Source organism: Pseudarthrobacter chlorophenolicus (assembly GCF_000962805.1).
GTDB lineage: Bacteria > Actinomycetota > Actinomycetes > Actinomycetales > Micrococcaceae > Arthrobacter > Arthrobacter chlorophenolicus_A.
In genome coordinates this window covers 1-111,579 of record NZ_JZTW01000011.1, presented here as the reverse complement: position 1 = coordinate 111,579, position 111,579 = coordinate 1, and the positions used below count along the sequence as shown (strand labels likewise).

Annotated in this window: 115 protein-coding genes and 4 pseudogenes (1 of these 119 only partly in view); 54 read left to right on the top strand and 65 right to left on the bottom strand. The window is 66.5% G+C overall.

Annotation, left to right across the window (positions count from 1 at the left end):
• From UC32_RS12600 to UC32_RS12565, 8 genes are all read left to right on the top strand, one after another.
• Positions 1–614 carry the final stretch of an MFS transporter gene (locus tag UC32_RS12600; protein WP_045731551.1) on the top strand. Its footprint begins 736 nt before the window's first position, so the window shows 614 of its 1,350 coding nt (coding positions 737–1,350); its start codon lies off the left edge, out of view; the stop codon is at positions 612–614.
• Positions 615–702: 88 nt separating this feature from the next.
• Positions 703–1,509: a LamB/YcsF family protein gene (locus tag UC32_RS12595; protein WP_045731591.1), complete on the top strand. Its 807-nt coding sequence runs from the start codon at positions 703–705 to the stop codon at positions 1,507–1,509.
• A gap of 49 nt (positions 1,510–1,558) precedes the next feature.
• Positions 1,559–2,338, top strand: coding sequence for a carboxyltransferase domain-containing protein (locus UC32_RS12590; RefSeq protein ID WP_082072104.1), 780 nt, complete (start codon positions 1,559–1,561; stop codon positions 2,336–2,338).
• Positions 2,322–3,359 carry a 5-oxoprolinase subunit C family protein gene (locus tag UC32_RS12585; protein ID WP_045731550.1) on the top strand — a complete coding sequence of 346 codons (1,038 nt, stop codon included), beginning with the start codon at positions 2,322–2,324 and terminating at the stop codon, positions 3,357–3,359. Before UC32_RS12590 ends, UC32_RS12585 begins: the two co-directional genes overlap by 17 nt.
• Before the next feature lie 130 nt (positions 3,360–3,489).
• Positions 3,490–4,293 carry an SDR family oxidoreductase gene (locus UC32_RS12580; RefSeq protein ID WP_045731549.1) on the top strand — a complete coding sequence of 268 codons (804 nt, stop codon included), beginning with the start codon at positions 3,490–3,492 and terminating at the stop codon, positions 4,291–4,293.
• Positions 4,294–4,376: 83 nt separating this feature from the next.
• The gene (locus tag UC32_RS12575; protein ID WP_045731548.1) at positions 4,377–5,552 is read left to right on the top strand and encodes a pyridoxal phosphate-dependent aminotransferase; all 1,176 of its coding nucleotides are present in this window, start codon (positions 4,377–4,379) and stop codon (positions 5,550–5,552) included.
• Entirely contained in the window at positions 5,552–6,166 is a 615-nt protein-coding gene (locus UC32_RS12570; protein ID WP_045731547.1) for a TetR/AcrR family transcriptional regulator, read from the top strand. Before UC32_RS12575 ends, UC32_RS12570 begins: the two co-directional genes overlap by 1 nt.
• Positions 6,167–6,196: 30 nt before the next feature.
• Positions 6,197–6,787 (top strand): TetR/AcrR family transcriptional regulator, encoded by a 591-nt coding sequence (locus tag UC32_RS12565; RefSeq protein WP_045731546.1) that lies wholly within the window; start codon positions 6,197–6,199, stop codon positions 6,785–6,787.
• Here UC32_RS12565 and UC32_RS12560 read toward each other — a convergent pair.
• The 4 genes from UC32_RS12560 to UC32_RS12545 are packed head-to-tail and all read right to left on the bottom strand — an operon-like array spanning position 6,784 to position 9,358.
• Positions 6,784–7,290 (bottom strand): hypothetical protein, encoded by a 507-nt coding sequence (locus UC32_RS12560; protein WP_045731545.1) that lies wholly within the window; start codon positions 7,288–7,290, stop codon positions 6,784–6,786. The genes UC32_RS12565 and UC32_RS12560 overlap by 4 nt on opposite strands.
• A gap of 1 nt (position 7,291) precedes the next feature.
• A complete protein-coding gene (locus UC32_RS20805) occupies positions 7,292–7,501 on the bottom strand; it encodes a hypothetical protein (protein WP_152642614.1) in 210 nt (69 codons plus the stop codon).
• Positions 7,498–8,580 carry an L-idonate 5-dehydrogenase gene (locus tag UC32_RS12550; protein ID WP_045731543.1) on the bottom strand — a complete coding sequence of 361 codons (1,083 nt, stop codon included), beginning with the start codon at positions 8,578–8,580 and terminating at the stop codon, positions 7,498–7,500. The genes UC32_RS20805 and UC32_RS12550 overlap by 4 nt, the downstream gene beginning before the upstream one ends.
• Position 8,581: 1 nt before the next feature.
• Positions 8,582–9,358 (bottom strand): SDR family oxidoreductase, encoded by a 777-nt coding sequence (locus UC32_RS12545; protein WP_045731542.1) that lies wholly within the window; start codon positions 9,356–9,358, stop codon positions 8,582–8,584.
• A 253-nt stretch (positions 9,359–9,611) separates the two neighbouring features.
• Between UC32_RS12545 and ppk2 the strand changes: the two genes are divergently transcribed.
• Positions 9,612–10,544 (top strand): polyphosphate kinase 2, encoded by a 933-nt coding sequence (gene ppk2, locus UC32_RS12540; protein ID WP_045731541.1) that lies wholly within the window; start codon positions 9,612–9,614, stop codon positions 10,542–10,544.
• 153 nt (positions 10,545–10,697) lie between these two features.
• Positions 10,698–11,684, top strand: a complete 987-nt coding sequence (locus UC32_RS12535; protein ID WP_045731540.1) for an aldo/keto reductase — start codon at positions 10,698–10,700, stop codon at positions 11,682–11,684.
• A 23-nt stretch (positions 11,685–11,707) separates the two neighbouring features.
• Here the strand turns inward: UC32_RS12535 and UC32_RS12530 are convergent, their stop codons facing one another.
• The 4 genes from UC32_RS12530 to UC32_RS12515 form a co-directional block, all read right to left on the bottom strand.
• A complete protein-coding gene (locus UC32_RS12530; RefSeq protein WP_045731539.1) occupies positions 11,708–13,483 on the bottom strand; it encodes an acetyl/propionyl/methylcrotonyl-CoA carboxylase subunit alpha in 1,776 nt (591 codons plus the stop codon).
• The gene (locus UC32_RS12525) at positions 13,483–15,168 is read right to left on the bottom strand and encodes a 5-oxoprolinase subunit B/C family protein (protein WP_045731538.1); all 1,686 of its coding nucleotides are present in this window, start codon (positions 15,166–15,168) and stop codon (positions 13,483–13,485) included. Before UC32_RS12525 ends, UC32_RS12530 begins: the two co-directional genes overlap by 1 nt.
• A gap of 19 nt (positions 15,169–15,187) precedes the next feature.
• Positions 15,188–16,537 carry an MFS transporter gene (locus UC32_RS12520; protein WP_045731537.1) on the bottom strand — a complete coding sequence of 450 codons (1,350 nt, stop codon included), beginning with the start codon at positions 16,535–16,537 and terminating at the stop codon, positions 15,188–15,190.
• A gap of 78 nt (positions 16,538–16,615) precedes the next feature.
• Positions 16,616–17,374, bottom strand: a complete 759-nt coding sequence (locus UC32_RS12515) for a LamB/YcsF family protein (protein WP_082072102.1) — start codon at positions 17,372–17,374, stop codon at positions 16,616–16,618.
• A 107-nt stretch (positions 17,375–17,481) separates the two neighbouring features.
• Here UC32_RS12515 and UC32_RS12510 point away from each other — a divergent pair, with 107 nt between their 5' ends.
• Positions 17,482–18,159: a GntR family transcriptional regulator gene (locus UC32_RS12510; RefSeq protein ID WP_045731536.1), complete on the top strand. Its 678-nt coding sequence runs from the start codon at positions 17,482–17,484 to the stop codon at positions 18,157–18,159.
• 24 nt (positions 18,160–18,183) lie between these two features.
• Here UC32_RS12510 and UC32_RS12505 read toward each other — a convergent pair whose 3' ends face one another.
• The 3 genes from UC32_RS12505 to UC32_RS12500 all read right to left on the bottom strand — a co-directional run bounded on the left by UC32_RS12505 (position 18,184) and on the right by UC32_RS12500 (position 20,190).
• Complete coding sequence (locus UC32_RS12505; protein ID WP_045731535.1) at positions 18,184–18,666, bottom strand: nucleoside deaminase; 483 nt, start codon at positions 18,664–18,666, stop codon at positions 18,184–18,186.
• A 97-nt stretch (positions 18,667–18,763) separates the two neighbouring features.
• Positions 18,764–18,910: a lmo0937 family membrane protein gene (locus UC32_RS20590; RefSeq protein WP_012630918.1), complete on the bottom strand. Its 147-nt coding sequence runs from the start codon at positions 18,908–18,910 to the stop codon at positions 18,764–18,766.
• A gap of 173 nt (positions 18,911–19,083) precedes the next feature.
• Complete coding sequence (locus UC32_RS12500; protein ID WP_045731534.1) at positions 19,084–20,190, bottom strand: GTP pyrophosphokinase; 1,107 nt, start codon at positions 20,188–20,190, stop codon at positions 19,084–19,086.
• A 308-nt stretch (positions 20,191–20,498) separates the two neighbouring features.
• Here UC32_RS12500 and UC32_RS12495 point away from each other — a divergent pair.
• Positions 20,499–21,614 (top strand): annotated as a pseudogene (locus UC32_RS12495) (M1 family metallopeptidase); the annotation flags it as partial.
• 11 nt (positions 21,615–21,625) lie between these two features.
• A complete protein-coding gene (locus UC32_RS21070; protein WP_268747954.1) occupies positions 21,626–21,976 on the top strand; it encodes a M1 family aminopeptidase in 351 nt (116 codons plus the stop codon).
• On the opposite strand, the gene UC32_RS12490 is transcribed toward UC32_RS21070, so the two are convergent.
• Both UC32_RS12490 and UC32_RS20800 read right to left on the bottom strand, forming a co-directional pair.
• Complete coding sequence (locus UC32_RS12490) at positions 21,966–23,003, bottom strand: LacI family DNA-binding transcriptional regulator (RefSeq protein ID WP_045731533.1); 1,038 nt, start codon at positions 23,001–23,003, stop codon at positions 21,966–21,968. The two genes, UC32_RS21070 and UC32_RS12490, sit on opposite strands and share 11 nt — an antisense overlap.
• A gap of 36 nt (positions 23,004–23,039) precedes the next feature.
• Complete coding sequence (locus tag UC32_RS20800; RefSeq protein WP_045731532.1) at positions 23,040–23,243, bottom strand: hypothetical protein; 204 nt, start codon at positions 23,241–23,243, stop codon at positions 23,040–23,042.
• Between the two features lie 290 nt (positions 23,244–23,533).
• Here UC32_RS20800 and uriH point away from each other — a divergent pair, with 290 nt between their 5' ends.
• From uriH to UC32_RS12470, 3 genes are read left to right on the top strand one after another with little or no spacing between them, the layout of a single operon-like run.
• Positions 23,534–24,601 (top strand): uridine-preferring nucleoside hydrolase UriH, encoded by a 1,068-nt coding sequence (gene uriH, locus UC32_RS12480; RefSeq protein ID WP_045731531.1) that lies wholly within the window; start codon positions 23,534–23,536, stop codon positions 24,599–24,601.
• Positions 24,602–26,029 (top strand): uridine transporter UriT, encoded by a 1,428-nt coding sequence (uriT, locus tag UC32_RS12475; RefSeq protein ID WP_045731530.1) that lies wholly within the window; start codon positions 24,602–24,604, stop codon positions 26,027–26,029.
• Positions 26,026–27,009 carry a ribokinase gene (locus UC32_RS12470; protein WP_045731529.1) on the top strand — a complete coding sequence of 328 codons (984 nt, stop codon included), beginning with the start codon at positions 26,026–26,028 and terminating at the stop codon, positions 27,007–27,009. Before uriT ends, UC32_RS12470 begins: the two co-directional genes overlap by 4 nt.
• Before the next feature lie 106 nt (positions 27,010–27,115).
• Here the strand turns inward: UC32_RS12470 and UC32_RS12465 are convergent, their stop codons facing one another.
• Together UC32_RS12465 and UC32_RS12460 are read right to left on the bottom strand one after the other, a co-directional pair.
• Positions 27,116–28,039: an AEC family transporter gene (locus tag UC32_RS12465; RefSeq protein WP_045731528.1), complete on the bottom strand. Its 924-nt coding sequence runs from the start codon at positions 28,037–28,039 to the stop codon at positions 27,116–27,118.
• 94 nt (positions 28,040–28,133) lie between these two features.
• Positions 28,134–28,790: a cyclodeaminase/cyclohydrolase family protein gene (locus UC32_RS12460; RefSeq protein ID WP_045731527.1), complete on the bottom strand. Its 657-nt coding sequence runs from the start codon at positions 28,788–28,790 to the stop codon at positions 28,134–28,136.
• A 197-nt stretch (positions 28,791–28,987) separates the two neighbouring features.
• Here UC32_RS12460 and UC32_RS12455 point away from each other — a divergent pair, with 197 nt between their 5' ends.
• From UC32_RS12455 to UC32_RS20075, 4 genes are all read left to right on the top strand, one after another.
• Entirely contained in the window at positions 28,988–29,788 is an 801-nt protein-coding gene (locus tag UC32_RS12455; protein WP_045731526.1) for an alpha/beta hydrolase, read from the top strand.
• Positions 29,789–29,830: 42 nt separating this feature from the next.
• Positions 29,831–30,763: a carbohydrate kinase family protein gene (locus UC32_RS12450; RefSeq protein ID WP_012630936.1), complete on the top strand. Its 933-nt coding sequence runs from the start codon at positions 29,831–29,833 to the stop codon at positions 30,761–30,763.
• Positions 30,764–30,863: 100 nt separating this feature from the next.
• Positions 30,864–31,364, top strand: a complete 501-nt coding sequence (locus UC32_RS12445) for a MarR family winged helix-turn-helix transcriptional regulator (RefSeq protein ID WP_052690576.1) — start codon at positions 30,864–30,866, stop codon at positions 31,362–31,364.
• 83 nt (positions 31,365–31,447) lie between these two features.
• Positions 31,448–31,882 carry a hypothetical protein gene (locus tag UC32_RS20075; protein WP_052690575.1) on the top strand — a complete coding sequence of 145 codons (435 nt, stop codon included), beginning with the start codon at positions 31,448–31,450 and terminating at the stop codon, positions 31,880–31,882.
• Between the two features lie 41 nt (positions 31,883–31,923).
• On the opposite strand, the pseudogene UC32_RS12435 reads toward UC32_RS20075, so the two are convergent.
• Positions 31,924–32,148 (bottom strand): annotated as a pseudogene (locus tag UC32_RS12435) (DUF302 domain-containing protein); the annotation flags it as partial.
• A 10-nt stretch (positions 32,149–32,158) separates the two neighbouring features.
• Positions 32,159–32,416, bottom strand: coding sequence for a metal-sensitive transcriptional regulator (locus UC32_RS12430; protein ID WP_012630939.1), 258 nt, complete (start codon positions 32,414–32,416; stop codon positions 32,159–32,161).
• A 123-nt stretch (positions 32,417–32,539) separates the two neighbouring features.
• Here UC32_RS12430 and UC32_RS12425 point away from each other — a divergent pair, with 123 nt between their 5' ends.
• The 4 genes from UC32_RS12425 (at position 32,540) to UC32_RS12410 (ending at position 35,976) form a co-directional block, all read left to right on the top strand.
• The gene (locus UC32_RS12425) at positions 32,540–33,154 is read left to right on the top strand and encodes a rhodanese-like domain-containing protein (RefSeq protein ID WP_045731525.1); all 615 of its coding nucleotides are present in this window, start codon (positions 32,540–32,542) and stop codon (positions 33,152–33,154) included.
• Positions 33,151–33,909 (top strand): sulfite exporter TauE/SafE family protein, encoded by a 759-nt coding sequence (locus UC32_RS12420; protein ID WP_045731524.1) that lies wholly within the window; start codon positions 33,151–33,153, stop codon positions 33,907–33,909. The genes UC32_RS12425 and UC32_RS12420 overlap by 4 nt, the downstream gene beginning before the upstream one ends.
• 23 nt (positions 33,910–33,932) lie before the next feature.
• Positions 33,933–34,229: a rhodanese-like domain-containing protein gene (locus UC32_RS12415; RefSeq protein WP_045731523.1), complete on the top strand. Its 297-nt coding sequence runs from the start codon at positions 33,933–33,935 to the stop codon at positions 34,227–34,229.
• 1,135 nt (positions 34,230–35,364) lie between these two features.
• Complete coding sequence (locus UC32_RS12410) at positions 35,365–35,976, top strand: beta/gamma crystallin domain-containing protein (RefSeq protein ID WP_045731522.1); 612 nt, start codon at positions 35,365–35,367, stop codon at positions 35,974–35,976.
• 94 nt (positions 35,977–36,070) lie between these two features.
• On the opposite strand, the gene UC32_RS20585 is transcribed toward UC32_RS12410, so the two are convergent.
• The 3 genes and pseudogenes from UC32_RS20585 to UC32_RS12405 all read right to left on the bottom strand — a co-directional run.
• Entirely contained in the window at positions 36,071–36,742 is a 672-nt protein-coding gene (locus UC32_RS20585) for a YncE family protein (protein ID WP_152642613.1), read from the bottom strand.
• Positions 36,739–37,071, bottom strand: coding sequence for a helix-turn-helix transcriptional regulator (locus UC32_RS21110; protein WP_082072101.1), 333 nt, complete (start codon positions 37,069–37,071; stop codon positions 36,739–36,741). Before UC32_RS21110 ends, UC32_RS20585 begins: the two co-directional genes overlap by 4 nt.
• Before the next feature lie 525 nt (positions 37,072–37,596).
• A pseudogene (locus UC32_RS12405) lies at positions 37,597–38,640 on the bottom strand (IS110 family RNA-guided transposase); the annotation flags it as partial.
• Positions 38,641–39,357: 717 nt separating this feature from the next.
• Between UC32_RS12405 and UC32_RS12400 the strand changes: the two are divergent.
• Positions 39,358–40,647 carry an ISL3 family transposase gene (locus UC32_RS12400; RefSeq protein ID WP_045731521.1) on the top strand — a complete coding sequence of 430 codons (1,290 nt, stop codon included), beginning with the start codon at positions 39,358–39,360 and terminating at the stop codon, positions 40,645–40,647.
• 261 nt (positions 40,648–40,908) lie between these two features.
• Here the strand turns inward: UC32_RS12400 and UC32_RS21175 are convergent, their stop codons facing one another.
• Positions 40,909–41,319 (bottom strand): MauE/DoxX family redox-associated membrane protein, encoded by a 411-nt coding sequence (locus UC32_RS21175; RefSeq protein ID WP_045731520.1) that lies wholly within the window; start codon positions 41,317–41,319, stop codon positions 40,909–40,911.
• A 3-nt stretch (positions 41,320–41,322) separates the two neighbouring features.
• A complete protein-coding gene (locus UC32_RS20580; protein WP_152642612.1) occupies positions 41,323–41,613 on the bottom strand; it encodes a hypothetical protein in 291 nt (96 codons plus the stop codon).
• A 316-nt stretch (positions 41,614–41,929) separates the two neighbouring features.
• Here UC32_RS20580 and UC32_RS20575 point away from each other — a divergent pair, with 316 nt between their 5' ends.
• A complete protein-coding gene (locus tag UC32_RS20575) occupies positions 41,930–42,577 on the top strand; it encodes a hypothetical protein (protein ID WP_152642611.1) in 648 nt (215 codons plus the stop codon).
• Positions 42,578–43,055: 478 nt separating this feature from the next.
• Here the strand turns inward: UC32_RS20575 and UC32_RS12380 are convergent.
• A pseudogene (locus tag UC32_RS12380) lies at positions 43,056–44,260 on the bottom strand (IS110 family RNA-guided transposase).
• A gap of 253 nt (positions 44,261–44,513) precedes the next feature.
• Between UC32_RS12380 and UC32_RS12375 the strand changes: the two are divergent.
• Positions 44,514–45,926, top strand: a complete 1,413-nt coding sequence (locus UC32_RS12375; RefSeq protein WP_045731517.1) for an MBL fold metallo-hydrolase — start codon at positions 44,514–44,516, stop codon at positions 45,924–45,926.
• Between the two features lie 175 nt (positions 45,927–46,101).
• Positions 46,102–47,382, top strand: coding sequence for an MFS transporter (locus UC32_RS12370; protein WP_045731516.1), 1,281 nt, complete (start codon positions 46,102–46,104; stop codon positions 47,380–47,382).
• Here the strand turns inward: UC32_RS12370 and UC32_RS12365 are convergent.
• The 13 genes from UC32_RS12365 to UC32_RS12310 all read right to left on the bottom strand — a co-directional run bounded on the left by UC32_RS12365 (position 47,379) and on the right by UC32_RS12310 (position 58,964).
• On the bottom strand, positions 47,379–47,864 hold the full coding sequence (locus UC32_RS12365) for a hypothetical protein (protein WP_045731515.1): 486 nt from the start codon (positions 47,862–47,864) through the stop codon (positions 47,379–47,381). The genes UC32_RS12370 and UC32_RS12365 overlap by 4 nt on opposite strands.
• 51 nt (positions 47,865–47,915) lie before the next feature.
• Positions 47,916–48,638 (bottom strand): VIT1/CCC1 transporter family protein, encoded by a 723-nt coding sequence (locus UC32_RS12360; protein ID WP_045731514.1) that lies wholly within the window; start codon positions 48,636–48,638, stop codon positions 47,916–47,918.
• A gap of 81 nt (positions 48,639–48,719) precedes the next feature.
• Positions 48,720–48,971 carry a matrixin family metalloprotease gene (locus UC32_RS20970; RefSeq protein ID WP_052690574.1) on the bottom strand — a complete coding sequence of 84 codons (252 nt, stop codon included), beginning with the start codon at positions 48,969–48,971 and terminating at the stop codon, positions 48,720–48,722.
• 177 nt (positions 48,972–49,148) lie between these two features.
• Positions 49,149–49,733 (bottom strand): hypothetical protein, encoded by a 585-nt coding sequence (locus tag UC32_RS20965; RefSeq protein ID WP_052690573.1) that lies wholly within the window; start codon positions 49,731–49,733, stop codon positions 49,149–49,151.
• Positions 49,734–49,898: 165 nt separating this feature from the next.
• Positions 49,899–51,080, bottom strand: coding sequence for an ABC transporter substrate-binding protein (locus UC32_RS12350; protein ID WP_045731513.1), 1,182 nt, complete (start codon positions 51,078–51,080; stop codon positions 49,899–49,901).
• Between the two features lie 179 nt (positions 51,081–51,259).
• On the bottom strand, positions 51,260–52,030 hold the full coding sequence (locus tag UC32_RS12345; RefSeq protein ID WP_045731512.1) for an SDR family oxidoreductase: 771 nt from the start codon (positions 52,028–52,030) through the stop codon (positions 51,260–51,262).
• Positions 52,027–52,941 (bottom strand): NAD(P)-dependent oxidoreductase, encoded by a 915-nt coding sequence (locus tag UC32_RS12340; protein WP_045731511.1) that lies wholly within the window; start codon positions 52,939–52,941, stop codon positions 52,027–52,029. Before UC32_RS12340 ends, UC32_RS12345 begins: the two co-directional genes overlap by 4 nt.
• Positions 52,938–54,287, bottom strand: a complete 1,350-nt coding sequence (locus tag UC32_RS12335; RefSeq protein ID WP_045731510.1) for an MFS transporter — start codon at positions 54,285–54,287, stop codon at positions 52,938–52,940. Before UC32_RS12335 ends, UC32_RS12340 begins: the two co-directional genes overlap by 4 nt.
• Before the next feature lie 171 nt (positions 54,288–54,458).
• Positions 54,459–55,256, bottom strand: coding sequence for an IclR family transcriptional regulator (locus tag UC32_RS12330; protein WP_045731509.1), 798 nt, complete (start codon positions 55,254–55,256; stop codon positions 54,459–54,461).
• A 94-nt stretch (positions 55,257–55,350) separates the two neighbouring features.
• Positions 55,351–56,088 carry a fumarylacetoacetate hydrolase family protein gene (locus tag UC32_RS12325; RefSeq protein ID WP_045731508.1) on the bottom strand — a complete coding sequence of 246 codons (738 nt, stop codon included), beginning with the start codon at positions 56,086–56,088 and terminating at the stop codon, positions 55,351–55,353.
• 18 nt (positions 56,089–56,106) lie between these two features.
• Positions 56,107–57,156, bottom strand: coding sequence for a D-2-hydroxyacid dehydrogenase (locus tag UC32_RS12320; RefSeq protein WP_045731507.1), 1,050 nt, complete (start codon positions 57,154–57,156; stop codon positions 56,107–56,109).
• A gap of 69 nt (positions 57,157–57,225) precedes the next feature.
• Complete coding sequence (locus UC32_RS12315; RefSeq protein ID WP_200896381.1) at positions 57,226–58,506, bottom strand: Y-family DNA polymerase; 1,281 nt, start codon at positions 58,504–58,506, stop codon at positions 57,226–57,228.
• A 26-nt stretch (positions 58,507–58,532) separates the two neighbouring features.
• Positions 58,533–58,964 (bottom strand): LexA family protein, encoded by a 432-nt coding sequence (locus UC32_RS12310; protein WP_045731506.1) that lies wholly within the window; start codon positions 58,962–58,964, stop codon positions 58,533–58,535.
• Between the two features lie 130 nt (positions 58,965–59,094).
• Between UC32_RS12310 and UC32_RS12305 the strand changes: the two genes are divergently transcribed.
• From UC32_RS12305 to UC32_RS12290, 4 genes are read left to right on the top strand one after another with little or no spacing between them, the layout of a single operon-like run.
• A complete protein-coding gene (locus UC32_RS12305) occupies positions 59,095–59,445 on the top strand; it encodes an ArsR/SmtB family transcription factor (protein WP_082072098.1) in 351 nt (116 codons plus the stop codon).
• A complete protein-coding gene (locus UC32_RS12300) occupies positions 59,442–60,143 on the top strand; it encodes an aquaporin (protein ID WP_045731505.1) in 702 nt (233 codons plus the stop codon). Before UC32_RS12305 ends, UC32_RS12300 begins: the two co-directional genes overlap by 4 nt.
• Positions 60,140–60,550, top strand: a complete 411-nt coding sequence (locus UC32_RS12295) for an arsenate reductase ArsC (RefSeq protein ID WP_045731504.1) — start codon at positions 60,140–60,142, stop codon at positions 60,548–60,550. The genes UC32_RS12300 and UC32_RS12295 overlap by 4 nt, the downstream gene beginning before the upstream one ends.
• Positions 60,551–60,562: 12 nt before the next feature.
• Positions 60,563–61,957, top strand: coding sequence for an FAD-dependent oxidoreductase (locus tag UC32_RS12290; protein ID WP_045731503.1), 1,395 nt, complete (start codon positions 60,563–60,565; stop codon positions 61,955–61,957).
• Positions 61,958–62,001: 44 nt separating this feature from the next.
• Here the strand turns inward: UC32_RS12290 and UC32_RS12285 are convergent, their stop codons facing one another.
• Complete coding sequence (locus UC32_RS12285) at positions 62,002–62,535, bottom strand: hypothetical protein (protein WP_045731502.1); 534 nt, start codon at positions 62,533–62,535, stop codon at positions 62,002–62,004.
• A 280-nt stretch (positions 62,536–62,815) separates the two neighbouring features.
• On the opposite strand from UC32_RS12285, the gene UC32_RS12280 reads away from it, so the two are divergent.
• From UC32_RS12280 to UC32_RS12270, 3 genes are all read left to right on the top strand, one after another.
• On the top strand, positions 62,816–63,634 hold the full coding sequence (locus UC32_RS12280; RefSeq protein ID WP_045731501.1) for a Cof-type HAD-IIB family hydrolase: 819 nt from the start codon (positions 62,816–62,818) through the stop codon (positions 63,632–63,634).
• 117 nt (positions 63,635–63,751) lie between these two features.
• Complete coding sequence (locus tag UC32_RS12275; RefSeq protein ID WP_045731500.1) at positions 63,752–64,000, top strand: hypothetical protein; 249 nt, start codon at positions 63,752–63,754, stop codon at positions 63,998–64,000.
• 46 nt (positions 64,001–64,046) lie between these two features.
• Positions 64,047–64,877, top strand: a complete 831-nt coding sequence (locus UC32_RS12270; RefSeq protein ID WP_045731499.1) for a glycerophosphodiester phosphodiesterase — start codon at positions 64,047–64,049, stop codon at positions 64,875–64,877.
• Between the two features lie 8 nt (positions 64,878–64,885).
• Here UC32_RS12270 and UC32_RS12265 read toward each other — a convergent pair whose 3' ends face one another.
• Positions 64,886–65,338, bottom strand: coding sequence for a hypothetical protein (locus UC32_RS12265; RefSeq protein ID WP_045731498.1), 453 nt, complete (start codon positions 65,336–65,338; stop codon positions 64,886–64,888).
• Between the two features lie 125 nt (positions 65,339–65,463).
• Here UC32_RS12265 and UC32_RS12260 point away from each other — a divergent pair, with 125 nt between their 5' ends.
• Positions 65,464–65,706, top strand: coding sequence for a DUF6480 family protein (locus UC32_RS12260; protein ID WP_045731497.1), 243 nt, complete (start codon positions 65,464–65,466; stop codon positions 65,704–65,706).
• A gap of 22 nt (positions 65,707–65,728) precedes the next feature.
• Here the strand turns inward: UC32_RS12260 and UC32_RS12255 are convergent, their stop codons facing one another.
• The 3 genes from UC32_RS12255 to UC32_RS12245 all read right to left on the bottom strand — a co-directional run bounded on the left by UC32_RS12255 (position 65,729) and on the right by UC32_RS12245 (position 70,229).
• Entirely contained in the window at positions 65,729–66,787 is a 1,059-nt protein-coding gene (locus tag UC32_RS12255; RefSeq protein ID WP_235423658.1) for an EAL domain-containing protein, read from the bottom strand.
• A 164-nt stretch (positions 66,788–66,951) separates the two neighbouring features.
• The gene (locus tag UC32_RS12250) at positions 66,952–68,493 is read right to left on the bottom strand and encodes a putative bifunctional diguanylate cyclase/phosphodiesterase (RefSeq protein WP_045731496.1); all 1,542 of its coding nucleotides are present in this window, start codon (positions 68,491–68,493) and stop codon (positions 66,952–66,954) included.
• A gap of 20 nt (positions 68,494–68,513) precedes the next feature.
• On the bottom strand, positions 68,514–70,229 hold the full coding sequence (locus tag UC32_RS12245) for a sensor histidine kinase (RefSeq protein WP_045731495.1): 1,716 nt from the start codon (positions 70,227–70,229) through the stop codon (positions 68,514–68,516).
• 52 nt (positions 70,230–70,281) lie between these two features.
• On the opposite strand from UC32_RS12245, the gene UC32_RS12240 reads away from it, so the two are divergent.
• The 5 genes from UC32_RS12240 to UC32_RS12220 all read left to right on the top strand — a co-directional run bounded on the left by UC32_RS12240 (position 70,282) and on the right by UC32_RS12220 (position 74,631).
• Positions 70,282–70,656 carry a SpoIIAA family protein gene (locus tag UC32_RS12240; protein ID WP_045731494.1) on the top strand — a complete coding sequence of 125 codons (375 nt, stop codon included), beginning with the start codon at positions 70,282–70,284 and terminating at the stop codon, positions 70,654–70,656.
• A gap of 147 nt (positions 70,657–70,803) precedes the next feature.
• Positions 70,804–71,619, top strand: a complete 816-nt coding sequence (locus tag UC32_RS12235; RefSeq protein ID WP_045731493.1) for a class I SAM-dependent methyltransferase — start codon at positions 70,804–70,806, stop codon at positions 71,617–71,619.
• 490 nt (positions 71,620–72,109) lie between these two features.
• Entirely contained in the window at positions 72,110–72,562 is a 453-nt protein-coding gene (locus UC32_RS12230) for a hypothetical protein (RefSeq protein WP_045731492.1), read from the top strand.
• 50 nt (positions 72,563–72,612) lie between these two features.
• Positions 72,613–73,422, top strand: coding sequence for an SDR family oxidoreductase (locus UC32_RS12225; protein WP_045731491.1), 810 nt, complete (start codon positions 72,613–72,615; stop codon positions 73,420–73,422).
• Between the two features lie 84 nt (positions 73,423–73,506).
• Positions 73,507–74,631 (top strand): glycerate kinase, encoded by a 1,125-nt coding sequence (locus tag UC32_RS12220; protein WP_045731490.1) that lies wholly within the window; start codon positions 73,507–73,509, stop codon positions 74,629–74,631.
• An 11-nt stretch (positions 74,632–74,642) separates the two neighbouring features.
• On the opposite strand, the gene UC32_RS12215 is transcribed toward UC32_RS12220, so the two are convergent.
• Genes UC32_RS12215 through UC32_RS12200 form a run of 4 tightly spaced genes read right to left on the bottom strand, consistent with a single transcriptional unit; the run spans position 74,643 to position 76,976 of the window.
• Positions 74,643–75,386, bottom strand: a complete 744-nt coding sequence (locus UC32_RS12215) for an MBL fold metallo-hydrolase (RefSeq protein ID WP_045731489.1) — start codon at positions 75,384–75,386, stop codon at positions 74,643–74,645.
• Positions 75,387–75,391: 5 nt separating this feature from the next.
• Positions 75,392–75,724, bottom strand: coding sequence for a hypothetical protein (locus tag UC32_RS12210; protein ID WP_045731488.1), 333 nt, complete (start codon positions 75,722–75,724; stop codon positions 75,392–75,394).
• A gap of 43 nt (positions 75,725–75,767) precedes the next feature.
• Positions 75,768–76,430, bottom strand: a complete 663-nt coding sequence (locus UC32_RS12205; RefSeq protein WP_045731487.1) for a DUF6766 family protein — start codon at positions 76,428–76,430, stop codon at positions 75,768–75,770.
• A 33-nt stretch (positions 76,431–76,463) separates the two neighbouring features.
• The gene (locus UC32_RS12200; protein WP_045731486.1) at positions 76,464–76,976 is read right to left on the bottom strand and encodes a DUF6328 family protein; all 513 of its coding nucleotides are present in this window, start codon (positions 76,974–76,976) and stop codon (positions 76,464–76,466) included.
• 211 nt (positions 76,977–77,187) lie between these two features.
• Here UC32_RS12200 and UC32_RS12195 point away from each other — a divergent pair, with 211 nt between their 5' ends.
• Complete coding sequence (locus UC32_RS12195) at positions 77,188–78,102, top strand: SDR family oxidoreductase (protein ID WP_045731485.1); 915 nt, start codon at positions 77,188–77,190, stop codon at positions 78,100–78,102.
• 43 nt (positions 78,103–78,145) lie between these two features.
• On the top strand, positions 78,146–78,502 hold the full coding sequence (locus tag UC32_RS12190; RefSeq protein WP_045731484.1) for a hypothetical protein: 357 nt from the start codon (positions 78,146–78,148) through the stop codon (positions 78,500–78,502).
• Positions 78,503–78,604: 102 nt separating this feature from the next.
• Here the strand turns inward: UC32_RS12190 and UC32_RS12185 are convergent, their stop codons facing one another.
• From UC32_RS12185 to UC32_RS12125, 13 genes are all read right to left on the bottom strand, one after another.
• Positions 78,605–79,072, bottom strand: coding sequence for a heme-degrading domain-containing protein (locus tag UC32_RS12185; RefSeq protein WP_045731483.1), 468 nt, complete (start codon positions 79,070–79,072; stop codon positions 78,605–78,607).
• Entirely contained in the window at positions 79,069–80,085 is a 1,017-nt protein-coding gene (locus tag UC32_RS12180; protein ID WP_045731482.1) for a Gfo/Idh/MocA family protein, read from the bottom strand. Before UC32_RS12180 ends, UC32_RS12185 begins: the two co-directional genes overlap by 4 nt.
• A gap of 4 nt (positions 80,086–80,089) precedes the next feature.
• Positions 80,090–80,974, bottom strand: coding sequence for a TolB family protein (locus UC32_RS12175; RefSeq protein ID WP_045731481.1), 885 nt, complete (start codon positions 80,972–80,974; stop codon positions 80,090–80,092).
• The gene (locus UC32_RS12170; RefSeq protein ID WP_045731480.1) at positions 80,971–81,843 is read right to left on the bottom strand and encodes a 3-keto-disaccharide hydrolase; all 873 of its coding nucleotides are present in this window, start codon (positions 81,841–81,843) and stop codon (positions 80,971–80,973) included. The genes UC32_RS12175 and UC32_RS12170 overlap by 4 nt, the downstream gene beginning before the upstream one ends.
• Positions 81,844–81,846: 3 nt before the next feature.
• The gene (locus UC32_RS12165; RefSeq protein ID WP_045731479.1) at positions 81,847–82,848 is read right to left on the bottom strand and encodes a sugar phosphate isomerase/epimerase family protein; all 1,002 of its coding nucleotides are present in this window, start codon (positions 82,846–82,848) and stop codon (positions 81,847–81,849) included.
• A 2-nt stretch (positions 82,849–82,850) separates the two neighbouring features.
• Entirely contained in the window at positions 82,851–84,068 is a 1,218-nt protein-coding gene (locus UC32_RS12160) for a Gfo/Idh/MocA family protein (RefSeq protein ID WP_045731478.1), read from the bottom strand.
• Between the two features lie 31 nt (positions 84,069–84,099).
• Positions 84,100–85,221, bottom strand: coding sequence for a Gfo/Idh/MocA family protein (locus UC32_RS12155; RefSeq protein WP_045731477.1), 1,122 nt, complete (start codon positions 85,219–85,221; stop codon positions 84,100–84,102).
• On the bottom strand, positions 85,218–85,964 hold the full coding sequence (locus UC32_RS12150; RefSeq protein WP_045731476.1) for a sugar phosphate isomerase/epimerase family protein: 747 nt from the start codon (positions 85,962–85,964) through the stop codon (positions 85,218–85,220). The genes UC32_RS12155 and UC32_RS12150 overlap by 4 nt, the downstream gene beginning before the upstream one ends.
• 42 nt (positions 85,965–86,006) lie before the next feature.
• Entirely contained in the window at positions 86,007–86,897 is an 891-nt protein-coding gene (locus UC32_RS12145) for a carbohydrate ABC transporter permease (protein WP_045731475.1), read from the bottom strand.
• A complete protein-coding gene (locus tag UC32_RS12140) occupies positions 86,897–87,859 on the bottom strand; it encodes a carbohydrate ABC transporter permease (RefSeq protein ID WP_045731474.1) in 963 nt (320 codons plus the stop codon). The genes UC32_RS12145 and UC32_RS12140 overlap by 1 nt, the downstream gene beginning before the upstream one ends.
• Positions 87,860–87,870: 11 nt before the next feature.
• On the bottom strand, positions 87,871–89,190 hold the full coding sequence (locus tag UC32_RS12135) for an ABC transporter substrate-binding protein (RefSeq protein ID WP_045731473.1): 1,320 nt from the start codon (positions 89,188–89,190) through the stop codon (positions 87,871–87,873).
• A 109-nt stretch (positions 89,191–89,299) separates the two neighbouring features.
• The gene (locus tag UC32_RS12130) at positions 89,300–90,127 is read right to left on the bottom strand and encodes a hypothetical protein (RefSeq protein ID WP_045731472.1); all 828 of its coding nucleotides are present in this window, start codon (positions 90,125–90,127) and stop codon (positions 89,300–89,302) included.
• Entirely contained in the window at positions 90,124–91,227 is a 1,104-nt protein-coding gene (locus UC32_RS12125; protein ID WP_045731471.1) for a Gfo/Idh/MocA family protein, read from the bottom strand. The genes UC32_RS12130 and UC32_RS12125 overlap by 4 nt, the downstream gene beginning before the upstream one ends.
• A gap of 193 nt (positions 91,228–91,420) precedes the next feature.
• Between UC32_RS12125 and UC32_RS12120 the strand changes: the two genes are divergently transcribed.
• Positions 91,421–92,641 (top strand): ROK family transcriptional regulator, encoded by a 1,221-nt coding sequence (locus UC32_RS12120; protein WP_045731470.1) that lies wholly within the window; start codon positions 91,421–91,423, stop codon positions 92,639–92,641.
• Between the two features lie 48 nt (positions 92,642–92,689).
• On the opposite strand, the gene UC32_RS12115 is transcribed toward UC32_RS12120, so the two are convergent.
• The gene (locus UC32_RS12115) at positions 92,690–93,277 is read right to left on the bottom strand and encodes a TetR/AcrR family transcriptional regulator (RefSeq protein WP_045731469.1); all 588 of its coding nucleotides are present in this window, start codon (positions 93,275–93,277) and stop codon (positions 92,690–92,692) included.
• Positions 93,278–93,366: 89 nt separating this feature from the next.
• On the opposite strand from UC32_RS12115, the gene UC32_RS12110 reads away from it, so the two are divergent.
• Positions 93,367–95,865: a beta-glucosidase family protein gene (locus tag UC32_RS12110; protein WP_045731468.1), complete on the top strand. Its 2,499-nt coding sequence runs from the start codon at positions 93,367–93,369 to the stop codon at positions 95,863–95,865.
• Positions 95,866–95,876: 11 nt separating this feature from the next.
• On the opposite strand, the gene UC32_RS12105 is transcribed toward UC32_RS12110, so the two are convergent.
• Positions 95,877–96,581: a LysE family translocator gene (locus UC32_RS12105; RefSeq protein ID WP_045731467.1), complete on the bottom strand. Its 705-nt coding sequence runs from the start codon at positions 96,579–96,581 to the stop codon at positions 95,877–95,879.
• A gap of 131 nt (positions 96,582–96,712) precedes the next feature.
• Between UC32_RS12105 and UC32_RS12100 the strand changes: the two genes are divergently transcribed.
• Together UC32_RS12100 and UC32_RS12095 are read left to right on the top strand one after the other, a co-directional pair.
• Positions 96,713–97,600: a GAF domain-containing protein gene (locus tag UC32_RS12100; protein ID WP_045731466.1), complete on the top strand. Its 888-nt coding sequence runs from the start codon at positions 96,713–96,715 to the stop codon at positions 97,598–97,600.
• Entirely contained in the window at positions 97,597–98,502 is a 906-nt protein-coding gene (locus tag UC32_RS12095; protein ID WP_045731465.1) for an SGNH/GDSL hydrolase family protein, read from the top strand. Before UC32_RS12100 ends, UC32_RS12095 begins: the two co-directional genes overlap by 4 nt.
• Here the strand turns inward: UC32_RS12095 and UC32_RS12090 are convergent.
• Positions 98,499–98,987 carry a hypothetical protein gene (locus tag UC32_RS12090; protein WP_235423657.1) on the bottom strand — a complete coding sequence of 163 codons (489 nt, stop codon included), beginning with the start codon at positions 98,985–98,987 and terminating at the stop codon, positions 98,499–98,501. The two genes, UC32_RS12095 and UC32_RS12090, sit on opposite strands and share 4 nt — an antisense overlap.
• A 74-nt stretch (positions 98,988–99,061) precedes the next feature.
• The gene (locus UC32_RS12085; protein WP_045731464.1) at positions 99,062–100,414 is read right to left on the bottom strand and encodes a uracil-xanthine permease family protein; all 1,353 of its coding nucleotides are present in this window, start codon (positions 100,412–100,414) and stop codon (positions 99,062–99,064) included.
• A 236-nt stretch (positions 100,415–100,650) separates the two neighbouring features.
• Here UC32_RS12085 and UC32_RS12080 point away from each other — a divergent pair, with 236 nt between their 5' ends.
• Positions 100,651–101,256 (top strand): malonic semialdehyde reductase, encoded by a 606-nt coding sequence (locus UC32_RS12080; RefSeq protein ID WP_045731463.1) that lies wholly within the window; start codon positions 100,651–100,653, stop codon positions 101,254–101,256.
• Between the two features lie 84 nt (positions 101,257–101,340).
• Here the strand turns inward: UC32_RS12080 and pgm are convergent, their stop codons facing one another.
• Positions 101,341–103,002, bottom strand: coding sequence for a phosphoglucomutase (alpha-D-glucose-1,6-bisphosphate-dependent) (gene pgm, locus UC32_RS12075; protein WP_200896380.1), 1,662 nt, complete (start codon positions 103,000–103,002; stop codon positions 101,341–101,343).
• 274 nt (positions 103,003–103,276) lie between these two features.
• On the opposite strand from pgm, the gene UC32_RS12070 reads away from it, so the two are divergent.
• Complete coding sequence (locus tag UC32_RS12070; RefSeq protein ID WP_045731461.1) at positions 103,277–104,221, top strand: nuclease-related domain-containing protein; 945 nt, start codon at positions 103,277–103,279, stop codon at positions 104,219–104,221.
• On the opposite strand, the gene UC32_RS12065 is transcribed toward UC32_RS12070, so the two are convergent.
• The gene (locus tag UC32_RS12065) at positions 104,181–105,128 is read right to left on the bottom strand and encodes a LysR family transcriptional regulator ArgP (RefSeq protein ID WP_045731460.1); all 948 of its coding nucleotides are present in this window, start codon (positions 105,126–105,128) and stop codon (positions 104,181–104,183) included. The two genes, UC32_RS12070 and UC32_RS12065, sit on opposite strands and share 41 nt — an antisense overlap.
• Positions 105,129–105,222: 94 nt before the next feature.
• Here UC32_RS12065 and UC32_RS12060 point away from each other — a divergent pair, with 94 nt between their 5' ends.
• Both UC32_RS12060 and UC32_RS12055 read left to right on the top strand, forming a co-directional pair.
• Positions 105,223–105,795: a LysE/ArgO family amino acid transporter gene (locus tag UC32_RS12060; protein WP_045731580.1), complete on the top strand. Its 573-nt coding sequence runs from the start codon at positions 105,223–105,225 to the stop codon at positions 105,793–105,795.
• Between the two features lie 60 nt (positions 105,796–105,855).
• Positions 105,856–106,428: a DUF4190 domain-containing protein gene (locus tag UC32_RS12055; protein ID WP_045731459.1), complete on the top strand. Its 573-nt coding sequence runs from the start codon at positions 105,856–105,858 to the stop codon at positions 106,426–106,428.
• 108 nt (positions 106,429–106,536) lie between these two features.
• On the opposite strand, the gene UC32_RS12050 is transcribed toward UC32_RS12055, so the two are convergent.
• Positions 106,537–107,235: a FadR/GntR family transcriptional regulator gene (locus tag UC32_RS12050; RefSeq protein ID WP_045731458.1), complete on the bottom strand. Its 699-nt coding sequence runs from the start codon at positions 107,233–107,235 to the stop codon at positions 106,537–106,539.
• A gap of 135 nt (positions 107,236–107,370) precedes the next feature.
• On the opposite strand from UC32_RS12050, the gene UC32_RS12045 reads away from it, so the two are divergent.
• The 3 genes from UC32_RS12045 to UC32_RS12035 are packed head-to-tail and all read left to right on the top strand — an operon-like array spanning position 107,371 to position 111,543.
• Entirely contained in the window at positions 107,371–108,738 is a 1,368-nt protein-coding gene (locus UC32_RS12045) for an SLC13 family permease (RefSeq protein ID WP_045731457.1), read from the top strand.
• Positions 108,739–108,797: 59 nt separating this feature from the next.
• Complete coding sequence (locus UC32_RS12040; protein WP_045731456.1) at positions 108,798–110,024, top strand: CaiB/BaiF CoA transferase family protein; 1,227 nt, start codon at positions 108,798–108,800, stop codon at positions 110,022–110,024.
• A 1-nt stretch (position 110,025) separates the two neighbouring features.
• On the top strand, positions 110,026–111,543 hold the full coding sequence (locus UC32_RS12035; protein WP_045731455.1) for a carboxyl transferase domain-containing protein: 1,518 nt from the start codon (positions 110,026–110,028) through the stop codon (positions 111,541–111,543).
• The last annotated feature ends 36 nt before the right edge of the window (positions 111,544–111,579 follow it).

Below are 111,579 nucleotides of genomic sequence, written 5' to 3'. Positions count from 1 at the left end.
TCTTCACGTCCAAGCGCCACCTGAAGGCCATCGCACTGACCATCTTCCTGCCGGCGTTGAACGGCCCCGGCTACTACCTGCTGTTCGCCTACATGCCTACGTACCTGAAGACCCAACTGGGCTCCGGCCACAACTTCAGCATGCTCCAGGCCCTCACCGTCACCGGTTTCAGCCTCGTGGCCATCATCATCTCCATCCCGCTGATGGCGCGGCTCTCGGACCGCATCGGACGCAAGCCTGTGCTGGCACTGTCCGCGGTTCTGATGGCCGCCGTTTCCTACCCCATGTTCGCGATGATCACCACCGGCAACATGCTGATGGCCTGCATCGCCACCGTGGTCATGGCCATCGCCTTCTCCGGCCACGCCGCCGTGGTGCACACCGTCCTGACGGAGATGTTCCCCACCACCGTCCGCTACAGCGCCTACAGCATCGGGTTCAGCCTCAGCACCATCATCTTCGGCGGCAGCGCCCCGCTGGTCATGACGGAAATCATCAAGGCCACGGGCAACAGCATGGTTCCGGCGTACGCCTCCATCGGCACCGCCATCATCACGCTCGTCTCGGTCTACTTCCTCAAGGAGACCAAGGGCCAGCCGCTGGCCACGCACTAAAGAACACGCACGACGGCGGCCTGCCGCCATTGCCGGGAGGCCGCCGTCGTTGGACCATAAGCACCACACCACGAACTCGGGAGTCACCTTGGGCATCAACTCAGTCGCCGTCGTCGCGGACCTCGGCGAGAGCTACGGAAACTACAGCATCGGCGACGACGAGGCCCTGCTGGGCCTCGTCACCGCCTCCAACATCGCCTGCGGCTTCCACGCCGGCGATCCGCGCGTCATGGACGCCACCGTGAAGTCCTGCGTGGAGCGCGGCATCGAGCTCGGCGCCCACCCCGGCTACCCGGACCTGGTGGGCTTTGGCCGCCGCCTGATCGAGGCCAGCGAAGAGGAAATCCGCACGGACGTCCTCTACCAGATCGGTGCCCTGGACGCCTTCGCCCGGATCCACGGCGGCAAGATCAGCCACGTGGCGCCGCACGGCCGGATGGGCAGCATCGCCCAGACCGATGCGAAGCACGCCCGCGCCATCACCGATGCGATCAAGGCCTACGATCCCTCCTACATCGTCATCTGCCAGAACGGCCTGCTCGCCGAGGAATCCCGTAAACGCGGCCTGGAAGTGGGCTACGTCTTCCTGGCCGACCGCGGCTACGGTGAGGACGGCATGCCCGTCTCCCGCAACACCGAGGGCGCCCTGCTGCACGATCCGGAAGAGATCGGCCGCCGGGTTGTCCAGGTGGTCACCGAAGGCACCGTCCGTGCGGTCACCGGCAAGGTGGTCCCGCTGGGCCACGACGCCGACGTGGTCCTCCTGCACGGCGACCACCCCCAGGTCCTGGAGAACGGCACAGCGCTGCGCGCCGCGCTGGACAAGGCAGGCATTGCCGCAACCGGCCTGCAGGACGTCCTGGCCGAAAAAGCCAAGGCAGCAGCCGCGGCCTGACCGCCCCACCGCACCCCTTGACCGCCGCCAGCACCGCCGAGCAGGACTGATGACCACGCCACTACCGCCAGCCGGATCCCTCCGCCGTCCCCCCGGCGTGGAAGCCGAACCCTTCGGGGATTCAGCCCTCATGCTAAGAATTGCCGACGAGGACGCGGAGGCCCGGCGCGCGGGTGCCCGGAGGCTGCGTGACATCCTCCTTGACGTCCGTCCCTACGGAGTCCTGAACCTGGTCTCGGGCGCCGAATCGCTGCTGGTGGAGTTCGACTGCCTTGCGGTCAGCCACGGCCAGCTTGCCCAGACCATCCGGCTGGCTGTTGCAGGCATGGGCCTCCAGGACGCCGGCCCCGTTGCCGGAGCCAAGGACCTGGTGGTTCCCATGGTGGTCAGCGGGGAGTTTTCGCCCGACCTTCCCGGAGTGGCCCAGGAGCTGGGACTGAGCCAGGAGGCCACGCTTTCGGCGCTGACCTCATCCGTGCTGACCATCAACCTCCTGGCGGCCGCCATGGCGCCCATGATGGCCGGCGTGAACTTCCCCGGCCAGGTCAGCCGCTGCGCCGAGCCCAGGACCGATGTTCCGCCCGGATCGGTCATGGTGGCCGGGACCAGTGCCATCATCCAGCCGTTCCCCGGCCCCAGCGGCTGGAAAGTCATCGGCCGCACGCCCCTGACCATCTGCGACATCCACGAGGATCCCGCAACCTCGTACCGCCCGGGGGACCGCGTCAGGTTCGAGATCATCCCGGAAAGCCGCTGGGCTGAACTGGAAGGCCGGTTCCTCCGGCCCGCACACCAGCAGGAAGGCGGCCGGCATGGAACCGACGCATGAGTACCAGGCCGCCATCACCATCCACGAAGCGGGCTGGCTCTCCACCTTCCAGGACCTGGGCCGCGAGGACTCCGAATACCTCGGTGTTCCCTGCGGTGGGGCCGCGGACCAGCTTTCCGCCGCCACCGCCAACATCCTGGTGGGTAACCGACGCACTGATGCGCTGGTGGAGATCATGGGCGGCCGGTTCACCTTCACCGCGTCCCGGGACGTCTTCATCTCCGTCACAGGAACCCCGGCCGATGTTGCCGTCGGGGGAGTGCCCGTGCCCATGTGGCAGCCGGTCTGCGTCCCGGCACAGACCCGGGTGGCCATCTCGAACGCCCGCGACGGCATGCGTAACTACCTCGCCTTCAGCGGCGAACTGGAGACGCCGCGGTTCATGGGCAGCGCAGCGCCGGAGTCCAGGATGGGGTTCCCGCAGCAGCTTGCCGCCGGGCAGAAGGTGGCGCTGGACAGCCGGTACCGCGGCTTCAGCCAGCCTTACCTGGGCCAGCCGCTCTTCCGGCTGCCGGTACCCGTCCCGGACTTCAGCGCCGGCGTATGGACCATTGATGTGGTGGACGGGCCGGAAACGGCGGGAACGCCGGGCATTCGGGAGTTGCTGAGCAGCAGCGTCTATACCGTTGGCGGCAGGTCCAACCATGTGGGGCTCAGGCTGGACGGGCCGGTGATCCATCCGGAGGGTCTCGGCGAGATTGTTTCCCATGGTGTTCCGATCGGCGCGTTCGAGATCCCGCACGGCGACGAACTGATTATCCTGGGCCGCTCCCGGACCCTGACCGCCGGCTATCCGATCGTGGCAGTGGCCGCCAAAGCCTCCCTGCCGCTCCTGGGCCAGGCCAGCCCCGGCCGGAAGATGACCTTCCGCTGGCTCAGCCAGGAGGCCGCCGTCGAACGGTGGCGGGAACAGCAAAGGCTGCTGGCCACCCTGGAGGACCGGGTCCGCGCCCTGTTCACCGCCGTGGGGCTTCCCCTCGCAGCCAGCAACGCTGCGCCCTCCGGCGTCCGCGCCGCATAAAACGCGTTGACTAGCCGAGTATCAAATGAGAAACTATTCTCAAATATAAGTTTGTTCTTGCTTTAGCCGGTTTGCCCGGCACCGCCTGCCGCGCAGCCAACCGCAGCGCGCCGGAAGAAAGAGACACACCATGGAGCTACTGAACGGCAAGGCTGCCATCATCACCGGGGCCGGTACGGGCATGGGCCGTGAAACCGCCAAACTCCTCGCCGCCGAAGGCGCCGCGGTGGTTCTCGTGGGCCGCCGCCGGGACGTCCTGGACGAACTCTCCGCTGAGATCACGGAAGCCGGAGGCACGGCGTACGCACGGACCGCGGACATCGCGAACAAGGACGAGGTGGACGCCCTTGTGGCCTGGACCCGGGACAACGTGGGACCGGTGGACATCCTAATTAACAACGCCGGCAGTGCCAGCAAGATCCTCAACGTGCGGTGGATCGCCGAGGAGGAGTGGAACCAGGTCCTGGACGTCAACCTGAACGCCGTGTTCCTGCTCAGCCAGGCCGTCCTGCCGGACATGCTGGCCCGCAACACCGGTACCATCATCACCGTCTCTTCGCTGGCCGCAGTGACCCCCAATCTCCTGGGTGGCGCAGCGTACGGTGCAGCGAAGGCCGCCGTGCGGAACTTCATGACGTACCTGCATACGACGTTCCGCAACGACGGTCTCCGGGCCGTCACCATCCTGCCGGGCGAGACGGCCACGCCTATCCTGGACAACCGCGCCCGTCCGCCACGCCAGGAGGAGCGGGACGCCATGGTCCAGCCCGAAGACGTGGCCCGTGCCATCCACCTGGTGGCCACCCTCCCGCAGCGCACGGTGGTCCAGGAGCTGGTCATCGCCCCCACCCGGCAGCGCGATACGTCCGGCGACATCGAAATCAGCCGCTGGACCGGCGCGCCCGCAGCAGACCTCCCCGAAACCACCGCGTAGAACCTGCGGCCCACCACCTGATGGTTCCTGCCGCGTAAGACCCCGGCAGGAACCCCGCTCCCTTTTGTCTGGAAGGACACCCCATGACCATCCCTGCAGCCCCCACAGCCCTCAGCTTCCCGCCGTCCGAAGCCGTCCAGCGCGTGCTCCGGACGTCCCTTCGCGTCCAACAGCCCCAGTCCAGCGGCGATCTGGTGTCCCTGGCCATGGGTGAACCTGACTTCGACACCCCGGTGCAGGTCCGCGAAGCAGCGGCCCAGGCCCTAAAGGACGGCCACACCCACTACTCGCCGCTGCTGGGCGAACCCGCGCTTCGGGATGCCCTGGCCGGGCGAATCGGTGCCCTGCGGGGCTCCCCGGTGAGCACCGGCGACATCCTGGTGACCCAGGGCGGTACGGCCGGGCTGGCCGCGGCCATCCTGGGCACGGTCAATCCCGGGGACAAGGTGGTCATTCCGGACCCCACGTACTCGCTGTACGCGGACCTGGTCAGCATGGCCGGCGGAATCATTGTCCCGGTACCGCTGGCGGAGGACCTGCACTGGGACCTCGAGAAGCTGGCCGGAGCCCTGGAGGGAGCGAAGATGTTCGTCTTCTGCAACCCGTCCAACCCCACCGGCATTGTCCACTCCCGGGCAGAACTCGAAGCCCTTGCCGGGTTCGTGGCCGGGACGGACATCCTGGTGCTCTCCGACGAGGCCTACAGCGATCTGGTCTACACCCCTGAACCGTTCACCTCCGCACTTGAAATCGACGGCCTGGCCGGACGCACCATCTACTGCCAGACCTTCTCCAAGAGCTACGCCATGACCGGGTGGCGGGTGGGCTACCTGTGGGGCCCGCCGGACGTCATCGCCTCCGCGGCCCGGGTGCACAACACCTTCAACGGGTCCATGAACACCGCCGTGCAGCTGGCAGCCCTGACCGCACTGGAAACCTGCGGCCCGGACATCGAGCGGATGCACGCCTCCTATGCGGCCCGCCGGGAGCTGATGTACACGGGCCTGAAGGAAATTCCGGGGCTGACGGTCAGCTCACCGGAGGGTGCGTTCTACCTTTTCCCGAAGTACGACGCCGGCCTGCCCGCCGCCGAGATGGTGGCGCACCTTCGCAACCACGGCGTGGCCGTGCGCCCCGGCAGCGAATTCGGCCGCAACGGCGAGTTCCACCTCCGGCTGTCTTACGCCGCCAGCGCGGAGGCCATCGCAGCAGGCGTGGAACGCCTGGGGGCCGGCCTGGCGGCACTGAAGCAGCGGTGATGACCACCGCCGGCGCGGCTCCCGGGTTGCGCAGCGATACGCTGCGCAACCGAAAGCACATCATCCGGTCCGCCGGCCGGCTATTCGCTGAGGGCCGGCAGGCCACCATGGCCGATATTGCCCGGGCTGCTGAAGTTTCCACCGCTACCGCGTACCGTCACTTCGCGTCCGTGGACGAGGTTCTGGCCCGCTTCCGCTTCGACGTGGGCAGCGAATTGCTGGAGTACAGCCGCGGGCAGCAGGCCGCAGGGCTGGAACTGCTGCGGCTGGTCAGCTGCAAGTGGGTGGAGCTCGTGGTGGCCCACGGCAGGGCCATGGTCCATACCAGGTCCGGCGAAGGCTACCTTGCCCGCCTGCGTACCGGTGCCACCCACCTGACTGTCCAGGCGGACGCCCTGAGTCCGGCCCTGCGGGACACTTGCCTGGAACTGGGCGTGGACGATCCCGGGGACGAAGCCATGTTCCTCTGGAACGTCATGTTCGATCCCCGTGAAATCTTTGACCTGATCGAGACCCTGGGCCTGACCCCTGAAGAAACGGCCCGGCGCCTGGTGACCACGCTCGTTGCGGCCCTGAAAGGCTGGTGCGGCCCGGACGCCGGGCGCAGGCCATAAGCTTGGTACGCAACAGAAAGGGGCTGGGGAGTGCGAAGCGACACCCAACGAAACCGCAGGGAACTCGTCAATGCCGCAGGCGCGCTGTTCGCTGCGCGCCGCGGGCCGATCAACATGACGGACATCGCCAAGCACGCCGAGATCTCCACTGCCACCGCATACCGGCACTTCGCCTCCGTCGAGGACGTCCTGGCCGAATACCGCTTCAACGTGGGCCAGAAGCTGCGCGACTACAGCCTGAAGCAGACCACCGGCGGGCTTGAACTGCTCGAGGCCGTCAGCCGCAAATGGGTGGACCTGGTGGTCAAGCACGGCGGGGCGATGCTCTACACCCGTTCCGGCGAGGGATACCTTGCCCGTCTCCGGGGCGGTGCTTTCTACCTCACCGTCCAGGCGGAGGCGTTGCAGCGGCCACTGTCCGAGGCGTGCGAAGAGCTCGGGCTCGCCGCGCTGGGGGATGAGGCACTGTTCCTCTGGAACATCCTGTTCGATCCGCGTGAAATCCTTGACCTCATCAACACCGTGGGACTGACCCGGCAGCAGGCCAGCGGCAGGCTGGTGGCCGCCCTCTGCGGCGCCCTGAAAGGCTGGGACGGGGACAAGTCCGCTCCAGGACGCTAACCCCGCTCGGTCACGCTGACGCTCCGCAGGGTGACGCCGCGCATCTCGCTGCGGATCCTTTCGGCGGGTACGGCAGCCAGGGAAGCCACTTCAAACAGGTCCAGCTGGCTGGTCTTCAACGCCATCACCGACAGTGCGCGGCGCCGGGTTTCGAGGTCCCCTTTGTGCCGGGCCGCCTCGGCCAGGGCCTGTGCCGCGTCGCGGATCGCCCGGAGATGCGCTGCAGCCGGCCACCCCGGCGGCTGAAGGTCCGTGTACGCGGCGCCAAGCCGTCGTCGTACATCAAATTTGTTGACCCCTGCCGCCTCGGCGACGGCGGTAACGGGGATGCGGTCGGCCAACGCCCGGGCCACGCATTCGTTGCGGAGCCTGATGGCCGTGCGGATGCTGCTGTCTGCCTGGGCAATATGCTGCCTGTTCAAGGCCAGCTGGCAGCGCAGGGCATCCTGGTCGAGGGGCTGGAAACGGCGGCGCCGGCCCGGCTGCATGGGCTGGACCGCCACGTCAGTCCACGTCCGCTTCCGGTTCCAGCACCCACACCACGGGTGCGCCGGCAAAGGACGGCATGAGGCTGCCCTCAAAGAACACCTGGCCGTTCTGCGACTCGCCGGCAGGGTTCCAGCGGCCGCTTGCAGGGCAGTGTGTGCCGGTGCCCGCCGTCATGGGGCGGGCGGACCGGCAGCGCTGTTTGGTGGCTTTGAAGGCAGACATCATGGCGTGGCTCCGGGGTTGTCGTCGTTGCGGAAGTTGATCAGCACCTTGCCGGACCGCGTGGGGTCCTTGGCTAGGTGGAAGGCGTCGAGCGCCTGCGTGAAGGGGAATTCGTGGGTCACCACCGGTTCGATGTACAGCGAGCCATCGGCAAGGGCGGCCAGGACGCCGTCGATCTCGTCGTTGAAGCGGAAGGAGCCCAACAGTTCCAGTTCCCGTGTGATGGCAAGCGCGATGGGGACCGGCTGGTCGCCGGTGGGAAGGAGTCCCACCATGACCACGCGCCCACCGCGCATGGCACCGCGCAGCGCCGAGGCGAGGCCGCGGTGGTTGCCGGAGGATTCGAGCACGACGTCGGCCTCCACGGCGGCGATGGCGTCCGCGTCGGTGGCGAGGATGGTGCGCGTGGCGCCCACCGCCGTCGCGATCTCCAAGGGTGCCTCGTGCATGTCCACCGCGATGATTTCGGCTGCACCCGCACGCTTGGCGACCGCAACGATCAGGCTGCCGATGGGTCCGCTGCCGATCACCAGGACCCGTTTGCCCGCCAGGTTGCCCGCCTGTGCCACCGCGTGCCAGGCAACGCTCGCAGGTTCGGCGAGGGCGGCTGCGCGCAGGTCCAGGCCGTGGGGCAATGCACGGAGCATCCTGGCGGGCAGTACCGAGTAGCGGCTGAAGGCTCCCTGGGTGTGGGGGAAGCGGGCAGCGCTGCCCAGGTAGGTGCATCCGGGTGAGAGGTTGGGCCGGTCTTCCAGGTACCGTGATTCCCCGGCGCCGGGGGTGGCGGGGTGGACTGCCACGTTGGTGCCGGCGGCGGGTCCGGAGCCATCGGCGGCCGCCTGCACCACCGTGCCCACTACCTCGTGGCCAAGGACCAGCGGCGCGCGTAGAACGGATTCGCCTGCGGCGCCGTGGAGCCAGTAGTGCAGGTCCGAGCCGCAAATACCGCCGTATGCGATGTCCACCACCGCTTCGTCCGGGCGGGGCCCTGCGTGTTCGATGGCTTCAATCCGGAGGTCCCCGACGCCGTGTACCACCACTGCCGGACCGGTCACTGCCTGTGTTGCTGCTGCTGTTGCCATGTCAGACCACCGTTGTCATTCCGCCGTCGATGAAGATTGTTTGCCCGTTGACGTAGTTCGAGGCCTCCGAGGCGAGCCAGGTCACCGGGCCGGAGAGATCGTCCACGGTTCCCCAGCGGCCGGCCGGGGTCCTGCCGAGGATCCAGGCGTTGAAGGCTTCGTCGTCCACCAGGACCTGGGTCATTTCGGTGTGGATGTACCCGGGGGCGATGCCGTTGACCTGCAGCCCGTGGGCGGCCCATTCGGCGGTCATGGCGCGGGTGAGGTTCCGCAGCCCGCCCTTCGCGGCTGTGTAGGCGCCGATGGTGGGACGGGCGAGGTCTGACTGGACGGAGCCGATGTTGATGATCTTGCCGCGCTTGCGCTCCAGCATGCGGCGGGCGGCTTCGCGGCCCACCAGGAAGGCGCTGGTGAGGTCGGTGGCCAGGACGCGGTTCCAGTCATCGATGTCTAGGTCCAGCAGCGGGACGCGGTGCTGGATGCCGGCATTGTTGACCAGGATGTCCAGCGGCCCGAAAGACTCTTCTGCCTGGGCGATCCCCGCGGACACCGCGGGCTCAGAGGTGATGTCGAAGGAGACCGAACCCACCTTGCCATCACCGAACTCCGTGGCCAGTTCCCGGCGGGTGGCTTCCAGCCGCTGCGGATCCAGGCCGTGAAGCAGGACGGCGGCCCCGGCCTTGGCAAGGCCCGTCGCCAGGGCTTTCCCGATACCCCTGCTGGATCCCGTCACCAGGGCTGTCCGCCCCGTCAGGTCAAAGGGTGATGGGTGATCCATGGAGCTGCCTCTTCTCGGTGTGCATGCGGGGACTCGTGGTGCTGTGGGCCACATATCGAGCCTAGGTCCGGCCGGCTGCCGAGTCAAGAATAAATTCTCATTTGCGATTCAATTATTGTTTTGTGGCAGTGCATGTGCGCACTCTTCGATGACGGGGGAATCCCGGAAGGTCGGCGGGCAGCAGCCGGGTCACCTTCCGTTCATGTGGGGCTGTTAGATTCCGGCGGTGCCGAAGGGGCGAGAGGAGACTGTGGTGGATGTTGGCGGGGAGTTGACGCCCTGGGGCCAGGGGTGGGTCAGGGAGAACCTGCGTGAGGCCATCGACCGCCTGGTGGATCTGGGTTACACGGTGACGGGCGGCCAGGGCGATGACCCGGAGCTGATTGATCCCGGCGGATCGGCAGTGGAGACCTGGCGCGAGGACTATCCCTATGGGGAGCGGCTGACCCGGGAAGAGTATGACCTGGAGAAGTACCGGCTGCAGATCGAGCTGCTCAAGTTCCAGTACTGGGGCCAGGACCAGGGCCTGAAAACGGTCATCGTCTTCGAAGGCAGGGACGCCGCCGGCAAGGGCGGGTCCATCAAGCGTTTCACCGAACACCTGGACCCGCGCTCCGCCAGGACGGTTGCCTTGGCCAAACCCTCGGACCGGGAACAGGGGCAGTGGTATTTCCAGCGCTACATCCAGCACCTGCCCACCGCCGGGGAGATCGTCATGTTCGACCGCTCCTGGTACAACCGCGCAAACGTGGAGCGGGTCATGGGATTCTGCAGCGACGCCGAGTACGAGACCTTTATGGCACAGGCGCCCCTGTTCGAACAGATGCTGGTGGACTCCGGGATCCACCTGACCAAGTTCTGGTTCTCCGTCACCCGCCTCGAGCAGCGCACCCGGTTCGCGATCCGGCAGATCGACCCCGTCCGGCGCTGGAAGCTCTCTCCGATGGACCTGGCATCACTGGACCGCTGGCAGGATTATACGGAGTCGAAGGAACAAACCTTCCTGCGGACCGATACGGACCACGCGCCGTGGATCACCATCAAGTCCAACGACAAGAAACGCGCAAGGCTCAACGCCATGCGCTATTTCCTTAACCAGTTTGAGTACGACGGCAAAGACCCCTCCATCGTCTTCGGACCCGATCCCCTGATCGTCCGGCGCGGCCGGGACGCTGTGGGCGACTGACCGCGGCGGGCCCCAGGGAGGCACTGGCGTTACCCTGAACGGCAGTCACTCCCGGAGATCACCCGGAGCGGGAAGACTGGTACCTGGCCCACCACAGCCTGCAACAGCCAGATTCCCGCCAAGGCCCCGCGGCCGGCATCGAAAGGAACCACCATGCACACCAGGACACTTGGGCAGGGCTTCGAGGTCTCCGCCATCGGCTTCGGCGCGATGGGGATGTCCATGAGCTACGGCCCCAATCCGGGGGACCGCGCCGACATGGTGGATGTGATTCGGTACGCCGTGGACCAGGGCGTCACCTTCATCGACACCGCCGAGGTCTACGGCCCCTACGTCAACGAGGAACTCGTGGGCGAGGCGATCGCACCAATCCGCCACCCGGTGCAGGTGGCCACCAAGTTCGGCTGGAACATCGTGGACGGCCGGATGCAGGGCACGGACTCCCGGCCCGAGCAGATCCGGCGCGTCGCCGAAGGATCGCTGCGCCGCCTGGGCGTCGACTCCATCGACCTGTTCTACCAGCACCGGGTGGACCCAGCGGTGCCCATCGAGGAGGTTGCCGGCACCGTGGGTGAACTGGTGGCCGAGGGGAAGGTCAAGCACTTCGGGCTCTCCGAAGCAGGAGCCGGAACCATCCGCCGCGCGCACGCCGAGTTCCCCGTAACGGCTGTCCAGTCCGAGTACTCGCTGTGGACCCGTGACCCCGAGGCTGAGGTCCTCCCCACGCTGGCCGAGCTGGGCATCGGATTCGTGCCGTTCAGCCCGCTGGGCAAGGGCTTCCTCACCGGCACCGTTCCGGCCGGCAGCACCTTCGCCCCGGACGAAATCCGCTCCCGCATCCCGCGGTTCCAGGGCGAAAACCTCGCCGCGAACCAGGCACTCGTGGACCACGTCCGCGCGCTCGCCGGTGCGCGTGGCGCCACCGCCGGCCAGGTGGCCCTGGCGTGGCTGCTGGCGCAGCACCCCTTCATCGCCCCCATCCCGGGCACCCGCCGCCGCGAACGGATCGACGAAAACGCGGCCGCCACCACCGTGGCGCTCTCCGCCGACGACGTCGCGGACCTGAACGGCCTGGCCAGCAGGCTCGGCGTTGCCGGGGACCGCTACGACGAGAACGGCATGAAGATGGTCAACCTCTGACCCCGCCGGCCGCCCGCACGAAATTAGGCAATCAGTGCCAGCACGCCGCCCGCGGCGACCACGCCTCCTGCATCCACCTGCACATCGGCGAGGGTGCCGGCGCGGTGGGCGGCTACCTGGGTCTCCATCTTCATCGCTTCCAGGACGACGACGGGATCCCCGGCCGCCACCTCGGCGCCCGGTCCGACCAGCCACTTCACCACGGTCCCCGCCATGTCCGCCCGCAACTCACCGGGGGCCGCGGCACCTGAGGCACTGCCGCCGTCGTTCTCAGCACCGAAGGGGCCGTCCGCCGGGCTGACGCCCGCGGGAACCGGGCCGCCGGAACGCGCCCACCCGTCCAGCAGCGCTGCGGGCAGCCCGACGGCAAGGCGCCGGCCGTCCACGTCAACGGTGATGGTGCGCCGCTCACCGTCCGGGACGGACGTGCCGAACTCCGGGTCCGCGCCGATGGTCTCGGCGAAGTCCGTTTCTATCCAGCGGGTGTGGATTCGCAGCTCAGTTTCGGACGTGAAATCGGATGCCTCCACCACGGCGCGGTGGAACGGCAGGACGGTGGCCACGCCGCCGATCTGCATCTCGGCCAGGGCCCGGCGTGCCCGCCGCAACGCCTGCTGCCGGTCCGCGCCGGTGACGATCAGCTTGGCCAGCAGCGAATCGAACTGCGGCGCCACAACCGACCCTGCCCGGACGCCGGAATCGAGGCGGATTCCGGGGCCGGTGGGGCCGCTGAAAGAGGTAACGGTCCCGGGTGAGGGCAGGAAGCCGCGGCCCACGTCCTCGGCGTTCAGCCTGAACTCGAAAGCATGCCCCCGCGGCTGGGGATCGGAGGCAAACCGGAGCCGTTCGCCCGCAGCAATCCGGAACTGCTCCTGGACCAGGTCGATGCCGGTGGTTTCCTCGGTGATGGGGTGTTCCACCTGCAGGCGGGTGTTCACCTCGAGGAAGGCGACGGTGCCGTCGGCGGCCACCAGGAATTCGACGGTCCCGGCCCCCGCATAGGAGGCCTCGCGGCAGACTGCCTTGGCGGCGTCGTAAATCTGGCGGGTCTGGCCGTCGGTGAGGAACGGGGCGGGGGCTTCCTCCACGAGTTTCTGGTGCCGGCGCTGCAGCGAGCAGTCCCGGGTTCCCACCACCACCACGTTGCCGTGCTGGTCCGCCAGGACCTGGGCCTCCACGTGCCGGGGCCGGTCCAGGTAGCGTTCCACGAAGCATTCGCCACGGCCGAAGGCCACCACGGCCTCGCGGACGGCGGAATCGAACGCCTCCTCCACCTGGCCCATGTCCCGGACCACTTTCAGCCCGCGCCCGCCGCCACCGAAGGCAGCCTTGATGGCGATGGGGAGGCCGTGTTCCTCGGCGAAGGCGCGCGCCTCAGCGGCGGAGTCCACCGGACCGTCGCTTCCGGCCACCAAAGGCGCCCCGGCGCGCACGGCGATTTCCCGCGCCGTGATCTTGTTGCCCAGCTGCCGGATGGCCTCCGGGCTGGGTCCGATCCACGTCAGCCCGGCGCCGATGACCGCTTCCGCGAAACCGGCATTCTCGGACAGGAAACCGTAGCCGGGGTGCACGGCGTCCGCTCCGGACTCCGCGGCGACGCCCAGCAGCTTGGCGATGTCCAGGTAGGTTTCCGACGGCGCGTTGCCGCCCAGGCTGTAGGCCTCGGTGGCGGCACCCACGTGCATGGCATCGGCGTCCACGTCCGCGTAGACCGCCACGGATTCGAGCCCGGCGTCCTCGCAGGCCCGGGCGACGCGGACAGCGATTTCTCCTCGGTTGGCGATGAGGACCTTGCGCATCAGTTGCTCACTTCGTTTAGGGAATCGTGTGGATGGTCGTGGGAGGTATCCGCGGGGACAGGCGGCCCGGGCGTCCAGCGGAACCGGATGGAGCCGCCCACCGGAACCTGCGCGGCGAGATCCAGGTGGTAGTCCGCCACCACGCCGATCACCGGGTAGCCGCCCGTGATGGGATGGTCCGCCAAGAACAGTACGGGCTGGCCTTCCGGCGGGATCTGCAGGGCGCCGGCCATGGTCCCTTCACTGGGCAGCTCACCGTCCCGGCTGCGGCGGAGCGGTTCACCGGCCAGGCGCATGCCCACCCGGTTGGAACGCGGAGTCACGGCCCAATCCTGGCTGCACAACAATTCCAGCGCCGCCGCATCAAACCAGTCGTCGCGGGGACCGGGCACGATGTCCAGCACCGTGACCCCGGCATCCGGGTAGTCGGGCTGCAGCTCGGGGTTGCCCACCACGTTGGAGTTCGTGGCAGCCCCGGCGCCGAGCAGTTGTCCGGCGGCCAAGGGTGCCGGCCCGATACCGGACATGGTGTCCGTGGACCGGCTGCCCAGCACGGATTCCGCTTCCACGCCGCCGCGGATGGCCAGATAGGTGCGGAAGCCCCTTTCCGGGGCGCCCACGGTCAGGGTTTCGCCGTCCAGCAGGGCGAAGGCGGTGGCCATGGGCACGGTACGCACCTCTTCCTGCTGGGCACCGTCTTCGTCGTTATGGGTTCCGGCAGCGGACGACGGCGTCACTACAGTCAGTGCCGACGGCGCACCGGTGACGGCCAGCACCTGGTCGCCCATGGCCTGGACGCGCAGGCCGCCGGCCACGCTTTCGATCACGGCGGCGGAGGGGCCGTTGCCCAGCACCCGGTTGGCGCGCCGCACCGAGGCACGGTCCAGCGCGCCGGCTGAGGATACCCCGAGACCCGCATGCCCGGGCCGGCCCAGGTCCTGGATCAGGCTCTGGAGCCCGGGGGAGAGGATGCGGAGGCCGGACTTCACGGCGGAATGCCCGGAGGTTTCGGCCGGTGCGGCCGGAATTTCCACGAGTTCCCGGACCGCGCGGAACTGGACCCGGTCTCCCGGAGCGGCCAGTGCCGGCTGCTCCCGGCTTAGGTCCCACATGGGTGCCGCGGTGCGTCCGATCAGTTGCCAGCCACCCGGCGACTGCCTGGGGTAGACGGCAGAATAGTTGCCGGCCAGCGCCACGGATCCAGCAGGGACAGCGGTGCGGGGTGAACTCCGGCGCGGGACTTCCAGGGCCTGGTTTTCCCCCACCATGTAGCCGAAGCCGGGGGCGAAGCCACCGAAGGCCACCGTCCAGACCTGCCCTGTATGGGCGGCCACCACTCCGTCAGCCCCCAGGCCGGTGAGCCGGCCCACCTCGGCGAGGTCCTCGCCGTCGTACACGGTGTCGATGGTGACCAGCGCGCCCTCGGTGTGGGACTGGACCGTCAGGTCCATCGCCAGCAGACGTGCAGCCATCCTTCGCGCCGCCGCGGGCGAGTCCGCCTTGACCATCACGGTTTCGGCAGCGGCCAGGACGTCCACCTGGCCGGGCAGCGGCGATTCGAGCAGGAGGGTCTGCAGGGCCAGGACGTCGTGGAGGCCGGAGAGCTCGGCGAGTACCGCCGTGGTGCCTACGGGCCGTACGGCCAAGACGCGGGCGGCTGTGGCGGGGCTGCTGACTGTTTCCATGGGGACCGGGCCGCGCCGCTCAGGCGTGGCTCTCCTTTGTGCTGTTGTGGAGCAGGCGGACATCTTCTTCAGGCTGCGGATCGCGGCCCAGGCGCATGCCCACGATGGTGATGACCGCGGTCAGGGCGAGGTAACCGGCAATCAGGTGCCAGCCGCCGGAGGCCGCGCCGTAGAGGGCGGTGAAGATCAGCGGGGCCACGGCGCCGCCGATCACGCCGGCCAGGGTGTACGCGAGTGAGCTGCCGGCGTAGCGGAGCCGGGCCGGGAACTGTTCGGTGATGAACGCGGCCTGCGGGCCGTACATGAAGGCGTGCAGGGCCAGGCCGATCACCACGCCGATGGTGAGCATCAGCACGGACTTGCCCTGGATCATCAGGAAGAACAACGGAATGTAGACGGCGGTTGCTGCGGCGGCGATCCCGTAGACCCAGCGGCGGTTGAAGCGGTCCGTGAGGGCGCCGGCGGCCGGGATGAGGAAGAGCTGGAATGCGGAACCGATCAGGATGGCAGCCAGAACGTTCCCGGTGGTCATGCCGAGTTCCTTGGTGGCGTAAACGGCCACGAACACGGTGAAGAGGGCGTACAGGACGTCAGGGCAGAGGCGAGACAGGGCTGCCGAAACAAGGGCCTTGGGCTCCTTGGTGAAGACCTCCTTGATGGGGGCCTTGGGGCGGTCACCCTGGGCCTGGATGGCTTTGAAGACCGGGGTTTCCTCAAGCTTGAGGCGGATCAGCAGGCCGAACGCCACCAGGAGCGCGGAAGCCAGGAAGGCGACGCGCCAGCCCCAGGACAGGAACGCTTCGTTGCTGAGCGAGGCTGCCAGGACGGCCAGGACACCGTTGGCCATGAGGTTGCCGGCGGGCGGGCCGATCTGTGCGGCGGAGGACCAGAAGCCGCGCTTGTTGGGATCGCCGAATTCGCTGGAGAGGAGCACTGCGCCGCCCCATTCGCCGCCGACGCCGATCCCCTGGGCCAGGCGCAGCAGCACCAGGATGATGGGGGCGGCGACGCCGATGGCTGAGTAGTCTGGCAGGGCGCCGATAAGGACGGTGGCTGCGCCGATCAGCACAAGGGTGAAAACGAGGACGTACTTGCGGCCTACCTTGTCGCCGAGGCGGCCGAACACCACGCCGCCGATGGGGCGGGCCAGGTAGCCGACGGCGAAGGCCGAGAAGGAGAGCAGCAGGCCCACGAATTCGTCATCCGAGGGGAAGAAGATCTTGGGGAAGACGAGGGCCGAGGCCACCGAGTAGATGGCGAAGTCGTAGTACTCGAGCGAGGTGCCGGTGAGGCTGGCGACATAGGCCTTGAGTGCGCCGGCCGGCGGCTTCCTTGCCGCCGTCTTTGCTGCCTTGTTGGTGCTGGTCATGGTGTTTCTCCGAAGGATGTGGGTGTTGCGCGGGGCCTGTTGGCCATGGATGCGGGTGGCGGTAGCCGGGCGGACTGGCTAGGCGAACGCGCCGATGCTGATGCCGGCGTCGGCGAGGGCGGACTTCACAGCGGTAGCCATTGCCACCGCGCCTGGGGAGTCACCATGCACGCAGATGCTTTCTGCGCGGATCTTCAGGATGGACCCGTCGATGGTCCTGACGGACTGTTCGGTGGCCATCCTTAATACATGCTCCGCCACTTCGGCGGGATCGTGAAGGACTGCGCCCGGCTGGGTACGGGACACGAGGGTTCCGTCCGGGTTGTAGGCGCGGTCGGCGAAGGCTTCGGTCACTGCCCTCAGGCCTGCTTCCTCTGCCAGCCGCAGGACTTCCGAGCCCGGCAACCCCATGATGGGCAGGCCCGGGTCCACAGACTTCACGGCGTCGACGACGGCGCGCGCCTGGGCGGTGTGCGACACAATCGCGTTGTACAGGCCGCCGTGCGGCTTCACGTACTGGACCTTCGTTCCTTCGACCGCAGCCAACGCCTGCAGCGCACCGATTTGGTACACCACGTCGTCGGCCAGTTCGCCGGGGCTGATGTCCAGGAAGCGGCGTCCGAAGCCGGCGAGGTCCCGGTAGCCAACGTGCGCGCCGATGACCACGCCGGCCTCCGCCGCGTTCCGGCAGGTCCGGCGGATCACGGTGGGGTCGCCGGCATGGAATCCGCAGGCCACGTTGGCGCTGGACACTGAGCTGAACATGGCGGCGTCGTCGCCGAGGGTCCAGCGGCCGAAGGACTCGCCGACGTCGCTGTTGAGGTCGATGGAAGTCATTTGTGATCCCCGTCTCATTGGTTGGTCATATCTAGGATGCACCAAATCTACGGATTGTTCAACAATCCTTCGATTCAACGATGTGACGATCGTGTAAATTCTCGGGTATGGCCACCATCGATTCCGTCCCCGCTTCCGCAGGCCGCCTCCGGGTAGCCGTGCCGTCCGTGGCCGAACGGGTGGCCCGGGAACTCCGCCGCCAGCTGGCCGAAGGCACGCTGATCCCCGGGGCCAGGCTTACCGAATCCACCATCGCCGAGGACCTGGGTGTCTCACGGAACACGGTGCGGGAGGCTTTTGCGGAACTTGCCAGTGAGCGGCTGGTGGTCCGGCATCCCAACCGCGGCGTTTTCGTGGCGAGCCTGGGGGCTGAGGACATCCACGATGTCTACACGGTCCGGCGGTTTATCGAGGTCAGCGCGATGCGCGGCGGGGGCAGCCCCGAGGATGTGGCCGCTGTCCGGGCTGCGGTGGAGGAAGGCAAACGCGCTGCGGCGGCCGGTGACGATGAAGCCGGGGGAACCGCCAACCAGCACTTCCACGGTGCCATTGTGGCGATGGCACGGAGCCCGCGGCTGAACACGATCATGGCCCAGGTGCTGGCGGAGATGCGCCTGTTTTTCCACAAGGCCACCGCCGACGCACTGTTCTACCAGCGCTACCTGCCGGACAACGAAGCAATCTGTGAGGCACTGGAAGCCGGCGAGCCGGACCGGGCTGCGGATCTCCTGCTGGCCTACCTGGACCGCTCCGAGGACAACCTCGCCGCAGTGCACGGAGAGTAACAGGGGCAGGGTGGCGCCGGGGGCCTACTCGGCGATGTCCTCTGCCCAGAGTTCCGGGCTGGCGTCCTGGAAATCGCGCATCATGTCCACGCAGCGCTGGTCATCGAGGACTATCACTTCGACGCCGCGGGAGCGCAGAAGATCAAACTCGCCGGGGAAGGTGCGCGCTTCGCCCACCACAACCCGCGGGATCTTGAACTGGATGATGGTCCCCGTGCACATGGCACACGGGGCAAGGGTGGTGTACAGCGTGGTGTCCCGGTAGCTTCGCTGCCGCCCGGCCGCCCGGAGCGCTGACATTTCCCCGTGCGCTATCGGATCGCCGTTCTGGACCCGCTCGTTGTGCCCGCTGGCAATGACCACGCCGTTGCGGGCAAGTGCCGCGCCGATGGGGATGCCGCCTTCGCTGGAACTTTTCCGGGCCGCCGCGTAGGCGGCTTCGAAGGCGCTCTCGGAAGTGGCCTGCGGGGGCGCCGTGGCGTCCGGCAGCCGGGTTTCGGAAGTCATCCGGTCATTCTCGCATGCGGCATTTTTCCGGCGTGCCCGGAGGAGGCCCCGGGCGGCCGGGACCTCCTGGCTGTGATGCCGGACTTGGGGGTTTTCGTCAGGCGCGGGTCCGGCCTTGGACGAAGTGGAAAATCAGGACAACAACGGCGACAACCAGCAGGATGTGGATCAGGCCGCCGCCAATATTGGCGAGCAGTCCGAGCAGCCACAGAACGGCGATGATGATGGCAATCCAAAGCAACATGGAATTCTCCTTGTGGGTAAATTTCGGATGGAATTGTGCTTTAGCCCGCGGATTTTCACATCCTACGCCCGGCGCAATCCACGGACGCCAAACACCGCGCTGTTAATTTGCCCAACCCCGCCGCGGACCGGTCCGCGGCCACCACCAGGGGAACGTTCCCCAACCGCCGGGACCTACTTCTTAGTGACCCGGTACCGTTCGATCTGCCGGAGACGCCGCAGGAGGCTGTCGCGCCGGGGGTGCGGAACGGCGTCGGCCGCTTCTGCCGTGAGGTCAATGTGCCTGGTGCCGAATTGCCACAGCAGGAGGTCATCCAGCAGCCGGTCCGGCCCGGGGGAGTAGCGGTGGTCCAAGGCCTTGCGGACCTCGGTGATCTGCTCTGCGCGGAGCAACCCGGCCAGTTCCATGGTCTGGGTGAGCCCGTGTGCCGCGAGCAGTTCCGAGGCCCAGCCCCAGTCGTCATCCACCTTGCGGTCCACGTGCGGCAGCAGTGTGCGCCACACGTCCCGGATCCGGTTGGGTGTCAGCGGCGCGGCGCCCTCCCCGTCCATGTCCCAGAAGCTGCGCACTTCCTCGTAGCGTTCGTGGAGGTCCGCGAACGCCGTCTCCACCGTTTCCAGCATGGCTGCTGTGGCAGTGAACTGCCGGTCGAAGTGCGGGGTCCAGGCCCGGGGATCCTCGGCCTTGAAGCGGATATCGTGCTCGATCTCGCTCCACGCGTGCGCAAAGATGGTGCGGATCTGGCACTCGAAGAAATAGCTGCCGTTGGGCGTGATCTCCGGGTTGAAGACCTGCTGGTACTCCTTGACGGCCTCGTTCTGGATGGTCCGCAGGATCAGGTGCCGGCTGGAATACCCATAGGTGCCGGACTCGATGGAGCCGATGTCCTTTTCCCGGTCCCCGCGGCAGTCGAACAGCTGGCGCTGCCGCTTGATGATGTTGGCCACCGCTGCATTCTCAGCGGGAAGCTTGGTGATGACGCGGATCCCCACCATGTCATTGAGGGTCCGGAACGGGTCCGGGAATTTCAGCAGCCGCCGACCGCCAGGCTCCAGCGGCTCCTCAGTGCGGGAGATCTTCTCCTTGAACGACTCCACCGTTTTGGTGCGGCCGGTGACGAACAGCGGGGTGACCTCGCTGTCCTTGAGCATGTCCCGCAGAACCAGCAGTACGTCGCGGGTAACCAGCTTCAGGGCAGGGCGGACGCGCTCGTACAGCTCCACATTGTGCTGCACGGATTCGCGCAGCGGCTCGTCCAGACTCTCCCAGTTACTCGGCATGATCCCAGCTTACGGCCGGGGTCTGACAGAACGGCGGCGGCCAATCCTTGCGCGTCACAGGACGCCACCGAATATCCGCCCGTCCCGGTTTTGGGAGGGAGAGCGGAATGAAGGGGGCACGGAAGTGTTGACACGTCCAGCGGGCTGGCCTAATTTTCATTCCATCTGGTGGGGTAAGAGCGGCCCCGGAGCCGCCGGTACCGGTCTCGTCGCCGCGAAGGCACACAACCTGTTTCCTCCGGCGGGCGTGGGCGGAACTGTCACGGCCGGAACCGCCCGGCGCCCGGCACCATTCCAGGACTGCAACCATGACCCACCTGACGAAGGCCCGCCGCATCGCCGCGGCCGCAGTAGCACTCCTAACGGCCGCCGCCGCAGGGATCACCCCGGCGCAGGCCGTACCCCAAAGCGGCCCACGCTACAGTCCAGGTGCGGCGGGAAGTGGTGATCCCTACTTCCCGTACGCGGGCAACGGCGGGTACGACGTCCTGAACTACGGCCTCGACCTCCGCTACACGCCGCCGTCGGACCCGGGCGCAGCGGGAAACCTGACCGCGGAGGCCACCATCACCCTGCGCGCCACCCAGGACCTGGACGCCCTCAACTTCGACCTGCGCGGACTCGCCGTCACAACCGTGGACGTGGACGGCAAGGACGTCAACCGCGGCGCTGGCCCCTCGGAATGGGCCCAGGTGCAGGACGATGTGAACCGCCGGTGGGAACTCAACGTCGGACTGCGGCCAAAAGTGAAGGAAGGCCAGACAAAAACCATCACCATCAGCTACGGCGGTGCCACCGGCCGGCCCCAGGACACCACGGGGGCGCTGTGCGGGTGGGTGACCACCGCTGACGGAGCCATCGTGGTCAACGAACCCGATGGCGCGCCCACCTGGTTTCCAGTGAACGACGACCCCGAGGACAAAGCCACGTACTCCTTCCGCATCACCGTCCCGGAAGGAAAAACCGCGGTGGCGAATGGGCTGCCCGGCGGCGACCCGGAAACACAGGCCGGTTGGACAACCTGGACCTGGGAGGCTGCGGACCCGATGGCCAGCTACCTTGCCACGGCAAGCGTGGGAGACGTCACGCTGTCGTACGGAGAAGGCACCCGCGGCCTGCCGATTATCAATGCGGTGGACAACGGTGTGACCGGCCCCGCGCTGGTGAAAACCAATGAGGCCCTTGCGCTGCAGCCGCAGATGATCAGGTACCTGTCGCACGTGTTCGGACCGTACCCGTTCGAGGCCTTCGGCGCGACCGTGGACGATGACTCGGTGGACTACGCCCTGGAGACGCAAACCCGGCCGGTCTATTCAGAGTTTGCCGACGAGGACACCGTTGTCCACGAACTGGGCCACCAATGGTTCGGTAACAGCGTCAGCCCGGCGGACTGGAAGGACATCTGGCTCAACGAGGGCTGGGCAACCTATATCGAATGGCTGTGGGCCGAACACCAGGGCAAGGCGACGCTGGCAAAGCAGTTCACGGACGCCGTGGCCGAACTGGACAGCAAGAACCTCTGGGCACTGGACATTTCCAATCCGGGCGGGACAACCTGTTCGCCGAGCCGGTATACCGCCGGGGAGCCGCCGCGCTCCATGCACTGCGGGTCAGGATCGGGGATGCGGCCTTCTTTGCCGGGGCCAATGAGTGGCTGGACCGCTACCGCAATTCCTCGGCAACAACCGGGGATTTTGAAGCAGTGATGGAAGAAGCCTCCGGCCAGCAGCTTGACGCGTTCTTCAATGATTGGCTGCGGGAGGGGGACCGCCCGGCTATGCCGTAGTGGAGCCGCGCACCACCAGCGATGTTTCCAGCGTGACGCCGCCCGGCTTCAGGAACTTGCCCTCCATCAGCCTGCGCAGCTGCTCGCCCGCTTTCTGGCCCAGTGACGTGGCGGGCAGGTGGACGCTGGTCAGACCGGGATTGCTGGTGGCCGAGTAGGGGAGGTCGTCGAAGCCGGCCACCGCGAGTTCTTCCGGGATCCGCACCCCGGCCACCCGGGCCTCCTGCAGCACGCCGTAACCGTGCGTATCGGTTCCGCAAACCACGGCGGTCACCCCCGCACGCTGCCACTCCGGCCAGGCGGCGGCGAACGCGGCGGCCGCTGTTCCCACGTCGATGGTGGTGCTGATGATCCTGTTCGGGCTCACGGAGATGCCACGTGCCGCGGCCTCTTCCAGAAACGCCGCACGGCGCACGGCAAACGTGTCGGTGCCGGTCACGCTGTCCACATAGGCCGCTTCCGTGTGCCCGGCGGCGGCCAAGTGTGCTGCCAGCTGCCGTGCCCCGCTGGCCACATCGAGGTTGACAGAGGGTGCGTAGGATTCCAGCCCGGGCGCGTCCAGCAGGACAAGGGGCGACGGCGAAGCGAGGTCCTCGAGGAAGTCCGCGTTGGGTGCGTCCACCAGCAGCCCGGCCGGGCGCAGCGACATGAGCCGCCGGACGTCGGCGGCCTGCGGAAACTCGCCCGCTTCGGTGACGGACAGGAGCAGCTGGTACTGCGGGCCGAGTGATTCCCGTACCCCGTCGATGACCTTGGCGAAGAAGGGGTTGGAGATATCAGGCGCCACCAGGATGACGATGGAGCTTACGCCCTTGGCCAGCGAGCTGCCGATCCCGTCCACAACATAGCCGAGCTCCGCAATGGCGTCACGAACCCGTGCAACGTTGTCCTCGGAGACGCGGCCCGCCGTCTTGCCGTTGGCCACGAGGGATACTGTCGCCGTCGAAACGCCTGCCCGGGCTGCGACCATGGCCGCAGTGATCCGCCGTGGGCGCGTGTGCTGCAGCCTCTGTTCCGCGGATTCCATATGTTGATCGTAGTGGGCGGAGGGAGTGCTTGGGTCCTAGCTGTGGCGGCCGCTCTGGGCCTGCCCGCGCGAAGTGAGTATGGCCCGGGCCGCGGACGCGCAGCCGGCGAGCAGCAGAATTACTGCCGACACGATGGAGTACCAGACTCCATTGGCGGTAAGTGCGATGTAGACGCCGATGAGAGAGAAGACAACTGCCCCCAGCGACCAAATGAGCGTTGCCCTCTTGGTGTTATCCATTGGTTCAGCCTAGGCGACATTTGCCCTGCTCACCGCCACGAAGGCGGGCCTACGTCCTCCGTTGCAGCGCCAGCATTTCCAGCGCGAACGGCAGCACCGTCAGCGGGACGTAATTAGCACGCATGTGCTGCAAAAGCAGTAGCCCGACACCGCAAGACATCAAGCGCTTGACCTGCATCAACGTTAAGCGTTTGACGTACGCCACAACCTGCTGCCATGATCACTCCTGAACGCTACAACTCCCCGGACGCCAGGCAGCTGGCACGGGCCCCAATGACGTGGAGAACACCATGGAACCCACCTTCCAGAACCCTGAGCCGGTCCAGGACATCGAGCCCAGGAAGATCATCCTGGACTGCGACCCCGGGCATGACGACGCGGTGGCGCTGCTGCTCGCACACGGAAACCCGAACATCGACCTGCTGGCCGTCACCACGGTGGTGGGAAACCAGACCCTCGAAAAAGTCACCCGCAATGCGCTCGCCGTGGGCACCATCGCCGGCATCACCGGCGTCCCGTTCGCTGCCGGCTGTGACCGCCCACTGGTCCGCAGCATCGAAACTGCACCGGACATCCACGGCGAGTCCGGCATGGACGGCCCCGCCCTGCCCGAGTCCACCATCGAGCTGGACCCGCGCCACGCCGTCGACCTCATCATCGAGACCGTCATGGCGCATGAGCCGGGCACCGTCACCCTGGTCCCCACCGCCGGCCTGACCAACATCGCCCTGGCCGCCCGCAAGGAACCGCGCATCGTGGAACGCGTCAAGGAAGTTGTCCTCATGGGCGGCGGCTACCACGTGGGCAACTGGAGCGCTGTGGCCGAGTTCAACATCATCATCGACCCCGAAGCCGCCCACATCGTCTTCAACGAGAAGTGGCCCGTTGTGATGGTGGGCCTGGACCTCACGCACCAGGCGCTGGCCACCCCGGACGTGGTGGAGAAGATCGCCGCCATCGGCACCGGCCCGGCCAGGTTCGTCACCGAGCTGATGGACTTCTTCGCCCACACCTACAAGGACGCCCAGGGCTTCGACTACCCGCCGGTCCACGATCCCTGCGCCGTCGCGTACGTGATCGACCCCAGCATCGTCAGCACCCGCAAGGTCCCCGTGAACATCGAACTCCAGGGCACCCTCACCCTGGGCATGACAGTGGCGGACTTCCGCGCCCCTGCCCCGGCCGACTGCCACACCAGCGTGGCGGTGGACCTGGATCACGCCCGGTTCTGGGACCTGGTCACCGATGCCCTGGTGCGCATCGGCGAGCCGGGTACCGGCGACATGGACACGAAAGCCAGCGCGGCCGACGTCGTCCGTTCCGAAAGTGCCCAGCTCACCGCCGGAGGGGTTAAGTAAATGACCGCCACCCTTACCGAAACCAAGACCGGCCGCGGCAACACCGCCGCCCTTATGACCGCGCTGCTGGCGGCCTGTGTGGCCTTCCAGCTCAACGCGTCCATGCTCAGCCCCGCCCTGGTGACCATGGGCGAGGAACTCAAGGCTGACCAGGCCGTCATCGGGCTTTCGCAGACCTGGTTCTTCACCGCCGCCGCCCTGTTCTCCCTGTTCCTGCCCCGGCTGAGCGACATCGTGGGCCGCAAGAAGGTCCTCGTCGGAATGATGGTGCTGATGGCCGTGGGCTCGGTCATCGCCGCACTGGCTCCGGACATCACCTGGCTCTTTGTGGGCCGCATCATACAGGGCGTCAGCGGACCCACCGTCCCGCTGTGCCTGATCATGCTCCGCTCCGCCGTCAGCAACCCCCGCAAGTACGGCACCCTCATGGGCCTGATCACCGCGGTCAACGGCGGCGTGGCCGGCGTTGACTCCTTCGTGGGCGGCTACTTCGCCGAGCACTTCGGCTTCCGCAGCATCTTCTGGCTGATGGTGGTCCTGGCTGTCGCTGCCACCGCCCTCATCATGTTCCTGGCCGCCGAAAGCAGGCCTGCCGCCGGTACCCGGATGGACTGGCTGGGCGTGTTCTTCATTGTGGTAGCCGTCGGCGCCCTGCTCACCGCCCTGAATGAAGGCTCCAAGCTGGTGGGCGGCTTCAGCTCCGGCACGCTCATCCTGAGCCTGGCGCTGGTGGGCGTGTCCGCCGTCGCGTTCTTCGCTTTCTGGCGCACCGAACAGCGCGCCGCCCAGCCCATGGTGGAAACGGTTCACCTGCGCCAGCGCGCCACGTGGGCCCCGCTGCTCACCACCACCCTGACCATGACCGGCATCTTTGCCGTCATCAACGGCATTGTTCCCGCCTACGTCCAGGCCGCGGAACCCGGCTTCGGGGTGGGCCCCACCGAGATGTCACTGATCATCCTCACCCCGTACGCCCTGCTCGGCTGGGTGGTGGGCCCGCTCAGCGGCAAGCTGGCGCCGGTCCTCGGCTATACCAAGGTGCTGCGCATCGGCCTGCTGGGCAGCATCGCAGCCCTGGCCATCATCGCGTTCCTGGGCCTGCACAGCCTGCCCATGATGATTGCCGGCACGGTCTTGCTGGGCATCATGTACGCCGGTACGGTCAACATCATGCTCAACGGACTTGGCGTTGTCCTCTCGCCCGCCGGGAACCCTGGCTTCCTGCCCGGCATGAACGCCGGCGCCTTCAACCTGGGTGCGGGCCTGAGCTTCCTCATCCTGCCCGCCGTGCTGGTGGCTACCGCCGCCCTTGGCGATGCCACCGCCTCCTACCTCACCGTCGTGATGGTGGGCCTGGCGCTGACAGTGGCCGCCTTTGCGGCTTCGCTGCTGATCCCCAAGCCGGTTGAGGCCGAGGTGGCCGAATGAGCCCCGCAGACGGGTCCACAGGTTCAGTGGGCACCGGCCGGATCGTCGTCGTCGGTTCCCTCAATGCCGATCTCACCATCTACTGCGAACGGCTTCCCCAGCCCGGCGAGACGGTCCACGGCAATGGCTTCGCCGTGAACCCGGGCGGCAAGAGCGCCAACCAGGCAGTCGCTGCCGGCCGGTTGGGCGGACGCGTGAGCCTGGTGGGTGCCGTGGGGGATGACCCCAACGGGCACATGCTGCTGGCATCAGTGGCCGGTGCCGGCGTGGACGTGGGGCTGGTGCGCAGCTCCGGCGAGCCCACCGGCGTGGCCGTCATCTCCGTAGACGCGGCCGGCGAAAACAGCATCATCATCTCTGCAGGTGCCAACGGCACGCTGTCCCCGGCGGACGTGGCCGAGGCCGCGGACGTGCTGGACGGCGCCGCCGTCGTCAGCCTCTGCCTGGAAGTTGCCATGCCCACGGTCCTGGCCGCAGCGCAGGCAGGGCACGACGCCGGCGCGAAAGTTTTGCTGAACCTCTCGCCGTATGCGCACATTCCGTCAGAGCTGGCCGGGTTGGTGGACGTCCTGCTGGTCAACGCCCACGAAGCCGCACTGTTCCTGGGTCCGGGGGCATCCGTCCCGGGTGCCGACGCCCACGCCGCGCAATGGGATGCCGTCCGCGAACGCTTCGCTGAACGGGGGATCCGGCAGGTCCTTGTAACCCTCGGGGCCCATGGTTCCGTGGTGCTCGATTCCGACGCTCCCGCCGGCCGCGCCGTGGTGTTCGTAGCACCCACCAAAGTGGACGCCGTGGACACCACCGGTGCCGGCGACGCCTTCACCGGTGCCGTGGCCGTACGCCTCGCGGCCGGCGACGCGCTCACCGACGCCGCAGCGTTCGCCTCCGTGGCCGCGGCCCTGGCCACCACCCGCAAGGGCACCCAAGCGGCGTACCCGGAGACGGCCGACGTCGAACGGCGCCTGCGCAAGTCCTGACAGCCAGGCGCCCGATCCTAAGCTTGTTCGCCGGTCCTGACCTTCACGGCAAGGACCGGCGAACAAGGCCAGGACTCAGCGGCTGTGGTCCGCCCCCGCCGGAAGCTCAGTTCAGCAGCCAGGCGGCCCCCAGCAGCAGCGGAACGGCCAGCGCCGAGGTGATGACCGCCGTCGTCTGTGCAAGGCTCTGGCCTACCCGATAGCGGACGGCGTAGAGGACCACGTTCTGGCCGGTGGGCAGGATGGCGCAGGCGGTCACCACGAAGGTGTTGAAGTCGTCCAGGTGGAAGACGTACCTGGCCAGGATCCATGCCAGGGCTGGCTGGATGGCTGATTTCAGGACGACGGCCAGGAACGTGGGGGCGCTGTCGCTGCTGCTGGCCCGCGGTGAAAGGCCATGGAGGGACATGCCGAAAATGATCAGCATCAGCGGAACCGTCACCTGCGCGATGAGCTTAAGCGGGTCCAGGACCAGTTCCGGGATCTCAATGCCCGCGGCGCTGACGATGATGCCCAAAATGGCCGCCACGGTCACGGGGTTGCGGAACGGGGTGGCAAGGATGCGCCGCAGGGACGGTTTGGTCCCGTCCGGATTGGTCAGGTCCAGGATGGTCAGGGCGATCGGGGTGATGACGGCGAGCTGGAACAGCATGATCGGCGTGACGTAGGTGGCACTTCCCATGACATATTGCGACAGCGGAACGCCCAGGTTGGTGGAGTTCACGATGCCCGTGGCCAGGGCGCCAATGGTGGTGCGGCGGACTCCCCAGCGGGCGATCACGCCCACCAGGGCGAACACCGCCATCATGGCCACGGCGGTGACCACGGAGATCAGGCCCGTCTCGCTCAGGACCTCCGAGATGTGCCGGGTGGCGATCATCGAGAACATCAGGCTGGGCAGTCCCACCAGGAACGTCAGGCTGGAAAGCACCTTGGTACCCTGCGGGCCCAGCGAATTCGTCTTGCCCAGCACGTAGCCCACGAACATGACCACGCCCACCACAAAAAATCCCTTTAAGACGCCGTCCACACCGCTGTCCTCAATCTCAACGCCCCGGGGGCGGCAGTACCTGGCGGAGCCTTTGGCCGCTTGTGCTGGCCGCTGCCCCTGGCAGCGGGCCCTGTCAGATGCTATCGGTAGGGGCGGCGCGGGAATCAATTTCCTCCATGAGTGCGTCGATCCGCTCCAGCGCGCCGCTGAGGCGCTCCACGGAGGCCCACAGTTCCGGATGCTGTTCGCGGATCTGGTCAAGGGAAGCGCCGGTTGAGCGCAGGGAGCCCAGATCGAAGCTGACGTTGGTCCGCGCCCCCGCCACGGCCGCGCGGAGGGCTCCGAACGCGACGACGACATCGGCTACCAGCGCCTTGTTGCCCCCGTGCGCCAGCCAGGCGAGGTCCTCGATAGCGTCGATGGCCCGGGCGCCGAGGACCGCGGAGGCTTTGGCGGCATCGACGGAGGCGTGACGGATTGCCTCGTCGCGTTCCGTACCCTTCTCGAGCCGGAACGCCGCACCGAAGGCTTGGGACGCCGTCGCGTCTTCATCCGCGAGCTGCAGCGCGCGTCCCCGGAGGTCCCGGGCCCGGTCCCTGATGCCGTCAACGGCCTGCTGCTGATCCGCGGCGGGTTCGGTGTAACCGGCCACCATCGAGGTCAGCGAGGCTGCGACGGCCAGCATCACGCCCGTCCCGGCGCCGCCGCCGGGTGAACCGGTCGACTCGGCAAGGGCTCTGGTCCAGTCCTCCACAGTGGAATGTTGGGTAGTTACTTCGGGCTCTTCCATGCAGGGAGCGTGCCCATAATCCGCCCCGCCTAAACGGAACGGCGTCACGCGGAGCACGCTCTTGCCGAATGTCCGACGGCGAGTCCCCGTGTTTTCGGGGTCCGCGCCGGTTGGGTGGGCCAAATGCATGCCTGGCGTGACGCCGAACCGCTCCTGGCCGTGCTAAAAACAGGAAACACGCAATAAGGGAGGCCGTCATCACTGGTGTTCAGTGCCACCGCTACCAGTACGGGGAAGATCCCAGCCAATGGGGCGAACTATTCCTCCCCGACCTTCCCGCGGGAACCCGGCACCAGGGCGTGGTGGTGGTGATCCACGGCGGCTACTGGCGCTCGAAGTATGGCGCTGAGCTGGGTGAACCCCTGGCCCGGGACCTTGCGGAGCACGGCATCGCCGCGTGGAACCTGGAGTACCGGCGCGCCGGCAACGGCGGCGGATGGCCCGGCACGTTTGACGACATTTTGGCGGGCATCGACAGGCTGGCCGCGCTCGCGGAACCGCACGCCCTGGACCTGCGGAGGGTGGTGGCCCTGGGCCATTCCGCCGGAGGACACCTGGCCGTCTGGGCCGCCGGCCGGGAGAAAGTGGCGGAGGCCGGCACGGGGGACAGGGACAGCCTGCGTGGCGGAGGCGGAGTCCGGCTCACCGGCGTGGTCAGCCAGTCCGGTGTCCTGGACCTCGCCGGCGCCGAGCGGCTCAACCTCAGCAACGGTGCGGTGGCCAACCTCCTGGGCGGGCCGTCGTCGGAATTCCCCGTCCGGCACCGCACGGCCAGCCCCATGGCCGCGCTGCCGCTGGATGTTCCCGTGTATGCCGTCCATGCCGAGGCCGACCAGGACGTGCCGCCGGAAATGTCCATGGCCTACGTTGACGCCACCCGCGGATCGGCGGTGCCCGCACACTTCGTCAGCGTCCCCGGGGACCACTTTGCGCTGATCGACATCTCGTCTCCGGCGTACCTGTCGTGCCGGGACCTGGTGTGTGAACTGCTGCGCTGACACGGAGTTCGGCGCCGCCCGCTTCTCTGGCAGAGTATGACCATGCTCACAGTGATCGGCGAAGGCCTTGTTGACGTTGTCCAGCGCGCCTCGGGAATTGAGGCCCATGTGGGCGGCAGCCCGCTTAACGTTGCGGTGGGCCTGGCCCGCCTGGACCACCCGGTGCAGTTCATTGGCCGCTACGGGCGCGACGCCTACGGGGACTCCGTGGCCGCGCACCTCCGCGCCAGTTCCGTGATGCTCCCGCTGGGTCCGGATGAGTTGCCCACCAGCGTTGCCACTGCCCTGATTGACGACGACGGCGCCGCCACCTACACGTTCGACCTCACCTGGGAGCTCCCCGGCATCGCGGACCGGCTCGGCTTCATGCTCCAGGGCACCACGCTGCTGCACACCGGATCGATTGCCGCCATGCTGGCGCCCGGTGCCACCGAGGTGCTGGCCGCCGTCGAATACGCCCACCCGCATGCCACCATCAGCTACGACCCCAACTGCCGGCCGAGCATCATCGCCGACGTGGATTATGCGCGCCGCCATGCGGAGAAGTTTGTGTCCCTCGCCGACGTTGTGAAGGCTTCGGATGAGGACCTCGCCTGGCTGTATCCGGGGCAGGATGTCCTGGAATCCGCGCGGCGGTGGCTGGCACTGGGCGGTTCCGAGGGGCCCGCGATGGTAGTGGTGACCCGGGGCGGCGAGGGCCCGTGGGGCATCACGGCCGCCGGCGAGGCCGCAGTCGCGGCGCCGCGTGTTGAGGTGGCGGACACCGTAGGCGCAGGCGACTCCTTCATGGCTGCGCTGCTCTCGGGATTGGTGGACCGCGGCCTGGACGGCGCACAAAACCGAAAGGACCTGCGTGAACTGCCCGCGGAGGCCCTGGCGGAACTCTTGGCCCACGCTGCCCGCGCAGCAGCCGTCACCGTTTCCCGGCCCGGCGCCAATCCGCCTACGCGGGCGGAGATGAACGCCCTGCCGTAGGGCCGCACCCCCGGAGTTGGCTCCTACATCGACACTTCCGGCCTGATGCTTTAGTATTTTTAGCTTGACAGGCGTGTTACTAGGCGATCGAGGAAGGGCCATGGCTCCTTTAGGCGGATCCGGGAGCGTCGATACCCGTGTGGCGGCTGCCAGCCCCGCAGAAACAGCCGTACTCGACGCGCTGAGTGAGTTCCGCGCAGCGGAAGCTGCGATGCTTCGGCGGACCAGGCCCATCATGGACCGCGGCGCCAATGACGTCCTCGCCCTGCGGTATATCCGGGAGTCAACCCTCCGCGGAGGCAGTGGAATGCGCCCCACCGAATTGACGGCGTTGCTCGGGCTGAGTTCGGCGTCGGTGACCGCGCTCGTGGACCGGCTCGTAGCGGGAGGAGCGGTTGCGCGGGAGCCGCATCCGTCAGACCGCCGGGCTTCTATTCTTCGCAGTACCGAGCAGGGCGAATCGGAGGAGGACAGGGCGCTCGATAATGCCCGGCGGCCCATTGCCGACTTCATCTCTTCCCTGGATGATCAAGAACTCGGGACAGTCCTGGCATTCCTTGCCCGCATGCGCCAGGCCATGGACGAGGTGGCGCGGGACTGATTCGCCGATTGGCTGGACAATTTCCTAGAGGTACTAAATACTAGGCGGACTAGCAATTTGGTAAACGAGCGATCGAGGCGGGTATGACAGCGGTAGCAGAACCACAGAGCCGGAACCGGGACCACCTGGCCGATGTCGTCGCCCTGCCGCTGCCTGACGGCTATGGTTTCAACGCCGATCCCGCCGAAGCGACCGAAGCGTCCACGGAATCCGGCGGCTGGATGAAGGCCGTCGCCCTGGCGTCCGCCAAGCTGGAGCAACTCCAGTGGGAGCTGGATGCTGCCGAAGAGGACCTGTGCGCGGCCCTCCGCGGCGCCTCGGCCTCCAGTGTCAGCGCGGCGGCCCTGGCCAGGGCGGCCAGCCTCAGCCCCGAGGAGCTCGACGAGTACCTGCGGCGTCCCGCACTGACGGACGCGCCTGCATTGCCGGATGGGCTGGGGCTTCCCGCTACTGCCGCCATGGCACCGTTGGCCGGTCCCGCCCACCTGCCCTCCCTGGGCCTGCAGGCAGAGGCCTAATTTCCGAAGGGGCTACAGGCCCTGTTCTGTGCAGCCGGTGATCAGCCTGCTGCCAAGGCTCTGAGCGCTTCCCGCAGGCGCGTGCCGGCGTCGTCTGCCACGTCCCTCACGGCGGGGGTGCTGCTGAGCTGCACCATGGTCTGCGGATCGATGGCCTCCACCGTGGTGTAATCCGCTGAACTTTTACGGCGAACTACAACGTTGCAGGGCAGCAGGGCGCCCATTTTCGGCTCCGCGGCCAGCGCGCGACTGGCCAGTGCCGGGTTGCTGTTCCGTCTAGGCGAGGGAAAGGAAGAGCTTCTCAAGCTCTTTCCGGTCCATGGTTTCGTCCTTCTGGACAATGCACTGCTCCAATCCGGTGGCAATGATCGCAAAGCCGGCGCGGTCCAGCGCCTTTGACACCGCCGCCAGCTGGGTGACGACGTCTTTGCAGTCCCGGCCTTCTTCGAGCATCCGGGTTACGGCTGCGAGCTGGCCCTGGGCGCGCTTGAGGCGGTTGATTACGGGCGTCAGTTCGGTGGGGTTCAGTTCCAAGGTGGTCCTCCAAGCGTGGGCGGGTCGTGGAAACAGTATACCCCCTAGGGTGTTTTGACTACCCCGGGGGGTATCTGTAATACTCTGGGGGGTATCCAACCGACACCTCCCGAGAGGCTCTTCATGACTTCCCCTTCCGCCGCAGCCGTGACCGCACTCGCCCCCGAGACCCTGCGGTCCTGGATCACGGAACACCAGGACCTCGTGGTCATCGACGTCCGCTCCGCCACCGAATTCGAGTCCATGCACATCCGCGGCTCGTACAACGTGCCGCTGCCCCTCCTGGCCGAGCACACTGATGAGCTAGCTGCCCGCCTGGGGTCCCGCGTGGTCCTGGTCTGCCAGTCCGGCATCCGCGCAGAACAGGCCCGCCAGCGCCTGGCCAAAGCCGGCATCGAGACCGCCTACGTCCTGACCGGCGGAGCGCCCGGGTACGCCGGTGCCGGCGGTGACGTGGTCAAGGGCAAGGACCGCTGGGACCTCGAACGCCAGGTGCGCCTGGTGGCCGGTTCCCTGGTGGTGCTGGGCCTGGCCGGCGGCAAGTTTGTCTCCCCGAAGATCCGGACGCTCGCCGGTGTTATCGGCACCGGCCTGACCTTCTCCGCGGCCACCAACACCTGCGCCATGGGGAAGGCCATCTCGGCGATGCCGTGGAACAAGGCGGCCAAGGAGCCCACCCGCGAAAGCGCCATCCTGCAGCTCCCCGTGCAGTCGGCTAAAGAGGGCGCGGCAGCATGATCCCGGCCCTGGGCCTGGGGCTCGTCGTCGGCGTCGTACTGGGCGTAGTAGGCGGCGGTGGGTCCATCATTGCCGTTCCGGCCCTGGTGTACGGCGTGGGCATGAGCCCGGCCCAGGCCATTCCCACCTCCCTGCTGGTGGTGGGAGTCTCCTCGCTGGCAGCCCTGCTTCCCAGGTTGCGGGAAGGCTTGAACTGGCCCGTGATCGCCTTGGTGGGGGGTGCCGGAATCCCGGCGGCCTGGGGAGGCGCAGCCTTGGGAAAGATGCTGGACCCGAACATCCTGATGCTGGCCTTCGCCGTGATCATGGTGGGCGCGGGCATCCGGATGCTCAGCAAGCCCCGCGAAAGCGAAGGGTCCTGCAGCACCGGGCCGAACCGGGCCTTCCGGTCCTGCGCGCCGAAAGCCGTGGGAGTGGGCCTTCTGGTCGGGTTTCTGACCGGACTGCTGGGCGTGGGTGGCGGCTTTCTCATCACCCCCGCACTGACCATCTTCCTGGGCCTGCGCATGAAGCAGGCCGTAGGGACATCCCTGGCCATCATCGTGGTCAACTCGGCTGCCGGATTCAGCGCCCACGCAGCCGGCTACACCATCGACTGGGCCACCACCTTGGCGTTCGCCATTCCGGCGATCGCGGGATCGGTGGTTGCCGCCCGGTTTTCAAGGCGCCTGCACGACAAGCACATCCGCATCTCTTTCGCGGTACTCATCTTCGCCGTCGCGGCGTGGGTCACCGCCGGCACGGTCACCGCCTGACCCATCCACAGAGGAGAAACCCCATGGCTGAAATCACCATCACCGAGACGGACCAGCGCCGTGCCACCGACAACGTCCTCGACGTCCGCGAGGATTTCGAAGTGGCTGAAGGCATGATCCCCGGCGCCCTGCACATCCCCATGGGCCAGCTGCAGGCCCGCCTGGGCGAGCTCAACCCCGCGGTCCCCGTGATCGCCGTCTGCCGCAGCGGAAACCGCAGCGCCGCCGTCGCGGACGCGCTCAACGGCGCCGGCTACAAGGCCGACACCATGGCCGGCGGCATGACCGCCTGGGCCCGCGCCGGACTCCCCACCACCTAAAACCTGCCCCGTAGCGGCTCCGGCACCACCAAGCAGCGACCGCGCAGCATCGGGCCCCTGCACCTGTTGCCAAGGCTCTTTGCAGGAAAAACCCAGGCCGTGACCCAGTTGCAGCATACCCCCTGGGGTATCTATACTGGATGCAAACCCCCACCCCCTTTCCAACCGAAGGAATCTCAATGATGTTGTCAACGCGATTCCAGCGGATCGGTCAGCGGCGGTCCCCTCCCACTCGGGAAGCTGAGGTATGGGTCGGGCGACGTCCTTAGGCTCATGGTTGTGTTCCTTTCGGTGGGTGGGACGGCTCGTGGTGACCGGCCAGCTCCCCTTCTCCCCCGACGCTTCTATGTCTGTCAAGCGGGTGAAAAAGGGTGCGGACGCGGTTCGTGGTGACCGGCCAGCTTCCCCTCTCCCCCTTGTTGTTTTGGCTGCTGGCGAAGCTTGCGGAGCTGTGGCCGACGGAGGCCTGTCTACCCTTGGGCAAGGTGCGGAAATCTTCGTAAGGAAATCAGCGACGGAGGAGCGCCGTCGAAGAATTCCTCACCGCAGGCCCCGACGAAGGAGGGGCTAGACGGGCCGGAGCGGACACGTACAATCCGTCAGGACAGCAGCCAAAACGTCATAGACAAGACAGGGCCAGGGGCCCGGAGCTCTGCGACGGCGCACCCTGGACCCAACAGCCGGCCACGGAGCGAAGCGGAGAGGACGCCCAACACCTGGTCGGAGTGCAGCGCAGACCAGGACTGCCGCCCAGGGCGCCAAAGGGAGCTACCCTGGGGCGTTGGTTGAACCGGTGTGTGCGCCTGCGTTGCATTGCGCATCCATTTCTCGGTCATCGACGTTGCTCCGACACCGCGGTTGGACGCCGAGGGGAAGGCCATTCGCCTGATTCGCATTAGTTCAAAAAACTATGTTACTTTCATTTCAGAACTGTGCAGGTTCGACTTTGGGGGATTACAAAGACAAACTCATGCTGCGTTTGACGGATACTTATATGGCTTCCGCAAACTCGGTGATTTTGCTCTGCCATTTCCCCTGAGGGTAATGAGACGCCGATAGGCACCCGATCACGACATTTGGACATATGCAAACAGCCGTGGCGGGGTAACTTACTTAATTTAAAATTGGGGGAACTATGCGCATGATGCGAAAATCTGCGTTTTTGTCAATTGCCATTTTCACAGCTCTGATGGGCGCTGGCATGAGCTCGGCAAGTGCTTCTGACGCTTCCGATCCGGCCGGCAGTATCACCTACGTAGGTGAGGGGACCGCCCAAGAGGCTGTGAATGGCGGCAACGACATAACACCGGAAAACAGCCACAAGCTCTCTGACGACGAAGTGCGTGACGCATTCAGCGTGAAAGATTTTGCGCTCCGGGATGCAACTCTGGAAGAGATCAACAAGTACTATCCTGAGGCAACCGCAGAAGAAGTGGAAGCTTTTCGTAATGACGAGGCGGATCAGCCTGTACGCAGAATCACAAATCCCATCTGCAACAACGTCGATTTCTACAGCATCGTTCGCGCTGGCGACAACAGGGAATACTGCTTCGCCAACGCAGGCTCAATGAGTTTTTACATGCCAGGGATCTACAAGGTTTGCCCTGGGAACAACAATGGGCACGTTCTCTATCGAACGGCAAATCTGGAGTACTACAACAGCCCCGATCGTGGTCCGGTTTATCCCCGTACCACCTGCTTTCACTTCTCGGTCGCCGTTGACGTTATGGCAGTCACCATTAACTAGTTATTAAAACTGCATTGAATGAATGCCGACAGCGCAAGCCCCATCTCGGGGCTTGCGCTGTCGGCATTTCAGCAAACCAACTGCCATTATCCGGTTAGGGGGTATTGAGTCGCTTTCCGTCCTTGTCGAGGATTATCGGCGATCCATTACCATCGACGGGGAAAATTTCGATAACATTCCCGGAAGAGGTATCAATAATCACAACAGAGTTACTGGGCCAAGCTGGATCTGAAACAACGTCGAAACGCACACTAGAAGCAGATGTTGTCAACCCAGCTGCGTTATCCGCTCGGTTGAAAACATCAACGATTTTTCCGCTGGAAGTGTTCACCGCGATGGTTTCTTCCGGCAGACCAGAAGTGTCACCCGACAATGGCGTGGACGTCCACCAGCCTTCATATCCGCCCAAGGGGCGGCCTTCCATGGGCGCCTTGACAGCGGTACTATCCGTTCCGCTTGCTCCGCTTCCTTGAGTCCCAGCAACGGCAATACCTGCTAGTACCGCTGCTGTTCCCAGTGCGACCGCTAATGTTTTCAATTTTTCCCCCTTAGTGAGCTGCGACAGCATACTGCTGCCGCGGTATAACAAATCTCGGCCCCTCAACGTAAGTGAGGTTCGAGCCACGGCCGTCAGCAGTGCTGATCTGGAGATTCCTAAGTCAGGACCGTCCAACAGATCGGCCTGCCACTGCTCTTCTCGCATCGAGCGAGCACCTTTAGGCGTGAGTCTTACGCAAGTAGCAAGAACCAGCCGGTCGAGCGTCATGCCGGCAACCATCTTGCCTCCGCCGTCACCGGTGATGGCCGGGTGATCGGTGTGAGTTTTTCCCGTTGAGCCTTAACGTACTTTTGTGCGAGTGGACGCGCCTCGGCGAGAAGCCGGTAGTAGCGCCTGCGGGGCCCTCGACGAGCTTGGGTCATGTCCCATTCGCTGACGACCCAGCCTGCGTTCTCAAGTCGATCCAGGATGGGGTAGATGGTTCCCGGTTTCTTACCGCTGGACCTGATGATGTGGAGACCCCAAACGCTATCTGCTGACAGCAGTGCTTCAAGTACCAGCGCAGTGGCGGGAGTTAGACGTCCAAGATTCTCCATATGGCAACACTATCTATATAGATTTGTAAGTCAAACCCATTTCTTTTCCTTCCGTGACCCCGCAGTTCCGGGCTCGGTGGATGTCGTCGCTGACTATGCGGCCGCTCCTACCTGGGCGTTTCCCTCTTGGCGTACGTTAGCGACGGCGCCTTCAGGAGTCCCGTAGCTCTCGTGCTTTGGTTCCTGCCCTTGTAGTGACCGTTGCGGCAATTGCGGTTCGTCGCCGAACTAGGACGCAGCCCAGGCACAGGTCCGGCTCTGCGCATGCTCGGTGATGCCGCCCACTTGGCCCACGGCGCAGCGGCATTCGGTCCGCCGCGCCTCAAATCTCTAGGGAATGAGACAGTTACAGCCGGGGACCGGGTTTGCGGCTGATTCCGGACTAGCGCCCCAAGCAAGTTCAGGGACTCAGGCGACCACTGGCAACCAAGATTGTTGGTCCCGCAGAGCTGACGATGTGGGCCAGTTCTTTGGAGGTTTCTCGCTTACGGCGTGAGATGGCGTCGGTCCGGCGGTGGCGTAAAGCGTGTTCAGTTGGCGGTAGAGGGTTCGGGCTAGGTATCGCTTGAGGGATCTGCGGATTTCGCGGTAGCTCCGGCCCTCCTGAGTGCGCTTGGCGACGTAGTCGCGTGTGCCGGGATCGTGGATCATCCGGGTCATGGTGATGGTGTGCAAGGCACGGTTAAGGCGCCTGTCACCGCCTCTGTTGAGTCTGTGCCGGACAATGTTGCCGCTTGAGGCTGGCAAGGGACTCACCCCTGCCAGTGAGGCGAAAGCAGCTTCGTTGCGAACCCTGCCTGGATGCGACCAGGCCGTCAGGACAGCTGATACTGTGACGGCCCCGGCGCCCACCATGTCCAGTAGCGGCGCAGCAGGGCTCTGCTGAATCAGTTCTGTCATCCGCTTCTGGTTCGCCGTGAGCTGCGCGGTTACTTCCAAGACGCGGCGTGATAAACGGATTGCTTCCTCGCGCGCGATTGATAGCTCTAACTGCTCCTGTCGTTCCCGCCACCTGGTGATAATGGCGATCTGCGCCGGCACCAAAGGTTTACGGGCGTCGATTCCCAGATCATGAGCCCTTAGAAGGGCGATGAGTGCGTTGACGTTCACTGTTCGTTCCCGTGTCAGCTGATCACGGGCTGCACTTAGAATCCTGAGTCCGGCACGGGTTCCTTCATCCTTTCGCGGAGTCCGGAGGTGGGACTCCTGCAAGCCCAGCACAGCGATTCCGATGGCTGCAGCATCCAATGGGTCGGATTTGCCCAGCCCTCGACGGCCTCGGGGATTCATTCGTGGTGCTTCGGCGACGTCGTAACCGGCGTCCGTTACTGCCCTAGCTAAACGTGCCCCATATGAGCCGATACCCTCCACAGCCCATAAACAGCCCATATCGCCGTCTGTCCTTCGGGCTACCCAAGCAAGTGCGCGTGAGATCCCCGCCGAGGTGGTCGGAAACTGCTCGCACGCGACCTGCTGCTTGTTGTTGGCTTCGATGATGGCGTACGTGTGGGTGCGGGCGTGGCAGTCCACGCCGATTATGAACGGGCGGGTCTGCGCAACGAGGGTCAACGCGGCCACCCTCCTTTCATTTCGAACTGACAGGACAGGTCGCAGCACGACCGGCGCCGGATCTGGGAAGGGTCACTCCGCGGCAAAACTGTGATGAGCCACAACCTCACAGGTTGGGCAAGCTTCTAATCAAGCCAACGACGTGGGACAGATCAGCGCCGGTTGCTCCACCCGGCGTGGACAAATCGGGGGAAACGCACCCTCCAGGGGCAATTGTTTTTTCGAGTCACGCGCCAAGCAGAACGACCGGCACTAACACTGCCAGCTAGTCCCAGACCAGCCACGTCAAGACTCACAGTTGTTGTTTTGGCTGCTGGCGAAGCTTGCGGAGCTGTGGCCGACGGAGGCCTGTCTACCCGTAAGGGCAAGGGGCGGAAATCTTCGTAAGGAAATCAGCGACGGAGGAGCGCCGTCGAAGAATTCCTCACCGCAGGCCCCGACGAAGGAGGGGCTAGACGGGCCGGAGCGGACACGTACAATCCGTCAGGACAGCAGCCAAAACGTCGTAGACAGAACAGGGCCAGGGGGTCCGGAGCTCTGCGACGGCACGCCCTGGACCCAACAGCCGGCCGCGCCAGCGGACGCCCTTTTCAGCGGTTAAAGGGCTCTCCGTGGTTCGTGGTGAAGCGGATTCCGTGTCTTGAAAGCTGAAGGGCTCGTAGCCCTGCTGTGATGGATGTTCTCTACGCATTCATCAAGAGTCAGGAGCTACGAGCCTTGATCGAGCCTACTTCCCCGCGCCCCGATGCTGCCACCGCCATTTTCAACCTGCCCGACTACCGCGTCACCGGCACCGAGGTCCTCGCCTTCGGGCAGCGGCGCGTCCGCGTCGAAGCCACTGCCGAGGCCGGCTGCCCGTCCTGTGGTGTGATCAGCACGCGGGTGCATTCACGCCGGCCACAACGACTGCGCGACATCCCCGTCGCCGGTCCGGTCGAAGTGATCTGGTCCAAGCGGAGATTCTTCTGCGATGAGTACCTTTGCCCGCGGCGGACATTCGCCGAGGAGACCGCCCAGGTCCCACGCCGCGCTCGGTCCACCCGCCGGCTCCGCGACGCCCTCGTGGGGGCTGTCATCGGTTCCGGAAGGGCCGCCGCCGAGACGGCTTCCTCTTTCGATATCTCCTGGTGGCTGGTCCAGCGGGCCCTGGACTCAGCGGCGCTGACCCTGCCTGACGTTGATGCCCTGGCACCCCGGATGCTCGGCATCGATGAACACCGCTACCGTTCCGTGCGGTTCTTCCGCGACCCTGCCACCAAGGCCTGGAAACGCTACGAACCCTGGATGACCACCATCGTCGATCTGGACACCGGACAAGTTCTCGGGATCGTCGACGGCCGCGACAGCGAAGGCGTCGGAGACTGGCTGTTCGCCCGGCCTCTTCAGTGGCGCCTGGGCGTGCAGGTCGTCGCAATCGATCCGTCAGCTGCGTTCCGCAAGGCGTTGCGGATGTGGCTTCCGCGCACCGCCGTCTCGGTCGACGCGTTTCACCTCGTCAAGCTGGGCAACGACATGGTTACCGAGGTCCGCCAACGGCTCACCCAGCAGGTCCACGGCCGGCGGGGACGCTCCATTGATCCCGTCTGGGCCAACCGAAGGCTGCTACTGCGGGCCGGTGACACACTCTCGGACCGGGCACGAAACAGGCTCAGCACCGTGTTCGCCATCGACGACGCCACCGGGAAGCTGCAGGCCGCCTGGCTGGTCAAGGAGCAGCTGCGGACCCTGCTCGCCACCGGATCCCTCGCCGACGCGGCCGCTGCGAAAGACCGACTGCAGGCTCTCGTAGAACGTGCTGCGCAGCCGGAAACGAACCGGTTTTGGCGCACCATCTGCCGCTGGTGGAAAGAGATTGAGGTCCTCATTGTCACCGGCGCGACAACGGCGAAAGTGGAAGCTAACAACACCGCGATCAAGCACATAAAAAGGACAGGCCGGGGATTCACCAACGCCCGTAACTATAAAACGCGTATCCTGTTGCGCAGTGCCGCCAAAACAGCGGCATGAATGTCCATCACGGCAGAACATTCACCACGAACCGTGAAGAGCCGGTTAAAGGGCTGAGGCCGGCCCGTTGGGGCCGGCCTCAATTTTTCCCTCAAAAGGACTACTCAGCGCTGCAGCGTCATCGCTGCCTTCAACTTTGGGGGTGAGCCACTCATTTGGCCGCTCATCGACGGTCTCCGAAGAAGGGACGATCCGATGCGCTGGGCCCTCCCAGTCAGTGCTTCACTAAGAACACAGCCGGCTCAATCCTCTTCGGAACCTCTACGCCAGAATCATCCACGCCCCTGCAGTGGCCACCAAGATCACAGTGCCCACCAAAGCGCCAAGACTTTCCGGTGCGGAGATGGCCGCCGTGGATCCGTCGCACCCGCACGATGCGCGGCCTCTAGATCTGGAAAGAATGAGGATACGGAAGCCGAGAAACGCTAAAAGCAAACTAAGCGTAATAGTTCCCGTAATAACAGGAATGATTCGGAATAGAATACCGAATGCGAGAATACTTTCGGCAATGCATGTAACGGATAGTGCAAGCCGTACGACCTTTACATCTACCTCGAGTAACTCAGAATAGTAGGCTACGAGGATCGGACGCCTCTTGATTTTTGTTACTGCGGGAAAGAAGAGAGTTATAAACAGGAAGAGACTGAGTGCTGTAAGCAGCACTGTATCCATAAGCTATTTCTTCCCGTGACGCGCCTGGGCTCGGGCGTCAAACTCCGCCGATTCCTTTTCATTTTCAGGTCGCGATTCAACTTCCACTCGAAGGAAGGTGGTCCGTGGGTCCCTTCCCATAAATTGCCTGACAGACACTGGCACCTTTGTGCCATCGCTCAACTCAAGGTTGAACTCATAACCACCGAAGGAAGAGACAAGCTGTTCCAACGAGATGTAGGGAGGGCGGTCCTGAGGACCGATTTCATCACGTTCATTTTTATGTACTTCGCGTACCTTTACTTTGTGCTGCATGGTGCTTCCCTGCCGTTCTTAGGTCTATGAAATGCAGTATTTGCCAGTGATTACTGTGATGGTGAAGCACGTACTACCGCAACCAGTGCAACTATGTCGCCAGTCCTCTAGCCAGGTGTTGCAGTTGCATCGCAACCAGACTAACTTCTTGGTTGTGTACTCGCAGTGAACATGCGGATCTGCATGAGCAGGCGAGGTGCTGGGTAGACCGGCAGCAGCAACAAATCCGATCCCAAGAGTCCTGAGGACGCCTCGGAAGAAGGCACGCCGCTTAGGCAGCTTCGGTTCTGGTAATCCGGGCACGCTGGTACTCATAGTGAATCCCCCAATTGATGGCCAGCAAATCTATAGTGGGGAAGCTACACCGTCGTCTTCACGAGGTCAATGGGAACGAATAATATCGGCTATTGCCAAGGACATGCTTGAGGTTCTACCCTCGTTTTATCGCTATCTTGGGGGAGATGACATGCAAAAGCGCCTAAAGTTTTTCCTTGGTGGAGCAATCCTTCTCGGCACCGCGGCAGGGATCGTGGCAGTTACAGCTCCGCCGGCGGATAGATCACGAGATGCATCTCGAATAGTCCATTCCCTGGCCCTTCCTCAAACAGCAAAAGACAAGCTGCCTTTACGGGTGAGTGAGCGCCTTCCGATTAAAATTGATTCCGCTTTAACGAGGCTTGTGGGCGAGGGTTCACACTTGAAATATTATGTCGTCCCAGCAGACAACAAAATGTGCATGATCCCAGTACGTGGCGATGGCGGTGGTGAATTTGTCGGCTGCACCACACTGGAAGGATTCGAGTCCTACGGGCTCCGAATTGAAAATGAAGAGCGCACTGAGCAGGCATGGTTGGTGATCCCTTCCGCCGCTGACGACACCCTTGAATCAGTGAAGAACGACGACGGATGGACCAAGCAGGCACCAAACCTGCTTCTCCGCCAAAATTCATCCGACAAGCGTTAGGGGAACGTTGTGAGAACCCTCAGAATGGCAGCCATGACCGTGATAGCTGCCTCCTGTCTGTCCATAGTTTCGGCAGCCCCGGGATCGGCCTACAGTTCGGGGACGTGGAAAATACAGCCCTACGGCTGCAACGAGGGCTACTATTCCGGATCCAGTGCATGGAACAGCTACGGCCGAGCGGAAGCAAACACCAACGAATACGGTAACTTTTGCTGGTTTGGCAACGCACAAGTATCTGTAGCCGTCTACGACCAGTACCACCAGGTCAGGGGCGGCTGGGTATACGGAGCTAATAACGTCTGGTCCTACTACAGCACCCCCTTGATTTACGGGTGGGGAGGGAATCACTCTTGGGGTAGCGGTCATTCAGGGGCTGCCAAGACCTGAGCTGAAGCAGTATGGCGGGAAGAACGCCATAAGTGATCTCACAGCGATTATCGTTGACTCGGCTGCCGACCCGAAACAATAGTCGTTTACGTCAGGCAGCCAAACGTGGTGCTTGGGAGCAAGCCGGCTCATAGTTTGTGCCGTCGCGCAGCATGGCCCAGAGGACGTTGAGTCGGCGGCGGGCAAGAGACAGCATCGCCTGGATGTGGGTTTTTCCCTCGGAGCGTTTTCGGTCGTAGTAGGTCCGCGAAGCCGGACACGATTTCAGCGCCGACAGGCCGGAGAGGTAGAAGACCCGCAGGAGCCGGCGATCATAACGGCGGGGGCGATGATGGTTTCCGCTAATCCTTCCGGAGTCACGGGGGCCGGAGCCAGCCCAACTACGCCAGCGAACCGGTCCGCAGTCTGAAAGACCGTGAGATCCCCACCTGTAGCACCGAGGAACTCGGCTGCAAGAACCGGGCCGAAGCCGGGCATGCTCAACAGCACCATCGCGTGCCGGTGTTCGGTGACTTTTTTGCTGATGAGAGCATCGAGTTCGACCAGCTCCTCGTTCAGGGTGAGGATTACCTTGGCGAGTGCGGCAACAATCTCCTTTCCCATACCCTGTGCGGGAACCGTCGTGTGCTGGGATTTCGCGGCCTCTACTGCTGATGCGGCGACTGCGGCCGAGGACCGCGCCCCTTGCTTCTTCAGCCAGGCGTGAATCCTTGCCTCACCGGCACGACGGATCCCGTCTGGAGTCCGGTATTTTGTTAGCAGCGTCAGCGCGGCCTTGGAGCGGCTGTAGTCGAAGGCCCGTTCCAGCGCAGGGAAGTATTCGAGCAGCTGGGCCTGCAATCGGTTGATGGCCCGGACCCGGTCAGCGGACTTGTCCGCCCGCCTCGCGGTGAGGATCCGCAGGCTCGTGCTGATGTCATCCCCCGCACGCAGCGGTTGGAGGTCAGTTCGCATTCGGGCCTGGTCCGCGATGACTGCGGCATCTTTGGCGTCTGTCTTGCCTTCACCCCGGTAAATCTTAGAGGCATGGTGAACGGCACGGCCAGGAATGTAGAGGATGTCCTGGCCGTGGCCGATGAGCAAGGCGATCAGCAGCGCCGCTCCGCCACGATTCAGGTCGGTCGCCCAGACCACCGAATCCCCCGCAGCCAGCTCCAGCACGTTAGCTAAGAGCTGAAGCAGTGCTGGTTCATCGTTGGGAACCCGTTGGGACAGCAGGCGGTTTCCGTCGCCGTCGATCACAAAGCAGTGGTGATGGGCTTTGCCGGCGTCAATGCCGGCCCATAATTGCACCAAGAACAGCCTCCAGTCTGTGGGATTGGGTAGAGCCCAGCAGATAACCGCGCCGTCGTGTCCTTATCCGGCGATCATGTCGCGTCTCTCAATCAGCGGTCGGGTCATCGCGGAGAGTGCGGGCGGCCAATCCTTCGAAGCCGTAACGACGTGAATCGTCCAGCCACAGCAACAAAGCCATACCTGCCTCCCCTGGGTAGCCACGACCCTACAACAGCCGCGGAACCACCCGACAACAACATAAGGAGAGCACCTCATGCTTATCGAGCGCATTTACGATGAAGACCTCGCCCAGGCCAGCTACCTGATCGGCTGCCAGGCCAAGGGTGAAGCCATTGTGGTTGACGGACGCCGCGACATCGCCGTTTACCAGGACCTCGCAGCGAAGAACGGCATGAAAATCGTGGCCGTCACCGAAACCCACATCCACGCCGACTACCTCTCCGGCACCCGCGAACTGGCAGCCGCGACCGGTGCCAAGGTGTACGTTTCCGGCGAAGGCGGCCCGGACTGGCAGTACGAATTCGACGGCGAACGGCTGTACGACGGCGACGCCATCAGGCTGGGCAACATCACCATCAAGGCCCTCCACACTCCCGGCCACACGCCCGAGCACCTGTCCTTCCTGGTCACGGACGGCGCCTTCAGTGACCAGCCGGGCTACCTGCTGTCCGGTGACTTCGTCTTCTCCGGCGACCTGGGCCGGCCGGATCTCCTGGACGAGGCCGCCGGCGGCATCGATACCCGCTTCGAGGGTGCCAGGCAGCTGTTCGCCAGCCTGCGGGACAAATTCCTCACCCTGCCGGATTACGTCCAGGTCCACCCGGCCCACGGCGCGGGCAGCGCCTGCGGCAAGGCGCTGGGTGCCATCCCGTCCTCCACGGTGGGCTACGAACGGCTCTACGCCTGGTGGGGGCCGTACCTGGCCGCCAACGATGAGCAGGGCTTCATCGATGAACTCCTCGACGGGCAGCCGGACGCGCACGCCTACTTCGGCCGCATGAAGCGTGAAAACCGGGTAGGCCCGGCCGTCATGGGTGAACGCACCCCGCTGCCGGAGCTTTCCGCCGGCATAGTGGCCGCCGGCCTCGACGAAGACACCCTGACCTTCATTGACACCCGGTCCAACAGCGAGGTCCATGAAGGCACCGTGGTCCGGTCACTGAACGTTCCGGCCGGCAAATCAGTGGCCAGCTACGGCGCCTGGGTGGTGAATCCGGAAACGGACAAGAACCCGCTGGTGCTGCTGGCCAGCGGCCAGGACCAGGCCATGGACATGTGGGACCACCTGGTACGCGTGGGCATCGACAACGCGGCCGGCTACGTCACCGGCATCGAGGAACTGCCCACCTTCACCCCAAAGCTCATCCAGCCCGAAGAACTGGACGGCTACGACGCCGCCATGGTCCTGGACGTCCGCAACAAGACCGAGCACACGGCCGGCCACATTCCGGGCTCGTACCAGCTCAGCGGTGGTCGTGTGATGTGGCACCTGGACGAGCTTCCCGCCAACGGCTCAATCGTCACCTACTGCCAGTCCGGCGTCCGGAACTCCGTAGCAGCCAGCGCCCTGCGCCGTGCAGGGTATGACGTCGTCGAACTTGACGGCAGCTACGCGGCCTGGAGCATGTGGCGGCAGTCCCGGCCCAACGCCGTGGCCGCCCACTAACCGGACAGACCGCCCGGGCAGGACCCCCCTCCCGCCCGGGCTCCGCCCGCGCACGTTTCCCCGAACGGCGCGGGCACGCCCTGAGCGTTACCCCCAACGCTCGGGGCAACCCGCCCGGGTGCGCTTCCCCCAAGCGCGCCCGGGCACCTTCATGCCCACCGAACGGAGTCCCCGTATGCCCGGCAGCACACGTCCCGAGAACCCCGCAGCGACGCGACGCCCGGTGCTGGGACTGCGGCAGAACCTGGCCCAGTTCCTGCTGCTCGTTGCCGTCAACGCGCTGGTGGGCGGCACGCTGGGGCAGGAACGCACCGTACTGCCCCTCCCGGCCACGGAGGCTTTCCACCTGGACCTCTACACCGGGGCGCTGACGTACATCCTCGCGTTCGGGCTGTCCAAGGCCGCAATGAACTATTTTGCGGGGACGCTCTCCGACAAATACGGCCGCAAGCCCGTCCTCGTCGCCGGCTGGCTGGCAGCACTCCCGGTCCCCGACATGCTGATCCTCGCCCCCTCCTGGGACTGGATTGTGGCGGCCAACGTCCTGCTGGGCATCAGCCAGGGCCTGACCTGGTCCACGGCCGTGATCATGAAAATGGACCTGGTTGGCCCGGGCCAGCGGGGCCTGGCCATGGGCTTCAACGAAGCGGCCGGCTACCTTGGCGTGGCTGCCACGGCACTGGCTACCGGCTACCTCGCCACCACTTACGGGCTCCGGCCGGCACCGTTCCTCCTCGGAGCGGCCTACATCGCCCTGGGGCTGGGCCTGACAGTCCTGGCCGTCCGCGAAACCCACCACCATGCCACGGCCGAGGCGTCCGGAACACCCGGTGCTGCCGGAGCCGGCCTCAGCACGGGCCAGGTGTTCACACTGACCAGCTTCAGGGACCACTCCCTCTCGGCGGCCAGCCAGGCCGGCCTGGTCAACAACCTCAACGACGGGCTCGCCTGGGGTCTCTTCCCCGTCCTGTTTGCCGGCGCCGGCCTGGGCGTGGGCCAGATCGGCATCATTGCCGCCGCCTACCCAGCCGTTTGGGGAGCCGCGCAGCTGGTGACCGGTGCCGCCTCGGACCGCTGGGGCCGCAAATGGTTCATAGCCGCAGGCATGCTGGTACAGGCCGCAGCCCTGGCAATGGTCGCGGTAGGCAGCACCTTCGAGGCATGGCTCGGGGCCGCCGTCGTCCTCGGCGTCGGCACCGCCATGGTGTATCCCACCCTGCTGGCCAGCATCGGAGACGTCGCGCACCCTGCGTGGCGGGCACGCGCCGTCGGGATTTACCGGCTATGGCGCGACGCCGGGTTTGCCGCAGGTGCGCTGCTCGCCGGGCTCATCGCGGACCTGTACGGAATTCCGGTGGCTGTCGCCGCCGTCGCCGGACTCACCGCGGTGTCCGGGATTGTCGTGGCGGTGCGGATGCGCGGCGGCGACCACCGCCCCGCTGCGGCGTTGCGCTAGACGCCGCTCCAGACCGACGCCGACCCGGAATGGCCCGTCACCACGGCTTCGTAAACCAGGAACAGCCCCGCAACTACTCCGAGGACGGACGTGGCGGGAACAAGCCAGCGGGCAGCGAGCAGGCGCCCGGCCCCGCGGAGTGCCTGCCATCGGCTCACGGCGGAGGGGAACGCGGCCAGAATCTGCGCAGCCGCCACCAGCAGGAAAACCACCGTCACGTACCGGAAGAAACTGCCCTGCTCGGCGTGCTCCCTGACCAGGTCTGATGCGGGTTTCGCCTTTTCCAGCTGCTCACCGGCTTCCGCGGTGAGTACGGACAGCGGCACCAGCACAACGGCGAGGACGCCCAATGGCCAGGCCAGATAGGACCTGCTGCGGCGCCAGAGCGCGAAGACCACTGCCATCAGGCCGGCCAGCGGGGCAAGGACAACCACTCCGTGGACCAGGAGGATGTGGGCCGGAAGGCCGCCGATTTCCATCATGCAATGTTTCCCTTTGGACGGGGCGGTCACGCCGGATCAGGCGTGCTGGAGTCAGGCTATCCCCGTGGTCCCCAGCAGCAGGCCAACGCCATAGGTGAACGCCATGGCAAGGGCACCGCCGATGACCAGGCGCAGGGTGGCTTTCCGTTTCGAACTGCCGCCGATCCTGGCACTGACCGTACCGGTGATGGCCAGGGCCACGACGACTGCCACGAAGGTGAGCGGAACCCGGATCTCGGCCGGAGGCAGCAGGATCGCCAGCAGCGGGAGTACCGCACCGATGGTGAAGGCGATGGCTGAGGCGAACGCAGCGTGCCAGGCGCTGGCGACGCTGGCCTCATCAATCTTCAGTTCGGCTTCCAGGTGCGCGCCCAGCGCATCGTGCTCGGTGAGCTCGGCGGCCACCCTGCGCGCGGTGGCTTCGGTGAGTCCCTTCGCCTGGTAGATGGCGGCAAGCTCCTCCAGTTCGCCGTCGGGATCGTCGTGGAGCTCCTGGCGTTCCTTCTCGATCAGCGCCCGCTGGCTGTCGCTTTGGCTGCTGACGGACACATACTCGCCCAGCGCCATGGACACGGCACCGCCCACCACGGCGGCTGCCCCGGCTATCAGGATGGGCGTGACATCGTTGGTCACGCCGGCAACACCCACCACCGTCGCAGCAACTGACACGATGCCGTCATTGGCTCCAAGGACACCCGCGCGCAGCCAGTTCAGGCGCGCAGCAATGCTGTCGTCGTGCGGTTCATTGGGGTGCTGCTTCAGCAACTCAGTCATAGGGGACAGTAAAACATCGGCGGCAGCTCCCGGCTACGCAGGTTTGCATACCCTACCCGCGGCCCGGGACGGACCGGGCGGTCATAGCTGGGGAACACACGGCCCGCTGCCCAGGAGTGCAAGCCCGGCGCGGTCCCCGGCCGCGAAATCCACCACGCCCACGTTGTCCGCGTGCATCAGCTGGGCCGGATCGCTGACGTGGTCCAGGCCCACAACGTGGCCCAGTTCGTGCATGATGATGGCCCGCACCTGTTCCGTTCCGTCCGGGCGGCTGGCCAGGATGCCTGCGAGGTCGGGTGCGTCCAGCCGGATCTGGCCGGCGGCGAGGACCATCGGCTGGCCGGGTGCCTGGATGAAGGTGCTGCCGCCGTCGCCCGCGATGTCGCCCGCGAGACCTGGGGATTCCTGCGGCGTGGACCAGGTGATCAGTATTGGCGCCCAGCGCTTGCCGTAGCGGTCCGGCTGGAAGGCCTCCCGTTCATCCGCCGGCGCTTCGGTGGACGTGCCGTTCTAGACGAACTGTAAGCCCGTGGCCGCCGAGGTCGCTGCAACGGCGTCCCGGATCAGGGCGTCGCCACCCGGCACGGCGAAGTCCGGACGCACCACGTAGTGGACGGGGCGGCACGGATCGTAGGCGGCGAACCGCTGGCCGGGATCGGGCGACTCCTGCAGGACGAAAACCGTGGAGCCGGTGCTGGCCGGGGGAGTCCCCAGCGGCGAGGACACGGCCTCGTACCCGGGCGGCGGGACCGTTGCCCCCGGCAGGTAGGGTGCCGCGAAGGGAAGGACAACGCGGCTAAGGAACGACGGCGTGAAGTACAGGCAGATGACCAGCGCCACGCCCAGCGCGGGCAGCAGCCGCCGCTTCCGCTTCCGGGGCCGGTACGGCCGGGGCGCACGGCCGAACGCCGGGCGTCCGGCGTTGTGGGGTGCCGGTTCCGGTGCACGCCAGGGAGCCTGCTGTGCCTGCCGGCCGAACGCCTCGTCGATGGCCCACTGCGGGATCCGCCCGCTCGGTGACCGGCGCACCTGTGGCAGCGGGCCGCCGTCGGGCGCTCCCTGCCATGTACCGCCGTCCCTGCCTGAACCGCCCACCCGCCATCCCCCGTGCCGCCTGCCGATGAATCCTCTTCAGCTTAGGGGCGGCCAGGCTCCCGGTTCCAGCGGGTAAGCGCAGGATTTCCACAAGTTAAAAGCGCCCGCCCGGCCGGAGGCATGATGCCGTGCGGCCGGGCGGGCGGGTGCGGAAATGAGTGGCGGCTATTCCTTGCCGAGGTTGGCGGCGGAGGTCTTCTCGCCGGTGACCTCGTTGAGGGCCCGCAGGTCGAAGATGCCGTTGATGTCGGCCTGCTTGGTGGTTCCGGCGGTGACGCCGTCGGCCAGCAGCTTCTGGTATGTGCCGGCCAGCGGGTCCACCGTGAACACGATGTTCTTGAGCGACCGGTCGATGACATCGGCCTTCAGCTCGGCGCCGGCCGCTTCCTTGAGTGCTGCGTTGATGACGGTGGCCTTCTCACCTGCGGCGGCGCCGTTCAGCCATTCAACGGATTTGGCATGGCCCTTCAGGAGCGCCTTCACGGTGTCCGGGTGGTCTGCCGCGAACTTCTGGTTGACGATCAGGATGGTGGTGGGGAATTCGCCGGGCTTGCCGGACAGCGAACCGTCCCACAGGTCCTTCTCGTCCACCAGCACCTTGGCGCCGGCGGTCAGCACCAGGCGGGAGGCCCAGGGCTCGGGCAGCCACGCGCCGTCGAGCTTGCCGTCCTGGAACAGCTTCAGGGTCTGGGCGTTCTCGGTGGGGTTGATGGCCACGTCGCCGCTGCCGTCAACGTTGGTCTTGTACCCCTGGGCGGTCAGCCAGGCGCGGAGGGCCACGTCCTGGGTGCCGCCGAGCTGCGGGGAGGCGAGGGTCTTGCCTTTGAGGTCAGCGGCGGAGTTGATTTCCGGCTTCACCACCAGCTGCGCGCCACCCGCGGCGGCGCCGGCAATGATGTTGATGGACTCGCCCTGGCTCTTCACGAACGAGTTGATGGCCGGGTTGGGGCCGATGTAGGTGGCGTCGATGGCTCCGGCGTTGAGTGCCTCGATGGCGGCAGGACCGGCGTTGAAGACCTGGGTACTGAGCTTGGTGTCGCCGAGCTCGTCCTTGATGAAGCCCTTGCTGACGCCCACCAGTGCAGGGGCATGGGTGACGTTGCCGAAGTAGCCGAGCTTCAGTTCCGCAGCCGGGTTGCCTGCCGGGGCGGCTTCCGCAGCGGGTGCGGTGGAGGCGTTGTTCGCGTTGACGGCGGAGGCGACGGCGGCGCCGCCTCCCACGAGGGCGAGGATGGCGGCGGCGATGCCGATTTTCAGGCCCAGGGGGCGTTTGGGTGCGGCCTGGCCGGCGACGATGCGGGTGGAGTTTCCGGGGTTCTGCGGACTCTTGTCCTGGGGCTCTGCCATGGGGATTCCTTTGCTGGGGCGGGTGCTGAGACGAGATTACGGAGCGCCCAGCAGGGCCACAATGATCCGTGTAGCAGGCGTTCACGGGACGACGCGAAGCCGCAATGCAGCGTCGCGGAGCGTCACGGAAGGTCGCGCAGCGTCTTGTTGGCACCCGGAAATCCGGGTGCCAACTCCCGCTAAACCACCACTGTCATGCCGCCGTCGATGAAGATGGTTTGGCCGTTGACGAACCCCGAACCGTCCGAGGCAAGCCACACCACCGGGCCTGCGAGGTCCTGCGGGGTACCCCAGCGCCGGGCCGGCGTCCTGCCCAGGATCCAGGAGTTGAACTGCTCGTCGTCCACCAGGTTCTGCGTCATCTCCGTATGGATGTAGCCGGGTGCGATGGCGTTGATCTGCAGCCCTGACGACGCCCACTCCGCCGTCATGGCGCGGGTCAGGTTCCGCAGCCCGCCCTTCGCGGCGACATACGGGGCTATGGTGGGCCGGGCCAGGTCCGCCTGCACCGAACAGATGTTGATGATCTTGCCGCGGCCCCGGGGGACCATCACGCGGGCTGCCGCGCGGCCCACCAGGAAGGCGCTGGTGAGGTCGGTGCTGATGACCCGTTCCCAGTCCCTGACAGCGAGGTCCAGCATGGGGACGCGGTGCTGGATTCCGGCGTTATTGACGAGGATCTCCAGGGGTCCGACGTTCTCCTCCACCCAGGCAACGCCCCGTTCGGCGTCGCTGTCCCGGGTGACGTCGAACGCGCAGCGGCGGATCCGTCCCGGGGCGAAGTCCGCTGCCATTGCCGCCTCGGCGGCTTCGAGCCGCTCCGCGTTGACCCCGTTCAGGACCACCGTGGCGCCGGCCTCCGCCAGTGCCCGGGCGAGGGCGTTGCCGATGCCTCGGCTGGAACCGGTGACCAGGGCGGTGCGTCCGGCAAGGTCAAACAGTTGGCTCACCGCGGTGCCTTCCCGGCGCCGGCGGCGCTGAGGTTGGCGACGGCCTGCCGCACCACGGCAAGGTCCTGGTCTCCCAGCCCCTGTGCCACCAGCTCGGTGTACAGCTCGAATCCGGCGGACGCCATGGGTGTTGCCGTACCTGCGCTGCGTGCACTGTCCAGCACGAAGGACAGGTCCTTGCGCATGAATTTGGCCGGCCCTGTGGGTGTGTAATCCTTTGCTGCCAGCCGGGGTCCCACCTGGTCCAGCACACGGCTGCCCGCCAAGCCGCCGGACAGCACTTCGAAGAGGGCGTGAATATCCAGGCCTGAGCGTTCGGCCAGCTCCGCGGCTTCGGCGAGTGCCGCCGTCGTAGTTCCCACCACCAGCTGGTTGCATGCCTTGGCCAGGGAGCCTGCACCCAGGCCGCCCAGCCGCCGGACCGCCGCGCCCATGGTTTCCAGGACCGGCAGCGCACGTGCGAAGTCCGCCTCCGAGCCGCCTGCCATGATGGCCAGGGTTCCCTGGCGCGCGCCGTCCGTGCCGCCACTGACCGGCGCATCGAGCACCGAGGCGTTCCCGGCGCTCGCCTCGGCCACCGCGAGGCCAAACGCCTGCACCCCCACCGGCGACACGCTGCTCATGACCACCACGAGCGTCCCTGGCGCGGGCGGCGCCGTCCGCCACGCGGCCAGGAGGCCGGCCGCGGACTCTTCAATGAAGGGAAGGTCGGGGAGCATAAAGATGATGACAGGCTCGCCGCGCAGGTCCGCGACGTGTTCGACGCCGGTGCCGCCCAGGAGTTCGAGGTCCCGGACGGCTGCGGGGGAGCGGTTCCAGCCCTTCACCTGCCACCCTGCCTTGGCCAGGTTGGCGGCCATCGGCGCCCCCATGAGGCCCAGGCCCACGAAGCCGACGGGCCCGCGCGTCATTTGGCGTCCTCCACGACCACCAGATCGCGGCCGTTCGTTTCGGGGGTGAAGAACGTGGTGGCGAAGGAGATCCCGGCCAGAACCAGTGAGTAGATGGCGGGAACCAGCCAGGAATGGTTGGTCGCCGCGAGCAGTGCCACACCGATCATCGGTGCAAAGCCGCCTGCCAGTACAGCGGAGAGTTCCCTGCTGAGGGCCACCCCGGTGAAGCGGTGCTGCGAGCCGAAGAGTTCCGGCAGCAGGGCGCACTGGGGGCCCAGCATGGACTGCACGCCGATGGCGATGCCCACCACCATGACCACCCACACCAGGGTGACGTTGCCCAGCGTGACCAGGTAGAAGGCCGGGAGGGCGATGACGGCCTGGAACAGGGCGCCGTAGCGGTAGACGGGAACCCGGCCGAACCGGTCGGACAGCGCGCCGAAGGTGACTACGAGGACCGCAGCGAATCCGGCGGCGATCAGCAGGCCGGTGGGGCCGATGAACTTGTCGCCGGCGAACACGCCGGCCGGCATGCTGATGAAGGACACCAGCAGCGCCGAGTAGATGGACGAGTTTCCGTTTTCGCCCATCCGCAGGCCGATGCCCACCAGTACGTTCTTTTTGGAGTGCTTCCAGATCTGGCCCACCGGGTTCTTAACCACGGCCTTGTGCTTTTCCAGCTCCTGGAAGACCGGGGTCTCCTTGAGCTTGAGCCGGATGAACACGGCGATGACAATCAGGATGACGCTGGCCAGGAACGGCACGCGCCAGAGCCAGCCCTGCAGGACTTCCTTGTCCGCCAGGGCCATCAGGGCGAAGGTGCCGGCACCCAGGAGCGTGCCCAGCTGGATGCCCACGAACGGCAGTGACGCGAAGAATCCACGACGGCGGCGCGGGGCCACCTCGGAGATCAGCGTTGTGGCGCCTGCCTGCTCGGCTCCGGCACCCAGGCCCTGGAGGATGCGAAGTGTCACCAGCAACACCGCCCCCAGCATCCCCGCCTGCTCAAAGGTGGGGAGGAGTCCGATGGCGAAGCTGGCCATGCCCATCAGGCCGATGGTCAGGATCAGCACCATCTTGCGGCCAAAACGGTCCCCGATGTACCCGAAGACCACACCGCCGAACGGCCGGGCCGCGAAGCCGACGCCGTAGGTTGCGAAGGAGGCGATGACGGCTCCGCTGTCGCCCAGCGGGGCGAAGAACAGCGGGCCGAAGATCAGGGCCGAGGCCAGGCCGTAGATGTAGAAGTCGTAGTACTCCAGGGCCGAACCCACGGAGCTGGCAAGGGTTGCCCTTCGCAGCTGCTCCGGATCGACGACGGCGCCGTCCGCATCGGTCTGCGGTGATTTAGTACGAGTTGTCACGAGAACTCCCTCTAACGCACTCCAGGCCCCCGTTGGCCTGGCGGGATAGCGGCAACACCTGTTGTGTCGATCACTATGCTGAACACAATACAGCAAGCTGAACAACTGGCAACAGTTTTTTGTTTTGTTGAGAGGCGGAGTTCCCCTGTGGCTCAGAGTCCGGTGGTGCGGCTAGCCCATGGGGTTACCCAGGGAGTGGGCCAGCTCCTTGAGCTCCTTGACCATCTGCGAGCCCTGCTCCGGGGTGTAGGTGGCCTTCAGTGCCGTCACCGACAACCCCAGGCTGGGCCCATGGGCGCCCCGCGTGGGGACGGAGACGGCCAGGCACACCACGCCCGTGGTGCTTTCCTCATCCTCGAAGGCATAGCCCTGCTCGCGTATTTGGCGCAGCTGCGCCTTCAGTGCTGCCCCCGTGCGCAGCGACTTGGGTGTGAGGACCGGCAGTTCGGCGTCGTCGGGGAACATCTCCTCAATGTCGTGAACGTTCAGGCGGGCAATCAGCGCCTTGCCCACGGCGCAAAGGGAGACGGGCATCTTGTCGCCGATGTTGGAGGTGAGGCGGACTGCCGGGTGGCCTTCGTAGCGGGCAAGGTAGATGACGTTGGTTCCATCCAGCATGGCGATCCGGACCGTTTCTCCCGAGAGCACGGATGCCTGTTCGCAGTAGCGGTAGAACTCCTGGACCTCGTCCATCCGGCCCAGGTAGGCGGCTCCGAGCTCCACCAGCTTGCGGCCCAGGGTGAATTCCGCCCCTTGCCGGGTGATCAGCCGGGCTTCCTCGAGTGCAAGCAGAAGGTTGGAGGTGGAGGACTTGGGAATGCCCACCTCCCGCGAGAGGTCGCTGAGGGTCAGCCGGCCCGTTGCAGAAGCAGCCAGCGCATCCAGGACGGCGGCCGCGCGCGTGACTGCCGGTGCCGGCGAGGCGGCTCCCGACTTATCCGGTGATGCGGGGGTGCGGGAATCGGCCATGATTCTCCTTCGGTTGCCGGGGCTGACTGCAGTGTCCGTTCAGTCAACTGAACGCTATCCATCATAAGGGCCCCGGCGGCCGGGCACTCGCGTGCTAGCAGACGGTGCTGGTCAGCGTTCCGATGCCCTCCACCGCAATGTCCACGCGGTCGCCCGGCTCCACGGGCACCGCCGTGCCCGGCGCGCCGGTCATGACCACATCCCCAGCCTCAAGCGTCAGCCAGGACGTGACGTAGACAAGGCAGTCCACCACCGTCGAGGGCAGATTGAACGTGCCGGAGTTGGCTTTGGGTACTCCGTTGACGCGGACGTCAATGCCGGCGCGTTCGGGATCCGGGAGGGCGGTCTCTATCCACGGTCCAAGGGGCGTGTAATTGACGCCGGCCTTGCCTTGGAAGTTTCGCTCGTCCACCGCGTTCTGGTCCACGTTGGTGACGTCGTTGACGCAGGTGTAGCCCAGGACGTGGTCCAGGGCGTTCTCTGCGGTCAGGCCGGCCGCGCTCTTGCCGATCACCACGGCGAGTTCACCTTCGACGTGCACCGCGCCGCGGCCGCGTGCGGCGACGATTTGGTCCCCGGGTCCGGCCACTGTGTGGACGGACTTATGCCAGGCCTGGATGGGCAGCGGGTGGTCGTTGAGGGTCAGGTTGTGGCCGATGCCTACGACTACCGCCGGGGCAATTGGCGCGAGGAATTTCGCCTCACCCGCGGGGGTGCTGCCGCCGGTGTAGTAAAGGGGTTCCTCGAACGGGCTGCGGATGTGTTCCCATTGCCCGGCCCGTTCCACGGCGTGCCGGGCACCTTCGGCGGTGCTGATTCTGGCGATGCGCATTTGGTTCTCCCCGCCGGTCTAGTAGAAGTGGACCGTGTCCACGAGGTGCGGGAGGTCCCCGCCGTCGAGGAAGGTGCGGAGGTTGCTGCAGAAGCGCTCGGTGATCAGGCGGTTTTCGGCGGCGCTGAGGGCGGAAGTGTGAGGGGAAACCATGACGTTGGGGTGCTTCCATAGGGGGCTGTCCTGAGGCAGCGGCTCGACCGCGAAGACGTCCAGGCAGGCGTAGCCCACCTGGCCGTTGTCCAGTGCCTCCAGCAGGGCTTCTTCGTCCACCACGGTTCCCCGGCCCACGTTGACGAAGGTGGTTCCGGGCTTCATGGCGGCAAACAGTTCGCGGTTGAACAGCTTTTCTGTGTAGGCGGTTCCGGGCAGCGTATTGACCACGGCGTCTGCCGTGGCGAGGAGGGCGGGCAGGCCTGCGTTGTCCACCACCTGGTCAATACCTTCGATCGGTTCGACGGTGCGCTTGCTGCCGCTCACCTTCATGCCCAGCGCCCGGGCGATCCGGGCCGTTTCCAGTCCGATTTCACCCAGGCCGCTGACCACCAGGGTGGAGCCGTTCACCAGGCGGGTGGGGACCCGCAGGTCGGGCCAGATCTTCGCGGCCTGGTCCTGGGCCAGTTCGGCGCTGCGCTTGAAGCCGTTCAGGATCCCCAGTGCCGCGAATTCCGCCAGCGGAAGGGCGTGGACTCCGGCGGAGGTGGTGATTCGAAACTTCTGCAGGGCATCGGAGCTGAGGCCGGAGGCCTTGACCGCCCCGCCTGCCCCTGCGGCCATGGCGTGGACCCATTCGAGGCCCGGATTGTCACGGGCGATCCGGGAAAGGCCCGCCGGGCTTTCGTTGGGAAGCCCGTACAGCACCTGGGCTCTGCTGAGCATGGCCCAGTACCGTTCTTCCTGCTCCTCAGTACGTTGGAAAGCGGGATCACCGGCGTGGTCCGCCGGGAAGCGTTCCGGTGGCAGGAGGTCCGGCTCGTAGAGAACGGTGACGGATGGGTCGACGGCACGGATCTGGTCCACGAGCTCTGCCTCGAGCGGGACGGCGATGGCCACAGTCTTGGAAGTCATGCGTTCACTATACTGTCTGTTGGCTAATATGCTGAACGAATCACGCCGTATTTCGGGCGAGAGCGCCGTTCACGCGGCCCTGACCACGGGGAGTTCGTCCCAGTGGGTGGTGTACCGTGGCGAGCGCATGTCCCGCTTCATGGTCCAGTCCAGTCCTGTCTTGATTCCGGCGTGGCCCAGTCCGATGGATCCCCGCCCAAAGCGTTTGCTGACGTCCTCCAGCAGCGGGCCGATGCCGCGTTCCTCATGCGGGTTTTCGAACGGCTCCAGCGGCGGCTGGTTCCCGCTGGGCCGCAGGTCGGTGAGCATGATTCCCGCCTTCGCGTACTTGAGCCCGTCCCGGATCTGGGGCAAAAGCGCATGTGCCGCCCTGGCCAGCAGGAGCGGGTCCGCCGTCGGCGTTGGCAGCGAAACGCAGACGGACGGGTAGGCCTGTTCCTGCTGCCGGAAGGGTGACGTGGCGGCGAAGGCCGTCAGGACCTTAGCCTGCAGCCCGTGTTTGGACAGCCTGGCGCTCGCCTGCTGTCCATAGATACCCAGGACCTGCCGCAGCCCTTCGGCAGTGGTGACGGGGGTGGCGAAGGAGCGGGAGAAGATCAGCTGGTCCCGGCCGATGCGCTCCTCTTCCATGGGAATGCAGGGGGTGCCCCGCAATTCGAGCACCGTCCGCATCAGCACTACCGAAAACTTGTCCCGGATCATCACCGGGTCCGCCCGGACCAGGTCCCGGACGGTGAAGATTCCCAGGACGTTGAGCCGCCTGGTCAGCCTTCCGGCGATGCCCCAGATCTCATCCACCGGCAGCCGGGCCAGCAGGTTGTCCTGGACATCGTGGGGGACCGCCTCCCATAAACAGACCCCGCCAAAGGCCGGGTTGTTCTTGGCCCACTTGTTGCAGAGCTTGGCGAGGGTCTTGGTGGGTGCGATGCCCACGCACACGGGGACGCCCACGTGCCGGCGGACGGCGTCCCTGATGGTCCGTCCGAGGGGGAGGAGCTGGTCCGGTTCCCCTTTGACCCCCAGGAAGGCTTCGTCGATGCTGTACACCTCAAGCCATGCCGAATAGCGCCCCAGAAGTTCCATGACCCGGGCGCTGATGTCGCCGTAAAGCTCGTAGTTGCTGGATTTCGCCACCAGCCCCCACTCCTTGGCCCGCGGCGCGAGCTTGAACCAGGGCTCGCCGGTGGCGATGCCCAGTGCCTTGGCCTCGGGGGAGCGGGTGACGGCGCAGCCGTCGTTGTTGGACAGGATCACCAGCGGGCGGCCCTCCAGTGAGGGGTCGAAAGCCCGCTCGGCGGAAGCGTAGAAGCAGTTGACGTCCACGTGGGCGATCTGCGGCATGCTGCGCATCAGTGCAGGCTTAGCCACGGCGGGGCTCACACATGGTGCAGGCACCTGGTGGCGACGCCCCAGATGGTCAGGTCCGAAAGTGCCGGCACCTTAATGTCCGGGTAGCGGGGATTTTCCGCCTGCAGGACGACTCCGCGGGCCGTGATGCGGAGGCGCTTTACGGTGAGTTCGCCGTCAAGTACGGCAATCACCACGGAGCCGTCCTTGGGTTCCAGTGCGCGGTTGACGATCAGCTCGTCGCCGTCGCTGATACCGGCGCCTTCCATGGAGTTGCCGGTGACCCGAACAACAAAAGTGCTGGTGATGTCCTTGATCAGATGCGCGTTCAGGTCTATCCGCCCGTCGAAGTAGTCCTGTGCCGGCGAGGGAAAGCCGGCCGCGACTGCAACGGGGGAGATCAACACCGAGAACAGCGACGCGCCTGCATCTATCACGCGAGGCCCGACAATAACGCCCACAACACACCCTTATTCGAAAATATGTTCGATAAGTTCAGTGTAGCGCCGAATACCGACAATGCGCCCCCGGCGGCTGCGACCGGGCACTCTTGCGCAAGACATAGACACATGTAAATATTTACATGTGTCTATGTCTCTGGAGCTGACCCCGGTCGAAGCCGCCGCCTGCTGTTCGCCGTTGGCCCGGCAGCCATTATCCGAGTCAGAAGCCGAGGGAATTGCGCCGCTGTTGAAGGCGCTCGCGGATCCCGTCCGGCTGCGCCTCATGTCCATCGTGGCCTCGCATGAGGGCGGGGAAGCCTGCGTCTGCGACTTGAACGATGCTTTCGAGCTATCCCAGCCCACTATCAGCCACCACCTGAAAATCCTCCATGAGGCCGGCCTGCTGGACCGGGAAAAGCGCGGCGTCTGGGTCTACTACCGCGCCCGCGCCGAGGCCCTGCAGAACCTGGCCGCGCTGATCGGAGGACAGGCGCAGTGAGCGTCCTTCCCCGGCGGGCCCTGGCCGAGTTCGTGGGCACCGCCTTCCTGCTGATGGCCGTCGTTGGCTCCGGCGTCATGGCTTCCAGGCTGTCCCCGGACGACGCCGGCCTGCAGCTTCTGCAGAACAGCCTCGCCACGGGTGCCGCGCTGGTGGCGCTGATCGTGGCACTGCAGCCGGTGTCGGCGTCGTTCAATCCCGTGGTCACCCTGGTGGAGCGGGCGCTGGGCATGATCGATACCCGCACGGCGGCAGGCCTGGCCGGGGCCCAGGTCCTGGGCGGGCTGACCGGCACTGTGGCGGCGAACCTGATGTTCGGGCTGGACGCGGTGACAGTTTCATCGCACGTCCGCACCGGTCCCGCGCTCTGGCTGGGCGAGGTGATCGCCACGGTTGGGCTGCTGGTGGTCATCTTCGGCAGCGTCCGCTCCGGCCGGGCGGACCGGGTGGCGTTCGCCGTCGGCGGGTACATCACTGCCGCGTACTGGTTCACCAGCTCCACCAGCTTCGCCAACCCGGCCGTGACCATCGCCCGGACCGTCACGGACACCTTCGCCGGCATCGCGCCGCCGTCGGCCCCCGCCTTCATCCTCGCCCAGCTGCTGGGCGGCGCCGCCGGGTACGTCCTGGTCCGGTTCCTTTACCCACCCACTGCAACTCCCGCCGTCGTTCCGGCTGACCGAAAGGTGCACTCATGAGCCAGAAGCCCTCCGTCCTGTTTGTCTGCGTGCACAATGCGGGCCGCTCCCAGATGGCCGCCGCGTTCCTCACCAGCCTCTCCCGGGGCGCCGTCGAGGTCCGCTCCGCCGGGTCGCAGCCTGCGGAGAAGGTGAACCCGGCCGCCGTGGAGGCCATGTCCGAGGTGGGCATCGACATGTCCGCGGAGATCCCCAAGGTCCTCACCACCGAGGCGGTCAAGGACTCCGACGTCGTCATCACCATGGGCTGCGGCGACGAGTGCCCCTACTTCCCGGGCAAGCGCTACGAGGACTGGGTCCTGGAGGATCCCGCCGGCAAGGGTGTGGACTCAGTCCGGCCCATCCGCGACGAGATCAAGGGCCGCGTCGAAGCCCTGATCGCCTCCCTTATCCCTGCGCAGAGCTGAAAGGTGCACACCATGACATCACCGGAATCCCTGCCGGTAGCCGTGATCGGCGCCGGACCCGTGGGCCTGGCCGCGGCCGCGCACCTGCTGGAACGCGGCCTGGAACCGCTGGTCTTCGAGGCCGGCTCCACCGTGGGCGCCGCCATCCGGCAATGGGGGCACGTCCGGGTCTTCTCCACTTGGAAGTACAACCTCGACGCCGCCTCGGTGCGGCTGCTCGAGCGCAACGGCTGGGAAGCGCCGCGGCCCACCGCGCTGCCGTACGGCTCCCAGATCGTGTCCGAGTATTTGGAGCCGCTGGCCGCCACACCGGAACTGAAGGACCGGATCCGGACCGGCTCCCGGGTTGTCGCCGTCACCCGGCAGGGCATGGACAAGGGCAGCAGCCAGGGCCGGGACAGTGCCCCGTTCCTCCTGCGCATAGAGCACGACGGCGGCCAGGTCACCGAGGTGCCGGCCCGCGCCGTGATCGATACGTCCGGTACCTGGAGCAGCCCGGCGCCGCTGGGATCCTCCGGGCTGGCCGTGCCGGGTGAGGCCGAGGCGCGTGCCGCCGGGCTGGTCACCGGTCCGCTGCCGGACGTTGCCGCCGGTGGCTTCGCCGGACGCCGCACCTTGGTGGTCGGTTCGGGCCATTCGGCCGCCAACATGGTGCTGGACCTGGCGCGCGTGTCCCGGGCCAACCCCGGCACCGAGGTCCTGTGGGCCATCCGCGCCGCCACCCCGGCCCGGGCCTACGGCGGCGGCGACGCCGACCAATTGCCCGCCCGCGGCCAGCTCGGGGCCAGGCTCCGCACCGCCGTTGAGAGCGGAGCCGTGCAGCTGCTGACGGGCTTCCACACCGTGTCCCTCGACGTGCAGGGTGGTGCCGTGACTGTGCACGCCGCCGACGGCCGCAGTGTGGAGGTGGACCGGGTCATTCCGGCCACCGGGTTCAGGCCGGACCTGTCCATCCTGTCCGAGCTCCGCCTGGACCTCGACCCGGCCGTGGAAGCGCCGAAGGCCCTCGGCCCGCTGATCGATCCGGACTTCCACAGCTGCGGAACCGTGCCCGCCCACGGTGCCAAAGTCCTCGCCCAGCCGGAAAAGGACTTTTACCTTGCCGGGATGAAGTCCTACGGCCGGGCACCCACCTTCCTGATGGCCACCGGGTACGAACAGGTCCGCTCCATCGCTGCCGCCCTGGCCGGAGACGCCGAAGCTGCGGACGCCGTCGAACTCAAACTGCCCGAAACCGGCGTCTGCTCCACCAGCATCCCGGACGACGGCGCAGTAATCGCGGAATCCTGCTGCGGAACCCCGGAGCCCGCCCCGGTGACGATCGGCTTCGCAACAGGCCTGCAGCACGGCCGCTCCGGCGAAACTGCCCCTGTGTCGATTGGACTTGGAGGGCGCCCGCGGCACTGACCAGTCCGCGGGCGCCCAGGTCCAGCAGGCGTTGCGTCAGCTGGCTACTTCGGGCAGCTCAGGTCCGGGTTGAACGCCGCGAACATGCCGTCCGGGTTGTCCCGCCATACCCAGGCGTGGAGTGCGAAGGAACCGGGGAACGGCCCGTCTTCGAACTTCAGCCCGGCAATCGAGGGCCGATTTTTCGCGGTTGAAATAAACTCGGCGGCCACCAGCCGGTACCGCCCGTTCCGGTCCGGCATGTAGACGAGGACTTCGGGCTTGCGGGCCTGGGTCTTGTCATCGATCAGCTCCTGCTTGGCGTAGTGGAATCCCATCGCCCCCACGCCTGGCATGTCGATGCACTCGGTGATCTTCTTGTAGCCGTCCGCCTCGGCGTTCTCCAGCCAGCGGTAATCGTCCGTGACGTGGCGCAGTACCCTGACCAGCCGGCGCTGGTCGTCGTTATTCCGCCAGTCATCACCCTTGTCTGACCCTCCGTGCCCGGATCCGCCGTGTGCCACGGCAGTCCCCGGGGCGAGCCCCAGCGCAAGCAGTGCTGCGGCGGTGGAAAGTACCCCATTTTTGGTGCGGTTCATCGTTGATCTTCTGCCCCTCTGAGACCTTTTGTTTCCTCAAGGGATGCGCAGCGCGGGAACACGGGTCCCACCTTCGCCGGATGCCGGCCGGGCTCCCGGGTCCGCCGGTGACTGGGCCGCACACGGCAAAGGGTGCGTCGTTCACCGTAGGCGGCGCTTCCAGTATGCCCCCAGCCGAAAACGCGCCGCTACGCTACGGGCCGGTAGTAGGGGAACCATCGGACCTTCCCGGCGGAGCCCCCGCGCAGGCGCCTCCCGGCAACCCACGTAGACTTGCAGGATGCGGTTGGTGGCAAGCGATATAGACGGAACGATCCTCGGGCACGACGGGAAAATCAGCCCCCGCACCATCCGGGCCTTCCACGCCTGCCGTGATGCCGGCGTCGAGCTCGTCTTCGTCACCGGCCGGCCGCCGCGCTGGCTCCACCCGCTTGAGGAACAGCTGGGCCACACGGGCCGCGTGATCTGCTCCAACGGCGCCGTGGTCTGGGACCTGGAAGCCGGCCGCCTGGTGTCCGCCCGCACCCTGGCCATCGATGCCGTCCTGGAAATCCGCCGCATCATCAAGGACCTTCGCCCCGCCGCGCTGTTCGCCGCCGAAACCCTCACCGGTTTCCATCTTGAGCCTGGCTTCATCGAGAACGAATCCAGCGAACTGCTGGCCCAGTTCACCCCGGCGCCGCTGCGCGAAACGCTCACGGCGGACGACGCCGTCGTGAAGTTCCTCGCCATCGTCCGCGACGGCACCCCCGATGACTTCCTCGCTGAGGTGGCGCCCGCCGTCGGACACCTTGCCTCCGCAACGCACTCTTCGCCCGGCGTCGCCATGCTCGAACTGTCCCTGCCCGGCGTCAACAAGGCCGTCACCCTCGCTGAGTACGCCGCCGCGCTGGGAATCGGCGCCGCGGACGTGGTGGCGTTCGGCGACATGCCCAACGACATCGAGATGCTCCGCTGGGCGGGCCACGGGTACGCCATGGCCAGCGGCCACCCCGAGGCCATCCGCGCGGCAGGGCAGCAGGCGCCGTATTTTGACGACGACGGCGTGGCCCAGGTCCTTGAGGAACGCCTCGCTTCCCTGGGGGTACCGCACTCCTGACGCCGGTAGTCCCGGCTGGCGCCGTATTCACAGGTTGCGCTCACTTGCCGTTCACCTTCAGTCCGTAGCGTGAAAGCCGGAGAGCAGGCACCTCTCCCGCCGGCTAAGGGGACGAACATGGCACGAAGCGCAAAGCACCAGACCGCTGACATACCGCTGCGCAGGGCAACGCCAGCGCCGCACTGGAAGAAGCTCCGGCAGGGGGACCGCGTCCGCGTCCAGCTCTCGCCGGGATTTGACGCGGCAGGCGTGGTGGACGCCATCACCGCCGACCACTCGGCTGTGTGGGTGCACCTCGACGGCGGCCGCGGCCGGACACTGCTTCACTGCGGCGACGGCGTGGAAATCTTCCCTTACGGGGACTGACCCCACCCGCCCCTGACGGGCGCGCCGGCTCCGGTACGCTCACACTGTGAGCCTGCCGTTCTTCCACCACCCCGGGGCCGATGGCGCCCCGCTTCCCATCGCCATGGCGCACCGCGGGTTTTCCGTGGACGGCCTGGAGAACTCGATGGCAGCGTTCCGCGCAGCTGCCGAGCTGGGCTGCCGCTACCTCGAAACCGACGTCCACACCACGTCCGACGGCGTGCTCCTCCTTTTCCACGACGGCACCCTGGACCGCGTGACGGACGGCAGCGGCCGCGTTGCCGAGCTGCCCGCGCGGGATGTTGCCGGTGCCCGGATCGGCCGACGTGAGCCGATTCCGACTTTCGAAGAACTCGTCACCGCCCTGCCGAACGCCCGTCTGAACCTGGACGTCAAGGACTGGGGCTCGGTCCGCAGCACCGTCGAAGCCATCGAACGCCACGGCGTCCACGACCGCGTACTCATCGCCAGCTTCTCGGACCGGCGGCGGCGGGCCGTGCTGAAGCAGCTCACCCGGCCGGTTGCCGCGTCAGCGGGCGTCGTATCCAACGCCCTGTTCACGCTGCTCGGACCGGTGGTGCCCGGCCCGGCGTTCCGCTGGCTGATGCGCTGGGTCCTGCGGGACGTGCACGCGCTGCAGGTGCCCGTGCGCTACGGCGCGGTGCCGGTGGTGACGTCCGGTTTCCTGCGGCGCGCAGAGTCCCTGGTGCTGGTGGTCCACGTCTGGACCATCAACGACCCCGCCGAGATGCGCCGGCTCCTGGACCTCGGCGTGGCAGGCATCGTGACCGACCGTGCAGACTTGCTGCGCCAGGTGCTCGAGGAACGTGGCGAGTGGCCGGGCCCGGCCGGTGCTGCCGAAAACCCGAACATCTAGGTGTACCGCTAACTCCGGCCAGTTGTCGTGGACGGATCCTGGCTTCCCTCAGAGGGATCGGCCCGCAGTTCGTCGGGGTCGCCCTCCGGAAGCCCGCCCGGACCCGCAACCTTGCCGCCCGCGGCGCCAGCCGCTCCCGATGGTGCCGTGGCGTCACCGGCCCGCCCGTCGTCGTCGCTCGCGGTACCCGGCCCGGACTGCTCGCTGTCCGTTCCCCCGGCGTCCCCGCCCAGTGGGCTGTTCGACACGGGAGCCGGCGCCGCGCCGGTCTTGAGCCCGGGTGCCTTTTGCTTTTCCGCTTCCATGGCGTTGGAACCTTCGCTCAGGGAGGAGTGGACCTCCACATCATCGTTGGGGTCCGCAGGGTCAGGAACATCCATCTTTTCCGTGGGGTCCGATGTTCCGGCCAGATCCTCCATCGCGTTCTCTGCTGCCTTGCCAATGCTGTCGCCGATGCCCATGATGACTCCTCGTGTCTTCGCGTGCCGGACGCCCGACCGGCCCTACCTCCAGAATTATCAGCATGCTTACAATTAGTCCAGAGCTGGGGAATCGGACCGCAGCCCGAACGGAAGGACGAAGGACCGTGAGCACCTACCATCCGGAGAATGACCCTGCCAACCCGGACAAACCAGGCAAAGGCACTGATGATGTCGGCGCTGCCCAGGACGACCTGGCGAAGCAGCGCAGCAGGGAAGCCGGGGACTCACCCAATCCCGATCCGACCGACGGGAACATCACCGGGCTCGAGCCCGGCGGCGGAGTGCCGCCCGGGGAAACGCCGCCGGCTGAAGGCCAGATGAGCAGGGACCAGGGCCACTCCGAATAAGTAGTGCCCTGGCGTGCACGGTCTAGGCGGGCTCATTCTCCTGCGGACTGCGCCCGGCGGGCTCGGGCAGGTGGCGGTTGAGGCCGTCAGCGTCCTGGCGGGTGTTCCAGGACGCCCAGTCCTGCGGGCGGACGGAGGGCCTGCCCAGCAAGTATCCCTGCCCGGCGTCGATGCCCAGTTCCGTCAGGACCTTCAACTCGCCTACGGTTTCGATGCCCTCCGCCACCAGGGTGGTGCCGATCTGGTCCGTGAAGTCCACCAGGCAGGTGGTCAGTGCCCGCTGGAGGCCGTCATTGTCCACGTTGCCGAAGACGTCCCGGCCAACTTTGAGGAAGTCCGGCCGCAGGTGCACCATGCGGCTCAGCGCCCCGGCGCCGGAGTGCGTGTCGTCGATGGCGATCCGCAGGCCCTTGTCCCGGAGCGGGTTGATGGCGGCGATGAACTGCGCATACTCCTCGTCCGGGATGGTTTCGGTCAGTTCAAGGACCACCCGGTCGATGGGGAGGTCGATGTGCGCGAACAGCTCCGGCAGCCGCGGGTCCAGGCAGGACGTGGGCGAGATGTTGAGCGAGACGTACAGGTCCGTTGGCAGGTCCCTGGCCGCGGCGGCAGCCGAACCCAGCGCCGAGAACTCAAGGTTTGCGCCGAGACCTACAGCCGCTGCCTCTGCGAACCAGAGTTCGGCGGCGGCGCCGTCATCGCTGACGAACCGTGAGAGCGCCTCCACTCCCACCACGCTCTTGTCCGCCAGTCCGTAGATGGGCTGGAACGCCGTCATCAGCATCTGGTTCTCCAGGAGCGCGCTGATGCGGGACACGCTGCGGATGGCGTCCAGCTGCTCCGCGAACTTCGGTGGCATGGAGTTCGGAGCGATGCGCATCTGCCGCGCGCTCTCGAGTGTCTCTTCGGTGTTGGCGTCGCTGCGCCGGGTCTCGAGCAGGTACTCCAGCAGCGCCCGCTCGGGCACTCCCGGATTCTCGTCGAGGCTGTTGCTGAGGCGCTGGCGGACGGCGGCTCCCGACGGATCGGTGTCCGCCAGGACCGCGGCGATGATTCCCCATGCCTGTACACGAACCGACATTAGCTACGCCCCCAGTTGACGAAGTAATGACCCATTGGCCCATTAATGTTCAATTTCCAGAACGCCTTTAACGTTTAGTGCTGACAACGGCGGTTTCCGCGGTGCCGGAAAACCGTCCCCCGCACGATGATCGTATATCGGGCGGGGTAAAAAAGGCAGTCCTTTCACGGCTGGCGGTGAGCGCTTTCCTGCTGGTCAGCGAGCAATGCGGGGATGTCGTCCGGTGGAACGGGCCTGCTGAAGTAATAGCCCTGTGCGCTCAGGCAGCCAAGTTCGCGCAGAATTTCAGCCTGCTCCGCCGTTTCAACGCCCTCCCACACGGCTTCCAGGCCGCAGGCGCGGACCAGCTGGAGGACGGCGGCCACCAGTGCAGGCTGGCTGGGATCAGTCCCCAGACCCGAGATCAGCGACCGGTCCACCTTCACCCGGTCCACAGGCAGGCGCCTGAGGTAGCTGATGGAGGAGTAGCCGGTGCCGAAATCGTCAATCTCGATGCCCACCCCAAGCCCGCGGAGGCCGGCCAGGGAGTAACGGTCCAGTTCGTTGCCCTTGACGATGGCCACTTCCGTCAGCTCTAGGACCACCTGTTCAGGCTTGACGCCAGTGTCCCGCAGGACGTTCCGGACGTCCTCGATGAACTGCAGGCTTTGCAGGTCCGTGGCGGAAATATTGATCCGGACCGAGAAGCCGCCGTCCACCAGTGAATCGTCGATCCAGGCGCGCAGCTGCTGCACGGCGGTGCGGAGGACCCAGTTGCCCAGCTCCGAAATCAGGCCGGCTTCTTCGGCCAGCGGAATGAACTCGTCCGGCATGATGAACCCCCGGGTGGGGTGGTTCCAGCGGACCAGGGCTTCCACGCCCTCCAACCGGCGGGACACCAGGTCCACCACCGGCTGGTAGTACAGCATCAGGCCATCGTTCCTGATGGCAGCCCGCAGGTCCTCCACCAGCTGGCTCCGCAGCCGGCGGACCAGCAGCAGCCCGGGTTCGAACCGGTGCAGACGGTTCTGCCCTTCGGCCTTCGATGCGTACATGGCCACGTCGGCTTCCATCAGCATCTCTTCCGGGGTCTGGCCCGGCGAGCCGACGCTCAATCCGATGCTGGCCCCGCAGCGCACGCTCTTGCCCGGCAGCTCGATGGGTTCACTGAGCGCCGCCAGGATGCGGTGCCCCACAATGGCCGCCTGGTCCGGTGCTACGGCGGGCATGACGATGGCGAACTCATCCCCGCCCAGCCGGGCCACCACGTCCGTGGCCCGCACGGCGTTCCGTACCCGCTGGCCCACGGTAATGAGGACCTGGTCCCCGGCGGTGTGCCCCATGGAGTCGTTGATGGACTTGAAGGCATCAAGGTCCATCAGGAGGATCACCGGCCCTTCCCCCGATGCCGTGTCAGCATCCAGGGCGGCCCGGAGGGCATCGATCAGCGCGGACCGGTTGGCAAGCCCGGTCAGCGGATCCTGCATGGCCATCTTCTGCATCTTGAGGTGTGCCTCGTGCAGCATCTGGGTGCGGACCTGCACGCGCTGTTCCAGTTCCTCATAAATGATCTGGAGGTCTTCGGCCAGAAGGTTGGTGCCCATGATGATCGCATCGAGCTCATCGCGGGCAGGGGAGACCTCAACCCGTGAGCCCAGGTCACCCGATGCGATCCGGACTATGTGGTCCAGGAGCAGGGTGAGCCGGGGATCGTTATCCGCGAACATCGGATTCTTCCTTCCCCCGCTCAGTTGGACTGGGTGCTGTCTGCATCGAGGGGAAGGCTGACGGTGACAGTGGTCCCCGCACCCAGCGTGGAGGCCACATCGATCGTTCCACCGTGGCGGGCCACGATGTCCTTGGTGATGGCCAGGCCCAGTCCCGTCCCCGGGATGGCGCCGGACATGGCATTGGACGCCCGGTAGAACCGGGTAAAAACATGGTCGATCTCGTCGCTGGAAATGCCGATGCCGTTATCGGCGACCCGGACGGTGGCCCAGCGGCTGCCGTCCGCTGCTGCGTGGGATTCACTGCCCACCTCGATACGTCCGCCGCTGGGGGTGAACTTGATGGCGTTGGAGACCAGGTTGGTGAACACCTGCTGCAGCTGGATTTCGTCGGCCAGGATCTCCGGGTCCTCCGGTACCGGTTCCAACGCGATGGTCACGTTCTGCAGTTTGGCCAGCGGCCGCAGTGCGGAGGCCACCAGGTCCAGGGTCTGGCCCAGGCGGACCGGGGTTAGGTGCATCAGGGTGTCGTCTAGGCCGTTTCGGGAGACGCTCAGCATGTCCTCGATGAGGGTGCGCAGCCGCTCGGTGTTGCGGACCACGATGTCCAGCATTTGGTGGATCTCCGCGGAACCGGGCTGTTCGGTGCTCTCCTGGATCATGTCCAGGTAGGCCATGATGGACGTCAGCGGCGTCCGGAGCTCATGGTTCACCGTGGCCAGGAAGTCTGTCTTCGCCTTGTCCAGCTGTTGCAGCTGCTTCACTACCTGCTGCTGGCTGCTGATCAGGTGGCTCTGGATCAGGCCGTGGGCCGCGTTACCCGCCACGTGCTGGATCAGCCCAAGTTCCGTACGCGACCATTTCCGCGGTTTGTCCAGGGACGCAATCCAGATGATGCCCAATGAGGAGCTTCCCTCGCCCATGGGTACCGCCAGCGTTGATGCCGCGTTGGAGATGCCCGACGCCGGGGCCTCACCGTCCGCCGCCTGCCCGCCGTCGGTGCGGGTCCGGGCGGGCTCGGCGTCGTCCGCATCCGCGGCATCCGTGGACAGCGTCTCCGCCCCGGCCCACAGCAGGTCCGCGGTCCGCCGCGCGGAATCCTCGTCCGGCAGGTCGTCGTCGTCCAAGGGCGCCAACCCGTCGCTGTCCCACGCTGCGGTGATGCGCGGTACGCGGTTGTCCTCGAAGGTTTCCAGCAGGACGTGGTCAGCCTTGAAGGTCCGGCCGAACCCTTCAACCACGCAGCGCGCAATCTCCTGGGGATCGTTGGTGGCGCGCACGGCCGCCGAAACCAGGCGGAGCTGCTCGCGGAGGGCCTCGGCGTCCTGCCGCGATGCCCGGCGGTGTGCCACCTGGTCGATCAGGGCCGTAGTGCGGTGCACAAGCTCGCGCTGCGAGGCTGGCTTGGTGATGCAGTCGTGGATGCCCGGCGGGCGGATGGATGTTTGCCGGGGATCGTCCAGATCGACCATGACCAGCAAGGGTGCCTCGGTCTCCAGGCCTGGCAGCAGCGTGGCGTCCGCGATGATGGCTGCCGGCTCGCCTTCCGCCAGCAGCCCGGCCAGGCTTGCGGCATCGCCCGCTGCGTGCGCCACGTAGCCGGCGCCGCGGAGGGCCGAAGTATTCTGAGCCAGCCTCCCGGCGTCGGGATCCGCGACGACGACGGTGCGGGGCGCGCTCGAAACTTCGGGCGTGTCAGACGCCACAGCCACCCCTTCCCTCCCAGTTGAGTACATTGTAGGGGGACGAGGGGCCCGGGGGCTCCAGAAAGATCGCGGGGAGGACAAAGTGACGCACCAGCCGGCCGACCATGTCAAAGGGGACCTCAGCCTCGATGAGGGCGGAATCCTGCAGCTCCGATGGCCGCGCGGGGCATCGATCAGCGAGGCCGATGCCCAGAGCGCCATGGATCGGGTCAACGAGATGTGCGGGTCCGCCCGGCGTCCGATGCTGGTGGATATGGCCACTACCGAGAAGGTCAGCCGCGGCGCCCGCGCCGTGTTCGGCCGGCCGTGCCAGGCGTCCCGGATTGCCCTCCTGGGCTCATCGCCGGTGGACAAGGTTATGGCCAACTTCGCCCTAGGGGTCAGCAGGCTGCCGTGCCCCACGCGGTTCTTCACGTCCCGGACCGAAGCGATGGCCTGGCTGGCGCGCGACGCCTGACCCATGCACCGGGCCCAGGCTGCGTCCGGCCCGGTGCGTGGCCGCGCCGACACTGCACATCCCGGCGGTTGTAGTTGCTTGAGGACATATATTTGGGGCGTGCCTAACCCCGCAAAACCCGCGAAGACCGGCTGGCGGAAGTACCTGATGCTTCCCCGGCTCATCCGGCTGTCCCGTTCCGCGCCCAAGGACCGGCCGCTCGCCTGGGACCGCTACTGGGCGGGAATTACGGCTACCGGGCCGGGTGGCGAGGTGCTCTGGGACGCCGGAAGCGACCATGAATTCCTTGGCTACCGGGACCTCATCCTCCGTCACCTTGACCCCGCCTTGCCGGTTGTTGACGTGGGTTGCGGCCACGGCAGCTTCACCCGGGCCCTCGCTGCGCATTTTCCCCGGGCCATCGGCGTGGACATCTCGGCGCACGCCGCCGCCCGCGCCGCAGCGGAGCCCGGCAACCCCGGCCACGTCAGCTTTGAGGTCCGCGACATGACGGCGCCCGGGGCAGGTGCCGGACTGGTGGCCGGCCCGGCCAACGTCTTTGTCCGCGGGGTGCTGCACGTGCTGTCTCCGGCAGACCAGGCAGCCCTCGCCGAAAACCTCCGGGTCCTGGCCGGTGGCCGGGGAACGGTGTTCCTGGCGGAAACCAATTTCCAGGGCAACCCCGTGGAGTACGTCACCCACCTGGGTGCCACGCAGCGCAGCATCCCCGCTCCGCTGGAGCGAGCCATCCGCGGCCTGCCGATGCCGGGCCATTTCGGCCCGAAGGAGCGCTCGCGGGCGCTGCCGCCTGCATCCTGGGAGCTGCTGGAGGAAGGGTCCGCCGCCATCGAAACCAACCCGGTCACCGGCGTCGAGGGCCAAAGCCGGGTGCCTGGCTACGTGGCGGCGCTTCGCCCGAGGCGTCCATCCGGGGAGGCCCCGGAGCGTGCCGGGGAAAACACGCCGCTGACAGGCAGCCCCTGAAAGGTCCCGGCGCGGGCGTGCCATCGCTCCGCGGGCAGCTGGCCGTTGTGGATTCCCGCTGAAACCGCGCCGTCCCCTTGACAGCGGGGCTCTGCCGGAGGCTTGATGGTAAGCAGACTTATCACTCAGCTGGGGCTGTTGAGGCCCATGGAAAGGGCGGCCAACGTATGGCAGGGGGAACGCGATGGGCAACAGGTGTCGGAGATGCCGGACAGTACGTTCCTGCGACTGCCGGAAGCACTCTCCACTAGATCCAGCGGCGGTATCACAAGGTTCCGCCCTCCCCGCCTGAAGGGGATTCCCAGTCCCCCGTTATGGCGGGCCATCCTTCATCAACCATGAACCGCGCAGCGCAAGGCAACCACGCCACGGCTGGAAATCCCGGCCCGGGAGGTGCCCCAGCCGCACCCGCATCCCTGCACAGGCGGCACCGGAATACCATTCCGGGCCGGTCCGGCGGCAGTGGATGCAAGACCCACAGGAAAAAACCATGCGAGAACTAATTCCTTCCGGCACCCTTCGCGGGATGCTCCTTCCGCCCACGTACGGCCGGCACATCACCGACGCCACGGCGTTCACCGTCCTGTCCGTCGAGATCTGGGACACCGGCCTGGTGGTCACCATCCAGATGGCTGCCGACGGCGGCCCGCAGCCCCGCATCATCCTCCAGGACCACTTCGGAACCGAGTACACGCTGCAGGACTCCGCCGCCCTGGGGTCCAGGAACCTCCAGGTGTTCACCCCCTCCGTGCCGCCCGGCACCAGGAGCCTGACCATCCGCTCCGCTGACGACGCCGCAGCCCGGCCGGTGGTCACCTTCGCCGTCCCGCTGAGGGCCGTTCCGGACACCCGGGACCAGGCCGGCACTGCGGACGTCTCCGACGCTCCGGGCGGCAGCCACGATGAAGGGTACACGCCGCAGGAACTGCGCAGGCCTGCCTGACAGCATGCCCGCCAGGTGGGACCGCAAACCCCTTACGGAAAGGCCGCCGAATGCAGGACACCAGCCCGTTCAGACCCGCCACCGCCATCGTCACCGGATCAGATTCCGGAATCGGCAAGGCCACTGCGGTGGCCCTGGCCCAGGCAGGGCTGGACATCGGCGTCACTTGGCACTCGGACAAAGCCGGCGCCGAGGGCACGGCCGACGAGGTCCGGGCCCTGGGCCGAAAGGCAGTGGTCCGGCAGCTCGACACTACGGACTTCCAGGGTGCCGCGGCGACCGTCAATGAACTGGCTGACGAACTTGGTGGCGTGGATGTCTTCGTGAACAACGCTGGCGCCGGTGACGGCACCAGGTTCCTTGACCTGGACGTTGACACCTGGATGCGGACGCTGGACGCCAACCTTAACGGCGCGTTTGTGTGCCTGCAGGCGGCCGCCCGGCGCATGGTCAGTGCCAACAGGGGTGGCCGCCTTATCGCCGTCACCAGCGTGCACGAATTCCAGCCGCGCGTCGGCGCCGCCGCCTACGACGCCTCGAAGCACGGGCTGGGCGGCCTGATGAAGACACTGGCCTTGGAGCTCGCCGAGCACGGCATCACCGCCAATTCCGTGGCGCCCGGGGAGATTGCCACCCCCATGACAGGCCAGGATAACGAGGATCCGGCGTCGAAGGACCGGCCCGGGATTCCGCTGGGCCGGCCCGGAGATGCCCGCGAGGTTGCCGCGGTCATCGCCTTCCTTGCCTCGCCTGCTGCCAGTTATGTCAATGCCGCTTCCTGGGCGGTGGATGGCGGCATGCTGCAGATGGGGCCGCAGGCTGGTTCCCATCTGATCGGCCACGAGTGGCGGAAGGGCTGAGCTTACCCACGTGAACGGTGCAGTTATTGTCCGTATGACGGAGCGGGCAAGCGCTTTCCTGAAGGTTGCTGGCATGATGGGCGCATGCGTATTCTGATCGCTCCGGACAAGTTCAAGGGTTCACTCACCGCGGCTGAGGCGGCCGCGGCCATCGCCGAGGGCGCCCTCCGCGTTTACCCGGACGCCGTGGCCACCCAGTTCCCCATTGCCGATGGTGGCGAGGGGACCCTGGAGGCGGCCGTCGCGGCAGGCTATGAGGAGCGGCTCAACGCCGTGGTGGGTCCCATCCTCGCTCCGCTGGGGGCCGCGTGGGCCATCCGCAAGGACGACGCCGGCAAGGTCACCGCAGTGATCGAGACGGCACAGGCCTCCGGCCTGGCAGAGATGGAACCGACGCCGGAAAATGCGCTCCGTGCCCACAGCTACGGCTGCGGCCAGCTCATCGCGGCGGCGCTCGAGGCGGGTGCCACCGAGATCGTGCTCGGCCTGGGAGGTTCGGCCATGAGCGACGGCGGCAGCGGCGCCCTGCGTGCGCTGGGCCTCAAGCCTCTCGACTCAGCCGGCAACGTGGTGCCGCTCGGCGGCGGCTCGCTGGCCGACGTCGTCTCACTCGATGCCACCGGCCTTGATCCCCGGCTGTCCGCCACAACCTTCCGGGTCGCCGTGGATGTCCGCAACCCGCTGTACGGGCCCACCGGCGCCGCACACGTGTTCTCACCCCAAAAAGGTGCGGACGAGGATGCCGTTGAACTGCTCGACGCCGGCCTCCGCAATTGGGCGTCCGTCCTGCGGGAGGCGACAGGCCGGGATGTGAACGTCCCCGGCGCGGGCGCCGCCGGCGGCTTCCCGGCGTCGTTCCTTGCCTTCACCGACGCCACGCTGGAAGGCGGCTTCGCGCTGGTAGCCGGCCTGACCGGCCTGGCAGGCGAACTGGCCGGCGCCGACCTGGTGATTACGGGCGAAGGGTCCATGGATTCCCAGTCGCTGACCGGCAAGGCGCCCATCGCGCTCGCCGATGCTGCCCGCGAACGCGGCATCCCCGTCATTGTGGTGGCCGGGCGGATCCTGGTGAGCCTCGAGGACCTCACCGGGCATGGCGTGGTTGCCGCGGCCCAGCTGCTGGATGTTGCCTCAAGCCCGGAAGACGCCGTCGCGAACGCCGGCAAGTACCTCACCTGGGCAACCAGCCAGGTCCTCGAAGGGGCTTAGTCCGTACGTTTTCAGTGGGCACCCACCTGTAGCGCATGCCTCACAGCGGCTTGTGCCCCATGCGTCCACGGTTCACCATGCCCGGTCAGGACCGTCGTTGCGCCCGTGTCGGCGAGCGCTTCCAGTGACGCCAAGGCCTGGGCCGTGTCCTTGGTGGCGGCGGAAGCCACGATTTGTGGGCCGCTCTTGCCGGTGTATGGATCGAGCGTGACTAAGGCGTCTCCGGCAATGACGGCATCGCGGTCCCCGAAATGCAGGATGCAATGACCGTCAGTGTGGCCAGGTGTGTGGATAGGTGTGGGCCGGCCCGGGACTTGCAGCGGCGCGCCGGTATCCAGCGGGCTGGTGTCCGGAACGCCTTTCACGTTCAGCGCCCCCGCGGCCGCCATCCGTCCCAGCAGCGGCACGGACCGCGGGTGGCCCAGCGGATATAGGAAACGGTTGCGCTGGGGCTTGTACCGGTAGGGGTGCGCGGCGAGGCGGGCGTCCCTACCGTGAACCAGAACCGGCACGTGCCAATCCCGGTGTGCACGCAGGGCGAAACCCACATGGTCGAAGTGGCCGTGGGTCAGCACCAGTGCCCGGACCTGGTCGGGGCTGTGGCCGCACGCGTCGAGGAGTTCCTGCAGCATGGGCCACATGCTCGGAAGTCCAGCGTCCACGAGGGTTACTCCGTCCTCGTCTTCCACCATGTAGCAGTTCACATTGGCATGACTGATCAGGTGGATGCCATCGGCGACGTCACGGGTAATCATCCGAATCAGCCGACGAAGGGCTTGTTGCGGCGCCGGCTCCAGATCAGTACTGCGATCAGTACCACCACCACGATGCCGCCGATGACCCAAGGCGCATAGTTCACGCGGGTGGATTCGCTCTGCGTTGATTCGCCGGTTCCCGGGTTGGCCGGGCCGGTGGATGACGTGTCACCGGGAGAAGGGGTGGGCGTGGTTCCCGCCGGCACGGCGGCTGCGGCGTCCGTTCCGGCCACCGTGGCGGCGGCCGGTGCCGGTGCGGCCGAGGCGGCGCTGGCCGAGAACGCCGGGGCGGCCAACAGCAGCAGGGCCAGCAGGACTGATTTCAGTGCGGTTCTCATATGTTCCTCTCGTAGTGGACAAGCTCAGGACGCGGCGGGAGATTCAGGCGCCGGTTTCGTAGTGCGGTTCGGCGACGGGCTTGGACTCCGGGGAGCCCTTCTCCCGCAGGTAGACGGAGGCGCCCACCAGGACGGCGACGGCCAGGAACTCGCTTTGCCAGTTCTGGAATGACTCGAACCAGAAGCGGCTGGTGCCCAGGTACTGCAGGAAGGTTACTGCAGGCTGGCCATGGCTTTGCTGATCCTCGCTGTACGCTTCCGCGCCGCCCACGCCGTGCATGGTGAACGACGCCAGGAACAGCACGAACAGCAGGATGGACAGCGAATGCTTATAGAACCCGAGTGCTATCCCGCCGCGTTTCACCGGCCAGGGCGTTGCCTTCCTGATGGCGGCGTAGCGTGGGTCCTCGTCCTGCGGCGCCTTCTTGTCCAGGGGTTTCGACTCTGAGGAACCCTTCTGGAAAAGGAAAATGGTCAGGACCACGTACATGGCCATCTGCAGGAACTCTGACTCCCAGTTTTCGAAGGTGGCTTCCACGAATTCCCCGCTGCCCAGGAACTGGAGCACGGTGACGGCCGGTTCCCCATGGGCCTGCTGGTCTTCGCTGTAGGAGGCAGCCCCCGAAAGGATCATGCCTCCGAAGAACGCCAGGAAGAGGGCCAAATTTGCGAGGAGCAGCCCGTGCTCCTTAGCCCATCTGCGCATTTCCTACTCCGTTCCCTAAAACCATTCGGCTGCTTACAGCTTTCGGTCGAGTTTGCCCGCGTCGGCCTTCCGGTTGAGGTGGATGGGGACAAAGACGAGCAGAACCACCATCACCGCCATCAGGGCTCCTCCTGCCGTCAGGCCGGCCTGCCGCCCCGCGGTGACGTCGAAGACCAGCGCGGCGGTCCCGGCGCTGAGGAGGGCGATCCCGCCCAGCGCGATCTTAGTAATGGAGTCCGCGCTGGCGACGAGCGTTTCCTTCAGCCGTTTGCGGAACAGCCGGCGGTGGACGCTGACGGGGAGGAGGATGAAGGCGGTGGTCAGGGCAGCGACAACAACGTTGGCCAGGTAGAGCGTCACCTGGAACCTGTCCAGATCCTCGAACCGCGACTGGAAGGGGAGCGTCAGCAGGAAGCCGGCAAGGATCTGCACCCCGGTCTGCAGTACCCGCAGCTCCTGCAGCAGCTCGGCCCAGTTGCGGTCCATCTGTTCCTCACGGGTTTCGTTCCGCCCGGTCCTGCCGGTGTAATCCTCCACCCCTGACATTGCTGCGTCCTCCAATCCCGGCCAGCCCCCTTGTTCCCTTCCTACTCTTTACCTACCCAGAAACAAGGCAACGTTGCGCCAACCCCAGTATTTGATAAGTTTACTGATTATTGGTTCTGAGCGGTGGACTTGGTTCCTTCGTGGGGGATAGCTTCGAAGAGCCGGTATACCGGCAAAGCTCTTCGGAAACCGACAACTGAGTAGGCGGACTATGAGCGGCACTGACAAGCAGGAAACAGGCAAGCAGACAGACCAGCCCAAGGATCCGCGGGGCGGCTACCATTCGGGGCCGTTCCCTGAACAGGAACAGAAGCAGCCCGGCCTGACCGCGCCCATGGATCCGAAACCGGACCATGGCGAAGCGTCCTATGAGGGCAACGGAAAGCTTGAAGGCAAGGCAGCCCTGATCACCGGCGGCGACTCCGGAATCGGCAAAGCCGCGGCCATCGCCTTCGCCCGCGAGGGGGCCGACGTCGCCATCTCCTACCTTCCGGAAGAGGAAGACGACGCCCAGGACACCGCGGAATGGATCCGCAAGGCGGGGCGCCGCGCCCTGCTGTTCCCCGGCGACGGACGGGAGGAGGAGTTCAGCACGCGGATCGCGGACGAGGCCGCCAGCGAATTTGGCCGCCTGGACGTGGTGGTGCTGAACGCGGCCTACCAAAAGAACCGGGACAGCCTTGAGTCCCTGCCCACCGAAGAGTTCGACAGGGTTTTCAAGACCAACCTGTACTCACTGCTCTGGACGGCGCGGGCGGCCGTTCCACACCTGAAGGCGGGCGCCTCCATCATCACCACGGCCTCGATCCAGGCGTTCAACCCGTCGCCGGGCCTGATCGACTACGCCATGACCAAGGCCGCCCAGGTGGCCTTCACCAAGGCGCTGGCGCAGGAGCTGGGGCCCAAGGGAATCCGGGTCAACGCCGTTGCGCCCGGCCCCATCTGGACGCCGCTGATCCCGGCCACCGAATGGCCGGACAAGCTTCCTTCCTTCGGGCAGGACACGCCCCTGGAGCGCGCCGGGCAACCGGCCGAACTGGCAGCGGCCTACGTGCTGCTCGCTTCCGAAGACGGCTCCTACATTTCCGGGGCTGTGCTTCCGGTGACCGGGGGCAAGGGCCTCTAGCCCGCTTCATACCGAATCAACCGCAACGCAATCAGGAGGAACCATGACGCAGGACAACCAGCACGCTGCACCCGAGACCGACCCGGGCGGCTACGGCACTCCAACCGCTGAGCAGGAAATGGGCGGGCAGGACCAGCAGGCCACCCAGGGTTCGCAGGGCGGCCAGGGCGCTGACACCAACGAACCGCAGTCCGACGGCGGGGAGCAGGTGGCGCGCGACGTCGACCTCCCCTCCAGCGCCGCCGAAATCGACGAGAACAACGACGACTCCAAGGGGTCCGCACCCACCTCCTCTGAGCCGGGCCAGGAAGCCGCGGGCGTCCCGGACGGCAGCGGCAACGACCTTCCGCAGGAAAAGTCGCCGAAGGATGACGGCGGCGAAGAGTTCAACGCCGGCTAACAGCACCGCTTCAGTACAAGGGCCCCGCGGCCGCACCGTCCCGGTGCAGCCGCGGGGCCCTTTACCTGCCCGGCTTGTTGGCGCCGTTCAGCAATCGCCGTTCTACGCCAACGTTTGAAGGTAGTTCCTGATCCCGTCTGCTACCAGTTGGTGGTCTTCGTCGGAAGTGAGGCCGGAGGCGGTGATGGCGCCGATGACTCCGGCGCCCTGGACGCGGATGGGGAAGGAGCCGCCGGCCAGCGTGTAGTCCTCGGGAGCGAGCCAGCCGCCCTGGGTGGGGTCGTAATCGCTGAATTGTTCGGTGAGGTAGGCGGTGCTGTGTTCGAAGCGCAGCACTGAGTTGGATTTCCGCCGGATCCATTCCTGCTGGTCGGACGTGACGCCCGGGAGGACGCAGCGGAACAGCACGATGTTGTGCCGGCGGATATCGATGGCCACGCCGTGGTTTTCGGCGATGGCGTGGTTGGCGATGAGGGAGCCCAGGCGCCAGGCGTCGTGCTGGCTGAAGCTGGGGAAGACCAGTTCTTCCTCTTGCCGGCGCAGTTCGAGCAGGCGGGCTGATTCGCTCATGCGCTTTCCCTGTCGGCCTCGTAGCTCAGGCCGATGTGCTTCCGAATCTGGTCCATCGCGGCCATGACGGCCACGGTCTCGCCGGGCGGGAGGACGGTCCCTGCGGTGGCGCCCTCGCGGACCAGGCGTTCGAGTTCGGCTGCCTGGTACTGCATTCCGCGGCTGGTTACGGACTGCTCGTACCGCTCAACAACACTGCCATCGACGGCGTGGACCGTGAACGGCACAGGGTTGTACCAGGTGTGCTCGATGTCGATCCAGCCCTTGGTGCCGAGCACCATGGCCCGGTTGGCGCTGGCCGCGTCGAGTTCGCAGTCCACCAAAGCCTGCGCACCGCCGTCGTATTCGAAGATCGCCGCGGTCTGGCGGTCCACGCCCGTGGCCGTCATTGAGGCGCTGGCCGTGATGCGGGCCGGGGTGCCCAGGATGTCGAACGCGAAGGAGACCGGGTAGATCCCCAGGTCCAGGAGGGCGCCGCCGCCCAGGGCGGGGTCGTTCAGACGGTGCGCAGGGTCCTGCGGCAGGCTCTGGTTGTGGCTGGCCACCACCTTGCGGACCTCTCCGATGGCCCCGTCGGCGATGAGCTCCCGGATCCGGATCATGTGCGGCAGGAACCTGGTCCACATGGCCTCCAGGGCCACCAGCCCCTTGGATTCGGCCAGGTCCACAATGTCCTGCGCTTCCCGGGCGTTCATGGTGAACGACTTCTCAACCAGCACGTGCTTGCCGGCATTCAAGGCCAGCAGGGCGTTGGCGTGGTGCATGGGGTGCGGCGTAGCAATGTAGACCACGTCCACCAGCGGGTCTGCCACCAGATCCTCGTAGCTGCTGTGGGCAGTAGCTATGCCGTGCTGTTCGGCGAAGGCCTTGCTCGAGTCCACGGAGCGTGAGCCGACGGCCTGCACGGTAAAGCCGTTGTCGTTCAGGTCCTGCGTCTGCAGCCCGGCGATAAAGCCGGTGCCAAGGATTCCCCAACGGATTGTTCCGTCCGAGGTGCCATTGCTGAGGGTCACGTAGTTAGTCCTTTGTTGAGTCAGGAAGCGGGTAGGCCACGAACGCGATATGCCCAGAGTCCGGGGACCAGCTGTTGACGTTGAGGGTACCTTGGCCGCCGAACAGCGGCCACGTTTGCAGCGGAGTGGTCCAGTCCGCGGTCGAAACGAGGACGACGGCGACCGGCAAGTCAGCGGGATGGCCCTGGGTTCCGCGGGGGAAACGGATGTACGACGCCAGGCGGCCGTCGGGGGAGAGATGGGGGAACCAGTCGACCGAATCGGAGGCCAGAAGCTGCTCGAAACCGGTCCCATCGCTCCGGATCCGCGCCAGTTGGGCATGCCCGGGCGCTGTGCTGAACGATTCCGTGTTCAGGTACAGCCACTTCCCGTCGGGTGAATATTCCGGGCCGTCGCAGTGCCCGGGACCGACGTCAACGCTGGCGGCAGCACCGCCGTCGGACGCTATGGTCATCAGGCGGCCGGGCCGGGTAAAGTCCCCAGCCTCGATGCTGACATAGGCCAGTTCCCGGCCGTCCGGGCTGACGCCGTGGAGGAAGTGGAAAGCGCCATCCTCCCCGGTGATGCGCGTGGCTGCTCCGCCGGCCAGGGATGCCCGGTAGATGTGGCCGTCATTGGCCGAGAGGAAGATGCCGGTGCCGTCGGGAGCCAGCACATGGTCGTTGTTCAGGTCCGGGACCCCGGTGAGCGGAACTTCCACGGGATGGCCGCCGGCCACGTTCAGCGTCCACAGCTTTCCGTCGCCGTTGAGGACAAGCGCTGCACCGTCCAGGGTCCAGTTCGGAGCCTCAAACAAGACGTCGTCACTGCTGTAGAGCAGCTCGGCTTCCCCGGTCACGGACGCGATCCATACTTCGCTGCGCTGGCCGGGTTGCAGGGTTCTGTTCACAACTGCCCCCGGTCGAGTTCTTTGATGCGGATGTTCCGCCAGCGGCACTGCGCGCCCTTGCCCCAGCGCGCTTCGCCGAACATGGAGTCGTTGTCGTGCACTTCAAGGGCGATGTGGCCGCGGGGGCCAAGGACCTCCAGCACATCCGAAGGGTTGTAGTTGGGTGAGTCGAGGGTGGCGGTGTCCAGCTCGGCGATCTTGACGCCGTTGATCCACGTGGTGATCACCGGCAGCGCGCCCAAACAGCGGACGCGCAGTTCGTTCCAGCCGTCCCAGTGCCACGCCTTGAGGAAATCCCCGACGTCGGCGGCGTGAGTGAGGCGGGCACGCTTCTCCTCTGTGACGGGTTCCACCGAGGTGGCGGGGTCATCGGCAACCAGCCCGGCCGGGCGGCCATCGGCGTCAACGGCAACGTCCACGGCGAACGGAACGGCCGAGAAACTCGCCAGCCCGTTGCCGAAGAAACCGCCGATCCCGCCGGACGGCCGGTGGTCTACCAGCACCTGGAAGCCCTCCCAGCTGTCCGGACGCCGGCGAAGCATCACTCCCGTGTCGGCCGGCCAGTCCGGGCGCATCTCCAGCACCAGCTCAAAATCCCCGTACGCCTGCTCGGTCACCAGGTAGCCGCCGTAGCCACTGCCGGGCGTATCTTGCTCACCGACCAGGACACCGTCCTCGGCGAACCAGCGGGCAGGGTGCTTTTCTGGATCGACCGGCGGGGTCAGGCCCAGGGCTTCGAAACGTTCCAGGAGCGGCGGGCCGCCCGGATACTCAGTGCCGTACACGCGCGGGACTGAGTACCAACCGGCCAGGGTCGACCCGTCGAACAGCGGGACGAAACCGTCGTGCTTCGGTTCTGACTCTGCCACGCGTCAGTCCTTGCTGCTGAAGGCGGCGTCGAAGCTGGTTTGGGAGGCGGGGAAGTCGAACTTTTTGAGGGCTGCGAGGGCTTCGGGGGCGCCGTGGAGGCGGTCCATGCCGGCGTCTTCCCATTCGACGCTGATGGGTCCGTTGTAGCCGATGGCTGCCAGCGCCCGGAAGGACGCTTCCCAGGGCACGTCGCCGCGGCCGGCGGAGACGAAGTCCCAGCCACGGCGCGGGTCGCCCCAGGCCAGGTGGGAGCCCAGGACGGTGTTCCGGCCGGTCTGGCGGACCTTGGTGTCTTTGCAGTCCACGTGGTAGATGCGGTCCTTGAAGTCCCAGATGAAGGAGACCGGATCCATGCCCTGCCACATCATGTGCGAGGGGTCCCAGTTCAGGCCGAACGCTTCGCGGTGTCCGATCGCTTCGAGGGTGCGCTGGGTGGTCCAGTAGTCGTAGGCGATCTCACTGGGGTGGACTTCGTGGGCGAAGCGGACGCCGTTCTCGTCGAAGACGTCCAGGATGGGGTTCCAGCGGTCGGCGAAGTCCTGGTAGCCGGCGTCGATGACCTTTTCGGGGACGGGCGGGAACATGGCGACGTACTGCCAGATGGAGGAGCCGGTGAACCCGACGACGGTGTCCACGCCCAGTGCGCGGGCGAGCCGGGCGGTGTGCTTGAGTTCCTCGGCGGCACGTTGGCGGACGCCTTCGGGCTCCCCGTCGCCCCAGACTCTGGAGCCGACGATCGCTTCGTGGCGGAAGTCGATGGGGTCATCGCACACGGCCTGGCCCTTGAGGTGGTTGGAAATGGCCCAGACCTTGAGGTTGTACTTGTCCAGGAGTTCGAGCTTGGATTCGACGTAGCCCGGTTCGTCCACGCGCCAGGCGTCCAGGTGGTCTCCGGAGACGGCGATTTCCAGGCCGTCGTAGCCCCAGCCGGAGGCAAGCTTGGCGACTTCCTCGAGGGGAAGGTCGGCCCATTGGCCGGTGAACAGGGTAAACGGGCGGGGCATGGTCAGGCTCCTTCGGTGGCGGCGGGGCTGGTTGCCGGGGCGGCGCCCGACAGTTGGATCAGGGCGCTCTTCGCGGCGGCGGATTCCTCCACGGCATTGAGGATGTACTGCACGTTCAGGCCTTCCTCGAACGACGGCGAGGGCGGGGTTTGGTCCCGGACGGCAAGCAGGAAGTCCCGCACCTGGTGGGTGAAGGTATGTTCCCAGCCGATGATGTGGCCTTGGGGCCACCACGCTTCCAGGTAGGGGTGGTCCGGTTCGTTGACGAGGATCCGGCGGAATCCCTGCTCCCGGACCGGGGCGGTGGCGTCAAGGAAGCCGAGCTCGTTGAGGTTTTCGAGGTCGAACAGGATGGTGCCCCGGTCGCCGTAGATCTCGAGCTTGAGGCTGTTTTTCTGGCCCGTCGCCACCCTGGAGACCTCCACCGAGGCGATGGCCCCGGAGGCGAGGGACAGCGTGGCCCAGGCGGCGTCGTCGACCGTGACGTCTTCCAGCCCGACTCCGCCGGACTTGCTGCCGGGGCGCTGCGGAACGAACGTGTGGAGCCTGCCGGTGACCTCGGTGACCTGGTCGCCCAGGAGGTAGAGGACCTGATCGATGGCGTGGGAGGCGATGTCGCCCAGGGCGCCGGACCCGGCGGTTTCCTTCCGGAGCCGCCAGGTCATGGGGGACTGGCTGTCGGCGAGCCAGTCCTGGAGGTAGGCGGCGCGGACGTGCCGGACGGTGCCGAGCCGGCCTTCGGCGATGAGTTCTTTGGCCAGTGCCAGGGCCGGGACGCGGCGGTAGTTGAAGCCGATCATGGACTGCACACCCCTGGCACGTGCCTTGGCGGCGGCGGCGGTCATGAGTTCGGCTTCCGCGAGGGTGTTGGCGAGGGGCTTTTCGACCAGTACGTGCTTGCCCGCTTCGAGCGCTGCGACGGCGATCTCGGCGTGCATCCAGCCGGGGGCGCAGATGTCGATGATGTGGATGTCGTCCCGGTTGATGACTTCACGCCAGTCAGTGGCGAACTCGGCCCAGCCGTACTTGGTGGCGGCCTCGGCCACGGCGGTTGCGTCCCGGCCCACGAGCACTTTCTGCTCGAAGGCCGGGACGTCGAAGAAACTGGCCACGTTCCGCCACGCATTCGAGTGGGCCTTCCCCATGAAGGCGTAACCGATGGCGGCCACCCCCAGGGACGGGGGAGACGGGGTTGCGGTTGGGTGTGCGGGAGTGGTCATGGCGTGTTCCTGCTGCTTCCTGGTGGCTGAGCTAGAGAGTTGCGGTTTCCGGGGCCCAGTCCTCGGGGAGGGCTGTGGAAACCGGAGCTGAGCTTTCGACGTTCACGAAGGTTCCGGAGTCGATGGATTCGGAGATTGAGACCATGCTGTCCAGCACGTGGTACGCGAGGTCGCCGGTGGCGCGGTGGGGCGCGCCGGCGCGGATGGCGCGGGCCATGTCCAGGGCGCCCATACCGCGGCCGTTGGCAGGGCCGGTGGCCGGGATGGTGGTCCAGTCCTCGTCGCCGGCGCGCCAGAGCTTGATGTCGCCGGTGAAGTAGTTGGGGTCCGGCAGGGAGATGGTGGCTTCCGTGCCAGTGATCTCCACGAAACCCATCCGGGCGCGGGGGGATTCGAAGGAAAAGACGCTGTGTGAAGAGGCGCCGGATTCGAACTGCGCCATCGCTGAGACGTGGGTGGGAACCTCAACGGTGAATTCCTCGCCGGCCTTGGGTCCGGAGCCGATGACGCGGACCTCTTTGGCTTTGGATCCGACGGCGGCCACCTTGCGGATGGAGCCGAAGGCCTGGACCAGGGTGGTGAGGTAGTACGGGCCCATGTCGAACAAGGGGCCGGCACCGTGCTGGAAGAGGAAAGCGGGGTTGGGGTGCCAGGATTCCGGGCCGGGGGTCTGGAAGGTAGTCATGGCGGTCAGCGGGGTGCCGATGTCGCCGCGCTGGATGAGCCGAAGCGCGGTTTGGATCCCGGCGCCCAGGAACGTGTCCGGGGCGGTTCCGAGGCGGATACCTGCGGCGTCGGCGGCCTTGAGCAGGCCAAGCCCTGATTCGCGGTCCAGGCTGAACGGCTTTTCGGTCCAGACGTGCTTGCCGGCGTTCACCGCCGCGGTGGCCACCTCCACGTGGGCGGCGGGGATGGTGAGGTTGACGATGATTTCGACGTCGGGGTGGTTCAGTGCTTTGTCCGGGCCGCCCCATTCGGGGATGCCGTATTCCTTGGCGCGGGCTTCGGCCGCATCTTCGAAGAGGTCGGCGATGACGAGGACTTTCAGGTCGGGGAAGACCGTCAGGTTGTCCAGGTACTGCTTGGAGATGTTGCCCGCGCCGATGACTGCAACGCCGACCGGCCCCTTGTGGGTGGATGGTGCGAAACTCATGCTTTGGCTCCTTCTGCTGCGGCGTTCAGGTACGCGAGGCTTTGGCTGATGCCGTCGAAGATGTCCCCTGAGTAGTCGTCGAATTCCACCACACCAACTTCGAGGGACTTTGCCGCGGCGATCACGTCCAGGACGGGGACCTTGCCTTGCCCGGCGGGCTGCTGGGCTTTGGTGTCCGTGGTCAGGTTGCCGTCCTTGATGTGGATGAACTTCACCCGGTCACCGAGTTTGGTGAGGATGTCCACGGGGTCCTGGCCGCCCACGGCCACCCAGTAGGTGTCCACTTCAAGGACCAGTTCCGGATCCAGCAGGGACTCGAAGTACTCCAGCGCGGTGCGTCCCTCGATGCTGGACTGCAGTTCCCAGGCGTGGTTGTGGTACCCGACGGTGATGCCGTATTCGGCGCCTTTCTTCGCTGCGGCGTTGAGTTTGGCGGCGGTGGCCTGGATGGTTTCGGCGTCCTGCCAGTGCTCCGCCGGGAGGTAAGGATCGATCACCGTGGAGATGCCCAGTTCCTTGGCCGCGGCGAAGATCTCATCCTGGTCCTGGGACAGCAGCGGCGCATGGCCGGAGGGTGCGGTGAGCCCGTTCTCCTTCAGGGCCGCGCCGAGCTCCTCTGCCGTGGCCACGAAGTTGTACGGCTCAACCTGCGTGAAGCCGATCTCCGCGACCTTCCTGATGGTGCCGGGCAGGTCCTCAGCGATGGCGTTGCGCAGGGTGTAGAGCTGGAGCGAATAAGACATGGGTTTCCTATCAGGTGTCGTGTGGCTAGGTTATGGGGCAGGCTAGCGGCCGGCGAGGGATCCGCCGATGCCGCCCACGCTGAAGTACTTGTTCAGGGTGGCGAAGACGATGATGGGCGGGAGCATCATGATCACGGCGAGGGCCATGACTCCGGACCAGTCGGTGTTGTTCTGTTGGAAGAAGGACTGCACGCCCATGGGGAGGGTGAAGATTTCGTTGGAGCGCAGGAACACGATGGCTACCAGGTAGTCGTTCCAGGCCAGGAGGAAGGCAAAGATTGCGGTGGACAGGATTCCCGGGAGGGAGTTGCGGAGCACCACTTTGGTGAAGGAGCCGAAGACTGAGCAGCCGTCGATCCAGGACGCTTCCTCGAGGCTGATGGGGATGGAGTCGAAGTAGGCGGCCATCATCCAGGTGGCCACGGTCATGGTTGACCCAACGTAAATGATCGTCAGGCCCATGAGGTTATCCACCAGGCCCATGGCGGCGAACAGGATGAACAGCGGAACCACGGAAGTGATGATGGGCAGGGACTGCATGACGAACAGAAGCAGGGAGTAGCCGGAGACTGCCCTGGAACGGCCCCGGGACAGGACGTACCCGGCGGGGGCAGCCACAGCGACGGACACGAACACCGTGGCGAGCGTGGTGATCAGGCTGTTCTGCAGCCAGGTGCCGGCGAGGGTCTTGGAGAAGATGCCGGTGATGTTCTCCAGGGTAAGGCCGGTGGCAGTGCTGTTCGGGGCCGGCGTGAGCGCCAGGACCACCGTGACCATGATCGGAACCAGCACAATGGCGGTGATGACCAGGATCAGGACGAAACGCCACCAGCGTCCGCGCATGCCTGCTTCGGAGAGAACCTTGCGTGGTTTGCCCTCGTCGACTCCAAGTACGGGGCCGGATTCTGGGTGGGCGTGGAGTACTGCGCTCATTATTCTACGCTCGACTTTCGGATCTGGCGGTACAGGATGACCGAGACGACCACCAACGTGATGGTCATGAGGAAGGCGATGGCGACGCCGGGGCCGGTGGCGAAGTCCTGGAAGACGGTGCGGTACGCCAGGACCACCAAGGATGTGGTGGCGTCAACGGGTCCGCCGCCGGTGAGCAGGTAGATGGTGGGGAAGTCGTTGACACAGAAGATGGTCATCAGGATCCAGCTGATGTACGTGGAACGGGCGATCAGCGGCAGGGTGATCTGGGTGAACTGCTGGAACCGGGATGCTCCGTCCATGCTCGCTGCTTCGTAGACAGTGCTGTCCACGGAGGCCAGGGCTGCGGAGATCATCATCATCATGAAAGGAAAGGAAACCCAGACCTTAAAGATCATGACCGTGACGGCAGCGAGCGTGGGGTCGGCCAGGAACAGCGGCGTGCCCAGGCCGAGGTTTCGGAATATGGAGGGAATGAGGCTGTCCGGGGTGGCCACCAGCCAGTTCCAGGCGGTCGAGGAGACCACGATCGGCACCACCCAGGGCAGGAGCAGGAGGACCTTGAATGTCCCGCCGGCGGGGATCTTGGTCCGCAGCAGGAGAGCCAGCCCCAGTCCGACGGCCCAGGATCCGAAGACGCCCACAATGGTGAACCAAAGGGTGAACTGGGCGGCTTTCCAGAACGCCGGCGAGGAGAGGACCTGCTGGAAGTTTTCGATGCCTACGAAGTTTCCGGTGGCGATCAGGTTGCCGTCGTGGGTGGCCTGGATCCCGGCCTGAAAGAGCGGGTACCCGTGGATCAGGACCAGCAGGATCACGGACGGGAGCAGGAGCCAGAAGAAAGTCCTGGAGGTCTGCGCCGAAAGCTTGCTCTTCCGGTTCAGTGACCCGCCCCCGGCCCCGCCGGGAGCAAGTCCCTTGCGGGCCCGGGCCAGGCCGGACTGCGCTGTAGTGGAGGACATGGTGCCGGCGCCTACTTCTTGAGGACGGACTTGAGCCCGGTGTCGAAGGCCGTCAATGCAGACTTTGCATCGGTCTTGCCGGTGAGTACGGTCTGGGTGAACTGGTTCAGGGCCTGGCCGCCGTCGAGGGCTGCGAGGTTGGCGCTGAGGGCTGTGCCCTGGGAGGCGAAGGTCTTGGCGATCGGCACGTATTCGTTGACGATCTTCACGTTGTTGGGATCGGCCGTGAACTCGGGCATTTCGGTAATCGACTTGAAGACCGGGAGCGCGTTCATGAGCTTCTGCTGCCACAGTTCCTTGAGCTTGCCCAGGTAGTACACCACGAACTCTTCCGAGGCTTCCTGCGACGGGGTGTTGGTGTACATCATGATGTTGTTCGGGAAGATCAGGGCCGCCTTGTCACCGTGCGGACCGGCGATGGGGCTTGCCACTACGATGTCTCCGGAGGTGTCACCCACGCGCTCGGGAACGCCCAGGGTCAGCATGCCGTAAGCGGCCTTGCCGTCCTTCCACTGCGCATTGAGGTTATCGGTGGTGTAGCTGACTGCCGCGGGATCGATGACGCCGTTGGAGACCAGTTCCAGCAGGAATTCGACGGCTTCGACGTTGCGGTCGTTGAGGACATCGAGTTCACCGTCCTTGGTGAACACACCGCCGCCGTTGTTGAGCATCATCATGATCATCAGGTGGTTGCCGATGTTGTTGCCCGCACCGGAACCTGTGGCGAAGCCGACGGCGCCGATGCCCTTGAGCTTCTTGCCCGCCTCGAGCAGGGATGCCCAGTCGGTGGGAACTCCCACGCCGGCTTTCTCGAACAGGGACTTGCGGTACCAGAGCGGGCGGATGTCCAGCTGCCACGGAACGGCGACGTAGCCCTTGGATGTCTTGAACGGCTCAACCACTCCGGGAAGGAAGTCATCGAACTGGCCGTTGGACTTCAACTTCTCGATGACCTTGTCCGCGTAGGCAATCTGGCCCTGCTCCTCGAACTGGAAGGCCTGGAAGCCGCCGCCGGTGGACACTGCCGGGCCGGTCTTCGAGGCGATGGCCGAGGAGAACGTCTGGTAGAAGTTGTTCCACTGGATGATCTGGTACGTCGCCTTGCTGTTCGCCCCCGAGAAGCCTTCAGCGATCTTCTTGGCAGCGTCGTTATAGGCCGGGGCGGCCCACGGCATGTCCCAGAACTTGATGGCGCCGCCGGCGCCGCCTCCTCCCTGGCTTGCCGATCCTCCGCCGCAGGCCGCCAGGAGGGGCACGGATGCAGCTGCTGCTGTCAGGCCCAGGAAGCCCCTGCGGGAGAAGGAACGGCTCTGGTGGGTGTTTGCGTTCATGGTGTGTCCTTTCGGGACCGCCGCGCGCTGCGTTGTGGTGCGGTCCTGCTCATCGTTGAGAGTGGAGGTGGGACTTGACTGCTGGTTGGTTGCGTATCGGAAGGGCGGGTTACGTGTCAGCGAAAGTTGCGTAAAGGTCGGTCAGCCGGGCGAACCGGGCGAGGTCGTCCGGCCGGGTGCCGGCTGTGAGGTGCTCCTTGAGGCGGCGCCAGGCCGTCCGGTGGGCTGATTCGTACAGGGTGGGCAGCAAAAGTCCGCCGTGCGGCCCGGTGACCCGGACTTCGGCGGGCCAGGCGGCGGCCGGCTCGGGCAGCCGGACACTGACGCCGCCGTCGGCCGTGTACAACCGGATATCGACGCCGGCGGGACGGGCCGCGGTCAGCACGCCGTGGGCGGACATCGGGGCGCCGTTGGCGAGCCTCCCGCTGAACGTGTAGCCGCTGGTCCCGCTCTGCAGCAGGGACACGGCCTCGAGCGTTCCTGTCACTTCCAGCAGCGCGGAGAGGTGCTCGCCGAGGAGCCGCTGCGGGTCCGTGCCGGGGGCCGCCGTCGCGACGCTGTCCAGCATGGCTGCCGTGCCCAGCGCACTCCGGAATGCTTCCCGGGCGTCCGGGCCGCCGTCCTGGGAGACCAGCGCCGGGTTGGAGGCCCAGCGCAGGTCCAGGACGACGGCGGTGCCCGCGGCTTCGGCGGCAGCGGACAGCCGCGCGGTGTCCTCGGGGACGGGGTTGACCACCAGGACGCCGCGGCTGCCGGATTCGATGGCGTCCAGGACCTCGGCGGTCCAGCCGGGTCCGCCGGCGATGGCGGCGACGTCCGGGGTGGCGGCGCCGTCCGCTGCCGGGCCGAAAGTTGCCGGCAGCGACGCTACGGCCAGGGCGACTGCGCCCGCCTCCTCAGCGCCGGGGGTCGCTGTGACGGAGTACGTGGCGCTCATGCTGACGCTCCCGCGGTTGCGGCAATCGCGCCGGGCCGGCGGTGGTGGTCTGCGGCGACACTGTCCACTGTGGCGTCAGCGATGGCCAAGGCGAAGGTGAGGTCATCGATCAGGGTCTGTGCGGACGGCGGCTGTTTGGATCCGCGCGCCAGTTCTGCCAGTTCGCGCCACTCGCCCTCGTAGCCGTTGTGGCTGTAGGGGCCGAGAGTGGTGGTTTCGGTGCCCCGGCTGAAGGTGGCAGTGGCGGAACCTGCCTGGACGTAGGAGGGAGTGAAATCGATCCGCAGCGCACTGTGGTCGGCAATGGCTTCGAAGCTCCACTCCGGCTGCCAGGTGTTGTTCATGGCGGCCCGCAGTTCGATGGTGCGCGTGGGGGTGCGCAGTGAGATGGCGTAGCCGAAGGGCTGGACGTGCCGGGCCTGCAGCACCTGGATGTCCTTGAAGTCCGGGGTGAAACGGCGGACCAAGGGAAGGTCATGGATGGCGAGCCCCATGATCCCGCCCTGCATCATGGCTTTGATGACGTCGATGTCCGCGTAGTCCGGCGTGCCCATGGCGGGGCGCGTCACGATTTCCGTGGCGAAGTCTTCGAACCTGGCGTTGGGCGGAAGCACGATGGAGGAGCGGATGGTGTGGGCCGTCGCCGGCAGGTCTTCCCAGTGCCCTTCTGCTGCGAGCCAGCCCGGATCGAAGGTGTGCATGGCACCCACCACGATGGGAACGCCTGTTTCTGCGCTGACCTCGGAGATGCGCGCCGCCTCGTCTGCATTCATGGCGAACGGCTTCTCACACAGGACGGCCTTCTTGCCGGCCCGGCAGGCGGCGATGACCTGTTCGGCGTGGAACTGGTGCGGGCTGCAGATGGCGACGATGTCCACGGTGTCGTCGCCGAGCAGCGCGTCCATGCTGCTGCTGGAGGTGGCGCCAACGCGGGCGGCGACTGAGGCGGCCACGGACTCATCCACATCCATGATGTGGCGTACTTCGAGGATGTCGCGGAGCCGGGCGAGGGCGGGAAGGTGGATGGCCTGGGTGACAGGTCCGGCGCCCAGGATGCCTACCCCGAGGGGAGTTCCGGCGGGCTGTGTCTGGCTTGGCAAGTCAGTTACCTCTTTGTAGGCGGACTCGGATGCGAAAGGTGATCGATGCCGTGAATCTGCTGCATCGGCAAGAGCGATGTGCTTCCCGTCACAACCTAGGACTACTTTTGACGAGAGTCAAGCAAAAGTCGTTTGCTTCAAATCAGTCTTCTGTATTCGTGACAGCGTCAAGTCTGCGTGTTATGACTTGTACATGACTCCAGCCACAGGAAAATTGCCTGCAAGGGAAGCCGATGCCGGCAACCTTTCGCGCGCTGGTGACCTGTTCCAGCTCCTTCGCGATGGCCAGGCCCGGACCCGTGCCGAATTGGCCCTTACCACTGGGCTTGCGAGGTCAACCGTGGCGTCCCGCATCGACGCGCTCATCGGCTCCGGCCTCGTGGGCCCGGCCGGCGAGGCGAATTCGAGCGGCGGCAGGCCGCCGTCGCGCTTTGCCTTCAAGCCTGAGGCCCGCGTGGTGCTGGCCGTCGACGTCGGCGCCACCCACGTGATTGTTGCCGTGACCGACCTGGGCGGCAGCATCCTCGGCGAACGACGGTTTGCGCAGGAAGTGGCGGACGGCCCGGCCGTTGTCCTGGGCCGCGTCATCGCCGCCGGCAAGGAACTCCTGGCCGAAGCAGGACGCGAGCTGGGCGACCTCGCCGGCGTCGGCATCGGCCTTCCGGGCCCCGTTGAGCATGACACCGGACGCCCGGTTAAGCCGCCCATCATGCCTGGCTGGGACGGGTTCGACGTCGTCCCCTACGTCCAGCGGCAGCTGCCGGTTCCCGTGCTGGTGGACAACGACGTGAACATCATGGCGCTCGGCGAACGCACGGCGCACTGGCCTGAGCACCAGAACTTCCTCTTCATCAAGGTGGCCACGGGAATCGGTGCCGGCATCATCAGCAGCGGCGAGCTGCAGCGCGGCGCCAACGGCACCGCCGGCGACCTTGGCCACGTCCGCGTCCCCCGCGGCGACGACGTCCTGTGCCGTTGCGGCAACTACGGGTGCCTGGAAGCGCTCGCGTCAGGTCCCGCCGTCGCGCGCCAGCTCCAGGCCCATGGGCTGGAAGCAAAGACGGGCGGCGACGTCCTGCGGCTCGTGGCCGAAGGTAACCTGCAGGCCATCCAGGCGCTGCGCCAGGCGGGCCGGGACGTTGGGGACGTGCTGGCCACCGTGGTCAACCTGCTGAATCCGTCCATGATCGTTATTGGCGGGAGCGTGGGGGAGGCCGGCGAGCACCTGGTGGCCGGCATCCGTGAAGTGGTCTACCGGCGGTCGCTGCCGCTGGCCACCACGCACCTGCGTATCGGCATTTCCATGGCCGGCGGCCAGGCGGCCATCCTGGGGGCCAGCCAGATGGTCACCCAGCACGTGCTTTCGCCGGCAGTCATTGAAGCCACCCTCGCCGGCAACGCCATCGCCGGCTAGGCCGCAGGCTGGACCGAGCGGCCTGGCTCGCCAGCTGGCACTTAGGGCTCAGGCGGGCGGCTTGAGCAGGACGTCGATGAAGGTGGTGAGCCCGGCCGCCATGTCCACGTCCTTGTCATAGAGCCACTGCAGCTGCAGCCCGTCAGACACTGCCACCACCAGCCTGGCCAGGTCGGTGGGCGAAATATCGGACCTGACCCCGCCTGCCGCCTGCCGTTCCCGGATGTCCTCCTCCAGGGCGCGGACCACGGAGGCGAACCGCTCCTGGAAGTAGCCGTGCGAATCATGCCCCGGGTTGCTGGCCGTGGCGGAGGCTACCGCGTAGAGCGTGGTGAGCCCCGGCTGGGTCCGGTTCCTGGCAGCTATCGGCGCCATCAGCGCCAGCCCGGCCTCCCTTGCCGGCGTGTCCGCAAGCCCACGCCTGTCCCGCTCGGCCAGGACCGCGGTCAGCAGTTCCTGCTTGCCGCTGAAGTAGTGGAACAGGGTGGCCTCCCTGACGCCCACCAGCTCAGCCACCCGTTTGAGGGCGGTGCCCTCAAAGCCATCGGTGGCGAACACATCGGTTGCGGTCTGGATGATCTGTTCGCGGCGTTCCGCTCCCTTGGCGTACTGTCCGCGCGGCTTGTTCGGGGTCACGGAAGCCAGTGTATTTCACGGAGCGCGGCGAAAGCCTAGTCATACTCGGTTTTAGCGGCTACGATTTTTCCACTACGTCAAGGAGCCCCATGAACCCCACCCTGCCCGCCGCCGCCACCGTCCCAGCCGTCGGCTCCCCGGACGCCGAAGCCCGGATCAGGGACCTCGCGCAAAGCCTCACCCTGGAGCAGCAGGTCCAGTTGCTGACCGGCGCGGACGTCTGGTCCACGCACGCCGTTCCAGCCATCGGGCTGTCCCGCGTGGTGATGTCGGACGGCCCTGCCGGCGTCCGCGGGGAGGACTTTGATGAGCGGCACGACTCGGTCTCGCTGCCGTCGTCGTCTGCCCTGTCCGCAACGTGGAGCGTCGATCTTGCCCGCCGCTACGGCCAGGTGCTGGGCCAGGAAGCCCGGCGCAAAGGCGTCCACGCGGTGCTGGGCCCCACCATCAACCTGCACCGTTCCCCGCTGGGCGGCAGGCACTTTGAGTGCATGAGCGAGGACCCAAGGCTGACCGCCACCATCGCCGCCGGGTACGTGGCAGGCGTGCAGTCCATGGGAGTGGGTGCAACCCCCAAGCACTACCTGGCGAACGAAGCCGAAACGGACCGTTTTACCTCCGACTCCGTGGTGGACGAGCGGCCCCTGCGCGAGCTCTACCTCGCCGCCTTCGAAGACGCCGTCACCGAGGCCCGGGCCTGGCTGGTGATGAGCTCCTACAACTCCATCAACGGCACCACCGCCAGCGAAAACGATCTCCTGGAAACCCCTTTGTCCACCGAGTGGGGCTTCGACGGCGTAGTAGTGTCCGACTGGACCGGCGTCCGCTCCGTTGACGCCGCCAACGCCCATCAGGACCTGGAGATGCCGGGCCCCGTGGGGCACTGGGGACCCAAGCTGCTGGCCGCCGTCGAGGACGGCCGCGTCAACCGATCCACCATCCTGGACAAGGTGGTGCGCATCCTCCGGCTGGCGGCCCGCGTAGGCTCGCTCGACGGCGTCAGCCCCGCCGTAATGGAACTGCCGGCACCCCTCAACGCCGCCGCCGTCGCCCGCGAAGTGGCTGTCCGCGGCGCTGTCCTGGTCCGGAACCGCGGCGGCCTGCTGCCCCTGGACCCGGCAGCGCTGGCCAGCGTTGCCGTGAGCGGCCACAACGCGGAGGAAGCACGGACCCAAGGCGGCGGCAGCGCCACCGTCATGCCCAAACAGAACATCTCGCCGCTGGACGGCCTGCGCGAGGCCTTGCCAGCCAACGTGACCGTCTCGTACCACCGCGGCGCCAAGGTGGCCGAGGGCCTGCAGGCCTTCCCGCGGACCTCGCTCCACAACCCGGTGTCCAACGTCCCCGGCCTGCGCGTCACGTTCCTGGCCGCTGACGGCACCGAACTTTCCGGCGAGGACCGGCTGGCATCCCACCTGATCTGGTTCGGCATCGGCATCCCTGACGGCGCCGCCGCCATCCGGATGGAAACCGACTGGACGGCACCCTCGGCGGGCACGCACCACCTGGGCCTGGGTACGGTGGGCAGGATCCACTTCTCGCTTCGGGGGAACGAGGTCTTCAGCGGGGACATCGAGGACGATACCGAGGTCCTCGGCGCTGCGCTTTTCGATCCGCCCAGAACCGTGCATGCCATCGAAACCGAGGCAGGTGAGCGGGTGCGGATCGAGGCGCTCTTCGAATTGCCGGCCGAGCAGGCCATTCCGTTCACCGCGATCCTGCTGGGCGAGGAAACCGTGGCGGCGGACCCGCAGGCGGACATCGATGCAGCGGTGGAGGCTGCCAGGTCAGCGGATGTTGCCGTGGTGGTGGTGGGCACCAGCGCCGCCATCGAGTCCGAAGGCTTCGACCGCAAGGACCTTGACCTTCCCGGCCACCAGAACCGGCTGGTGGAAGCGGTGGCCGCCGCCAATCCGCGCACCGTGGTGGTGGTGAACTCCGGCTCGCCGGTGCTCATGCCGTGGCTGGACCGGGTGGGTGCGGTGCTGCTGGGCTGGTTCGGGGGACAGGAATTCGGCCGCGCCGTCGCGGATATCCTCCTCGGGGCCGAGGAGCCGGGCGGTCGGCTGCCCACCACCTGGCCCGCGGCGCTGGAGGACGTCCCGGTCCTGGACACCACGCCCGTGGACGGCAAGGTGGTCTACTCCGAGGGCATCCACGTGGGGTACCGGGCCTGGCTGAAGCAGCAGGCCGCCGGCGGCGCCGCCCCGGCGCTGCCGTTCGGCTACGGGCTGGGCTACACCACGTTCGAACTCTGCACGCCGCACGCTTCCCAGTCCGTTCCGGCCGGCAAGGACGTGGTGGTTCACGTCCCCGTCCGCAACACCGGCACACGGGCCGGCCGTGAGGTGGTGCAGGTCTACCTTGAGCGACCGGAGTCAGCGGTGGAGCGGCCCGTACGCTGGCTCGCGGGCTACGCCGGAACGCATCTGGCCGCCGGCGGGACGGCCAGCGTGGAGGTCAGGATTCCGGCGCGCGCCTTCGCCCATTACGACGGCGGCTGGCAGGTTGAGCCGGGTACGTTCCGGATCCTGGTGGGCCGGCATTCGGCGGACGGGTTCCAGGCGCTGGACATCGAGGTGCGCTAGGGGACGGCCCGTCAGTGCCGCGGTTCGAGCGCGAGCTTGAGCCCGAAACCGACCAGGACAGTTCCGGTGATCCGGTCGATCACCCGGATGCTGCGGGGGCCGTTGAGCCACTTTGACGCGTAACCGGCGCCGAAGATCAGCCCGGCGAACCACACCATGGTCAGGGCGCAGTGGACGCCCGCCAGGAGGACGCCCATCAGCAGCGGGGAACTGCCCTGCGGGATGAACTGCGGGATGGTGGCGATGTAGAAGACACCCACCTTGGGGTTGAGCAGGTTGGTGCCGGTGCCGGTGAGCCAACCCCTGAAGAGCTGCCGCCCGCCGGCGTTGCCCTTCGCTGTGCCGGCGGTATTGCCGCCCGCAGGGGTGCCGGCAGGTTCTCCCTGTTCGGCTCCCATGGAGGCCGCAGCGGCAGCCGGTCCCGCTTTCCGGCTCTTCCAGAGCAGGGACCCGCCCAGCCACACCATGTACGCCGCGCCGGCCAGCGTGAGGGCCTGGTAGGCGAACTGCGAGGCGGCGAGCAGGGCGGAGACTCCCACCGCGGCGGCAATGCCCCACACCATCGCGCCGGTGCTGATGCCCAGCGCGGTGGAGAATGCGTAGGCCCGGGACCTGGTGAGGGATGAACGTAGCACCAGCGCCGTGTCAATGCCCGGAACCAGCGTCAGCAGCCCGGCAACCACGGCGAAGGAAAGCACAGCTTGGGTAATGGTCACCTGCCAAGGATAGGGGTGCCTGCGGGTTCCCCTAAACCTGCGGTCCTGACCTCCCAATACGGCGCTTCCGGGTCGTATTCTTAGAGGAGGTTTTGCAGTGGGCCTGAGCGTTTCAACCCTAGGCGTGGAACATGGCCGCTGAACCCTCGGGGCAGGTTGGCTGGGGACCGCTTCCATCGCCCCCGGAGCCCGTTTTCGACAGCAAGGACGTTGAGAACTATCTCTGGGAAGTCACCCATGAGTTCATGGGGGACATCAAGGGTGAACAACGCGGCATCGGCTGGGCGGCCACCCTTTTCAGGCTGGGAAAATCCCACACCCTCGCGGCGAGTACCGAGCAGGCGCGCGAGGCGGACCGCGAGCAGTGTTCGTTCGCGGACGGCCCCGTCATGGAAGCCATGCGTACAGGCGAGTTCGTCCTTCTCTCCGACCTCAGCCGGGACTGGCGCTGGCCCGGATACTCCAGTGCTGCCGCGGGCCATGGTGTGCAGTCCCTGCTGTCCGCGCCCATCGCCTCCGAAGGCGGGGCGAGTGCCGCCATTAACCTTTACGCGGCCGCCGCGCATACATTCACCAGCGACGATCTTGTCCGCTGCCGCACCTACGTCCACCAGGTGGCCCGGGCGCTGCGCGTGGTGGTGCGCGTCGGCGAACGTGCCGAGGCCACCGCGGGCATCGCCGTCGTGCAAAGCTCCCTGGTGCTGGTGGACCTGGCTGTCCGCAGCCTCATGAACGAGTACGGGCTAAGCCGTGAGGGCGCGCTGAGGTTCCTGCAGACCCAGGCGGTCCATCACGAACTGGACCTGCGGGATGCGGCGCTCAACGTCGTCGCGCCCAACGCCGGGATGGGCCGTCCAGGTCCGGCGCCGGCGGCACCATCGCCGGAAACGTACGACGGCGTCACGGGCTTCGAGCCTGCGCCGGCGGCCGAGCTGGGGCACGCCTCACAGGGCGCCCCAAGGGCGGGGGCTGCAAGGAAGCAGCGTCCGCGTCCAACCGCGGGAAGGAGAACGGCATGATCACCGACGATCGTGGGCTGAACAGGACAGGCGGGACCCAGGGGCTGCATCCCTGGCACCGTTTCGTCGCCCTGGGCGACTCCTACACCGAAGGTATTGGCGATCCCGAACCGCGCAGCCTGGGCGGGCTGCGCGGCTGGGCGGACCGGGCGGCGGAGGAACTCAGCGACGGGCAGCCGGACTTCGCCTACGCCAACCTGGCCGTGCGGGGAATGCTGCTGCGGCAGATCCTCGACCGGCAGCTGGCACCTGCGCTGGCTTTGAAGCCGGACCTCATCGCCATGTCCGGCGGCGGGAACGACATCCTCTTCAAACGCGGGAACCCGGACAAACTGGCCGAAAAGCTGGACGCGGCCGTCGGGGTGCTGGCAGCTACGGGCGCCACCGTCCTCCTCTACGCCGGGCCGGACTGGGGCAACACGCCCGTCTTCAGCACAATCCGCGGCAAAGTGGCCGTCTATAACGAGAACATCCACACCATCGGTGCCCGGCACCACTGCGTCATGGTGGACCTTTGGTGCCTGCCGGAACTCCAGCACGCTTCAATGTGGGACCCGGACAGGCTGCACCTTTCCCCGCTGGGCCACCACTCGGTTGCGGTGGCCACGCTCAACGCCCTGGGCGTCCCGCACACCCTTGAGCCCTTCCAGCCCAAACCCCTCCCGGACCAGGGCTGGAAGCACGCGCGGGCAGAGGACCTGGTGTGGGCGCGGCAGTACTTCGTACCGTGGATCCTGCGGCGGATCCTGCATCCTGAGGACGAATCGCTGACCGCCAAGCGTCCGCTGCCCGGGCCCATCTTCGGGCTGGGCCGGCCGGGACCGTTTCCGCCAGGCCATCCCGTGGCGGGCATGAACTCAGGAGTGACGGGCGGCCCGGCGCCGCAGGGGCAGGCCGCCTAGTCCCCGGTTGCGGGAGCTCGGTGCCTGCGGTGGTCCGTTGCCAGCGCGACGAGCGCAGGCACTCCAACCAACAGGCCCGGAACAGCCAGCAGGAGGCCGTATTCGGGCAGCAGCGCAGAAGCTGCTGCCGCGGTGACGGTTGCAGCCAGGGCCGCAATAAGGGCGCCGGACAAACGCCTCCGGACGTCCCTGGCGTTGAAGAAGCGGAAACCGCCGAGGCCCGCGGTGACCAAGACGAAGACAATAATGCCTCCGGTCAGGACGGCGGTTCCGGGCCCGGAAGCGTCCTTGAGGCGGTCAATCAGGGCAATCGGCACTGCCAGCATCCAGCCGCTGAGGAGGACCGCGAGGACGCATCCTGCCACGCGGCTCAGGGGTACCGGATCCAGGGTGTAGATCTGGCCGGAAGGCAGATCCCCCTGCTGGACGTGGCGGTGGTTTGCCGGCGGCGTCGATTTAGGCAGCCGCATGAAACTCTCAAGCATAGATCCCCCAGACGTTGTGCTTGACGTCCTTTCACCCTACACGGGCTGTCCGGAACGGCTATCGGAAGGGGGGATTAGCGCTTCTTGGGGCCGCGCTTCGTTGCCGCGTTCAGCGCAGACTTGACCGCCGGTGGCAGCCCACCCTGCTCGGTTTCGGGCTCGGCCACTGTTCCGCGGGCCTTCGCGATGGCCCGCATGCCGTGGTAGATCACCAATGCCGCGGCGGAGCCCAGGGCGATACCGGTGAACTTCAGGTCCCCGATGGTCCAGGTGTAGTCGGCGATGCCGATGATCAGTGCGACGGCGGCCGTGGTCAGGTTGACGGGGTTGGAGAAGTTCACCTTGTTCTGCACCCAGATCTTCACACCGAGGATGCCGATCATGCCGTACAGCATGGTGGCGGCGCCGCCCAGCACGCCCGGCGGGACCGTGGCGATCAGTTCGCCGAACTTCGGCGAGAAGCTCAGGAGGATGGCGAACATGCCAGCCACCCAGTAGGCCGCGGTCGAATAGACCTTGGTGGCGGCCATGACGCCGATGTTCTCGGCGTAGGTGGTGGTGCCGGATCCGCCACCGAAGCCGGCGAGGACCGTCGCGGCGCCGTCGGCCATCAGCGCGCGTCCGGAGACGCCGTCGAGGTTCTGGCCCGTCATGGCTGCAACGGACTTCACGTGGCCGATGTTCTCCGCCACCAGCACCAGCACCACGGGAACGAACAGGCCCAGGACGCCGATATGGAACTCCGGGGTCTGGAAATGCGGCAGGCCCACCCATGCGGCGGCGTCCATTTTGTCGTAGCTGACCTCGCCGCGGAGCATGGCCACCAGGTAGCCCACCACCACGCCCACCAGGATGCTCAGCCGGCCCAGGATCCCGCGGAACAGGACGCTGACCAGGATGATCGTGGCCAGGGTGACGACGGCGGTGATGGGGGCGGCGTCGAAGTTCTGCTTCGCTGCGGGCGCGAGGTTCAGGCCGATCAGCGCCACGATGGCGCCGGTGACGATCGGCGGCATGAGCCGGTTGATCCAACCGGCGCCGAACTTCTGCACCACGGCGCCCACCAGGGCGAGGGTGGCGCCGGCGAGGACAACGCCGCCCAGTGCGCCGGGAATGCCGAACTGTGCCTGCGAGGCGGTGATCGGTGCGATGAACGCGAAGCTCGAGCCCAGGTAGCTGGGCACCCGTCCCTTGGTGACCACCAGGAACAGCAGCGTCCCGATGCCCGAGAAGAACAGGGTGGTGGCCGGCGGCATGCCGGTGATGATGGGCACCAGGAACGTGGCGCCGAACATGGCCACCACGTGCTGCATGCCCACGCCGATGGTCAGCGGCCAGGCCAAACGCTCATCGGGTGCCACCACGTGGCCGGGCTTGATGGTTTTGCCGGTGCCGTGCAGCTTCCATTTGATTCCGAGCATGCTCATGGGAAGGAATGCCTTTCAGGGGGTGCCGCGAGGGGGCGAAGATCAACTTGCTCCAGAATACCGCCAGCCCTGCGGGGAGGCTGCCGTCCGTAGCTGCCCGGAGGCGCCGGGATCTGCTGTGGCCAACATCACCTGCCGTCACGGGAAGAGGCGGCAAGCAGTTGAAGTTGCAACTATGGAAAGCAACCAGAGGCCCACCCCGGCAGGCGGGGGGAGCCGCAGCGAAAGGTACGCGAATGACCATTGCCCATCAAGAAGCGGTTATCGATTCGGCAGCCGTTGACGCCATCTTCGCCCAGGCCCGTACCGCCAACTCCTTCACCGGTGAAGTCACCGAGGAGCAGGCCCAGGCCATTTACGAACTGACCAAGTTCGGCCCCACCGCGTTCAACTCCCAGCCGCTGCGCGTCACCTACGTCCGCTCGGACGAGGCCCGCGCCACCCTGGTGGACACCCTTTCCCGCGGCAACCAGGCCAAGACCGCCTCCGCTCCGCTGGTGGCCATCCTCAGCTACGAGACGGACTGGGCCGGTAAGTGGGACAGCTTCCTCCCCGGCTACAACGCCCCCAAGGCCATGTACGACGCAGATCCCGCCCTGGCCGCAAGCACCGGCAACAACAACGCCCACCTGCAGGCCGGCTACTTCATCCTTGCCGTCCGCTCGCTGGGCTTCGCCGCGGGCCCCATGACCGGCGCCGACTTCGCCGCCATCGACGCCGCCTTCTTCCCGGCCGGCGACCAGAAGAGCTTCCTGGTGGTCAACATCGGCCAGCCCGGTGAGGAAGCCTGGGGCGCCGCCAAGCCCAAGTTCTCCTACGACGAGGCCGTCCGCACCGTCTAACCCCTAAACCCAAGATGCCCTATCACTTATGGTCCCCATCCGGCATGGATAGGAACCATAAGTGATAGGGCATCTGGCGTTAAATCAGGCGATGACGCTGTCCACCAGGGCTTTGGCCTCGGCCTGGACCTGCTTCAGGTGCTCCTCGCCCTTGAAGGACTCGGCGTAGATCTTGTAGACGTCCTCGGTGCCGGACGGGCGGGCGGCGAACCAGGCGTTCTCCGTGACCACCTTCAGGCCGCCGATGGAAGCACCGTTGCCGGGAGCTTCTGTGAGCTTGGCGGTGATCGCCTCGCCAGCCAGTTCCGTCGCCGTGACGTCCGACGGCGAGAGCTTGCCGAGTGCCGACTTCTGCTCACGCGTGGCGGCGGCGTCGATCCGGGCGTAGACGGGTGCGCCGAACTGGTCCGTCAGGCCCTTGTACAGCTGCGACGGCGACTTGCCGGTGACGGCGGTGATCTCGGACGCGAGCAGGGCCAGCAGGATGCCGTCCTTGTCCGTGGTCCAGACGCTGCCGTCCAGCTTGTTGAAGGATGCTCCTGCAGATTCCTCTCCGCCGAAGGCTCCTTCGCCGGAGAGCAGGCCGGGCACGAACCACTTGAAGCCCACGGGAACCTCCACCAGCTTGCGGCCCAGGCTTTCTGCTACGCGGTCGATGATGGAGGAGGACACCAGGGTCTTGCCCACCACCGAGGCCGGGTTCCAGCCGCTGCGGTTGCGGTACAGGTAGTCGATGGCCACGGCGAGGTAGTGGTTCGGGTTCATCAGCCCGCCGTCAGGGGTGACAATGCCGTGCCGGTCCGCGTCCGCGTCGTTGCCCGTGGCGATGTCGTAGGCGGTGGACCCGTCGGCGCCAACGGTCATCCGCTGGATCAGCGAGGCCATGGCCGACGGCGACGAGCAGTCCATGCGGATCTTCTCATCCCAGTCCAGGGTCATGAACGCCCACTGCGGGTCCACCGTGGGGTTCACCACGGTGAGGTTCAGGTGGTGGCGTTCGGCGATTTCGCCCCAGTAGTCCACGGAGGCGCCGCCCATGGGGTCTGCCCCGATCCGGACCCCGGCGTCGCGGATGGCGTCCAGGTTCAGGACGGACGGAAGATCGTCCACGTAGCTGGAGAGGAAATCGAACTTGCCCGTGGTGTCCGCTGCCTGGGCGTCGGCCAGCGGGATGCGCTTGACGCCGCGCAGGCCGTTTTCCAGCAGTTCGTTGGCGCGGTTGGCGATCCAGCCGGTGGCGTCCGAGTCGGCGGGGCCGCCGTGCGGCGGGTTGTACTTGAAGCCGCCGTCGGCCGGCGGGTTGTGGCTGGGGGTGACCACGATTCCGTCAGCCTGCGGGGCGCCGGCGCCGGCGTTCCGGTTGTAGGTGAGGATCGCGTGGCTCAGTGCCGGGGTGGGCGTGTAGCCGTGCCGGGCATCGACCAGGACCTGGACGCCGTTGGCGGCAAGGACCTCGAGGGCCGAGTTCTGTGCCGGCTCGCTCAGGGCGTGGGTGTCCTTGGCAAGGAACAGGGGTCCGGTGACGCCCTGGGCCGCCCGGTACTCGACGATGGCCTGGGTGATGGCCACGATGTGCTTTTCATTAAACGAGGCCTTCAGGCTCGATCCGCGGTGGCCCGACGTGCCGAACACCACGCGCTGGCCTGGGTCACCCAGGTCCGGCGAGATGTCGTAGTACGCGTCGAGGAGCGCTGTGATGTCAACAAGGTCCTGGGGTTGGGCAAGTGTACCCGCGCGGCTAGCCATGGGACCTAGCATGCCAGAACCTCGCCGGAGTCAAAACGGCAGGCCCACATTCCGCTCCCTGTGACGGCGGCACGTCATCGAAACCGTGCCGCTAACCAAGTAGCCAACCTGAGTACATGCCCCGAAAAGTACCTATATACCGGCCCCTGCGCGCGCTGTTACTTTCGAAAAATCCGGAAGGCTATCCACAGCCTCACGGCTCGAACAGACCACAGCAGGGGACGACGGCGGCCTGCCGCCTTTCGCCCATCCGGCACGGAAGCAGGGACGCACCATGGGGGCAGGAGACGGGGCAGCCGAACAGTCCAGGCTGGCCGCTGAACGGGTGGCGAGGCTCAAGCGCAGGCTGGATGCGGCCGAGCGCTCCACGAAGGCGTGGGATGCCGGGGCCGTGGGCGAACGGGTGGTGGCGGACAAGCTCAGCGAACTGGTTCCGCACGGCTGGTACGTGCTGCATGATGTGCACTGGCCCGGCCGGCCCAAGGCCAACCTGGACCATGTCCTGGTGGGGCCAGGAGGCGTGGTGGTGGTCGATTCCAAAAACTGGACCGGCGAGGTGCGGGTGGCATCCGGAGTACTCTGGCAGGGACGCTACGCGCGGACCCAGGCAGTGGAAGGCGCACTGGCCCAGTGCGCCGCCGTCGCCTCCGTACTGTCGCCGCCGCACCGCCGGCTGGTCCGGCCGCTGATCTGCATGGCCGCCCAGCCTGACCTCTTTGGCGTGACGAACTCCGATGTCGCCGTCGCAGGCAGCCAGCGCGTGGTGGGAGCCATCGAGGCGCTGCCGCCGGTACTGGACCACCAAGCCGTGGTGGGACTCTATGCCCACTTGGGGGAGGAACTTAGCCACGAGCAGGAGCCCGGCATCACGGCGTTCCGGAATGTCCGGCCCGGAACCGTCGTGCGGCCGGCGGGAGGCCTCCCGCCGGCCGGTCCGGGAAACGCCGGCCCGAGGACGGGCGCTCCCGGTCCGGACCGTCGCGGCACGGATAATGACCGCGCAGCGGGTCCTGACCGTAGCCGGAACGGCAGTGTTTCCCGGCATCCCGCCGGGCGTGCCATCCCGGCGTCGGCCGCCGGCGGAGCGGCTCGAACCGCTGCCGGCCGGAACCGGAGCGGGAAATACCAGGTGCGGGGCGGCACCAGCGCCGGCCGGCTCGCCCTCCTGGCGGCCTTTGTTATTTTCGCGGTCTACGTCCTGCCGTTCTGGACGCGCTGATTTTGCTGCCGGCGTTGCGGCCGTTCTCCGGGGCGGCCGTGCGCAGCTTGCCACGGCTGGCGACGCGGACCGCCTCGCCCATCCGGCGGAGCCGCTCCGAGTCCACTGACCAGGATTGCCAGTAGAGCGGAACATCCTCATGGGCGTTCTTCCCGAGGAGGACCAGCGAGCTGTCGGCCAAGTCGTTGCCGAGTTGCAGTTCAGGGAGCATGCCCCAACCCAGGCCGGCTTTGATGGCCGCGAGGAACCCTTCCGATGACGGAACGGTGTGGGTAGGCGGAACCTGCCCGACGCCCTTCTCCGCGAGCAGTCCGCGCTGCAGGTTGTCCTTGGCATTGAATTTCAGGACCGGCATCCTGGCCCAGTCCACCGTGCTGCCCTTGTCGAACCGTTGGCGCAGGGCGGCCGCGGCCACCGGAACGTACCGCATGTGGCCCAGCAACTCCACCCGGCAACCGCTGACGGGGACGGGATCGGAGGTGACGGCACCCATGACGTCACCCTGGCGCAGGAGCTGGCTGCTGAAACCCTGGTCCTCGACGTGAAGGTCCAGGGTGGTGTCCTGCCACGTGGCGGCCACGGCGAGGACGGGAACGAACCAGGTGGCCAGCGAATCCGCGTTGATGGCCACCGGCAGGACAGCGCGGGAGGCAGTGGCGGTGCCCAGTGCGGTTGACGCTTCCGCCTCAAGTACCTGCACCTGCCGTGCCATCCGGAGCAGCACTGCCCCGGCGTCGGTGGGAACGCACGGGACCCGCCGGCGCACCAGGACCTGCCCGGTAGAAGCCTCCAGCGCCTTGATGCGCTGGCTGACGGCGGACGGGGTGACGCGCAGGAGATCGGCCGCTGCCTCAAAGGTGCCTTCGTCGATGACGGCCACGAGTGCGCGGAGATGCCCGAGATTCATGAAGAAATTCTAATGGTAGTGAAGAATCAATCGTTTGTCTTCAGATGGCGCGATCCGTACTGTCGAGTGCATGTTGATGACGGGAATCACCGGGATGCTGACGGGGCTGGCCCTGATTGTGGCCATCGGTGCCCAGAACGCCTTCGTGCTCCGCCAAGGAGTCCGCCGTGAGCACATCGGCGTAGTGGTTGCGGTGTGCATGGCCGGTGATGCTGCGCTGATCCTGGGCGGGACTGCCGGCATCGGTGCACTGGTGACCCGTTTTCCCCAAGCCCTCGAAGTTCTTCGCTGGGGCGGGGCTGCCTATCTGGCCTGGTTCGCGGTGCGCTCCTTCATCTCGGCGCTGAAACCGTCGGCCCTGGCGCAGGGCGCACCCCGGTCGAAGGGATCGGTGGTGGCCAGCACGGTGGCGTTGACCTTCCTGAACCCCCACGTCTACCTGGACACGGTGGTGCTCCTCGGCAGCCTGGCCAACCAGCAGGGCCCGGACCTCCGGTGGATCTTCGCCGGCGGCGCAGTTGCCGGCAGCGTGGCCTGGTTCTCTGCGCTGGGGTACGGGGCCCGGGCGCTGTCCGGGGTTCTCGGCAGCCCCCGTACCTGGCGGTTCCTGGACCTTGGAATCGGCATCGTCATGCTTGGCCTGGCCGCCAAGCTGGTCCTGCACTGACGGCACCCGGAAACCCGCCGCAGGCGATAGGCTGGAAGCAACATTTCCAGGGGGACAACCATGACTGACCAGCCTTCCCAGCGCCCTGACTCCCAGTGGCACAACCCGTCCGGCAGCGACGGCACTCCGCCCGCGCCGCCGTCGGGGTATGAACCGCCGCCGTTCGTGCCGCCGCACGGATCCAGCGCGCCGGGCTCCGATGTTCCCCCGCCGCCGCTGTACCCGGGCCTTTCCGCGCAGTACGGCAGCAACCAATACGGCGGCCCGCAGTATGGCAATGACCAGTACGGCAACCAGTATGGCGGCGCCAGCCCCTACGGACAGCCGGGCCCCTACGGCCAGCAGGCCCAGTATGGACAGCCCGCCTACTATGGCATGCAGGCCGAGCCCAAGACCCTCAGCATCGCCAGCATGGTGTGCGGCATCGCGTCCGTGATCATGGGATGGCTGATGCTTCCGCAGCTTGCTGCCATCATTACTGGCCACATGGCCCTCAAGCGCGAACCTGCGGGCAAGGGCATGTCCATCACCGGCCTGGTCCTGGGCTACCTCTGCCTGCTGGGATACGGCGGCTTCTGGCTGCTGCTCATCATCGGGCTGGCGTCGTACTCGTCCTCCAGTTACGGGTATTGACCACCCCCCCACCCCGGATGCCCTATCAGATGTGGTACCTAGAACCCGGTTTTAGGAACCACATCTGATAGGGCATCTGCCGTTAAAACCGCAGATGGGGGAGCCGGGTCAGCGGAGGAGTTCGACGTCGGACACCAGTTCGATGTGCGCCAGCATCGCCTCCGCCGCGGCCTCCGGGTCCTTGTCCCGGATGGCGTCGGCGATCCGCCGGTGCGAGGCCAGTGACTGTTCCGGCCGCCCCGGCTGGCCGAGGGATTCCATCCGCGTTTCCAGGATCATCTCGGCGATGAATGCCATGAGCTGCGCCAGCACCGAGGAATGCGCGGCTGCGGTGATCGCTTCGTGGAAGAGCTCGTCGCCGCGCGTGCCGCGGTCGCCGTCGCTGATTTCCGTAGCCATGACCTCAAGGGCGTGATCGATCGCCTTCAGGTCCTCATCAGTACGCCTCGAAGCGGCCAGTGCGGCCAGCTTTCCTTCCAGCGTGCTGCGTGCCTCGACGATTTCCGGCAGCCGGCTCCGGTGCTCGCGGAGGCCCTTGATGACGGATGCCACACTGGGCCGGCGGGCGAGTACCGCTCCCGTGCCGTGCTGGACATCGATGACGCCAAGAACCTCCAGCGCCACGAGTGCCTGGGCCAGGGTGGCGCGTGAAACCCCCAGCCGTTCGGCGAGGTCGCGCTCGGCCGGCAGGAGGTCGCCGGGTTTCAGCTGCGCCGATTCGATATAGGCAAGGATCTGCTCCACCAGCTGTTCGTAAAGCCTTGGCCGCGAAACCCGTTCCAGTCCCAGCCGTGCTGTCTTCTCCACAAAGCCCTCGCTACATCGTCGGTCCCCTAAGAATACAGCGACCTGCTATTGACAGATAGACTCACTGTCTAAGAGGCTAGTCCAGTGAGCCAGTAACTCACGTCACACTTTTCTTTCCCCAATGGAGGACCAACGATGTCCGCTCCTGTTCTATCGATCATCATCCTGGCGGCGATGTTCCTGCTTGCCACCGTGCTGCCGCTCAATATGGGTGCGCTCGCCTTCGTGGGTGCCTTCCTGCTGGGCGCCCTGGTGCTGGGCATGTCCACGAATGAGATCCTGGCCAACTTCCCCGGTGGCCTCTTCCTGACGATTGTCGGCGTCACCTACCTGTTCGCCATCGCGCAGAACAACGGCACCATCGACCTCCTGGTCCGCGGCGCCGTCAGGCTGGTGGGCAGCCGAGTTGCCCTCATTCCCTGGGTAATGTTTGCCATCACGGCCGTCATCACCGCCGTCGGTGCGCTGTCCCCGGCCGCCGTCGCGATCATCGCTCCCATCGCCCTCAGCTTTGCCGGCAAGTACAAGATCAGCCCGCTGCTGATGGGCATGATGGTGATCCACGGCGCCCAGGCCGGCGGGTTCTCGCCCATCGCGGTCTACGGCGTCACCGTCAACGGCATCATCGCCAAGACGGACCTCGCCTTCAGCCCCACGGCGCTGTTCCTGAGCAGCCTGATCTTCAACATCGTGATCGCCGTCGTGCTCTTCGTGGTCCTGGGCGGCCGGACGCTGCTGACCTCCCGGGTGGGCCACTTCGTGGAGCAGGCTGCCGAAGCCCGGATGTCCGTCAGCGTCGGTGCCAAGGCCGGCACGGACGTCGCCTTCAAGGGCTTCGGTTCCGGGATGTACGGCCCCCGCGACCCCGCAGGCGACGGCGTCGCCGCCACCAGGGAGCGCTCCGAGCGGATCCCGCAGCTGGTCACCATCGCCGGCCTGGTGGTCCTCGCCGTCGTCGCCCTGGGCTTCAAGATGGACGTCGGTTTTGTGTCCATCACCATCGCGATTGTCCTGGCCCTCGTCTCGCCCGCAGCCCAGAAGGGTGCCATCAACAAGATCAGCTGGTCCACCGTGCTGCTGATCTGCGGCATGCTGACCTTCGTTGGCGTGCTCGAAGAGGCAGGCACCATCGAATTCGTTTCCAACGGTGTGGCCGGCATGGGCATGCCCCTCGTTGCAGCACTCCTCATTTGCTTCATCGGCGCCATCGTCTCGGCCTTCGCATCCTCCACCGCCATCCTGGCAGCACTCATCCCGCTCGCCGTGCCCTTCCTGTCCACCGGCGAAATCGGCGCGGTCGGGGTCATCTGCGCACTGGCTGTGGCCGCCACGATCGTGGACGTCTCGCCCTTCTCCACCAACGGCGCCCTGGTCCTGGCCAACGCGCCCGAGGGCGTGGACAAAGACAAGTTCTACAAGCAGATCCTGGGCTACAGCGGCATCGTCATAGTTGCCGGGCCAGTCCTTGCCTGGCTGGCCCTGGTAGTCCCCGGCTGGCTGTAGCCATCACAGTTTCCATCCGCCGCCGGCACCCCGCGGCACTTCAGTAAAGGAACCAGCACATGAATGCAGCTGACCGCCAGCAAGGCCCCCTGGCTGGGCATACCGTCGTCGACCTGAGCCGTGCCCTGGCCGGCCCGCACGCCGGCATGATGCTCGCCGACCTCGGTGCCCGCGTCATCAAGGTGGAGAACCCCGGAACCGGCGATGACACCCGCGGCTGGGGCCCGCCCTTCGTGGGCCCCGAGGATGACCTGCAGTCCACCTATTTCATGTCCTGCAACCGCAACAAGGAATCCATCAGCCTGGACCTGAAAAGCGGTGACGGGCAGGCAGTGCTCCGCGGGCTGCTGGAACGGGCGGACGTGGTGATTGAGAACTTCCGCCCCGGCGTCATGGACCGGCTGGGCTTCTCCACTGCAGCCATGCACGAGCTCAACCCGCGGCTGGTGATCCTGTCCATCACCGGCTTCGGCCATGACGGTCCGGAATCCCAGCGCAGCGGCTACGACCAGATCCTCCAGGGCGAGGCCGGCCTGATGTCCCTCACCGGTTCGGGTCCGGACGATCCGCAGCGCGTCGGCGTCCCGATCGCGGACCTGCTGGCCGGGATGAACGGCGCCACCGGAGTGCTGGCCGCACTGGTTGAACGCGAACGGACCGGCCAGGGCAAGGTGGTCCGCACGTCGCTGCTGGCCTCGCTCATCGGGGTCCACGCCTTCCAGGGCACCCGCGCCACAGTGGCCGGCGAAGTCCCGCAGGCGCAGGGCAACCACCACCCGTCCATCGCACCCTACGGCCTGTTTAACTGCAAGGACGGCAGCGTCCAGATCAGCGTTGGCAGTGAGAAGCTGTGGGCTTCCTTTGCCGCCGCTTTCGGCCTGGACCCGGCCGCGCCCGGCTTCGCCAGCAACGCCGACAGGGTGCGGAACCGCCAGCAGGTGATTGCCGCCGTCGAACGCGTCTTCGCCCAGTACGGCGCGGTGGAACTGCTGGGGAAGCTGAACGACGCCGGGATCCCTGCAGGGAAGGTCCGCTCGCTGGACGAGGTGTACGCCTGGGAGCAGGTGGCCTCGCAGGGCCTGCTGGTGGATGTGGAGCATCCGCTGCTTGGCACGGTCAGCCTGCCCGGTCCGCCGCTGCGGTTCTTCGCCCAGGGCGACGCCGCGGAGACGACAGTGACGGACCATGCTGCGCCGCCGCTCCTGGACGCTGACGGCGGATCCATCAGGGAGTGGCTGGGGCTGGTTCCGGTCGCCGCCGCGGACGCCCCGGCCGGGGCTGAATAGCGTGCCGACGTCGGAAAAGGTGCGCCACCTCAGCGCCGCCGAACTGCTGGATGCCGTGGTGGACGACGGTTCCTTCACGTCCTGGGATGCCGAACCGCAGCAGCCGGTGCTGACCGGCGAGTACGCGGCCGATCTTGCCAAGGCGCGGGCACGCAGCGGCACTGACGAATCAGTGCTGACCGGCGCCGGCCTGATCCGCGGCCGCCGGGTGGCCCTGATCGTGAGCGAATTTTCCTTCCTGGCGGGCTCGATCGGCCACGCCGCAGCCGAACGGATCGTGGCTGCGGTGGAGCGCGCCACGGCGGAGGGCCTGCCGCTGCTGGCAGGCACCGCCTCGGGTGGTACCCGCATGCAGGAAGGCACCCTGGCGTTCCTGTCCATGGTCAAGATCACTGCGGCCGTCCGCGCCCACCGGCAGGCAGGCCTGCCGTACCTGGTCTACCTGCGCCACCCCACCACCGGGGGCGTCATGGCCTCCTGGGGATCCCTGGGACACATCAACGTGGCCGAGCCCGGCTCCCTACTGGGGTTCCTGGGTCCGCGGGTCTACGAGGCGCTGCACGGCGAAGCCTTCCCGGACAACGTGCAGGTGGCCGAGAACCTGTTCAGCAAGGGCCTGATCGACGGTGTGGTGGAGCCCGGCAAGCTCGCCGAACTGGTGGGCCGGGCGCTGGATATCCTGATGCCCCGGCGGGCTTCCGGCTCCGCCGCCTGGCCTGACGCCCCCGCCACGCTGGCTGTCCGGCCCGCCGAGGTGGATGCCTGGACCTCCATCGGAATTTCCCGGCAACCGCGCCGGCCCGATCTCCGCCAACTCCTCAAGTACGGCGCCAGCGACGCCCTCCCGCTCAATGGCACCGGGCAGGGCGAAAAGGATCCCGGGCTGCTGCTGGCCCTGGCCCGGTTCGGCACCCAGTCCTGCATCGTGCTGGGCCACGCCCGCCCGCTGCGGAAGGACGCCGCCGGGATGGGGCCGGGTTCGCTGCGCGAGGCGAGGCGCGGCGCCAAGCTGGCGGAGGAACTGCGGCTGCCGCTGCTCACGGTCATCGACACCGCCGGAGCTGCCCTCTCGCAGGAGGCCGAGGAGGGCGGCCTGGCCGGGGAAATCGCACGCTCGCTGCATGAACTGATTGGGCTCGAATCGCCGTCGGTCTCGGTCCTGCTCGGGCAAGGGGCCGGGGGAGGGGCGCTGGCCCTGCTGCCGGCGGACCGGACCATCGCGGCCCAACACAGCTGGCTGTCGCCGCTGCCGCCCGAGGGCGCGAGCGCGATCGTCCACCGCACCACGGATTTCGCCCCCGCGATGGCCCAGGCGCAGGGCGTCAACGTGGCATCGCTTTACGCCAACGGGCTGGTGGACCACATCGTGGACGAGCGCCACGACGCGTCCCTCGAACCGCGCGAGTTCTGCGCACGGATGGCGCACGCCATCGAGTACGAGCTCGCCTCAGTTGCCGCTGTGCCCGTGTCCCAGCTGGTGGCCTCGCGGGCACGGAAGTTCCGGAACCTCGGCAGTTAGGCCCTGACGACGGCGGCGGGCACCGGATGGTGCCCG

Coding starts and splice junctions, on each gene's coding strand:
- UC32_RS12590 (WP_082072104.1), top strand. CDS start 1,559: ATGACCACGCCACTACCGCCAGCCGGATCCCTCCGCCGTCCCCCCGGC.
- UC32_RS12585 (WP_045731550.1), top strand. CDS start 2,322: ATGGAACCGACGCATGAGTACCAGGCCGCCATCACCATCCACGAAGCG.
- UC32_RS12580 (WP_045731549.1), top strand. CDS start 3,490: ATGGAGCTACTGAACGGCAAGGCTGCCATCATCACCGGGGCCGGTACG.
- UC32_RS12575 (WP_045731548.1), top strand. CDS start 4,377: ATGACCATCCCTGCAGCCCCCACAGCCCTCAGCTTCCCGCCGTCCGAA.
- UC32_RS12570 (WP_045731547.1), top strand. CDS start 5,552: ATGACCACCGCCGGCGCGGCTCCCGGGTTGCGCAGCGATACGCTGCGC.
- UC32_RS20805 (WP_152642614.1), bottom strand. CDS start 7,501: ATGATGTCTGCCTTCAAAGCCACCAAACAGCGCTGCCGGTCCGCCCGC.
- UC32_RS12550 (WP_045731543.1), bottom strand. CDS start 8,580: ATGGCAACAGCAGCAGCAACACAGGCAGTGACCGGTCCGGCAGTGGTG.
- UC32_RS12545 (WP_045731542.1), bottom strand. CDS start 9,358: ATGGATCACCCATCACCCTTTGACCTGACGGGGCGGACAGCCCTGGTG.
- UC32_RS12535 (WP_045731540.1), top strand. CDS start 10,698: ATGCACACCAGGACACTTGGGCAGGGCTTCGAGGTCTCCGCCATCGGC.
- UC32_RS12530 (WP_045731539.1), bottom strand. CDS start 13,483: ATGCGCAAGGTCCTCATCGCCAACCGAGGAGAAATCGCTGTCCGCGTC.
- UC32_RS12525 (WP_045731538.1), bottom strand. CDS start 15,168: ATGGAAACAGTCAGCAGCCCCGCCACAGCCGCCCGCGTCTTGGCCGTA.
- UC32_RS12520 (WP_045731537.1), bottom strand. CDS start 16,537: ATGACCAGCACCAACAAGGCAGCAAAGACGGCGGCAAGGAAGCCGCCG.
- UC32_RS12515 (WP_082072102.1), bottom strand. CDS start 17,374: ATGACTTCCATCGACCTCAACAGCGACGTCGGCGAGTCCTTCGGCCGC.
- UC32_RS12510 (WP_045731536.1), top strand. CDS start 17,482: ATGGCCACCATCGATTCCGTCCCCGCTTCCGCAGGCCGCCTCCGGGTA.
- UC32_RS12505 (WP_045731535.1), bottom strand. CDS start 18,666: ATGACTTCCGAAACCCGGCTGCCGGACGCCACGGCGCCCCCGCAGGCC.
- UC32_RS20590 (WP_012630918.1), bottom strand. CDS start 18,910: ATGTTGCTTTGGATTGCCATCATCATCGCCGTTCTGTGGCTGCTCGGA.
- UC32_RS12500 (WP_045731534.1), bottom strand. CDS start 20,190: ATGCCGAGTAACTGGGAGAGTCTGGACGAGCCGCTGCGCGAATCCGTG.
- UC32_RS21070 (WP_268747954.1), top strand. CDS start 21,626: ATGGCTGTGGGCCGAACACCAGGGCAAGGCGACGCTGGCAAAGCAGTT.
- UC32_RS12490 (WP_045731533.1), bottom strand. CDS start 23,003: ATGGAATCCGCGGAACAGAGGCTGCAGCACACGCGCCCACGGCGGATC.
- UC32_RS20800 (WP_045731532.1), bottom strand. CDS start 23,243: ATGGATAACACCAAGAGGGCAACGCTCATTTGGTCGCTGGGGGCAGTT.
- uriH (WP_045731531.1), top strand. CDS start 23,534: ATGGAACCCACCTTCCAGAACCCTGAGCCGGTCCAGGACATCGAGCCC.
- uriT (WP_045731530.1), top strand. CDS start 24,602: ATGACCGCCACCCTTACCGAAACCAAGACCGGCCGCGGCAACACCGCC.
- UC32_RS12470 (WP_045731529.1), top strand. CDS start 26,026: ATGAGCCCCGCAGACGGGTCCACAGGTTCAGTGGGCACCGGCCGGATC.
- UC32_RS12460 (WP_045731527.1), bottom strand. CDS start 28,790: ATGGAAGAGCCCGAAGTAACTACCCAACATTCCACTGTGGAGGACTGG.
- UC32_RS12450 (WP_012630936.1), top strand. CDS start 29,831: ATGCTCACAGTGATCGGCGAAGGCCTTGTTGACGTTGTCCAGCGCGCC.
- UC32_RS12445 (WP_052690576.1), top strand. CDS start 30,864: ATGGCTCCTTTAGGCGGATCCGGGAGCGTCGATACCCGTGTGGCGGCT.
- UC32_RS20075 (WP_052690575.1), top strand. CDS start 31,448: ATGACAGCGGTAGCAGAACCACAGAGCCGGAACCGGGACCACCTGGCC.
- UC32_RS12425 (WP_045731525.1), top strand. CDS start 32,540: ATGACTTCCCCTTCCGCCGCAGCCGTGACCGCACTCGCCCCCGAGACC.
- UC32_RS12420 (WP_045731524.1), top strand. CDS start 33,151: ATGATCCCGGCCCTGGGCCTGGGGCTCGTCGTCGGCGTCGTACTGGGC.
- UC32_RS12415 (WP_045731523.1), top strand. CDS start 33,933: ATGGCTGAAATCACCATCACCGAGACGGACCAGCGCCGTGCCACCGAC.
- UC32_RS12410 (WP_045731522.1), top strand. CDS start 35,365: ATGCGCATGATGCGAAAATCTGCGTTTTTGTCAATTGCCATTTTCACA.
- UC32_RS20585 (WP_152642613.1), bottom strand. CDS start 36,742: ATGACGCTCGACCGGCTGGTTCTTGCTACTTGCGTAAGACTCACGCCT.
- UC32_RS21110 (WP_082072101.1), bottom strand. CDS start 37,071: ATGGAGAATCTTGGACGTCTAACTCCCGCCACTGCGCTGGTACTTGAA.
- UC32_RS21175 (WP_045731520.1), bottom strand. CDS start 41,319: ATGGATACAGTGCTGCTTACAGCACTCAGTCTCTTCCTGTTTATAACT.
- UC32_RS20580 (WP_152642612.1), bottom strand. CDS start 41,613: ATGCAGCACAAAGTAAAGGTACGCGAAGTACATAAAAATGAACGTGAT.
- UC32_RS12375 (WP_045731517.1), top strand. CDS start 44,514: ATGCTTATCGAGCGCATTTACGATGAAGACCTCGCCCAGGCCAGCTAC.
- UC32_RS12370 (WP_045731516.1), top strand. CDS start 46,102: ATGCCCGGCAGCACACGTCCCGAGAACCCCGCAGCGACGCGACGCCCG.
- UC32_RS12365 (WP_045731515.1), bottom strand. CDS start 47,864: ATGATGGAAATCGGCGGCCTTCCGGCCCACATCCTCCTGGTCCACGGA.
- UC32_RS12360 (WP_045731514.1), bottom strand. CDS start 48,638: ATGACTGAGTTGCTGAAGCAGCACCCCAATGAACCGCACGACGACAGC.
- UC32_RS20970 (WP_052690574.1), bottom strand. CDS start 48,971: ATGGTCCTCGCCGCCGGCCAGATCCGGCTGGACGCACCCGACCTCGCA.
- UC32_RS12350 (WP_045731513.1), bottom strand. CDS start 51,080: ATGGCAGAGCCCCAGGACAAGAGTCCGCAGAACCCCGGAAACTCCACC.
- UC32_RS12340 (WP_045731511.1), bottom strand. CDS start 52,941: ATGACGCGCGGGCCCGTCGGCTTCGTGGGCCTGGGCCTCATGGGGGCG.
- UC32_RS12330 (WP_045731509.1), bottom strand. CDS start 55,256: ATGGCCGATTCCCGCACCCCCGCATCACCGGATAAGTCGGGAGCCGCC.
- UC32_RS12325 (WP_045731508.1), bottom strand. CDS start 56,088: ATGCGCATCGCCAGAATCAGCACCGCCGAAGGTGCCCGGCACGCCGTG.
- UC32_RS12320 (WP_045731507.1), bottom strand. CDS start 57,156: ATGACTTCCAAGACTGTGGCCATCGCCGTCCCGCTCGAGGCAGAGCTC.
- UC32_RS12315 (WP_200896381.1), bottom strand. CDS start 58,506: ATGCGCAGCATGCCGCAGATCGCCCACGTGGACGTCAACTGCTTCTAC.
- UC32_RS12305 (WP_082072098.1), top strand. CDS start 59,095: ATGTCTCTGGAGCTGACCCCGGTCGAAGCCGCCGCCTGCTGTTCGCCG.
- UC32_RS12295 (WP_045731504.1), top strand. CDS start 60,140: ATGAGCCAGAAGCCCTCCGTCCTGTTTGTCTGCGTGCACAATGCGGGC.
- UC32_RS12290 (WP_045731503.1), top strand. CDS start 60,563: ATGACATCACCGGAATCCCTGCCGGTAGCCGTGATCGGCGCCGGACCC.
- UC32_RS12285 (WP_045731502.1), bottom strand. CDS start 62,535: ATGAACCGCACCAAAAATGGGGTACTTTCCACCGCCGCAGCACTGCTT.
- UC32_RS12280 (WP_045731501.1), top strand. CDS start 62,816: ATGCGGTTGGTGGCAAGCGATATAGACGGAACGATCCTCGGGCACGAC.
- UC32_RS12275 (WP_045731500.1), top strand. CDS start 63,752: ATGGCACGAAGCGCAAAGCACCAGACCGCTGACATACCGCTGCGCAGG.
- UC32_RS12265 (WP_045731498.1), bottom strand. CDS start 65,338: ATGGGCATCGGCGACAGCATTGGCAAGGCAGCAGAGAACGCGATGGAG.
- UC32_RS12255 (WP_235423658.1), bottom strand. CDS start 66,787: ATGTCGGTTCGTGTACAGGCATGGGGAATCATCGCCGCGGTCCTGGCG.
- UC32_RS12250 (WP_045731496.1), bottom strand. CDS start 68,493: ATGTTCGCGGATAACGATCCCCGGCTCACCCTGCTCCTGGACCACATA.
- UC32_RS12245 (WP_045731495.1), bottom strand. CDS start 70,229: ATGTACTCAACTGGGAGGGAAGGGGTGGCTGTGGCGTCTGACACGCCC.
- UC32_RS12235 (WP_045731493.1), top strand. CDS start 70,804: ATGCTTCCCCGGCTCATCCGGCTGTCCCGTTCCGCGCCCAAGGACCGG.
- UC32_RS12230 (WP_045731492.1), top strand. CDS start 72,110: ATGCGAGAACTAATTCCTTCCGGCACCCTTCGCGGGATGCTCCTTCCG.
- UC32_RS12225 (WP_045731491.1), top strand. CDS start 72,613: ATGCAGGACACCAGCCCGTTCAGACCCGCCACCGCCATCGTCACCGGA.
- UC32_RS12220 (WP_045731490.1), top strand. CDS start 73,507: ATGCGTATTCTGATCGCTCCGGACAAGTTCAAGGGTTCACTCACCGCG.
- UC32_RS12215 (WP_045731489.1), bottom strand. CDS start 75,386: ATGATTACCCGTGACGTCGCCGATGGCATCCACCTGATCAGTCATGCC.
- UC32_RS12210 (WP_045731488.1), bottom strand. CDS start 75,724: ATGAGAACCGCACTGAAATCAGTCCTGCTGGCCCTGCTGCTGTTGGCC.
- UC32_RS12205 (WP_045731487.1), bottom strand. CDS start 76,430: ATGCGCAGATGGGCTAAGGAGCACGGGCTGCTCCTCGCAAATTTGGCC.
- UC32_RS12200 (WP_045731486.1), bottom strand. CDS start 76,976: ATGTCAGGGGTGGAGGATTACACCGGCAGGACCGGGCGGAACGAAACC.
- UC32_RS12195 (WP_045731485.1), top strand. CDS start 77,188: ATGAGCGGCACTGACAAGCAGGAAACAGGCAAGCAGACAGACCAGCCC.
- UC32_RS12190 (WP_045731484.1), top strand. CDS start 78,146: ATGACGCAGGACAACCAGCACGCTGCACCCGAGACCGACCCGGGCGGC.
- UC32_RS12185 (WP_045731483.1), bottom strand. CDS start 79,072: ATGAGCGAATCAGCCCGCCTGCTCGAACTGCGCCGGCAAGAGGAAGAA.
- UC32_RS12165 (WP_045731479.1), bottom strand. CDS start 82,848: ATGCCCCGCCCGTTTACCCTGTTCACCGGCCAATGGGCCGACCTTCCC.
- UC32_RS12160 (WP_045731478.1), bottom strand. CDS start 84,068: ATGACCACTCCCGCACACCCAACCGCAACCCCGTCTCCCCCGTCCCTG.
- UC32_RS12155 (WP_045731477.1), bottom strand. CDS start 85,221: ATGAGTTTCGCACCATCCACCCACAAGGGGCCGGTCGGCGTTGCAGTC.
- UC32_RS12150 (WP_045731476.1), bottom strand. CDS start 85,964: ATGTCTTATTCGCTCCAGCTCTACACCCTGCGCAACGCCATCGCTGAG.
- UC32_RS12145 (WP_045731475.1), bottom strand. CDS start 86,897: ATGAGCGCAGTACTCCACGCCCACCCAGAATCCGGCCCCGTACTTGGA.
- UC32_RS12140 (WP_045731474.1), bottom strand. CDS start 87,859: ATGTCCTCCACTACAGCGCAGTCCGGCCTGGCCCGGGCCCGCAAGGGA.
- UC32_RS12135 (WP_045731473.1), bottom strand. CDS start 89,190: ATGAACGCAAACACCCACCAGAGCCGTTCCTTCTCCCGCAGGGGCTTC.
- UC32_RS12130 (WP_045731472.1), bottom strand. CDS start 90,127: ATGAGCGCCACGTACTCCGTCACAGCGACCCCCGGCGCTGAGGAGGCG.
- UC32_RS12120 (WP_045731470.1), top strand. CDS start 91,421: ATGACTCCAGCCACAGGAAAATTGCCTGCAAGGGAAGCCGATGCCGGC.
- UC32_RS12110 (WP_045731468.1), top strand. CDS start 93,367: ATGAACCCCACCCTGCCCGCCGCCGCCACCGTCCCAGCCGTCGGCTCC.
- UC32_RS12100 (WP_045731466.1), top strand. CDS start 96,713: ATGGCCGCTGAACCCTCGGGGCAGGTTGGCTGGGGACCGCTTCCATCG.
- UC32_RS12095 (WP_045731465.1), top strand. CDS start 97,597: ATGATCACCGACGATCGTGGGCTGAACAGGACAGGCGGGACCCAGGGG.
- UC32_RS12090 (WP_235423657.1), bottom strand. CDS start 98,987: ATGCTTGAGAGTTTCATGCGGCTGCCTAAATCGACGCCGCCGGCAAAC.
- UC32_RS12085 (WP_045731464.1), bottom strand. CDS start 100,414: ATGAGCATGCTCGGAATCAAATGGAAGCTGCACGGCACCGGCAAAACC.
- UC32_RS12080 (WP_045731463.1), top strand. CDS start 100,651: ATGACCATTGCCCATCAAGAAGCGGTTATCGATTCGGCAGCCGTTGAC.
- pgm (WP_200896380.1), bottom strand. CDS start 103,002: ATGGCTAGCCGCGCGGGTACACTTGCCCAACCCCAGGACCTTGTTGAC.
- UC32_RS12070 (WP_045731461.1), top strand. CDS start 103,277: ATGGGGGCAGGAGACGGGGCAGCCGAACAGTCCAGGCTGGCCGCTGAA.
- UC32_RS12065 (WP_045731460.1), bottom strand. CDS start 105,128: ATGAATCTCGGGCATCTCCGCGCACTCGTGGCCGTCATCGACGAAGGC.
- UC32_RS12060 (WP_045731580.1), top strand. CDS start 105,223: ATGCTGACGGGGCTGGCCCTGATTGTGGCCATCGGTGCCCAGAACGCC.
- UC32_RS12055 (WP_045731459.1), top strand. CDS start 105,856: ATGACTGACCAGCCTTCCCAGCGCCCTGACTCCCAGTGGCACAACCCG.
- UC32_RS12045 (WP_045731457.1), top strand. CDS start 107,371: ATGTCCGCTCCTGTTCTATCGATCATCATCCTGGCGGCGATGTTCCTG.
- UC32_RS12040 (WP_045731456.1), top strand. CDS start 108,798: ATGAATGCAGCTGACCGCCAGCAAGGCCCCCTGGCTGGGCATACCGTC.